The 113,943-nt window shown below is 63.8% G+C and carries 104 protein-coding genes, 1 tRNA gene, 1 pseudogene, 2 riboswitches and 1 other annotated feature (1 of these 109 only partly in view); of the genes and pseudogenes, 37 read left to right on the top strand and 69 right to left on the bottom strand.

What is annotated here, in order from left to right:
* The 15 genes and pseudogenes from KQI11_RS10800 to KQI11_RS10730 all read left to right on the top strand — a co-directional run.
* A protein-coding gene (locus tag KQI11_RS10800; RefSeq protein ID WP_216402115.1) for a nitroreductase family protein crosses the window boundary here: on the top strand, positions 1–180 show its end. The gene continues 420 nt to the left of window position 1, outside the view; only the last 180 of its 600 coding nucleotides appear in the window; its start codon lies beyond the left edge, outside the window; it ends in the stop codon at positions 178–180.
* A 23-nt stretch (positions 181–203) separates the two neighbouring features.
* On the top strand, positions 204–1,094 hold the full coding sequence (locus KQI11_RS10795; RefSeq protein WP_216402114.1) for a radical SAM mobile pair protein B: 891 nt from the start codon (positions 204–206) through the stop codon (positions 1,092–1,094).
* Positions 1,087–1,277 (top strand): annotated as a pseudogene (locus tag KQI11_RS10790) (DNA-formamidopyrimidine glycosylase family protein); the annotation flags it as partial. The gene KQI11_RS10795 and the pseudogene KQI11_RS10790, both read left to right, overlap by 8 nt.
* Before the next feature lie 36 nt (positions 1,278–1,313).
* Complete coding sequence (locus KQI11_RS10785) at positions 1,314–1,838, top strand: zinc finger domain-containing protein (RefSeq protein WP_286172733.1); 525 nt, start codon at positions 1,314–1,316, stop codon at positions 1,836–1,838.
* A gap of 872 nt (positions 1,839–2,710) precedes the next feature.
* A complete protein-coding gene (locus KQI11_RS10780) occupies positions 2,711–3,307 on the top strand; it encodes a TetR/AcrR family transcriptional regulator C-terminal domain-containing protein (RefSeq protein WP_216402111.1) in 597 nt (198 codons plus the stop codon).
* A gap of 139 nt (positions 3,308–3,446) precedes the next feature.
* Positions 3,447–4,592: a lactaldehyde reductase gene (fucO, locus tag KQI11_RS10775; RefSeq protein ID WP_216402110.1), complete on the top strand. Its 1,146-nt coding sequence runs from the start codon at positions 3,447–3,449 to the stop codon at positions 4,590–4,592.
* Between the two features lie 201 nt (positions 4,593–4,793).
* Positions 4,794–7,490: a bifunctional diguanylate cyclase/phosphodiesterase gene (locus KQI11_RS10770; RefSeq protein ID WP_216402109.1), complete on the top strand. Its 2,697-nt coding sequence runs from the start codon at positions 4,794–4,796 to the stop codon at positions 7,488–7,490.
* Between the two features lie 248 nt (positions 7,491–7,738).
* Entirely contained in the window at positions 7,739–8,518 is a 780-nt protein-coding gene (locus tag KQI11_RS10765; protein WP_044992937.1) for an SDR family NAD(P)-dependent oxidoreductase, read from the top strand.
* A gap of 727 nt (positions 8,519–9,245) precedes the next feature.
* Complete coding sequence (locus KQI11_RS10760; protein ID WP_216402108.1) at positions 9,246–9,533, top strand: hypothetical protein; 288 nt, start codon at positions 9,246–9,248, stop codon at positions 9,531–9,533.
* On the top strand, positions 9,530–11,227 hold the full coding sequence (locus tag KQI11_RS10755) for a sulfatase-like hydrolase/transferase (protein WP_185916619.1): 1,698 nt from the start codon (positions 9,530–9,532) through the stop codon (positions 11,225–11,227). The genes KQI11_RS10760 and KQI11_RS10755 overlap by 4 nt, the downstream gene beginning before the upstream one ends.
* An 86-nt stretch (positions 11,228–11,313) precedes the next feature.
* The gene (yidC, locus tag KQI11_RS10750; protein WP_286172727.1) at positions 11,314–13,383 is read left to right on the top strand and encodes a membrane protein insertase YidC; all 2,070 of its coding nucleotides are present in this window, start codon (positions 11,314–11,316) and stop codon (positions 13,381–13,383) included.
* A gap of 190 nt (positions 13,384–13,573) precedes the next feature.
* Positions 13,574–14,167: a DUF308 domain-containing protein gene (locus tag KQI11_RS10745; protein WP_216402106.1), complete on the top strand. Its 594-nt coding sequence runs from the start codon at positions 13,574–13,576 to the stop codon at positions 14,165–14,167.
* Between the two features lie 171 nt (positions 14,168–14,338).
* Positions 14,339–15,052, top strand: coding sequence for a DUF2461 domain-containing protein (locus KQI11_RS10740; protein ID WP_216402105.1), 714 nt, complete (start codon positions 14,339–14,341; stop codon positions 15,050–15,052).
* A 51-nt stretch (positions 15,053–15,103) separates the two neighbouring features.
* The gene (locus KQI11_RS10735) at positions 15,104–15,928 is read left to right on the top strand and encodes an MBL fold metallo-hydrolase (protein WP_216402104.1); all 825 of its coding nucleotides are present in this window, start codon (positions 15,104–15,106) and stop codon (positions 15,926–15,928) included.
* A 163-nt stretch (positions 15,929–16,091) separates the two neighbouring features.
* On the top strand, positions 16,092–17,726 hold the full coding sequence (locus KQI11_RS10730; RefSeq protein ID WP_185916614.1) for a putative polysaccharide biosynthesis protein: 1,635 nt from the start codon (positions 16,092–16,094) through the stop codon (positions 17,724–17,726).
* Positions 17,727–17,899: 173 nt separating this feature from the next.
* Here KQI11_RS10730 and KQI11_RS10725 read toward each other — a convergent pair whose 3' ends face one another.
* From KQI11_RS10725 to KQI11_RS10575, 31 genes are all read right to left on the bottom strand, one after another.
* Positions 17,900–18,847 carry a nucleoside hydrolase gene (locus tag KQI11_RS10725; RefSeq protein WP_216402103.1) on the bottom strand — a complete coding sequence of 316 codons (948 nt, stop codon included), beginning with the start codon at positions 18,845–18,847 and terminating at the stop codon, positions 17,900–17,902.
* A gap of 430 nt (positions 18,848–19,277) precedes the next feature.
* A tRNA-Gln gene (locus tag KQI11_RS10720) sits at positions 19,278–19,353 on the bottom strand.
* Positions 19,354–19,549: 196 nt separating this feature from the next.
* Complete coding sequence (locus KQI11_RS10715) at positions 19,550–19,741, bottom strand: alpha/beta-type small acid-soluble spore protein (RefSeq protein ID WP_059003892.1); 192 nt, start codon at positions 19,739–19,741, stop codon at positions 19,550–19,552.
* A gap of 105 nt (positions 19,742–19,846) precedes the next feature.
* The gene (locus tag KQI11_RS10710; RefSeq protein ID WP_216402102.1) at positions 19,847–20,380 is read right to left on the bottom strand and encodes a hypothetical protein; all 534 of its coding nucleotides are present in this window, start codon (positions 20,378–20,380) and stop codon (positions 19,847–19,849) included.
* 194 nt (positions 20,381–20,574) lie between these two features.
* Positions 20,575–21,450 (bottom strand): hypothetical protein, encoded by an 876-nt coding sequence (locus KQI11_RS10705; RefSeq protein WP_216402101.1) that lies wholly within the window; start codon positions 21,448–21,450, stop codon positions 20,575–20,577.
* A 138-nt stretch (positions 21,451–21,588) separates the two neighbouring features.
* A complete protein-coding gene (gene ftsZ, locus KQI11_RS10700) occupies positions 21,589–22,653 on the bottom strand; it encodes a cell division protein FtsZ (RefSeq protein WP_021658878.1) in 1,065 nt (354 codons plus the stop codon).
* A gap of 205 nt (positions 22,654–22,858) precedes the next feature.
* Entirely contained in the window at positions 22,859–23,929 is a 1,071-nt protein-coding gene (locus KQI11_RS10695; RefSeq protein WP_216402100.1) for a cell division protein FtsQ/DivIB, read from the bottom strand.
* 3 nt (positions 23,930–23,932) lie between these two features.
* Entirely contained in the window at positions 23,933–25,174 is a 1,242-nt protein-coding gene (locus KQI11_RS10690) for a UDP-N-acetylglucosamine 1-carboxyvinyltransferase (RefSeq protein WP_286172732.1), read from the bottom strand.
* A 146-nt stretch (positions 25,175–25,320) separates the two neighbouring features.
* Complete coding sequence (gene murG / locus KQI11_RS10685) at positions 25,321–26,442, bottom strand: undecaprenyldiphospho-muramoylpentapeptide beta-N-acetylglucosaminyltransferase (RefSeq protein WP_185916608.1); 1,122 nt, start codon at positions 26,440–26,442, stop codon at positions 25,321–25,323.
* 142 nt (positions 26,443–26,584) lie between these two features.
* Positions 26,585–27,757 (bottom strand): putative lipid II flippase FtsW, encoded by a 1,173-nt coding sequence (ftsW, locus tag KQI11_RS10680; protein WP_353653972.1) that lies wholly within the window; start codon positions 27,755–27,757, stop codon positions 26,585–26,587.
* Between the two features lie 63 nt (positions 27,758–27,820).
* Positions 27,821–28,831, bottom strand: a complete 1,011-nt coding sequence (gene mraY, locus KQI11_RS10675) for a phospho-N-acetylmuramoyl-pentapeptide-transferase (protein WP_185916607.1) — start codon at positions 28,829–28,831, stop codon at positions 27,821–27,823.
* Positions 28,832–28,912: 81 nt separating this feature from the next.
* Entirely contained in the window at positions 28,913–30,286 is a 1,374-nt protein-coding gene (locus KQI11_RS10670; RefSeq protein ID WP_216402098.1) for a UDP-N-acetylmuramoyl-tripeptide--D-alanyl-D-alanine ligase, read from the bottom strand.
* Positions 30,283–31,728 carry a UDP-N-acetylmuramoyl-L-alanyl-D-glutamate--2,6-diaminopimelate ligase gene (locus tag KQI11_RS10665; RefSeq protein WP_216402097.1) on the bottom strand — a complete coding sequence of 482 codons (1,446 nt, stop codon included), beginning with the start codon at positions 31,726–31,728 and terminating at the stop codon, positions 30,283–30,285. The genes KQI11_RS10670 and KQI11_RS10665 overlap by 4 nt, the downstream gene beginning before the upstream one ends.
* Before the next feature lie 170 nt (positions 31,729–31,898).
* Complete coding sequence (locus tag KQI11_RS10660) at positions 31,899–34,112, bottom strand: penicillin-binding transpeptidase domain-containing protein (RefSeq protein WP_185916604.1); 2,214 nt, start codon at positions 34,110–34,112, stop codon at positions 31,899–31,901.
* 76 nt (positions 34,113–34,188) lie between these two features.
* Positions 34,189–34,659, bottom strand: coding sequence for a hypothetical protein (locus tag KQI11_RS10655; RefSeq protein ID WP_185916603.1), 471 nt, complete (start codon positions 34,657–34,659; stop codon positions 34,189–34,191).
* Between the two features lies 1 nt (position 34,660).
* On the bottom strand, positions 34,661–35,623 hold the full coding sequence (gene rsmH / locus KQI11_RS10650) for a 16S rRNA (cytosine(1402)-N(4))-methyltransferase RsmH (RefSeq protein WP_216402096.1): 963 nt from the start codon (positions 35,621–35,623) through the stop codon (positions 34,661–34,663).
* 23 nt (positions 35,624–35,646) lie between these two features.
* Positions 35,647–36,069 carry a division/cell wall cluster transcriptional repressor MraZ gene (gene mraZ, locus KQI11_RS10645; protein ID WP_021661164.1) on the bottom strand — a complete coding sequence of 141 codons (423 nt, stop codon included), beginning with the start codon at positions 36,067–36,069 and terminating at the stop codon, positions 35,647–35,649.
* 855 nt (positions 36,070–36,924) lie between these two features.
* Positions 36,925–37,377, bottom strand: a complete 453-nt coding sequence (locus tag KQI11_RS10640) for an ATP synthase subunit B family protein (protein ID WP_216402095.1) — start codon at positions 37,375–37,377, stop codon at positions 36,925–36,927.
* Positions 37,374–37,865, bottom strand: coding sequence for a pantetheine-phosphate adenylyltransferase (gene coaD / locus KQI11_RS10635; protein ID WP_021661160.1), 492 nt, complete (start codon positions 37,863–37,865; stop codon positions 37,374–37,376). The genes KQI11_RS10640 and coaD overlap by 4 nt, the downstream gene beginning before the upstream one ends.
* Positions 37,866–38,408, bottom strand: a complete 543-nt coding sequence (gene rsmD / locus KQI11_RS10630) for a 16S rRNA (guanine(966)-N(2))-methyltransferase RsmD (protein ID WP_021661159.1) — start codon at positions 38,406–38,408, stop codon at positions 37,866–37,868.
* A 125-nt stretch (positions 38,409–38,533) separates the two neighbouring features.
* The gene (gene uvrC / locus KQI11_RS10625) at positions 38,534–40,354 is read right to left on the bottom strand and encodes an excinuclease ABC subunit UvrC (protein ID WP_216402094.1); all 1,821 of its coding nucleotides are present in this window, start codon (positions 40,352–40,354) and stop codon (positions 38,534–38,536) included.
* 84 nt (positions 40,355–40,438) lie between these two features.
* Entirely contained in the window at positions 40,439–40,702 is a 264-nt protein-coding gene (locus KQI11_RS10620) for an HPr family phosphocarrier protein (RefSeq protein ID WP_021661156.1), read from the bottom strand.
* Positions 40,703–40,918: 216 nt separating this feature from the next.
* Positions 40,919–41,635 (bottom strand): DUF554 domain-containing protein, encoded by a 717-nt coding sequence (locus KQI11_RS10615; protein ID WP_216402093.1) that lies wholly within the window; start codon positions 41,633–41,635, stop codon positions 40,919–40,921.
* Positions 41,632–42,387, bottom strand: a complete 756-nt coding sequence (gene trmD / locus KQI11_RS10610; protein ID WP_216402128.1) for a tRNA (guanosine(37)-N1)-methyltransferase TrmD — start codon at positions 42,385–42,387, stop codon at positions 41,632–41,634. The genes KQI11_RS10615 and trmD overlap by 4 nt, the downstream gene beginning before the upstream one ends.
* Complete coding sequence (gene rimM / locus KQI11_RS10605) at positions 42,387–42,887, bottom strand: ribosome maturation factor RimM (protein ID WP_216402092.1); 501 nt, start codon at positions 42,885–42,887, stop codon at positions 42,387–42,389. The genes trmD and rimM overlap by 1 nt, the downstream gene beginning before the upstream one ends.
* A 90-nt stretch (positions 42,888–42,977) precedes the next feature.
* Positions 42,978–43,211, bottom strand: coding sequence for a KH domain-containing protein (locus KQI11_RS10600; RefSeq protein ID WP_059003917.1), 234 nt, complete (start codon positions 43,209–43,211; stop codon positions 42,978–42,980).
* A 23-nt stretch (positions 43,212–43,234) separates the two neighbouring features.
* The gene (rpsP, locus tag KQI11_RS10595) at positions 43,235–43,477 is read right to left on the bottom strand and encodes a 30S ribosomal protein S16 (RefSeq protein WP_021661151.1); all 243 of its coding nucleotides are present in this window, start codon (positions 43,475–43,477) and stop codon (positions 43,235–43,237) included.
* Positions 43,478–43,634: 157 nt separating this feature from the next.
* The gene (gene ffh, locus KQI11_RS10590) at positions 43,635–44,957 is read right to left on the bottom strand and encodes a signal recognition particle protein (protein WP_185916595.1); all 1,323 of its coding nucleotides are present in this window, start codon (positions 44,955–44,957) and stop codon (positions 43,635–43,637) included.
* Positions 44,958–44,975: 18 nt separating this feature from the next.
* Positions 44,976–45,338, bottom strand: a complete 363-nt coding sequence (gene ylxM / locus KQI11_RS10585) for a YlxM family DNA-binding protein (protein ID WP_059003921.1) — start codon at positions 45,336–45,338, stop codon at positions 44,976–44,978.
* 465 nt (positions 45,339–45,803) lie between these two features.
* Complete coding sequence (locus KQI11_RS10580; RefSeq protein WP_216402091.1) at positions 45,804–46,136, bottom strand: hypothetical protein; 333 nt, start codon at positions 46,134–46,136, stop codon at positions 45,804–45,806.
* A gap of 153 nt (positions 46,137–46,289) precedes the next feature.
* Complete coding sequence (locus KQI11_RS10575) at positions 46,290–47,474, bottom strand: metal-dependent hydrolase family protein (RefSeq protein WP_216402090.1); 1,185 nt, start codon at positions 47,472–47,474, stop codon at positions 46,290–46,292.
* Between the two features lie 222 nt (positions 47,475–47,696).
* On the opposite strand from KQI11_RS10575, the gene KQI11_RS10570 reads away from it, so the two are divergent.
* The 5 genes from KQI11_RS10570 to KQI11_RS10550 all read left to right on the top strand — a co-directional run bounded on the left by KQI11_RS10570 (position 47,697) and on the right by KQI11_RS10550 (position 52,907).
* Positions 47,697–48,020, top strand: a complete 324-nt coding sequence (locus KQI11_RS10570) for a FeoA family protein (RefSeq protein ID WP_216402089.1) — start codon at positions 47,697–47,699, stop codon at positions 48,018–48,020.
* On the top strand, positions 48,017–50,032 hold the full coding sequence (feoB, locus tag KQI11_RS10565; RefSeq protein ID WP_216402088.1) for a ferrous iron transport protein B: 2,016 nt from the start codon (positions 48,017–48,019) through the stop codon (positions 50,030–50,032). Before KQI11_RS10570 ends, feoB begins: the two co-directional genes overlap by 4 nt.
* Positions 50,033–50,054: 22 nt before the next feature.
* Positions 50,055–50,258, top strand: coding sequence for a FeoB-associated Cys-rich membrane protein (locus KQI11_RS10560; RefSeq protein ID WP_216402087.1), 204 nt, complete (start codon positions 50,055–50,057; stop codon positions 50,256–50,258).
* Between the two features lie 813 nt (positions 50,259–51,071).
* Positions 51,072–51,275 carry a hypothetical protein gene (locus KQI11_RS10555; protein WP_216402086.1) on the top strand — a complete coding sequence of 68 codons (204 nt, stop codon included), beginning with the start codon at positions 51,072–51,074 and terminating at the stop codon, positions 51,273–51,275.
* A 753-nt stretch (positions 51,276–52,028) separates the two neighbouring features.
* Complete coding sequence (locus KQI11_RS10550) at positions 52,029–52,907, top strand: SPL family radical SAM protein (protein WP_216402085.1); 879 nt, start codon at positions 52,029–52,031, stop codon at positions 52,905–52,907.
* 76 nt (positions 52,908–52,983) lie between these two features.
* On the opposite strand, the gene KQI11_RS10545 is transcribed toward KQI11_RS10550, so the two are convergent.
* A complete protein-coding gene (locus KQI11_RS10545) occupies positions 52,984–53,598 on the bottom strand; it encodes a Crp/Fnr family transcriptional regulator (RefSeq protein ID WP_216402084.1) in 615 nt (204 codons plus the stop codon).
* A 110-nt stretch (positions 53,599–53,708) separates the two neighbouring features.
* On the opposite strand from KQI11_RS10545, the gene KQI11_RS10540 reads away from it, so the two are divergent.
* Both KQI11_RS10540 and KQI11_RS10535 read left to right on the top strand, forming a co-directional pair.
* Positions 53,709–54,662 carry a nucleoside hydrolase gene (locus tag KQI11_RS10540; protein ID WP_216402083.1) on the top strand — a complete coding sequence of 318 codons (954 nt, stop codon included), beginning with the start codon at positions 53,709–53,711 and terminating at the stop codon, positions 54,660–54,662.
* A gap of 15 nt (positions 54,663–54,677) precedes the next feature.
* On the top strand, positions 54,678–55,631 hold the full coding sequence (locus tag KQI11_RS10535) for a nucleoside hydrolase (protein ID WP_216402082.1): 954 nt from the start codon (positions 54,678–54,680) through the stop codon (positions 55,629–55,631).
* 93 nt (positions 55,632–55,724) lie between these two features.
* Here KQI11_RS10535 and KQI11_RS10530 read toward each other — a convergent pair whose 3' ends face one another.
* The 3 genes from KQI11_RS10530 to acpS form a co-directional block, all read right to left on the bottom strand.
* A complete protein-coding gene (locus tag KQI11_RS10530; RefSeq protein WP_353653970.1) occupies positions 55,725–56,093 on the bottom strand; it encodes a type II toxin-antitoxin system PemK/MazF family toxin in 369 nt (122 codons plus the stop codon).
* Positions 56,094–56,376: 283 nt separating this feature from the next.
* Positions 56,377–56,919: a hypothetical protein gene (locus KQI11_RS10525; RefSeq protein ID WP_185916585.1), complete on the bottom strand. Its 543-nt coding sequence runs from the start codon at positions 56,917–56,919 to the stop codon at positions 56,377–56,379.
* A gap of 77 nt (positions 56,920–56,996) precedes the next feature.
* Positions 56,997–57,350 carry a holo-ACP synthase gene (acpS, locus tag KQI11_RS10520; RefSeq protein ID WP_216402081.1) on the bottom strand — a complete coding sequence of 118 codons (354 nt, stop codon included), beginning with the start codon at positions 57,348–57,350 and terminating at the stop codon, positions 56,997–56,999.
* Between the two features lie 192 nt (positions 57,351–57,542).
* Positions 57,543–57,779: a binding site (T-box leader), on the top strand.
* 103 nt (positions 57,780–57,882) lie between these two features.
* On the opposite strand from acpS, the gene pheS reads away from it, so the two are divergent.
* The 6 genes from pheS to KQI11_RS10490 all read left to right on the top strand — a co-directional run bounded on the left by pheS (position 57,883) and on the right by KQI11_RS10490 (position 66,505).
* Positions 57,883–58,896 carry a phenylalanine--tRNA ligase subunit alpha gene (pheS, locus tag KQI11_RS10515; RefSeq protein ID WP_185916583.1) on the top strand — a complete coding sequence of 338 codons (1,014 nt, stop codon included), beginning with the start codon at positions 57,883–57,885 and terminating at the stop codon, positions 58,894–58,896.
* Between the two features lie 498 nt (positions 58,897–59,394).
* Positions 59,395–61,770, top strand: coding sequence for a phenylalanine--tRNA ligase subunit beta (pheT, locus tag KQI11_RS10510; protein WP_216402080.1), 2,376 nt, complete (start codon positions 59,395–59,397; stop codon positions 61,768–61,770).
* Positions 61,771–61,846: 76 nt separating this feature from the next.
* Positions 61,847–62,092, top strand: a complete 246-nt coding sequence (locus KQI11_RS10505; RefSeq protein ID WP_021660717.1) for an IreB family regulatory phosphoprotein — start codon at positions 61,847–61,849, stop codon at positions 62,090–62,092.
* Positions 62,093–62,385: 293 nt separating this feature from the next.
* Complete coding sequence (locus KQI11_RS10500; RefSeq protein WP_216402079.1) at positions 62,386–65,334, top strand: leucine-rich repeat protein; 2,949 nt, start codon at positions 62,386–62,388, stop codon at positions 65,332–65,334.
* A gap of 131 nt (positions 65,335–65,465) precedes the next feature.
* Positions 65,466–66,029, top strand: coding sequence for a bifunctional transcriptional activator/DNA repair enzyme AdaA (locus KQI11_RS10495; RefSeq protein ID WP_216402078.1), 564 nt, complete (start codon positions 65,466–65,468; stop codon positions 66,027–66,029).
* Complete coding sequence (locus tag KQI11_RS10490; protein ID WP_216402077.1) at positions 66,026–66,505, top strand: methylated-DNA--[protein]-cysteine S-methyltransferase; 480 nt, start codon at positions 66,026–66,028, stop codon at positions 66,503–66,505. The genes KQI11_RS10495 and KQI11_RS10490 overlap by 4 nt, the downstream gene beginning before the upstream one ends.
* 314 nt (positions 66,506–66,819) lie before the next feature.
* On the opposite strand, the gene KQI11_RS10485 is transcribed toward KQI11_RS10490, so the two are convergent.
* On the bottom strand, positions 66,820–67,341 hold the full coding sequence (locus KQI11_RS10485; RefSeq protein WP_216402076.1) for a hypothetical protein: 522 nt from the start codon (positions 67,339–67,341) through the stop codon (positions 66,820–66,822).
* A 35-nt stretch (positions 67,342–67,376) separates the two neighbouring features.
* Entirely contained in the window at positions 67,377–67,535 is a 159-nt protein-coding gene (locus KQI11_RS10480) for a hypothetical protein (RefSeq protein WP_185916577.1), read from the bottom strand.
* 289 nt (positions 67,536–67,824) lie between these two features.
* Between KQI11_RS10480 and KQI11_RS10475 the strand changes: the two genes are divergently transcribed.
* From KQI11_RS10475 to KQI11_RS10465, 3 genes are all read left to right on the top strand, one after another.
* Complete coding sequence (locus KQI11_RS10475) at positions 67,825–68,118, top strand: hypothetical protein (RefSeq protein WP_021660709.1); 294 nt, start codon at positions 67,825–67,827, stop codon at positions 68,116–68,118.
* An 86-nt stretch (positions 68,119–68,204) separates the two neighbouring features.
* Positions 68,205–69,008, top strand: a complete 804-nt coding sequence (locus KQI11_RS10470) for an alpha/beta hydrolase (protein WP_216402075.1) — start codon at positions 68,205–68,207, stop codon at positions 69,006–69,008.
* A 19-nt stretch (positions 69,009–69,027) separates the two neighbouring features.
* On the top strand, positions 69,028–71,013 hold the full coding sequence (locus KQI11_RS10465) for a fructose-1,6-bisphosphatase (protein WP_216402126.1): 1,986 nt from the start codon (positions 69,028–69,030) through the stop codon (positions 71,011–71,013).
* 214 nt (positions 71,014–71,227) lie between these two features.
* Here the strand turns inward: KQI11_RS10465 and KQI11_RS10460 are convergent, their stop codons facing one another.
* Genes KQI11_RS10460 through KQI11_RS10420 form a run of 9 tightly spaced genes read right to left on the bottom strand, consistent with a single transcriptional unit; the run spans position 71,228 to position 79,993 of the window.
* On the bottom strand, positions 71,228–71,662 hold the full coding sequence (locus KQI11_RS10460; protein WP_216402074.1) for a hypothetical protein: 435 nt from the start codon (positions 71,660–71,662) through the stop codon (positions 71,228–71,230).
* A gap of 20 nt (positions 71,663–71,682) precedes the next feature.
* Complete coding sequence (locus KQI11_RS10455; protein ID WP_353653969.1) at positions 71,683–72,912, bottom strand: peptidase U32 family protein; 1,230 nt, start codon at positions 72,910–72,912, stop codon at positions 71,683–71,685.
* Between the two features lie 3 nt (positions 72,913–72,915).
* Positions 72,916–73,992, bottom strand: a complete 1,077-nt coding sequence (mltG, locus tag KQI11_RS10450) for an endolytic transglycosylase MltG (RefSeq protein WP_216402073.1) — start codon at positions 73,990–73,992, stop codon at positions 72,916–72,918.
* Positions 73,993–74,013: 21 nt separating this feature from the next.
* Positions 74,014–74,583, bottom strand: a complete 570-nt coding sequence (locus tag KQI11_RS10445; protein ID WP_185916572.1) for a 5-formyltetrahydrofolate cyclo-ligase — start codon at positions 74,581–74,583, stop codon at positions 74,014–74,016.
* Positions 74,584–75,123 (bottom strand): DJ-1 family glyoxalase III, encoded by a 540-nt coding sequence (locus tag KQI11_RS10440; protein ID WP_185916571.1) that lies wholly within the window; start codon positions 75,121–75,123, stop codon positions 74,584–74,586.
* Positions 75,124–75,173: 50 nt separating this feature from the next.
* Entirely contained in the window at positions 75,174–76,028 is an 855-nt protein-coding gene (locus tag KQI11_RS10435) for a GNAT family N-acetyltransferase (protein WP_216402072.1), read from the bottom strand.
* On the bottom strand, positions 76,028–76,918 hold the full coding sequence (locus KQI11_RS10430) for a DUF2156 domain-containing protein (protein ID WP_185916569.1): 891 nt from the start codon (positions 76,916–76,918) through the stop codon (positions 76,028–76,030). Before KQI11_RS10430 ends, KQI11_RS10435 begins: the two co-directional genes overlap by 1 nt.
* 23 nt (positions 76,919–76,941) lie before the next feature.
* Positions 76,942–77,604: a dTMP kinase gene (locus tag KQI11_RS10425; protein ID WP_021661485.1), complete on the bottom strand. Its 663-nt coding sequence runs from the start codon at positions 77,602–77,604 to the stop codon at positions 76,942–76,944.
* 13 nt (positions 77,605–77,617) lie between these two features.
* On the bottom strand, positions 77,618–79,993 hold the full coding sequence (locus KQI11_RS10420; RefSeq protein ID WP_216402071.1) for an ATP-dependent helicase: 2,376 nt from the start codon (positions 79,991–79,993) through the stop codon (positions 77,618–77,620).
* 286 nt (positions 79,994–80,279) lie between these two features.
* Between KQI11_RS10420 and KQI11_RS10415 the strand changes: the two genes are divergently transcribed.
* Entirely contained in the window at positions 80,280–80,525 is a 246-nt protein-coding gene (locus KQI11_RS10415; RefSeq protein WP_185916566.1) for a hypothetical protein, read from the top strand.
* 100 nt (positions 80,526–80,625) lie between these two features.
* On the opposite strand, the gene KQI11_RS10410 is transcribed toward KQI11_RS10415, so the two are convergent.
* The gene (locus KQI11_RS10410; RefSeq protein WP_059003963.1) at positions 80,626–81,792 is read right to left on the bottom strand and encodes a sodium ion-translocating decarboxylase subunit beta; all 1,167 of its coding nucleotides are present in this window, start codon (positions 81,790–81,792) and stop codon (positions 80,626–80,628) included.
* Positions 81,793–81,825: 33 nt separating this feature from the next.
* Positions 81,826–82,179, bottom strand: a complete 354-nt coding sequence (locus tag KQI11_RS10405) for an OadG family protein (RefSeq protein WP_021661490.1) — start codon at positions 82,177–82,179, stop codon at positions 81,826–81,828.
* A 262-nt stretch (positions 82,180–82,441) separates the two neighbouring features.
* Here KQI11_RS10405 and KQI11_RS10400 point away from each other — a divergent pair, with 262 nt between their 5' ends.
* Positions 82,442–83,284, top strand: coding sequence for a mechanosensitive ion channel family protein (locus tag KQI11_RS10400; RefSeq protein WP_021661492.1), 843 nt, complete (start codon positions 82,442–82,444; stop codon positions 83,282–83,284).
* 770 nt (positions 83,285–84,054) lie between these two features.
* On the opposite strand, the gene KQI11_RS10395 is transcribed toward KQI11_RS10400, so the two are convergent.
* The 12 genes from KQI11_RS10395 to KQI11_RS10340 all read right to left on the bottom strand — a co-directional run bounded on the left by KQI11_RS10395 (position 84,055) and on the right by KQI11_RS10340 (position 95,429).
* Positions 84,055–84,366, bottom strand: a complete 312-nt coding sequence (locus KQI11_RS10395) for a spore coat protein (RefSeq protein ID WP_185916563.1) — start codon at positions 84,364–84,366, stop codon at positions 84,055–84,057.
* Between the two features lie 26 nt (positions 84,367–84,392).
* Positions 84,393–84,575, bottom strand: coding sequence for a ferritin family protein (locus KQI11_RS10390; RefSeq protein ID WP_021661495.1), 183 nt, complete (start codon positions 84,573–84,575; stop codon positions 84,393–84,395).
* A 204-nt stretch (positions 84,576–84,779) separates the two neighbouring features.
* Positions 84,780–85,790: a rod shape-determining protein gene (locus KQI11_RS10385; protein WP_216402070.1), complete on the bottom strand. Its 1,011-nt coding sequence runs from the start codon at positions 85,788–85,790 to the stop codon at positions 84,780–84,782.
* Positions 85,777–86,487 carry a ComF family protein gene (locus tag KQI11_RS13540; RefSeq protein ID WP_185916561.1) on the bottom strand — a complete coding sequence of 237 codons (711 nt, stop codon included), beginning with the start codon at positions 86,485–86,487 and terminating at the stop codon, positions 85,777–85,779. The genes KQI11_RS10385 and KQI11_RS13540 overlap by 14 nt, the downstream gene beginning before the upstream one ends.
* Positions 86,484–88,691 carry an SF1B family DNA helicase RecD2 gene (gene recD2, locus KQI11_RS10375; RefSeq protein ID WP_216402069.1) on the bottom strand — a complete coding sequence of 736 codons (2,208 nt, stop codon included), beginning with the start codon at positions 88,689–88,691 and terminating at the stop codon, positions 86,484–86,486. Before recD2 ends, KQI11_RS13540 begins: the two co-directional genes overlap by 4 nt.
* 87 nt (positions 88,692–88,778) lie before the next feature.
* Complete coding sequence (locus KQI11_RS10370) at positions 88,779–89,108, bottom strand: hypothetical protein (RefSeq protein ID WP_021658682.1); 330 nt, start codon at positions 89,106–89,108, stop codon at positions 88,779–88,781.
* Between the two features lie 267 nt (positions 89,109–89,375).
* Positions 89,376–90,554 (bottom strand): methionine adenosyltransferase, encoded by a 1,179-nt coding sequence (metK, locus tag KQI11_RS10365; RefSeq protein WP_216402124.1) that lies wholly within the window; start codon positions 90,552–90,554, stop codon positions 89,376–89,378.
* A gap of 110 nt (positions 90,555–90,664) precedes the next feature.
* Positions 90,665–90,770, bottom strand: a riboswitch (SAM riboswitch).
* A gap of 29 nt (positions 90,771–90,799) precedes the next feature.
* Complete coding sequence (locus KQI11_RS10360; RefSeq protein ID WP_207721350.1) at positions 90,800–91,381, bottom strand: ECF transporter S component; 582 nt, start codon at positions 91,379–91,381, stop codon at positions 90,800–90,802.
* 95 nt (positions 91,382–91,476) lie between these two features.
* A riboswitch (FMN riboswitch) is annotated at positions 91,477–91,624 on the bottom strand.
* Between the two features lie 72 nt (positions 91,625–91,696).
* Positions 91,697–92,155, bottom strand: a complete 459-nt coding sequence (locus tag KQI11_RS10355) for a GNAT family N-acetyltransferase (protein WP_075109675.1) — start codon at positions 92,153–92,155, stop codon at positions 91,697–91,699.
* Between the two features lie 168 nt (positions 92,156–92,323).
* A complete protein-coding gene (locus tag KQI11_RS10350) occupies positions 92,324–93,247 on the bottom strand; it encodes a SufB/SufD family protein (protein ID WP_216402068.1) in 924 nt (307 codons plus the stop codon).
* Between the two features lie 3 nt (positions 93,248–93,250).
* Positions 93,251–93,973 (bottom strand): ABC transporter ATP-binding protein, encoded by a 723-nt coding sequence (locus tag KQI11_RS10345; RefSeq protein ID WP_216402067.1) that lies wholly within the window; start codon positions 93,971–93,973, stop codon positions 93,251–93,253.
* 589 nt (positions 93,974–94,562) lie between these two features.
* Positions 94,563–95,429 (bottom strand): LysR family transcriptional regulator, encoded by an 867-nt coding sequence (locus KQI11_RS10340; protein WP_216402066.1) that lies wholly within the window; start codon positions 95,427–95,429, stop codon positions 94,563–94,565.
* 124 nt (positions 95,430–95,553) lie between these two features.
* On the opposite strand from KQI11_RS10340, the gene KQI11_RS13340 reads away from it, so the two are divergent.
* The 3 genes from KQI11_RS13340 to proB are packed head-to-tail and all read left to right on the top strand — an operon-like array spanning position 95,554 to position 96,888.
* A complete protein-coding gene (locus KQI11_RS13340) occupies positions 95,554–95,892 on the top strand; it encodes a YbaK/EbsC family protein (protein ID WP_286172724.1) in 339 nt (112 codons plus the stop codon).
* Positions 95,778–96,089 (top strand): YbaK/EbsC family protein, encoded by a 312-nt coding sequence (locus tag KQI11_RS13335; protein WP_353653973.1) that lies wholly within the window; start codon positions 95,778–95,780, stop codon positions 96,087–96,089. The genes KQI11_RS13340 and KQI11_RS13335 overlap by 115 nt, the downstream gene beginning before the upstream one ends.
* A gap of 1 nt (position 96,090) precedes the next feature.
* On the top strand, positions 96,091–96,888 hold the full coding sequence (gene proB, locus KQI11_RS10330; protein ID WP_216402065.1) for a glutamate 5-kinase: 798 nt from the start codon (positions 96,091–96,093) through the stop codon (positions 96,886–96,888).
* 650 nt (positions 96,889–97,538) lie between these two features.
* Here the strand turns inward: proB and tuf are convergent.
* From tuf to KQI11_RS10295, 7 genes are all read right to left on the bottom strand, one after another.
* On the bottom strand, positions 97,539–98,741 hold the full coding sequence (tuf, locus tag KQI11_RS10325) for an elongation factor Tu (RefSeq protein WP_185916554.1): 1,203 nt from the start codon (positions 98,739–98,741) through the stop codon (positions 97,539–97,541).
* A gap of 130 nt (positions 98,742–98,871) precedes the next feature.
* On the bottom strand, positions 98,872–100,956 hold the full coding sequence (fusA, locus tag KQI11_RS10320; protein WP_059003979.1) for an elongation factor G: 2,085 nt from the start codon (positions 100,954–100,956) through the stop codon (positions 98,872–98,874).
* Between the two features lie 63 nt (positions 100,957–101,019).
* Complete coding sequence (gene rpsG / locus KQI11_RS10315) at positions 101,020–101,490, bottom strand: 30S ribosomal protein S7 (protein WP_052537609.1); 471 nt, start codon at positions 101,488–101,490, stop codon at positions 101,020–101,022.
* Between the two features lie 115 nt (positions 101,491–101,605).
* The gene (gene rpsL, locus KQI11_RS10310; protein WP_021658698.1) at positions 101,606–102,031 is read right to left on the bottom strand and encodes a 30S ribosomal protein S12; all 426 of its coding nucleotides are present in this window, start codon (positions 102,029–102,031) and stop codon (positions 101,606–101,608) included.
* A 235-nt stretch (positions 102,032–102,266) separates the two neighbouring features.
* On the bottom strand, positions 102,267–105,842 hold the full coding sequence (gene rpoC / locus KQI11_RS10305) for a DNA-directed RNA polymerase subunit beta' (protein WP_216402064.1): 3,576 nt from the start codon (positions 105,840–105,842) through the stop codon (positions 102,267–102,269).
* A gap of 30 nt (positions 105,843–105,872) precedes the next feature.
* A complete protein-coding gene (gene rpoB, locus KQI11_RS10300; protein WP_185916552.1) occupies positions 105,873–109,592 on the bottom strand; it encodes a DNA-directed RNA polymerase subunit beta in 3,720 nt (1,239 codons plus the stop codon).
* Positions 109,593–111,024: 1,432 nt separating this feature from the next.
* A complete protein-coding gene (locus tag KQI11_RS10295; RefSeq protein ID WP_021658703.1) occupies positions 111,025–111,525 on the bottom strand; it encodes a MarR family winged helix-turn-helix transcriptional regulator in 501 nt (166 codons plus the stop codon).
* 230 nt (positions 111,526–111,755) lie between these two features.
* Between KQI11_RS10295 and KQI11_RS10290 the strand changes: the two genes are divergently transcribed.
* Positions 111,756–112,694, top strand: coding sequence for a hypothetical protein (locus tag KQI11_RS10290; protein WP_216402063.1), 939 nt, complete (start codon positions 111,756–111,758; stop codon positions 112,692–112,694).
* 82 nt (positions 112,695–112,776) lie between these two features.
* Here the strand turns inward: KQI11_RS10290 and KQI11_RS10285 are convergent, their stop codons facing one another.
* On the bottom strand, positions 112,777–113,172 hold the full coding sequence (locus tag KQI11_RS10285) for an RrF2 family transcriptional regulator (protein WP_185916550.1): 396 nt from the start codon (positions 113,170–113,172) through the stop codon (positions 112,777–112,779).
* Positions 113,173–113,439: 267 nt separating this feature from the next.
* Positions 113,440–113,943, bottom strand: a 504-nt coding sequence (locus KQI11_RS10280) for a nucleoside hydrolase (RefSeq protein WP_216402062.1), incomplete at its 5' end; no start/stop codon positions are given.

Below are 113,943 nucleotides of genomic sequence, written 5' to 3'. Positions count from 1 at the left end.
GGCTCTGTGATCCATATCCCGGTGAAGAAAGAGCCGGAGCAGATCAAGGCGTTTATGAATATCCCGGACGGGTATATCCTCCCGACGCTTATCATGCTGGGCTATTCCAGCAAGGATGCGTTGATCCCCACTCAGGTCAAGGCCACGGTGGAAAACAGGGTTCACTGGAACAAGTGGTAAAGGAGAAATGCGGAGGCGGCCCTATGACAGTCAAAGAAATCGAAGCGAAAAGTGTCCTTACCAAATCAAACCTGCCTGTCAGCGACTATTCCGTGAACCCCTATGGAGGGTGCGCCCACGCCTGCAAATACTGCTACGCCAGTTTTATGAAGCGGTTTACAGGCCACACCGAGCCGTGGGGCGAGTTTGTGGACGTAAAGCGCTGGCCCGCCATCCGGCACCCGGAACGGTATGCGGGAAAGGAGCTGTTTATCGGCTCCGTGACCGACCCCTATCAGCCGTTGGAGGAGACCTATGGTCGCACCAGGGCGCTTTTGGAACAAATGCAGGGCAGCGGGTGCAAAATCAGTATTGCCACCAAATCCGACCTCGTTTTGCGCGACCTTGACTTGATCAAGACCTTTCCAAACGCCCGCGTGTCCTGGTCGATCAACACCTTGGATGAGGACTTTCGCAAGGAGATGGACGAGGCGGCGAGCATCGAGCGCCGTCTTGCCGCCATGAAAGTCTTTCACGATGCCGGCGTGCGGACGACCTGTTTCATCTCCCCCATCTTCCCCGGCATCACCGACGTGCCCGCCATCATCCGCAGGGCCAAGGCCCAGTGCAATCTCGTATGGCTGGAAAACCTGAACCTGCGGGGGAGCTACAAGGCAGTCATCCTGGACTACATCAAGGAAAAGCACCCCAGCCTTCTGCCGCTGTATCAGGCGATCTACCAGCAAAATGACCGCGCCTATTGGGCCACTCTGGATGAAGAAGTGCGGGAGTTCACTGCGGCGGAGGGCCTCACCTATGTCCGGGACGACGACTCCATGAACCGCCCCTTCGAGGCTCCGCCCATTGTGGTCAACTTCTTTTTTCACGAGGAAATCAAGAAGTCGGCAAAGAGGGAGGTGACCAAAAATGCCTGACCTGCCGGAGGTGGAGACCGTCAGGCGCACCTTAAAATCTCAGCTCGTGGGCAGAGCGGTCAAAACTGTGGAAGTTTGTAGCGGGCGGAGTTGTTTTCGGCGCTCCCACAAGGGCAGATGATCCAAAATATCAGTCGCCGGGGAAAGTTTCTCACCCTCCATTTTGAGAGCGGAGACAGGCTCTCCCTGCACCTGCGGGTGACGGGGCAACTCCTGTTCATGCCCAGGGAGGAGGCGCTGGGGCCGGGGCCAACAGACCCAACTTTGACCGCAGAGTATCTCAAATTGAAACTCGGCAAACGGAAGAAAGCCATCAAAGAAACGCTTCACGACCAGACGGTGGTGGCCGGGGTCGGCAACATCCATTCCGATAAAATGCTGTCTGTTGCAGGCGTCTGTCCGGGGGCAGGGCGCGACGCCCTCAGTGATGCCGACTGGGGGCGGTTGGCGAATGCCATTCCGAAAGTCGTCTTATGGGGCGACGCCGACCAAATGACCCCGGAGGAGCACCTGCGTGGCAAAGGCAAAGCGCACCAAAACGCGGTGTATTTGCCGGTTTATGGCCGCGGTGGACAGCCCTGCCCGACCTGTGGAGACGCCCTCTGCCGCAAGGCAATCGGCGGCAGAAGCAGCACATATTGCCCAAATTGTCAAAAGGCTTGCCAAGTCGGGTCGGTTTTTTGCGGGCAAAAGTCAAAGCGACACTCGGGCCTTTTCAACGCCACGGTTTTTACAGTTCTTTAAATCATAGCCGCACCCATTGTAAAAGGCGAAAACAGAGAATGGCACTGCCTCTTAGCCAGGCGAAGTGTTTGTTGTTTTGGGGTCGTGCCCCTGCGCAGGGTCCCGCCCCGGGGATGCCGCCCGTGAACAGCGGAACGGAAATATCGATTTTACATGGCAGTCCGAGTGTCCGCACGGGCACTCGGATTTTTTATCGGCCGCGATTGTGAACCATCCCGCCAGCGGCAGGTCGCCCTTACCCATTCCCCTCCTCCCTTTGTGGGGGCGCTTTTTGCACCTCTGCACAGGGTTCTCCTGCTAGCTCTCCCCACCGGCGAATTCCAGCGACCTGCCCTCTTTTGCACCCTCGCCTTTTTGGGCGGGCCCGCCAATCGCCGGTCTGCCATCCCCCACCTGCCGCGCTGCCATGCCCCAACTTCACGGGCGAGGTACGGTTTTGTGAAGTGGGCACTGCTGTGGCGCCCAAAAGCACCCCAAGTGCAACCAGGACAAGGCGGTGGGGCCGCCACCTCTCAGCAGGAAGGGCTGAACCCCAAGGAAATTGTCCGCCCGGTGAGGGACCGCTTCACACCCTGGCCGCCGTCGACCCGGCAACCGGCCCCTACTCCTGGGAAAAGGTGCCCCTCGCCGTCTGTCGCGCGCTGGGGGAGCAGCTGGCCGGCACCGCGCAGGATGAAAAAGAGTGGACCCTCGGGTCCACCGGCAGGCGCCGCAATGTCTGGGGGGCCTCTTTAAAGGGCTGCGCCTCTACGCCTGGTCTGCCCCATTTTGCCCTCCTTTGCGCATCGTCCTCCCCTTTTCAAAGGGGTTTGAAAACCCGCTGCCACCTTGGTACAATAGAGAAAAGACAGCTGTGGGGAGGGATCACCCTGATGGAGCGACCGGCCAGCCGGCAGGAGGCGACCAAGTACCGCCTCGCCGAGGCGATCAAGGCCTGCATGAAAAACACCCCTGTCGACCGCATCACCGTCTCGCAGATCGCCGAGATCTGCGGCGTCACCCGGCAGACATTTTACCGCAATTTTCTCGACAAGTACGACCTGGTCAACTGGTACTTTGACAAGCTGCTGCTGGAATCCTTCGCCCACATGGGCAGCGGCCGCACCGTGCTGGAGGGGTTGGAGCGCAAGTTCGCCTACATCCGGGAAGAGCGGGTGTTCTTCACCGGCGCCTTCCGTTCAGACGACCAAAACTCCCTCAAGGAGCACGACTTCGCCCTCATCCTGCGCTTTTACACCGAGAAAATCGAGGAGAAGACCGGCCTGCCGCCGGACGAGCAGACCCAGTTCTTGCTGGAGATGTACTGCCGCGGCTCGATCTACATGACGGTGAAGTGGGTGCTCGGGGGGATGCGCGAACCGCCGGAGCAGATGGCCCGGCGGCTGGTGGAGGCGATGCCCGCCAAGCTGGCCCGGCTCTTTGTCAAGCTGGGGCTCCTGCCGCCCGAAGAGTCCCCTCTCCCCAGATGAGGGCCGCCGCCCAAAAAGTCCGCCCCGATGTGACAGCCGGGGCGGTTTGTCACTTTACTTCCTCCCTGTTCCCCCTTACGATGGAAGGGAAGGGGGCCGCCTGGCCCACCGCTGATTCGGAAAAAGGAGTAGAGGACTTATGGCAGACAGGATCATGCTCAACCAGACTTCCTACCACGGCACCGACGCGATTTTGGAGATCGCCAACGAGGCAAAGGCACAGGGCTTTCAAAAGGCCCTTGTCTGTTCCGACCCGGACCTGATCGAATTTGGGGTCACCTCCAAGGTCACCGATGTGCTGGACAAAAACGGTCTTTCCTACGAGGTGTACTCGGACATCAAGGCCAACCCCACCATCGAAAACGTTCAAAACGGCGTGCGGGCCTTCCGCGCTTCGGGGGCCGACTACATCGTCGCCATCGGCGGCGGCTCCTCGATGGACACCGCCAAGGCCATCGGCATCATCGCCGCCAACCCCGAGTTTGCAGACGTGCGCAGCCTGGAGGGGGTCGCCCCCACCAAGCACCCCAGCGTCCCCATCATCGCCGTCCCCACCACCGCCGGCACCGCCGCCGAGGTGACCATCAACTACGTCATCACCGACTTGGAGAAGAAGCGCAAATTCGTCTGTGTCGACCCCCACGACATGCCGATCGTCGCCATCGTCGACCCGCAGATGATGGCCTCGATGCCCAAGGGACTGACCGCTTCCACCGGGATGGACGCCCTGACCCACGCCATCGAGGGCTACACCACCAAGGCCGCCTGGGAGATGACCGACATGTTCCACATCAAGGCCATCGAGATCATCGCCCGCTCGCTGCGGGGGGCGGTGGCCAACACCCCTGAGGGCCGCAAGGACATGGCCCTGGGCCAGTACATCGCCGGCATGGGCTTTTCCAACGTGGGGCTGGGCATCGCCCACTCGATGGCCCACACCCTGGGCGCGGTCTACGACACCCCCCACGGGGTCGCCTGCGCCATGATGCTCCCCATCGTCATGGAGTACAACGCCGCCTGCACCGGCGAAAAGTACCGGGAGATCGCCCGGGCCATGGGGGTCAAAGGGGTGGACGGAATGTCCCAGGACGAGTACCGCCGGGCCGCCGTCGACGCGGTCAAGCAGCTCTCGGCCGACGTGGGCATCCCCTCCAAGCTGGAGGCCATCCGGGAGGAAGACCTCCCCTTCCTGGCCGAGTCTGCCTTTGCCGACGCCTGCTGCCCCGGCAACCCCAGAGACACCAGCGTGGAAGACCTGAAGGCCCTTTTCCGCAAATTGATGTAATTTTTTGAAATGGCTTTTTGACATCTCTCAAAACCAGCTGCCCTTGTAAAGCAGCCGGTTTTTTTGCATTTTGGGCCGGTTTTGACACCGTGAGCGCGGGATATATCTTTCTCCAAACATCCCCTTTTTGCGGTTGTTCTTTTCGACAGTTTTTGATATAATAAATAAAATAAATGCGGACCCTCGGTCATGGAGGACAAGATGCACAAACGATTGACGCCGGCTTTGCTGGCCGCTGCGCTGCTTCTCACCGGGCTGCTCTCTGTCCTGTCGATCCGTGGCTTACAGGGGAACGCCAGGGTGATCAACTACGCGGGCGTGGTGCGGGGCGCCACCCAGCGGCTGGTCAAAGAGGAGCTGGCCGGGCACCCCAACGACGCCCTCATCGGGCGAATCGACGGCATTCTCGACGAACTCGCCACCGGCGAGGGGGAAAACAGTCTCGCCCGGCTGGAAGACGCCTCCTTTCAGGACCTCGTCTCCCAGATGCGGGCCGGGTGGGCGGAAATCAAAGGCGCCATTGCCCAGGTGCGCCAGGGGGCTGACGGCGAGGCCCTCTACCGCCTGAGCGAGTCCTATTTTGAACTGGCCGACCACACCGTGTCGGCCGCCGAGATCTACTCCGAGCGGCAGGTGACCAAAGCCCAGCTGGCCCTGCTGATCCTCAGCGCCGTCTTTTTGGTGTTGGCCGCCCTGCTGGCCTGGTATGGGGCGGTACAGGCCCGCCGGCAGCGGGAACTGCAGGCGGCGGAGGAGGCCAACCGCGCCCGGCGGGAGAGCCTCTCGCGGATGTCGGAAGACCTGCGCGCCCCCCTCAACGACATCTCCGAACTGATGTACGTCGCCGATTTGGAGACCCACGAGCTGCTCTTCATCAACGAGACGGGCCGCAAGACCTTTCACCTGGAAGAGGCGGCGGGGCAGAAGTGCTATCGGGTGTTGCAGGGCTTTTCGCAGCCCTGCCCCTTCTGCACCAACCGGCAGCTGGTCCCCGGCGAGACCTACACCTGGGAGTACACCAACCCCATCACCCAGCGGCACTACCTGCTCAAAGACCGGCTGCTGGAGTGGGAGGGCCGGGCCGCCCGGCTGGAAATCGCCTTTGACATCACCGAGGCGGAGGCGGAAAAGCAGTCCCTCAAACGCACCCTCGACGCCGAACAGATGCTGATGGAGTGCGTGCGCGCCCTCTACCGCGAGCACGACTTAAGGCAGTCCGTTCCCCCGGTGCTCGAACAGCTGGGCCGCTACCTGTCGGCCGACCGCACCTACCTGATTTTCGAGCGGGGCGGTCTGCTCTACAACGACTACGAGTGGTGTGCCGAAGGGGTGGTCCCCCAAAGGGCGCTGCTGCAGGGGATGCCCCTGTCCACCATCGACCGCTGGCTGCCCTTTTTTGACCGCCAGGAGTGCGTGGTCGTGGAAGACATAGAGGAGCTGCGGGAGCGCTCCCCCCTGGAATACGACCTGCTGCGCAAACAGGACATTGTCCGCCTGGTGGTGGCCCCCCTGGAGCAGGACGGCCAGCTGCGGGGCTGTGTGGGGGTGGACAACCCCCTCGCCCAGAACATGCGCACCATCCCCTCGGTGCTCCAGACCCTGGGCTACTTTCTCATGCTCGCCTATCGCCGCGCCGAGAGCGAGCGGGAACTCTCCCGCTTGAGTTACTACGACACCCTGACCTCCTTTTTCAACCGCAATCGCTTTATGGAAGACACCGAGACCCTCTCCGCCCAAATGGGGCCGGTAGGGATCGTCTACCTGGACGTCAACGGCCTCAAGGACATCAACGACCGGCACGGCCACGCCTTTGGCGACAAGGTGCTGGTCGAGTGCGCCCAGCAGATGCAGGAGGTCTTCGAGGGGGCCAACTTCTACCGCATCGGCGGGGACGAATTTGTCATCATCTGCCCGGGGACGGCGCGGGGCGATTTCGAGGCGCAGGTGAGGGCGCTGCGGCAGCGCTTCCAGGCCAAGGCCAGCTGCCGGGCCGCTATCGGCGCCCGCTGGACCCCGCAGTTGGAGGACCTGCAACAGGTCATCGCCAACGCCGACGCTGAGATGTACGAGGACAAAAAGGAGTTTTACCGCCAAAACCCCGCCTCCAACCGCTACCGCCACCACAGCGACGAGGTACTGCACCTCTCCGACCCGCAGGTGCTGCAGAGGGAGATCTTGCAAAACCGCTTTGTGGTCTACCTGCAGCCCAAAATCTCCTCCAGCGACCGCACCGCCGTAGGGGCCGAGGCCCTGGTGCGCTACCAGCCCCGCTCCGGCTCCCTGGTGCTGCCGGGCAACTTTCTCCCCCTGCTGGAGGAGAGCCAGACGGTCAGCCAAATCGACTTTTACGTCTTTCAGTTCGCCTGCTCCCGCCTCAAGGAGTGGGCCGACCAGGGGAAACAGGCCATGCCGGTGTCGGTCAACTTCTCCCGCTGCTCCCTGGCGCAGCCGGATTTTGTGCAGCGGCTCGACGGCCTCTGCCGGCAGTACGGGGTGGAGAAAAAATACTTGGAAATCGAGATCACCGAGACGGCGCGGGAGTCCGACGGGGTGGACTTAAAGGTGCTGATCGGCGATTTGCGGCGGGCGGGCTTCATCGTCTCCATCGACGACTTCGGCACCGAGTACGCCAACCTGGCCCTCCTCTCCTCGGTGGAGTTCGACGTGCTCAAACTGGACAAGACCCTGGTGGACGACCTGGCCGGCAACCACCGCGCCCGCACCGTGGTGGAGTCGATCGTGGACATCTGCAAAAAGATGGACATTCAGGTGGTGGCCGAGGGGATCGAGACCGAGGAACAGCTCTCGGTGCTGCGCGACTGCGGGGTGGAACTGGCCCAGGGCTTTTTGTTCAGCCGCCCCATCCCCATCGAGGAGTACGAAGAAAAATACCTGTAAAATCTGCCCGACAAGGCCGACCGACCTTGTCGGGTCTCTTTTTCTCCTGAAATTTGTGCAATATCCGCTGTTTTAAGGAAAAAATAGCCCTGGGCGGCAACTTGCTTCCCAGGCCGGCGGTTCGTGAGAGCAGAGGAGGAAAAGGTGCCGAATTTCCGATTGACAATGTTTTAACAAAGGAGTACAATGCTCTTTGGAAACCCCAGCATAGAAGGACGTATTTTATTGATTTTAAGGAGATGGGCAGAATGGGGATCTTTGACGGAAAGGTCGCAATCATTACCGGCGGGGGCAAGGCCAAGTCGATCGGCTACGGCATTGCCGTGGCCTATGCCAAGGAGGGGGCCAACCTGGTCCTGACCGGCAGAAACGAGCAGAAACTGTTGGACGCCAAGGAGGAGCTGGAGCGCCTCTACGGCATCAAGGTGCTGCCGCTGGCGGTGGACGTCACCCCCAGCGACGAGTCGGAGGACCGGGTCAAGGAGGCCGTGCAGAAGGTCATCGCCGAGTTCGGCCGCATCGACGTGCTGATCAACAACGCCCAGGCGTCGGCCTCGGGCATCCCCCTGTCCATGCAGACCAAGGACCACTTTGACCTGGGCATCTACTCCGGGCTCTACGCCACCTTCTACTATATGAGGGAGTGCTACCCCTACCTGAAGGAGACCCAGGGCTCGGTCATCAACTTCGCCTCCGGCGCCGGCCTCTTCGGCAACGTGGGCCAGTGCTCCTACGCCGCCGCCAAAGAGGGCATCCGCGGCCTCTCCCGCGTCGCGGCCACCGAGTGGGGCAAGGACAACATCAACGTCAACGTGGTCTGCCCCCTGGCCATGACCGCCCAGCTGGAAAACTTCAAGCTCTCCTACCCCGAGGCCTACGAGAAAAACCTCAGAGGGGTGCCCATGGGCCGCTTCGGCGACCCCGAGCTGGACATCGGCCGGGTCTGCGTGCAGCTCGGCTCCCCCGACTTCAAGTACATGTCCGGCGAGACCCTCACCCTGGAAGGCGGCATGGGCCAGCGCCCCTAACCGCTCACACTTCTCCCTTTTCCCTACACACACAAATAGGCCGCCGGCGTCTGCCGGCGGCCTATTTGTATCTCACAGCCAGTCTGTCTTGCATCTGCAAAGGCGGTGGTTGCCTCATCACCCGAAGTGCTGGCCACATCGATTGTCCGACAGCGGCGCAGGTCCAACCGTCTCGCCGCGCCGCCTCCTCCCCGTTGGCATCTCTACTCCTTTTTAAAGGGCACACAAAACTTCTCCCCTTTTTAACTTGTCGCCCGCCTCGCCGGCACAGGACCCGAACCGCTGCCGCACGCCGATCAACTCCAAACCGCCATAAATGGGTCGAAAATCTCCTTTGCCATAGGCGCACCGGTCCTGCTACATACAAGAAAGAAGGGCCAATAAGCCCCGTGGCGGCAGAGCGATTCCCGTGTGCAGATATTTGCCTGTTCGCCGAATGGCAAATTGGCGCCTTTCCCTCTGCGATCTGCCTCTTGGGGAAAGAGAGGGAAGCAGGCCCTTTTACACGGCTTTTTTCGTCAACGGACTGGAAAATTATACCTTTTCTTTCATCTAAAAAACTGTCTAAATGCTACAAAAGAAGCAATCTCATTTTAAAAAGAATCGAGCTGTCTCGACACAGTTTTTCGTTCAAATTTACAAGAGCGATAATTTATGCTATAATACAAAAAGTTTTGCAAACTTTGCAGGTTTTTGTAAAAATCAGGAAAGCGGAGGAGTTATCATTATGCTTTTGTACATTGACCCGGCGGCCACCTCTTACATCATCCAGGTCATTGCGGGATTGGTCATCACCTTGAGTGTATCGGTGGGTATTTTCTGGAAAAAAATCCGCCTGTTCTTCTTAAATCGGAAGATGAAAAAGGTGGAGCAACAGCTGAAAGCCCAGACCGGCGCCGAGGAAACAGAGTCGGCCAGTCAGGCTGTCGCGGGGCAGTCCGCCTTTGCGCAGGACATGACCGAAGAGGACGGGGTCGTTGAGATCAAATTGGACGAGGAGGACGCCATCCGATGAAATCGGGAAGATGGTCTGCCCTGGTGCGCGATGATCGGCCCCTGAAAAAGCGCCTTCCCCCCGCTCTGCTGGTCAGCGGCGCCATCTCGTTTACCTTTGTTGTCTTTGGCATCTTGGACCTCTATGTGGGAAATAGCGATATCTTCCCCTTTCTCTTAAAGGATATTCTGCTGCCGGTTTTGCTGGCCGGACTCCTCTGTTTTGCGGCGCTCGCCGCCATCCTGCTGCTGTTGCGGGGAAAACTCTTTGACGTCGCCCTCTCTCTGGGCCTTGGAGTCTTGCTGGCCGGGTATTTGCAGGGGAACTTTTTAAATCTGAACCTGGGGCAGCTCACCGGCGACCGCATCGCCTGGGAGGACTACGCCGTCCACAGTCTGCTCAACGCCCTGTTGTGGGTGGCCATCGTCTGCGCCCCCCTGGTCCTGCGGTATTTCAGCCAGAAAATCTGGCGGAGCGCCACCGTCTTTGTGCCGGTGCTGCTCATCGGGATGCAGCTGGTGGGGCTTACGACCTCTGTCTTTACCAGCGGGGTATTGGAGCAGAAGAGTGCCAACCGCTACCTCTCCACCCGGGGACTCTATGAGGTCTCTTCCCAGAAGAATGTCATCGTCATCATCCTCGACCGGTTGGACGGAAAATACGTGGATGCTGTCCGCAAAGATGACCCGACATTTTTCGACGGGATGGACGGCTTCACCTACTACGGCAACAACACTTCGCAGTACGGCCGCACCTTCCCCTCCGTGACCACAATGCTCACCGGCAAACCCTCCTTCTATCAGGAGCCCGCCAGCGAGTACTTTGACGAGGCGTGGGGAAATGCCACCTTCCTGCCCACCCTCAAAGAAAACAATTTTACCACAAAACTATATATCGAAAAGGGGTATACCTACTCCAACATCGAGCAGCTGGACGGCCAGGTCGACAACATCGACGCTGGCGAGATGACTGCGCAGACCCTTCCCCTCATGCGGAGGATGGCGGTCCTCTCTGCCTATCGGTATGCGCCGCACGCCCTAAAGCCCAGCTTCTGGATGCCCACCAGCGTGTTCAACGACTACGTGGAGGCAAATGCGGAGATCGGCGCCTACAAAACCGACGACGTAGCCTTCTACAAGGGGCTAAAAGCAGAGGGGTTGACGGTGCAAAACACCCAGAACAACTTTGCCTTCTACCACCTGCACGGCTGCCACGACCCCATCTACAATGAAAAGGTCGAGTACGTCCCAGAGGACCAGACCTCCCTGCTCCAGCAGACCAAAGGCGCCTTTAAAATCGCCTTTGAGTACATGGATCAGCTCAAAAAGCTGGGGCTCTACGACGACGCCACCATCATCATCACCGGCGACCACGGGAAATCGGGCGATTGGATGCGGCTGGACATGTACAAGACCACCGGTCTGTTCTACAAGCCCAGCGGCAGCTCCGGCACTCCGCTGGCCAATTCGGACGCCCCCACTTCCCTCGCCAATTTCGAGGCCACTGTGTTGCAACAGGCTGGCATCGACTACGCCGACTACGGCAGCGCCATCTCCGACATCCCGGAGGGTGCAGATGTCACCCGGAAGTTCTACTATCGGATGAACAATGAGACCGAGGATGTGCTGGAGGAGTTTGAAATCAAAGGCGACGCCAGAAAGTTCTCTAACTGGCACAAGGTGGGCGAGACGGTCAACAAATACCCCCACGGGTGATCTCCCCCCTTTTTGTAAGCCCATATCTCTGTCCCCCGCCCTCCGGCGGGGGACTACTACGACACGAGGATGTGTAGCTTCTTATGATGGACATCATCAATACCGTCCTGGGGATCCCCCTAGGCTATATCATGTACTTTTGTTACTGGCTGGTGCGGGACTACGGCTGGGCGATCATACTCTTTACCGTGCTGGCCAAGGTGGTCATGTTCCCCATCTCCCTGAGCGCGCAGAAAAACTCCATCAAGATGGTCAAACTGCAGCCCCAGTTGGAGGAGATCAAGGTCAACTGCGCCGGCAACGCCGACATGGCGGCCGAGGAGCAGATGCGGCTGTTCAAAAAAGAAAAGTACAGTCCCTTTGTGAGCATGGTCCCCACCCTGCTGCAGATCCCCATCATCCTGGGGCTGATCAACGTGGTCTACAACCCCCTGCAGCACCTCTTCCACCTCAGCCAGGAGACCATCACCATGCTGGCTGGCTGCGTGGGCATCACCGACATCGGCTCGGGCGCCCAGCTGCAGGTGCTCAACGCCATGCAGCAGACCCCCGACGCCTTCTCCTCCCTGCAGGGGGCCATTCCGGGGTTTGACCAGCTCTTTGCCAACGTCTCAAAGATCAACCTGCACTTCATGGGGTTCGACCTGTCCCAGACCCCGTCCATCACCGACCTCTCCATCCTGATCTGGATCCCCATCCTCTCCGGGTTGAGCGCGCTGCTGATGTGCATTGTGCAGAACAAAATCAATGTCCTGCAGCGGGAACAGGGCTTTCTCGGCAAGTGGGGGATGACCATCTTTCTGGTGATCTTCTCCACCTACTTTGCCTTTGTCGTGCCCGCCGGGATCGGCCTGTACTGGATCGTGGGCAACCTGCTCGCCATTGCGGTCATGTACATCTGCAACCTGGTCTACAACCCCCGCAAGTACATCGACTACGAAAACCGCTCCGCCAAGCCCAAGCTCTCCAAAGAGGAGAAGGCCGCCATGCGCCGCGCCGCCAGGGAAAACCGCGAGCGCTCCAAGGCCGATGAAAAGCGCTTTTTCGCCGAGCCGGACAAGCAGCTCGTCTTCTACTCGGAGTCCAGCGGCTTCTACAAGTACTTCGAGCGGTTCATCGACTACATCACCGCCCACTCCGACATCGTCATCCACTACGTCACCAGCGACCCGAACGACCAGATCTTTCAGAGCTCCAACGACCACATCCGCCCCTACTTCATCGACAACCGGGACATGATGACCTTTATGATGAAGATGGACGCAGACATGGTGGTCATGACCATGCCCGACTTGGAAAACTACTACATCAAGCGCTCCCTGGTGCGCAAAGACATCGAATACCTCTACCTGGACCACGCCATGGCCAGCTTCCATCTGACCCTGCGGGAGGGGGCGCTGGACCACTACGACACCATCTTCTGCTATGGACCCAACCACGTGGCTGAGATCCGCGCCATTGAAAAGGAGTACGGCCTGCCCGCCAAACGGCTGGTCAAGACCGGCTACGGCCTGCTGGACTCGATGCTGGAAAACTACAGTGCCCAGGAGCACCGGGAGAATCCGGTCAAAGAGGTGTTGATCGCCCCCTCTTGGCAGAAGGACAACCTGCTCGACCTCTGTCTGGACCCCATTATGGAGCAGCTGTTGGGGAAGGGGTATCACCTGACCATCCGCCCCCACCCCGAGTATGTCAAGCGCTTCCCCGCCAAGATGAAGCGGATCACCGAAAAGTACCAGGACAAGCTGGGGCAGGAGCTGGAGATCCAGACCGACTTCTCCTCCAACAGCACCGTCTATGACGCCGACCTGATCATCACCGACTGGTCGGCCATCGCCCAGGAGTTCTCCTTTACCACCAAAAAGCCCTCGCTCTTCATCAACACCCCCATGAAGGTGATGAACGCCGAGTACAAGCGCATCCCCCTGGAGCCGCTGGACATCTCGCTGCGGGACCGCATCGGCGTGTCGGTGGACGTGGACAAGCTGGACACCCTCGGCGAAGTGGTGGGCGACCTGCTCTCCCACACCGAGGACTACCGCGAAAAGGTCACCGCCGTGGTGGAGGAGACCGTCTACAACATCGGCCACAGCGCCGAGGCGGGCGGAAAGTACATCCTCGCCTCCCTGGCACAGAAAAAACAGGCGCGACACTGACCCGTCAAACAGGCGGCTGCCCAGGGGGCGGCCGCCTGTTTTCTTGTCTGGACACCTTCCCCCGCCTGTCCAAACTTTGGACACTTTGCCCCCTCTGTCTATGTTCATCTCCCCCGCCAGGCGCTACAATAGAGGTGTCAAGGGGGCACCGCCCCCGGCAGTCAGACGAAACAGAAAGGGGAGGATCGCTTTGATCCGAATAGACGCTGACTTTGACTACACCAACGCCCTGGTAGAGGGGTGGAACCGCAAGCTGCGCTCGGTCCGCATCGCCAGTTTCATCATCAGCATCCTGCTGGTGGTCTGCGCCCTCCTCTGCGCATTTTTCCCGGTGCAGAGCGCCGGGGTGATGGGCGCCCTGGCCGCCATCCTCATCCTCGCCCTGGGGGTCTATCAGCTCATCGACTACTTCTGCGCGCCCCCCTTCCTGCGGGAGGCCGGCGGGCTGGTCAGCAGCGTCCTCAACCTCCTCATCGGGGTGCTGCTCCTCGCCTCCCCCACCGAAGCCACCCTCTCCACCTTCGCCTTCCTCCTGGGGGGCTTGATGCTGGTCTTCGGGATCAACAAGCTCTCCTTCTCCAGCAAGCTGGGCTACTTCGGGGTGTCCGGCTACGGCTGGGTGGTGGTCAGCGGGGTGCTGAACCTCCTGGCCGCCCTCTCCTTCCTCCTGCTGCCCCTCTTCTCCGCCCTGGTGCTCAACTACCTGGTGGCCGGCTACCTGCTGGTGGGCGGGGTGACCCTCTTCATCGAGGCCATCGCCATGAGGGACCTAAAGGTCCGCTGACAAAACCCGCTGCAAAGCCCTCGGCCCGCCCGGCCGGGGGCTTTTTGCCGTCCCCTGCCAAAGAGAGGGGGAACCAGGCCCCAACATTCGACTTTTTCCCCGATTCGTGGTATCCTGTTGCTGTGAAATCGTGCGGCCGCCGGGCGGTCCGCAGAGCAGGAGGTCTTTTTTATGCCCTTTTCCGCTGACACCCTGGACTTCTTATTTGAAAACCGAATGCACGACAGCCGGGAGTGGTTTGCCGAGCACCACGACCGCTACCGCAAGAGCGTTCTGGAGCCGCTGCGCCAACTGGTGGTGGCCCTGACCCCCAGCATGCTCTCCATCGACGGGGAGCTGGGGTGTGAGCCCAAGGTGGACCGCACCATCTGCCGCATCTGGCGGGACACCCGCTACACCCACGACCCCTCCCTCTACCGGGACAACATGTGGATCATCTTCAAGCGGGGCGGGCGGATGCACGGGACCGACTACCCCGGCTTCTACTTCGACCTGTCGGGGAGCGGCTTTGGCTACGGCTGCGGGTTCTACGCCGCCTCCACCGGGTATATGAATACCCTGCGCGGCCTGATTTTGGAGGGCGCCCCCGACTACCGCCGGGCGCAGAGATCCCTCGCCAAGTGCAAACAGTACGAGATGGACGGCGATTTCTACAAGCGCCCCCACTACCCCGACCGCCCGGCCGCGGAGCGCCAGTGGCTGGAGCGCCGCAACATCGGCTTCAACGCCTTCAGCAAGGACTTTGAGCTGCTCTTCTCCGACCGGTTGGCGGCCTTTTTGGAGGGGGAGCTGCTCCAACTGGCCCCCGTCTACCGCTTCCTGCTCAAGGCCGCCAAGTTGGAGCAGCAGCGGTTGGCCGCCCTGGACGGCGCACAGCGCCAGTAGTGGCGGCCCGGCCCACAACTCGCCCCAGAGGCGCAGAAAGGGAGGTTGGCAATGCTCCTCACCGTCCTGTCGGAAAACCGCTCAGACAGCCCGTTTTTGGGCGCTGAACACGGCTTGAGCATCTATTTGGAGGCCGGCGGCCGACGCCTCCTCTTCGACATGGGGGCCAGCGGCCTCTTCTGGAAAAACGCCCGGACGTTGGGGATCGACCTGTCGTCGGTGGAGATGGCCTTTCTCTCCCACGGGCACGACGACCACAGCGGCGGGCTGCCCACCTTTTTAAAGGGCAACGCCCGCGCCCCCGTCTACCTGCGGGAGGGGTGCTTTGCCCCCCTCTTCTCCCGCTCCGGCGACGGCTGCCGGCCCATCGGGCCCGACCCCGCCCTCACCGCCTCCCCCCGGCTGGTGTTCACCGGCGCGCAGGAGCGCCCCGCAGAGGGGCTGCTCCTCTTTTCCGACCTGTGTCGGCGGGAGCACTGGCCCTCCACCAACCGAAACCTGCTGCTGGAAGAGGGCGGCGTTTTAGGCCCCGACCCCTTTTTGCACGAGCAGTACCTGCTGGTGCAGGAGGGGGGGACCGCCCTTCTCCTCTCGGGCTGCGCCCACCGGGGGATCGAAAATATCGTGGCCCGCTGTGCCCAGCACCTGGGCCGGGCCCCGGACGCGGTGGTGAGCGGCTTTCACCTGACCAGCCCCCGCAGCGGCCAGGCGGCCGACGCGGCGGAAGTGCAGGCGGTGGGGCGGGCCCTGGCCGCCTATCCTCACACCCGCTACTACACCTGCCACTGCACCGGGGAAGGGCCCTTTGCCCAGCTGCGGGGGGAGTTGGGCGACCGCCTGTTCCCCCTGCATGTGGGGCAGCGCCTCGCCCTGTGATCCCTCGCCGGCAGCCCGGCAGAGGCGCGGTCTCGGAATTTCAGAAAACCCGAGAAATGGGCGGCGTTTTGTGGTAAACTAGATAGGAACTTTTGGCGGCCAAACCGCATTTTTCCAGGGGACAGTCTGCCTGGCCCCAGCCGCCGGTAAAAGGGGGAAGCCCATGGCATCCAAACGAAAGCAGAACTTTCTGGTACAGGGGACCATCCTGGCGGTGGCCGGGATCCTGGTCCGCCTCATCGGAATGGTCTACCGCATCCCCATGGCCAACATCCTGGGGGAAGACGGAAACGGCATCTATTCGGTGGCCTTCGGCATCTACAACATCGCCCTCACCCTCTCGTCCTACGCCCTGCCGCTGGCCCTCTCTCGGCTGGTGAGCCAGCGGATCGTCCAAAAGCAGTACCGCAATGCCCACAACGTCTTTCAAAAGACCCTCCTGTTGGGGCTGGCCACCAGCACCGCCGTCTCCCTGGTCCTCTACTTCGGCGCCGGCTGGCTGGAAAACCTCTACGCCAGGGACGGGCTGGCCGCCCCCCTGAGGGTGTTGGCGGTCACCACCTTCATCATGTCGATGGTGGGCACCCTGCGCGGCTTCTTCCAGGGGCGGGGCACCATGATGCCCACCGCCCTCTCGCAGATCTTTGAGCAGATCGTCAACGCGGTGGTGAGCGTGTGGGCGGCCTACGCCTTTGTCACCTCCAGCCCCAGCCTCTCGCAGACCGCTTCGCGCGGGGCGGCGGGGGGCACGGTGGGCACCCTGGCCGGCGCCGCCACCGCCCTGCTGCTGCTGGTCGTCGTCTACGCCCTCTACCGGCCCACCGTCATGCGCCAGATCCGCCGTGACCGCACCGAGGTGGAGGAGAGCGGCGGCCAGGTCTTTCGCATCCTGCTGCTGACCATCCTCCCGGTGATCCTCAGCCAGACGGTCTACCAGCTGGGGAACACCGCCGACGACCTGATTTTCGGCAACATCATGCAGGCCAAGGGGATGGCCGCCACCGCCGTCAGCTCGCTGCAGGGGGTCTTCAACTCCCAGTACGTGCTGCTCATCAACGTGCCGGTGGCCATCGCCTCGGCCATGGCGGCCTCGGTCATCCCCAGCATCGTCGCCTCCCAGACCCTGGGAGACCACCGCGAGGTCTGCCGCAAGGCCGACTCGGTGATCAAGTTCAACACGGTCATCGTCCTGCCCTGTGCGGTGGGGCTGGCGGTGTTGGCCCGGCCGATCATCACCCTGCTCTTCCCCAGCCTGGTCACCTACCGGGACCTGGCGGTGCGCCTGCTGGAGGTGGGGTCCTCGGCCGCGGTCTTCTACGTCCTCTCCACCATCACCAGCGCCATCCTGCAGGGGCTGGGCTTTATGCGCACCCCGGTCAAGCACTCCGCCATCGCCCTGGCCATCCACCTGGTGCTGATTCTGGGGCTGCTCTGGTTCACCGACCTGGGGGTGTACGCCCTGGTCATCGGCAACATCACCTTCCCCATGACCACCTGCCTGCTCAACTGGCGGTTTTTGCGGGCCCGCCTCCCCCACCGGCAGAACCTGAAAAGGATCTTCCTGGTCCCCCTCCTCTCCTCCGCCCTCATGGGGCTTGTGGCCTGGGGCGGGTACCACCTGCTGCACCTGCTGGTCAAGAGCAACCTGGTCTGCACCCTGGTGGCCATCCTGCTGGCCGCCGGCTGCTACTTTGTGTTGGTGCTGGCCCTGCGGTGCTTCTCCAAAAAAGAGCTCTACGAGCTCCCCCTGGGCCGCACCATCGCCACCCTGGCGGGCCGGTTGGGGCTGCTGAAGTAAACGGCTCTATAAAAAAGTGCTGTCCATTCGGACAGCACTTTTTTTGGTCGCACCCCCACACGGGCGGGTGGATGGAAATCATCTGAAGGCCGGTCTTTTTTGCCCCGACGACTGGCGCACCCCACACGGGCGGGCAAATCGAAATTTTGCAGACTTTCAGGGATCGGGCAAAACTACTCCATCTCCCGGTAGTACCGGCACATCTGCAGCAGGAGTGCCTTGTAGCGGGCGGTGTCGGTGGTCATGGCCACCTGGGCATTGGCGGGAGCCGTTCCCACCGGATCTGCCACCGTCTCGCCGTCCCGGTCGCCCGCGTCGTCCCGCACCCAGACACGGCGCTCTTCCCCGCCGCAGACGGCGTCGTCCATTGCCCAGGCCACGGCGATGGCGTCGTGGATGATGTTGGAGTCCTGCCCTTTGACAAAGGCGTTGTGGCGGGAATAGGCGAAGAGCTCCTTGAGCAGCGCGGCCCTGGGGCCGTCGCCGCAGGCGGCGATGAGCTCGTTTAGGTCCGCCTCGCTCAGGGCGCCGTCGCAGGTGGCGTTGAGCCCCACCATGTGGGTGGGCAGCTTTTCAAAGCAAATGCGGGCGGCGGTGGGGTCTTTAAAGATGTTTGCCTCGGCATAGGGGCTCTGGTTGCCCATCTCAATGCCGCCGCCCATGATGTAGAAGCGGGAGATGAGACCCGGCAGGTCGGGGTAGCGCATCAGGGCCTTGGCCACGTTGGTCAGGGGGCCGACGGCAAAGAGGAGCAGCTCGCCCCCTGCCCGCACCGCCTCGCGGTAGATGACGTCGCAGGCCTCGTCCTCGTCCAAGGGCTGACGGCCCTCCGGCAGGAGGATACTGGCGATGCCGGTGCTGCCGTGGACCGGGCTCACGTAGTCGTCGCCCCGGTCGTACTTTTTGAAAAAGGGCTCTTTGGCCCCTGCCGCCACCTGGGCGCCGATGGCCAGCACCTCGTTGAGGGCGCGGGCGTTGTAGAGGGTCTTTTTCAGGGGCATGTTGCCGTAGACCGCCGTGATGGCCCGGATGTCGAAATGGGGGCAGCTCTGGGCGAGGGCCAGGGCAAAGGCGTCGTCCACGCCGGGGTCGCAGTCGATGAGTACGGGAATGCGCGTCACAGGGATCGCCTCCAAACAATTTGATCTTGTCTCTATCATACCAGATGACAGCGGACCGGCAAAGGACAAAAGACCTGTCCGGTGGGAGAGAAGCCGACCCTCCCTCCCGCTGGGGTGCAGAGGGCCCTTGCCGGCCACTAAAATCAAAACCGCCAGCAAAACGGGTGGCATGCGCTGATCCCACTGAGCACCATACGGGGTCCGCCCCCCGAGGGACATCAAATTTCACACTCGCACCGACGCCAGTAAACCGGTGATATGGAATACCACTTTGCGCCATCTATGCCCAAACCGTTCTCTTTGCGCCTTTGGCGCCCTCCCCTTCAGGAAGGCCTATGCCAAGGCGATTTGTCCCCCCCAGCCAAACCGAGAGTTTTGGGCGCCAAAGCTACAACAAGAAAAGAGCCACATCGATCGATGTGGCTCTTTTTGGCTGGGGTAGAAGGATTCGAACCTTCGGAATGACGGAGTCAGAGTCCGTTGCCTTACCGCTTGGCGATACCCCAATATTTTCTTGGCGTCAGCAGTATTTATTATACCCCAAAAAGGGGAAAAGTCAACCTGTTTTCGCATTTCTTTTTTTATTTTTTCTGGAAATAAACGGGGGGACAAAATGGCTCCCTCTTCCTTTTTATTCGACAGGAAAAACGCCCCGCCGATTGGCGGAGCGCTCCCTGCAAGAGAAAAAAGTGAGAGTCGAAGTTACTTCGCGGAGTTCTCGTAAGCCTCGATCATCTTTTTGACCATCTGGCCGCCCACGGAACCGGCCTGCTTGGAGGTCAGGTCGCCGTTGTAGCCCTGTTTCAGGTTCACGCCAACCTCGTTGGCAGCTTCCATTTTGAACTTGTCCATCGCTTCGCGAGCTTCGGGAACAACAATTTTATTGCTAGACATGGTACATACACTCCTTAAAAATAGATGTTATTTGCGTTTGCAATAGTAGTATGGCCGTGCCCGTCAACACTATGACTGGAAATGTTTTCTCATTTTTTCTGCATTTTAAAAGGCGTTCGGCGACGGCGGAAGCCCGAGGAAGAGGGAGACGGCCGCCGCCGCCAACAGGGTGTACCCGCCGCTGATCCCCGGCGGCAGAGGCAGGTCCTGGGGGTCGGCCAGCCGCCCGAAGGGGCCGTGGATGGGCCGCAGCAGGCTCACCACCGGCTGGCCGTCCTGACAGCTGGAATAGGTCAGGGTGTCCCGCAGGGACATGCCGCAGCTGACGACCTGCCCCCGCACCTCCCCCTTCTGGTGGAGCCAGGGGGCGTCCTCCTGCCGCACTACAAACCCGCCGGCAAGGGCATTGGGCGGGAGGGAGACATCCCTCGCTCCCTCTTTGATGACCACCAGGCCCTGCCGCCAGCGCAGGGCGTCCCAGCCCTCGCTCTCAAACAGGCCGTAGAGCCGCCCTTCCCGGGAAAACACGGCGGTCTGCCCGCTGCGGCAGAGGAGGGCTTCCCCCCGAAAGAGGAGCTTTTCCACTGCCCGGGGGATCCGCCTGTCCCCGCTGGGCCCCAAAAACAAAATCGGGATCAATCGCTCATCACCACTTTGCCTTTTCTGCCGCCGGATGGCGGCCATTCCCCCTTATTCTGCCCAGGATTTGCCGCCGCCACACTTTTGCGCAAAAAAAGAGACCGCCTCCCAGAGGCGATCTCTCGTTTGAGCGATTTGATTGCTTTGGCGCGCGCAAATTTTCAAGGGGTCTGCAGCCATCCCCCGTCTGCCCGTCAGCGGCCGCCCAACAGCTTGGCGATGGTCTTGAGCAGCCCGCCCGCCTGGCCGCCGGCGCTCACCAAGACGGGACGCTCCCGGCAGAGGGGCGGTTCCGGCTGGACCGGCGCCGCCTTTTTGGGCGGGGGCTCCTCCCCTTTGGCAGGGGCGGGGATCGCCTCTTTGGGGGGCGGCGGGGCGACAGCGGGGGCGATGGCGGGGACCTTGCCGCCGCTGAGCTGGCCGCGCATCTCCTCCAGCCGCAGCTGGTAGAGTTCGACGGTGTCCCCCATCCGGCGAAGGTTGCCCTGCATCTGCGCCGCGGCTGCCCGCAGGGTCTCGCTCAGCCCGGCCACCTGGTCCCCCAGCTGGCCCATCTCCCGGGAGAGGGACTCCAGCTCTGCCAGGGCACGGTCCCGCTCCTCCCGGCCCTGGCGCTTGCCCTGGCGCACCAGGTCGGCGGCCATCCGCTTGGCCTCCACCAGAGCGCCCGAAATCTCGCCCTGGCGCTCCTCATAGCCCTTGAGCTTCTCCTGGTACTGGCGCACCATCTCCTGCAGCTCGTCCCGCTCGGAGTGGAGACCGTGGATCTCCAGGTCGCTGCGGCTGAGCTTGTCCCGCTGGGCGTTGATCTGGGAGTTGAGAAAGACCACCTTTTCCCCCAGTTCTTTGGCGCCCTCCCTCTCCTGCTCCAACAGCCCGTCCAGGCTGTCGATCCGTTCCCGCAGGGCGGCGTTTTCGTCGCGCAGGGTGTGGGTCTCCCCCTCCAGCTCGTCGATGCGGCTCAGCAGCTCGCTGCTGGCCTTTTGGTTTTCGGCGTTGAGCTGCTCGATATAGGCCAGCACGTCCGCCTTGCGGAAGCCGCCGATCGCGCTCTTAAACAATCCGTCCATGACACCCACCCTCTGCTCGGTTTCGATGTTGCCAGTATACCACGCCCGCCCTCAAAAAACAATCGAATTGCCCTCGCAGGCAGCAAAAAGGGAACCGTTCCCTCTCGGGGCCGGTTCCCGCTCTCGCAGGGGCAACGATCAGTTGCCCTTGTTTTTGAAGATGTTCATGATGGAGTCGATGTCCTCCTCCATCGAGTCGTCCCGGGACTTGAAGGTGTAGTCGGGAATGCCGAAATCGGCCTTGTTCTTCTCGTCAAAGCCGGTGGCGATGACGGTGATCTGCATCTCGTCCTGGTAGCTCTCGTCAAAGGCGGCGCCCCAGATGATGGTGGCGTTGGGGTCGGCGGCCTTGGTGATCTCGTTGGAGGCGATGGACACCTCGTCCAGGCTGATGTCGGGGGAGGCGGTGATGTTGATGATGACCCCCTTGGCCCCGGAGATCGAGGTCTCCAGCAGGGGGCTGGAGATGGCGGCAGCCGCCGCGTCGACAGCCTTGTCCTTCCCGCTGGCGCGGCCGACGCCCATGTGGGCGAGCCCCGCGTCCTTCATGACGGTGGTGACGTCGGCGAAGTCCAGGTTGACCAGGCCGGGGACATTGATCAGGTCGGTGATGGACTGCACGCCCTGTTTGAGGACGTTGTCCGCCGCCGCAAAGGCGTTGATGAGGGTGATGGGGGTCTCGGAGATGAGGCTGAGCCGCTCGTTGGGGATGACCACCAGCGAGTCGACGTGCTCACGCAGGGCGGCGATCCCCTCTTCGGCCTGCTCCATCCGCCGCTTGCCCTCAAAGGGGAAGGGCTTGGTGACGATGCCCACCGTGAGGATGCCCTGCTCTTTTGCCACTTCGGCCACCACCGGCGCCGCGCCGGTGCCGGTGCCGCCGCCCATCCCGGCGGCGATGAACACCATCTGGGTGCCCTTGAGGGCGGAGGCGATGGTCTCGCGGCTCTCCTCGGCCGCCTTCTGCCCCTTTTCGGGGAAGCCGCCGGCGCCGCGGCCCTGGGTCAGCTTGTCGCCGATCTGGATCTTCTGGGTGGCCACCGAGCGGTTGAGGGCCTGGCGGTCGGTGTTGACAGAGATAAATTCCACGCCCTTCATCCCGTCGTTGATCATCCGGTTGACGGCGTTGCCGCCGCCGCCGCCCACGCCAACTACGCGGATGGAAGCGACCTGGTCGAAATCGTCATCGAGAATAAAGCTCACTGTTTTCGTCCCCCTAAAATGTTTGTATCACAAGGCACAGCGCGGGGTGAAAGGGTTTTCATCTCCGCCGTGACGGCATTTTCAAAAAAATGTTTACCTACTCTTAAATTTAACAGATGTCACGAAAAATAGCAAGGGTTTTTTACACTTTCACACAGGAAACCGGGCTGCTCGCCGCCGGTTTTCGTCTCTTTTGCCACCCCTGTCACTGGGCGGCCCCCCCGTCCCCCTCGCCGGCGTCCTCCGGCTGTTGGGCGGGGGTCTCCCCCTCTTGCGGGGCCTCCTCCCCGCCCTCGGGGGCCGGCTCCTCGGCGGGCGGCTGCTGCTCTCCCCCGGCCGCGCCGTTGGCCGCCTCCAGCGCCTGCACGGCGGCGGTGCCGGTCTTGGCCGTCACCTTGCCGGGGATGGAGGCGTCGAGGATGGTGGGCTCGGGCGAGAGGTCCTTTTGCACAATGATCTCGCGCACCAGCTGCAGCTTGTACTCCAGCTGATAGTCCGACCCCAGCTTGACCAGGAAGTACTTTCCGACCCGCAGGGAGATGTTCTGGGTGTCGCTGAGGTCCACCGACTGCAGCCCTTCCAGCCCCACCGCGCTCACCGCCTGGTGGATGCCCTCCAGCAGGGGGAGCTTGTCCGGGTCGTCAAACTGCAGCGTCTCCCCCAGCTCGCCCTGCTTGGCCTTGACCCCGGAGATGACATAGACCCCCTCGGGCAGGGAGGCCTGGTTTTGGGCCATGATCCGCCCCGACTCGGAGAGGAGGGTGTAGCCGCCCCCCTCCTGCTTGACGGCGGTGCGGGCCACCGCGTCCTTGGCGGTGATGGTCACGGTGGTGGGGAGGGTGCGCCCCACCTGGATGTCGTCGAGGAGGGGGAACTTGCGGTAGAGGGCCTCCTGCACCTCCCCCGCCTTGAAGCGAAAGAGGTTTTCCCCAACGCTCACCGGGCAGCCGCCCTCGATCTGCTGGGCGCTGTAGGCGGTGATCTCCCCCTCAAAGCGGATGGTGTCGATTTTGAAGAAGATGGAGACGGCCACCGTCGCCCCCACCACCAGCAGGCAGCAAAACAGCAGGAAAAAGCGGAACGCCGCCTTTTTGCGGCGCCGCTTCTGCCGCTTTTGGGCGATCGTCCGCTTGATCCGCTCCCGCTCCTCCAACTCCTCCTGGGTCATGGCGACGGCCCGGTAAAAGCCCTCTTCGGTGTACCCGGTGTTGTGGGTGCGCGGGATGTCCCGGCGCTGTGCCTGTTTTTTGACCTGTTTTTTTGGCTTCTTTTTCATCTGCTAAACCTTTTCCATCCGTCCGCCCAGTGCCTGGACGGCTCTGTCCAACTGTTCATATCCCCGCAGGATGTGTTCGATGCCGCCGATCTCGCTCTGCCCTGCCCGCAGGGCGGCGATGCAGAGGGCCGCGCCCCCCCGCAGGTCCACCGCCTCGGCCCGCCCGCCGGTGTAGCGGCTGCCGCCGGGGATGCGGGCCAGCCTCGGGCTCTTGAGCTCCACCTCGGCGCCCAGCTTGCGCAGCTGGGGCAGGTAGGCAAAGCGGTTTTCAAAGACCGTCTCTCTCATTTCGGTCTCTCCCTGGGCGGCGGCCAGCACCGCCGTCAGCAGGGGCTGGATGTCGGTGGGCAGCCCCGGGTGGGGTGCGGTCACCAGCCCGCCCAGCCCCCGCAGCTCCCCCGTGGAGCGCAGGCCCACCCGGTCGTAGCGCAGGGCCAGCTCGCAGCCCATCTTCTGAAAGAGGGGGAGGATGTTGTAGAGGGTCATGGGGGTGGTGTTGGTGAGGGCGATCTCCCCCCCGCAGAGGGCGCCCATGCAGAGGTAGGTGGCGGCGGCGATGCGGTCCACCATCACCGTGTACTCGCAGCCGTGGAGGGGGCGCCCCCCCTGGATCTTCAGCTCCCCGGTCCCCATCCCCGCGATCTGGGCCCCACAGGCGGTGAGGAACTGGATCAGGTCCACCACCTCCGGCTCCCGCGCCGCGCCGCGCAAGACCGTCTCCCCCTGGGCGGCCACCGCCGCCAGCAGCAGGTTTTGGGTGGCCCCCACGCTGGGGAAGGGCAGCTCGATGACCGCCCCGGCCAGCCGCGGCCCCTCGATTTCAATGGAGCCGTTTGCCCGGCAGACCGCCCCCAGCCGCTCAAAACCGGAGAGGTGGTAGTCCAGCGGGCGGCGGCCCAGGTCGCACCCGCCGGGATAGGCGGCCTTCACCCGGCCAAAGCGGCCCAGCAGCGCCCCCATGAAGATGGAGGAGGAGCGCAGCGAATGGGTGAGCGCCGCGGGGAGGGGCCGGTAGTAGGCGCAGGAGGTGTCCACCTCCCACTCCCCTCCCGACCGCAGGACCCGGCAGCCCAGGTACTCGAGGATCGCCGCCATGCTGCGGGTGTCCGCCAGGTCGGGACAGCGGTGGAGGACCACCTTTCCCCCCACCAGAAGGGCCGCCGCCAAGATGGGCAGACAGCTGTTTTTAGACCCTTGCACGGCCAGTTCTCCCCGCAGGGGACGGCCCCCTTCCAATCGGTACATCGCCACAAAACCATCCCTTTCCGCCAGTGCTGTCCCCCTCTTGCAGGGGGTATGCACCAGGGTATGCCCGGGGTGGATTTTGTGTGATTTCGCCGTTTGGGCGGCCTATTTTCGCAAAAAGCGGGGCAAAAACGGCAGGCGGGATGCTACCGGGCCAGCAGCTCCGCCAGCTCCCGGTAGATGCGCTCGTTTGCGTCGACAATGGCCAGCTTGCTGCTGGCCCGGCCCCAGGCCTCGATGGTCTCGGGGTGCTCGATGAGGGAGCGCACCTTGGCGATGAGGGCCGGGCCGGTCAGGTCCTTCTCCTCAATGATGGCGGCGGCGCCCGCCCGCTCCAGCACCTGGGCGTTTTTGAACTGGTGGTTCTCGGCCACGTAGGGGGAGGGGATGAGGATGGCCGCCTTCCCCGCCGCCTCGATCTCCGAGAGGGTGATGGCCCCTGCCCGGGAGATGACGATGTCCGCCGCCGCCAGGCAGCGGTCCATGTCCTCTATGTACTCCCGGCAGTCCAGCCCCGGCCGGGGCAGTTCGACCCCGCCCGCCCGCAGCCGGGCGACAAAGGCGTCCCGCCCGCTCCCACCGTAGGCGTGGATGTGGCAGACGTTGGGGCAGTGCTTCTGGGTGTAGGCCATCAAGTCGGCCACCACCTCGTTGAGGGGGCGGGCCCCCAGGCTGCCGCCGAAGGAGAGGATGCAGATCTTCCCCTCCAGCTGGTAGTGGGCCCGGCTCTCCTTGGGCATGGCCAGCAGCACGCTCTCCCGGATGGGGTTGCCGGTGACCACGCAGTCCCCCTTGGGCTGCAAAAACCGCTGGGCCTCGGGCACCGCCAGCAGGACCTTGTCCACCTCTTTGGCCAACAGCTTGTTGGTGATGCCGGGGAAGGCGTTTTGCTCGTGGATGGCCGTCTTGATCCCCCGCTTGGCTGCCGCCTGCAGGATGGGTCCGGCCACATAGCCGCCGGTGCCCACCACCAGGTCGGGGGCAAAGTCCTTGAGGATCTTTTTGCAGCGGCCGGGCGAGGCCGCCAGGCAGCCCAGGGCCTGCAGGTTGTGGGCGATGTTGCCCGGCGAGAAAGAGCGCCGGAAGCCCAGCACCTTCATGGTGTAGAGGGGGTAGCCCTCCCTGCCCACCAGCCGCTCCTCCATCGAGCCCTTGTTGCCCACAAAGGCGATCTCGGCGTCGGGGTGGTGCTTTTTGATGGTGTTGGCGATGGCGATGGCCGGGTTGATGTGTCCGGCGGTGCCGCCGCCCGCTAAGAGTACGCGCATAGCTTCACTTTCTCCACTTTCTGCCGCCCCAGACGGCGGCTTTTCGCGGCCCGGTGAAAAGGGCCTTTGAAAATGCCAAAGCGCGAAAGGCGCTGGGCGGGCCCCGGACAGCGGGGCCCGCCGCCCCTTTCGCGGCAAACGGCTATTTTTTCTCGATGTTGGCGTGCCGGGAGACCGAGAGGACGATCCCCATCTCCCCCAGCAGCATCAGCAGCGAGGTGCCCCCGTAGCTGAAGAAGGGCAGGGAGATGCCGGTGTTGGGCACGGTGTTGGTGACCACGGCGATGTTGAGCAGCGCCTGCAGCCCCACCTGGAAGGTCAGCCCCAGCGCCAGCATGCTGCCGAATTTGTCCTTGGCCTTCATGGCGATGGCAAAGCCCCGCACCACCAGCAGGATGAAGAGGATGATGACGATCAGCCCCCCCACCAGCCCCAACTCCTCGCAGAGGATGGAGAAGATGAAGTCGTTGTGGGGCTCCGGCACGTAGAGGTGCTTCTGGCGGGAGTTGCCCAGCCCCAGCCCGAACACCCCGCCCGAGCCGATGGCCAGCAGCGACTGCACCGTCTGCCAGCCGTCGCCCTGCTTGTCGATGAAGGGGTTTTGCCACATCTCCAGCCGGGGGATGGCGTGTTCCAGCAGCGGGGTGAAGAGGAGGAGGAAGGCCAGCGCGCCGACGATGGCCACCCCGCCCATGACGAACCACTTGGTGCCGGTGCCGCCGACAAACATCATGGTGAAGCCGATGGTGACGATGAGGATGGTGCCCGACAGGTGGGGCTCCAGCACCATCAGCCCGCAGATGACCGCCAGAACCGCCATAAAGGGCAGCACCCCGTAGCGGAAGGTCTGCAGCCGCTTATAGTTGACGTTGATCAGGTGGGCAAAGAGGACGATGACGGCGAACTTGGCCACCTCCGAGGGCTGAAAGGTGGTGAAGCCCAGGTTGATCCAGCGGCGGGCGTTGTTGAGGGGCTCCATAAAGAGCACCACGATCAAGAGCACCACCGAGAGGCCGATGAGGATGTAACTGAACTTCTCGTAGATGTGGTAGTCGATCTTGGAGATGGCCAGCATCATGGTGACCCCGCCCACGGCGAAGATGCCCTGGCGGAGGATGAAGTGAAAGGAGTTGCCGTAGTTGTAGTAGGCAAAGGCGTAGCTGGCCGAGAACAGCATCACCAGCCCAAAGACCACCAGCACCAGCACCAACACCAAAAAGGTGGTGTCCATCTGGCCGGATTTCCGGACGGCCTGGCCGCCGCTCCCCCGCTCCTCGCGAATTTGCTTGCGCAGTTCCCGATTCCGCTTTTTCACCCGCGATCACCCCATTTCTCACACCGGCGGGCAACGCCGCCGCTCACACTGTCCGCTCTTCCCTCACATCCCCAGCACCCAGAAGACCGCCAGCACGCAGCCGGCCAGGGCCACCAGGGAAAAGACCGTCACGATCTTGACCTCGCTCCACCCGCTCATCTCGAAGTGGTGGTGGATGGGGGCCATCTTGAAGACCCGCTTGTGGGTCAGTTTGTAGCAGCCGATCTGGATGATGTCCGAGAGGGTCTCGCAGATGTAGACGATCCCGGTGAAGACCAGCACCACCGGCAGCCCGATGCCAAAGGCCATGGCCACCACGATGCCCCCCAAAAAGAGGGAGCCGGTGTCCCCCATAAAGACCTTGGCAGGGTGGAAGTTGTAGAGCAGGTAGCCGATGCAGCCGCCGGCCACCGCCGCCGCCAGCAGGGTGAACCCGGCATAGCCCAAGATCCCCGAGAGGACCAGGAAGCCCAGGGCCACCACAAAGGTCACCGAGCCCGAGAGCCCGTCGATGCCGTCGGTGAGGTTGACGGCGTTGACCGTGCCCACAATGATGAAGAGGGCCACCGGCCAGTAGAGCCAACCCAGTTCCACCGCGCCGAAGAAGGGGACGCGCAGGGCGGTGGAGCGGCTGCCGGAGAAGTAGAGGGCCATCAGGTAGACCGCGCCGATGAGCAGCTGCAGCAGGAACTTCTCCCGCGCCCGCAGCCCCATGTTGCGCTTTTTCACCACCGAGATGTAGTCGTCCAAAAAGCCGACGAACCCAAAGCCCAGGGCCATCAAAATGCCGTAGATCAGCCGGCTCCACTGCTGGGCGCCCACCGTCTGCAGGGCGGTCTTATCCCCCCAAAACAGGGTGCAGGCCCCCAGGGCGGTGGCCACCACGATGCCGATGATAAACATGATGCCCCCCATGGTGGGGGTGCCGCCCTTGTCCTTGTGCCAGGTGGGGCCGATCTCCTTGATGGTCTGGCCGTAGTGCAGCCGCTTTAAAAAGGGGATCAAAAAATACCCGGTGACGGCGGTGATGACAAAGGCGGACACCGCCGCCAATACCACTGGTAGTTGACTCATTGCTTCCCTCCCGGCAGCGCCCAGGGCGCCGCCTTCTCCTCTCTTTTTGCCCGTTTTTTCCGGCTTCTATTCCAAATCAGCTCACTCCATCGCCCCGTAGACGATCTCCAGCACCTCTTCCAGCTTCATCCCCCGGCTGCCCTTGACCAAAACGCAGTCCCCGGGGGCCAGCCAGCGGCAGAGCTCCTCGGCCAGCCGGTCCTTTTCGTCAAAGCAGAAAACCGCCTTGCAGCCGGCCTCCCTCGCCCCTTCGGCGATCAGCCGGGCCTGCTCCCCGTAACAAAACAGGGCGTCGATCCCCTCGGCCGCCGCGTCCCTGCCCACCTGCCGGTGCATCTGGGCGGAGCGCTCGCCCAGCTCCAGCATGTCGGCCAGGACGGCGGCCTTGCGGGCGCCGCTGAAATTCTGCCCCAGCAGGGCGAGGCTGGCCCGCATCGAGTCGGGGCTGGCGTTGTAGCAGTCCTCGATGACGGTGATGCCCGCCAGCTTCTTCACCCGCTGGCGCATGCCGGCGGTCTGGTAGTCCTCCAGCCCCGCCACCGCCGCCGCCCGCTCAAAGCCAAAGGCCTCGGCCGCCCCCAGGGCCAGCAGGGCGTCGTAGACGTTGTGCTGCCCCAGGCAGGGGATGCAGGCGGGGTAGGCCGCGCCATCGGCATAGTGTACCACAAAGTGGGTGCGGTCGGTGTCGGAAGAGAGGGCGTCGGCCCAGATGTCGGCGTCCCGGTCGCACAGGGAGATGCGGATGATCCGCCGGGCGCCGTCGGCCCGCTCCACGGTGGAGAGCAGGTCGTTGTCCTCGTTGAGGACCAGGGTGCGCACCCCCTGCAGCCCCCGGGTGATGCTCAATTTCTCGGCGAGGATGTTCTCCCGGGTGCCCAGCTTCTCCAGGTGGGAGACGCCGATGTTGGTGAGCACCGCCACCTCGGGGCGCACCGCCCGGGTCATGGGCTCGATCTCGCCAAAGCCGCTCATCCCCATCTCGATGACCGCCAGCCGGGTGTCGTCCGTCAGCCCAAAGAGGGTGCGGGGCATCCCGATCTCGTTGTTCTGATTGCCCTCGGTCTTGAGGGTCTTGCCAAAGGGGGAGAGGGCGGCGTAGAGCATCTCCTTGGTGGTGGTCTTGCCCACGCTGCCGGTGACCCCCACGCAGCGCACGTCAAAGAGCTGGCGGTAGAGCCCGCCGATCTGGATCATGGCGTCCAGGGTGTTGGGGCAGACCAGGCAGGGTCTGCCCTCCACGGCAAAGGCCGGGTCGGAGAGGACGGCGGCCGCCGCCCCCTTTTCAAAGGCCTGGGCCACAAAGGCGTGGCCGTCAAAGCGCTCCCCCCGGATGGCCACGAAGAGGCTCCCCTCCCCGATGGCGCGGGTGTCGCTGCTGATGTCAGAGACCGTCAGCTCCCCGGTGTACAAGGCGCCGATGGCCTCGGCGATGGCCTGCAGGCGCAGTGGTTTCATGGGCGCTCCCTCCTCTCTTCCAGGGCCCGCTTGACGATCTCGTGCTCGTCGAAGTAGACGGTGCAGGTGTCAATGGCCTGGTAGTTCTCGTGTCCCTTCCCGCAGAGGACCACCACGTCCCCCGGCCCGGCCTCGTCGATGGCCCAGCGGATGGCGTAGTAGCGGTCCACCTCCAGGTGGTAGGGGACGCCCCGGTCCCGTACCCCGGCGACGGTGTCCTCCAAAATCACATAGGGGTCCTCGTCCCGGGGATTGTCCGAGGAGATGACCATCAAGTCGGCGAAGTCGGCCACCGTGTTTGCCATCTTGGGGCGCTTGGTGCGGTCGCGCTTGCCCGCGCAGCCGAAGAGGACGATCAGCCGCCGCTTGACAAAGGGCTTGATGGTCTCCAGCAGGTTTTGCAGGGCGTCGGGGGTGTGGGCGAAGTCGCAGATGACGGTGAAGTCGCCGCTGTAGAGCACCTCCGCCCGGCCGTAGACCCCCTTGCAGTGGCACAGGCCCTTGGCCACCACCGCCAGGGGCAGCCCCAGGGAGAGGCAGACCCCGGCCACGCTCAGGACGTTGTAGACGGAGAAGAGGCCGGGCATCTTGATGTCCACCGGGCAGCGCTCCCCCCGGTAGCAGAGGGTGAAGGAGACCCCGTCGGCCCGCTGGCAGACGTCGCTGGCCGTCAGATCGGCCTCCCCCTGGGCCGAGCAGGTCAGCACCGGGATGTCGGTCAGCTGGGGGATGCGGCGGCCGTAGGGGCAGTCGAGGTTGGTGACCGCCCGCCGGCACTGGGCGAAGAGTTTGGCCTTGGCCTGAAAGTAGTTTTCCAGGGTGCCGTGGTAGTCCAGGTGGTCCTGGGAGAGGTTGGTGAAGGCCCCCACCTGAAAGGTGACCCCGGCCAGCCGGTTTTGGTCCAGCGCCTGGGAGCTGGCCTCCATCACCGCGTACTCGCACTCCGCCCGGCACATGTTGGCCAGCAGGCCGTGCAGGTCGTCGGGCTCGGGGGTGGTGAATTTGGCCGGCAGCTTCACCTCGCCGATCTCGTTTTGAATGGTGCCGATGAGCCCCACCTTGGCGCCGGTGTACTCCAGCACCTGCTTGATGAGGGTGGTAACGGTGGTCTTGCCGTTGGTGCCGGTGACGGCGATCATCTTCAGCCGGTCGGCGGGGAAGCCGTTGAAGGCCGCGCAGAGGGCGCCGTAGACCGCGCGGGTGTCCTCCACCAGCAGCTGGCAGGGCAGCCCCAGATCCCGCTGGGCCACCACGCAGACCGCCCCCTTCTCCACCGCCTGGGCGGCAAAGTCGTGGCCGTCGGCGCTGCCGCCGACGATGCAGCAAAAGACGCTGCCCTCCACCGCCTTGCGGGAGTTGGACACCACCGACGCCACCTGGGCGTCGCCGGCAGCGGCCGGGGCGGGCAGCCCCGCCGCCTGTAAGAGTTCTGCTAAAACCATTGCGCTACTGCCTCCAACCGTTTTGGATTTCCGGGTCTGGCCGCCCCCGCCCGGCCCCGCCAAGCGGGGGGCGGAGAGGCCGGCCTTTGGGGGGGCGAAAAGGCCCCTCTAAAAGTAAATAGTATACTCCATTTTGCCCGCCAATGCAAAGCGGGCCGTCTTTTTTGGGGCTAGTCGCCGGTGTCGTCGCTGACGGTCTTATCCCGCAATTCCACCGTGACCACCGTGCCGATGGGCACTTCCTCCCCCTCGGCCACCGACTGGGCCACCGAGACCGAGCCGGTGTTGTCCGAGCCGCCGCCGGAAAATTTGATGTTGATCTTGGCGTTGGTGGCCACCTGGTTGACGGTAGAGGCCGACATCCCCACCAGGTTGGGCACCCGGGTCATGGTCTGCTCGGCGTCCTCCTCGGTGTAGAGGGTGATGGTGGAACCCGCCGGGATGGCGGTGCCGGCCGCCGGGTACTGCTTGACGACCGAGTCGCCATTCCCGACCTTGTTGTACTTGAAGCCCTTGGCCCGCAGGTCGGTCTCGGCCGCCTCCACCGTCTTGTCGGTGACCTTGGGGGCCGACACCATGGCCGCGGCGTCCCCCTCCTCGTACTGGGGGTCGATGCCGATGTAGGGCAGGATGTCCGCCATCAGCTTGCCCACCGACGGCGCCACCAGCGAGGAGCCGTAGATGCTGTAGGAGTGGGCCTCATCCAGGAACATCAGCACCAGGATCTGGGGGTCGTCCACCGGGGCAAAGGCCAGGAAGGAGGCCACGTAGGACGACTCCTGCCCGGAGCTCAACTTCTGGGAGGTGCCGGACTTGCCGCCGATGCGAAAGCCCTTGACGTAGGCGTTTTTGCCCGAGGCGTTGGGGTCGGCGATGACGTGTTCCATGATCTCGGCGATCTGCTTGGAGGTGGACTCGCTGATGACCTGGCGCACCTCGGTGGGCTCGTAGTTTTCCACCACGTTGCCGTCTTTGTCCTGGATCTGCTTGACCACGTGGGGCTGGTAGAGGTGCCCGCCGTTGACCACGGCGCACATGGCGGTGGCCATCTGCAGCGGGGTCACCGAGTTGGTCTGGCCAAAGGAGCTGGAGGCCAGGTCTACGGCGCTGAAGGTCTCGTGGTAGATGCTCTGCGCCTCGCCGGGCAGGTCGATGCCGGTCTTTTCGGTGAAGCCGAAGGCCTTGAAGTAGGTGGCGAACTTCTCCGCCCCCAGCTTTTCGGCGGTCATCATGAAGCCGGGGTTGCAGGAGTTCTTCATGATCTCCATGAAGTTCTGCTGCCCGTGGCCGCCCTTGGCATAGCTGGCGCACTTGATCATCCGCCCGGCGACCATGTAGTAGCCCGGGCAGTAAAAGCTGCTGTTCTGGTCCACGACCCCCTCTTCCAGGGCGGCGGAGGCGGTGATGGGTTTAAAGACCGAGCCGGGCTCGTAGAGGTCGTTGAGGACCTTGTTGCGCCACTGGCGGGAGCGCTCGTTGGCGAGGGCGGTCTTGAGTTCGTCCCCCTCCAAATTGGCCACCCGCTCCTGGGCGGCCGGGTCGTAGAGCTCCATCGGCTCGTTGGGGTCAAAGTCGGGCTTGGTGGCCATGGCGAGGATCTCGCCGGTCTTGACGTTCATGACGATGCCGCCGCCCCGCTCGGAGGCGTGGTGTTCGTCCACCGCCTCCTGGAGGTATTTCTCCAGATAGTGCTGAATGACCTCGTCGATGGTGAGGACCACCGTGTTGCCCTGCACCGCGTCGTAGATCTTCTCGTACTCGAAATCCATCTCGGTGCCGCGGGCGTTCTTGGCCGAGACCACCCGCCCCGGGGTGCCGGTGAGGAATTTGTCGTAGTAGCTCTCGACCCCGGCCAGGCCCTGGTTGTCGCTGCCGACAAAGCCCAGCACGGTGGAGCAGAAGTTGCCGTAGGGGTAGTAGCGCTTGGTGTCCTCGGCGGTGTAGATGGCGCCAATCTTGTTGTCGCTGGCAAACTGGAGCACCTTGTCGACGGTCTCTTTGTCCACCTTTTTCTTGAGGTACTCGTGGAAGTTGCTCTTGTGGCTCTTCTCGAGGATCTCGTCCTTCTCGACCTCTAAAATGGCAGAGAGCCCGGAGGCGATCAGTTCCCTCTGGGCGTCGTCTTTGATGTCGTTGGGGGAGAGGATGACGTTCCACACCGTGTTGGAGGTGGCCAGGACGTTGCCGTTGCGGTCGGTGATGTCGCCCCGGGTGGGGTTGATGACCGTGTCGCGCAGCTGCTGTTCGCTGGCCAGGTCGCGGTACTCCTTCCCCTTGAAGATCTGTATATTCACCAGGCTGCCGAACACGGTGCCAAAGCCGATGATCACCACCAAAAAGAGGATGATATAGACCCGCATGTGCATCTTTTTCGTCGGTTTCATAGTGCAGCTCTCTGCCCCCTTTGCCAAAAAAAGGGTCAAGATTTTCTCTCAACCCTCTCAACTCATTCCTATTGGATTAAAGGCCCAGGTATTCCTTTATTTTGCTGCCGATGGTCCCCAGGATGCCCTTGGCCGGGGAGTCGTTTTTGGCCACATAGACCTTGTTCTCCTGGTTGAGACTGACGTACTCGACCTGCTGGTTGTCCACCTTGACCAGCCCCAGGGTGTTCTGGGCGTATTCCTCCACGTGGGCGAGGGACATCTTGCTCTCCACCTGCATGTTCAGCCGGGTGGTCTCGCTCCGGGTGCTCTCCAGTTCGGTCTTGGCCGCCCGCAGGTCGTCCCCCAGCTCCACCAACTGCACCCGGGAGTAGAGCATCATCCCCGCGAGGATGACGATCACCGCTGCCAGCAGGATCTTGGCCGCCGGGGTGCTCTTTTTCTGGGGCAGGGGCTTCTCGTTCTTGATGACCCGCATCCGGGGCTCCCGGTTTTCAAAGAGCGACAGGTCGTAGGCCTGCGCCTCGCTGGTGTTTCGCACGATCACTTCATCCTCTCTCTGTGGGAATGGGCCCGCCCGCCTCCGGCAGCTTTTCGATGACCCGCAACTTGGCGCTGTGGCTGCGCGGGTTCTCGGCCAGCTCTTCCGGGGTGGCGGTGATGGGTTTCTTGTAAATCAGCCTGCCCCGCGGCTTCTTGCCGCAGACGCAGACGGGAAAGTCGGGCGGGCAGGTACAGCCCACCGTCCAACTGGCAAACTGGCGCTTCACCATCCGGTCCTCCAGGGAGTGGAAGGTGATGACGCAGAAGCGCCCGCCCGGGGCCAGCCGGTCAAAGATGGCCTCCATCCCGGCGGCCAGGCTCTCAAACTCCCCGTTGACCTCGATGCGGATGGCCTGAAAGGTCTGCCGGGCAGGGTTTTTCTCTTTTCGCCGCACCGCGGGTGGGAGGGCCGACTTGACCGCTTCCACCAGCTGGGCGGTGGTTTCAATGGGGTGCTGTTCCCGGAGCCGCTCGATCTTGCGGGCGATCTGCCGGGCGTACTTCTCCTCGCCGTAGGCGAAGAGGATGCGGGTCAGTTCTTCGGGGGAATAGCCGTTGACCACGTCGTAAGCCGAGAGGCCGGACTGGCTCATCCGCATGTCCAGCGGGGCGTCCGCCCGGTAGGAAAACCCCCGCTCGGGGGTGTCCAGCTGGTGGGAGGAGACCCCCAGGTCCAGCAGGGCGCCGTCGATGGCCTTGATGCCCAGCTCGTCCAGGGCGGGGGCGGCGTTTTTAAAGTCCTCCTGCACCACCTGGGCGCAGGGGTAGGGGGCCAGCCGCGCGCTGGCGGTCTTGACCGCGTCGGGGTCCTTGTCCAGGGCGATGAGCCGGCCGGTCGTGAGCCGCTTGGCGATCTCCCGCGAGTGGCCGGCGCCGCCGGCCGTGCCGTCCAGGTAGATGCCGGCGGGGTCGATGGCCAGGTTCTCCAGGCACTCCCCCAGCAGCACCGGTTTGTGGGAAAATTCCACCGGCTCTCTCCCCCCTCTGCGGGCTAGAAGCCCAGCTCGTCCATGATCCCGGCGATGTCGTCGGAATCGAGTTTGGCGCACTCCGCATCCCAGCGGGACTTGTCCCAGATCTCGGCGTGGTTGGAGGCGCCGACCACCACCACGTCCTTTTCCAGCCCGGCGTATTCCCGCAGGGCCGCGGGCAGGAGGATCCGCCCCTGCTTGTCCGGCTCGCACTCCACCGCGCCCGCAAAGAGGATGCGCTGGAAGGGCCGGGCCTTGGACATGGGCAGACCCTTGATTTTTTCGGCGAGGAGGTTCCACTCTTCGTAGGAATAGGCGGCCAGACAGGCGTCGCCCAGGCTCTTGGTCACCACAAAGCGCACCCCTAAATCGTCCCGCAGCCGGGCCGGAAAGATCATCCGCCCCTTGGGATCGATGTTGTGGCTGTACTCCCCGATGAGCATCTCCTCACCCCCTTTGTGGTGTTTCGTGCCTTTTTCCACCACTTTTCACCACTTGAACCTATTATAGGGCCCGTCCCCTCAAAAATCAAGGGCCGGGCTCGTTTTTTTGGAATGTTTACATTTCCAATTGTTTCCTTAACCGCCGTTTTTTCAGGTTGTTTTTCACAAAAACGACAGAACAACTTCTCTTTTTTGTGCGCGCTTTTCCAGTCCTTTCCTCTCTCCCTCGGGCGGTGGGGGAAAGTGGAGGGAGGGGTCGCCGGTGGGAGGAGGAGGAGGAGGTCTCTCCTTTTTTAGAGAGGCAACAGGGGCATTGAGCGCCCCCTTTGCCAGGATTGAGCGTCCCCTTGGCCGGGAGAAAGGGGACTGCGCGGGCGTCCGAGAGCTGCCCCTCTTTTTCCCTGGCTGGGCGCGCCCGGAAAACACAGGGCATATTTCTCCCCCTGGACCGCCTTCTCCCCCAAAAGCGGTTTGCCGCAAAAGCGCACAAAGACGGCTGTTCAGAGGAGGATTCCCCCTTCTCCTCTCCACACCGCCACCGCCCGGCACCGGCGGGATGCCCTCCGCACGGCGGCGCTCCACCCCCTTCCCCGCGGGTGGGATTGGAAAAGCAAAGACGGCTCCCCCTCCAAATGGGTGTTTGCCCCCCGGCAGAAGTTGCCGCAGACGGAAAGGGCGATCGTCCCCCTCCTCCCTCTCCCGACCACAGCGGGAGGGGCGGTTGGCACCGGCAGGGCGCTCCTCCGCGCGACCGCGCCATCCCCGCCGGTCCGGCAGACCGCCCCCGGCCCGCAAAAAAAGCGCCGCGGGGGACCGATTGGGTCCCCCGCGGCGCGAACGCAGGCAGAACAGGCGCTATTTCTTGCGGCCCCGCAGCTTGGCGCGGGTCTCCTTGACCTCCTCCATCGAGGCCACCAGGAACTGCTCGGTGCTCTTCATCAGGTTGTCGGCAAACTCGGTGGCGGCCTGCCGCATCTCCCGGGCCTGCATCTGGGCCTGGCTGATGATCTCGGCCGCCTTCTGCTGGGCGGCCTTGGTCAGGTCGTCCTGGTTGACGATGGCGCGGGCCTTGTCCTCGGCCTTTTTGACGATGGAGGCCGCCTCCTTCTTGGCGGTGGAGATGATCTCGGCCCGGTCGTTGACAATGGCCTTGGCCTGGCGCACCTCGGCCGGCAGGTTGAGGCGGATGTCGTCGGTCAGCTCCCGCATCTTCTCAATGTCCACCACCCGGCGGCCGCCGGAGAGGGGCAGGGTCCAGGCATCCTCCAGGGCCTCGTCCAGCAAATCCAAAATCTCGTCGATGTTCATTTTGACACTCCTTTACTCAACCGCTGTTTGATGGGCTCGATGATCGCCTGGGGGACAAAGTCGTCGATGTCGCCGCCAAAGGCCGCGATCTGCTTGACCAGGCTGGAACTGAGGTACATGTACTTGGAATTGGTGTTGAGGAAGATGGTCTCCAGCTGGGGGTCGAGCTTTTTGTTGGCCAGGGCCATCTGAAATTCGTACTCAAAGTCGCTGACGGCCCGCAGGCCGCGGATGGAGGCGGTGGCCCCCACCTGCCGGGCGTAGTCCACCAGCAGCCCCTGGTAGGCGTCCACCTCGACATTTGCCAGGTCGCCGGTGACCGCCCGGATCAGCTCCACCCGCTCCTCCACCGAGAAGGCGGTGCGCTTGTCGGGGTTGACCGAGACCAGCACCACCACCCGGTCAAAGAGGCGGGAGGCCCGCAGGATGATGTCCAGGTGGCCCTTGGTGATGGGGTCGAAACTGCCGGGGCAGAGGGCGGTGCGCATCTACTCCTCCCCCTTCTGGTAGAGGGAGATGACCGTCTTGCCGTAGCGGTAGCTCTTCTGTTTGAGGAGGAGGCCGTAGCTCTCCTCCAAGGGCAGGTCCCGCTCGCCCTCCACCAGCACCTTGCCGCCGGGGGCCAGCACCGGCGCCAGGGCGGCGAGGATCTCGCCGTACTGGCCGCAGTGGTAGGGGGGGTCGACAAAGACGAAGTCAAAGCGCTCCCGGCAGCGGGCCAGGTAGGCCAGGGCGTCGGCCTGCAGGATGCGGGCCCGCTCGGCCACCTTGGCGGCCTGGACGTTGCGCTTGATCACCTCTTGGCTGCGGCGGTCCTGGTCCACAAAGACGCAGAGGCTGGCCCCCCGGCTGAGGGCCTCGATCCCCAGCTGGCCGGAGCCAGCAAAGAGGTCGAGGGCGGTGCGGCCGGGCAGCTCAAAGTGGATGGCGCTGAACAGCCCCTCCTTCACCCGGTCGGCGGTGGGGCGGACATCCTGCCCGGGGACCGTCTCCAGCTTGACGCCCCGGGCCGTTCCGGTAATGACTCTCATGGCAGATTCCTCGTGCGGACGGCCCGGGCGCGCCCGGTGGTCCGCTCTCTCCTGTTACTGTTCATATTATCCCGAATGGGAAAGGGGTTGTCAAGTTTTTTCGACAGCCTTTGCAGGGGCTGGCACTACTTCCCATTGAAGTAGTTGTAGACGGCCAGGGCGGCGCTCTTGGGCAGCTTGCCCCGGTCCATCAGCACCTGCACCGGCGCCAGGGAGATCTCCTCCAGCGACTGAAAGGCCCCCAGCAGCTGTTTGGCCCGCTTTTCCCCCACCCCGGGGATGTTGGTCAGCTCCGACTTGAGGGCCGAGTTCTTGTGCAGCTTGCGCTGGTAGGAGATGGCGTAGCGGTGCACCTCGTCCTGGATGGTGGTGACCAGCTTGAAGGCCGCCTTGAAGGAGGAGAGGGCCACCTCCGAACCGTCCAGGGCGATGGCCCGGGTGCGGTGCTTCTGGTCCTTGACCATCCCGAACACCGGGATCTGCAGCCCCATCTCGGCCACCAGGGGGCGGATGGCCGAGACGTGCCCCTTGCCGCCGTCGAGGAGGATCAGGTCGGGGGTGGTGGCAAAGCCCTCGTCGGCGTCGCCGTTTTTCAGCCGGGTCAGCCGGCGGGTGAGGGCCTCTTTCATGGAGGAGTAGTCGTCCTGCCCCACCACCGTCTGGATCTTGAAGCGCTTGTAGGCCCGGCGGTAGGGGCGGCCGTCCTTGAAGACCACCATCCCGCACACCTTGTAGCTTTCCCCCAGATTGGAGATGTCATAACTCTCGATATAGGCGGGGGGTTCTTCCAGCCCCAGCAGTTTGGCCAGCTCGTCCAGGGCGGCGATCTCCCGCGCCGGGCGGCGGCTGCGGTAGGAGATGCCGGTGACCGCGTTGTCGTAGGCCATCTTCACCAGCCGCAGCTTCTCCCCCCGCTGGGGGAGAAGCAGTTCGGCCTTGCTCCCCCGCCGCTCGCTCAGCAGCTGCTCGATGAGGGGGCGGTCGGGCAGTTCCAGCTCCAGCAGCACCTCCTTGGGCAGGTCGGCGCGGGTGGTGTAGTAGCGGGCCACAAATTCGTTGAGGATGTCGGTGGGGGCGCCGTCGTCCTTTAAAAGGTACTCGTCCTTGTCGGAGAGGCGGCCCTGGCGGAACTTGAGGACCACCACGCAGACCTTTCCCTCCCCCTTGGCCAGGGCGATGGCGTCCATGTCCACCTTGCTCTCAAAGACCACCTTCTGCCGCTCGTTTAGCCGCTGCAGCGACTGCAGCTGGTCCCGCACGGCGGCGGCCTTCTCGAATTCCAGGTTCTCGCTGTATCGCTGCATCTCCGATTGCAGGTCTTTGATGATCTTGTCGGCCCCGGTGGTGATGTAGGCGATGGCCCGGTCCACCATCTCCCGGTACTGGGCCTGGCTGATCTTGCCGGTGCAGACCCCGCAGCACTGCTTGATGTGGTAGTTGAGACAGGGCCGCTCCCGGCCGATGTCCTGGGGGAAGCGCTTTTTGCAGCTGGGCAGCAGAAAGGCCTTTTTGGCCAGCTCCACGCTCTGGGTGACGATGAAGGAGCTGGTGTAGGGGCCGATGTAGGTGCTGCCGTCGTCGATCTTCTGCTTGGCGGCCTGGATGTCGGGCCAGTCGCCGGGGGTGATTTTGATGTAGTGGTAGCCCTTGTCGTCCTTCAAGAGGATGTTGTACTTGGGGCTGTACTGCTTGATGAGGCTGCACTCCAGCACCAGGGCCTCGAACTCGCTCTGGGTGACGATGAAGTCGAAGTCGTTGACGTGCATCACCATCTGGTAGACCTTGGGCAGGTGGCTCTCCACCGCCATGAAGTAGCTGGAAACCCGGTTTTTCAGCTTTTTGGCCTTGCCCACATAGATGACCTTGCCGGTCTTGTCCTTCATGATGTAGACCCCCGGCTCCAGGGGCAGCTGATGGGATTTCTGCCGCAGCTGTTCCAGTGTCATGGCGCTCCTCCTCCCGCTCTGCAAAGACGCAAAAAAGGCGCAGCCGGAAAGGCCCGGCGGCGCCCGATCGCATATCCCAAATGCCTACTCTTTAAAGCCAGACTCCACCAGGGCCACCAGGGCCTCAACGGCCTGCTGCTCGTCGCTGCCGTCGGCCAGGATGCGGATGGCGGTGTCCCCCACGATCCCCAGGGAGAGGACGCCCAGCAGGCTTTTGGCGTTGACCCGGCGCTCGTCCTTCTCGACCCAGATGGAGGACTTGAACTCGTTGGCCTTCTGAATAAAGAAGGTGGCCGGGCGAGCGTGCAGACCGACCTGGTTTTCTACAACAACATCTTTCACAAACATAGCGATAGACTCCTTGTCCGTAAATTCTGCCCCCGCTTGTCTTGGGGCGGTGTGGCTGACTTCCCCCGGCCGTGTGCCGGGACATTTTGGATACACTGCGATTTTCAAACGACCTCATTATAGCAATCCCCATGGGATTTGTCAGCAGCTAGAGGGGATTTTCTGCTTTTGCGATAATACCGCCACTTTCCCGGCGACGGGCTTTGTACAACATTTCTACATTTTTATAAACATCATCAGCAGGTTGTACAGTGGCGGTACAAAGATGGCGGGCAGCAAATTGGCCGTTTTGATCCGCTCGCCAAAGAGGAAGTTGATGCCGATGACCAGGATGATGGCGTTGCCCACCATGGAGATCTGCCCCATGAGGGCGTCGGTCATCAGGGGGGCCAGGGCCCCGGCCCCCAGGGTCAGCGCCCCCTGGTAGAGGAGGACCGCCAGGGCGGCAAAGCCCACGCTGGGCCCCAGGGAGGCGGTGAGGACCGCCGCCGAGACCAGGTCGAGGGTGCTCTTGACCAGGAGGATGCTGTAGTCGCCGGTGAGCCCCTCCTCCAGCGCCCCGAGGATGGCCATGGCCCCCACGCAGAAGATGACCGCCGCCGGCACGAACCCCTGGGCAAAGCCCTTGATCTTGAGTTTGCGCTCCACAAAGCCGCCGAACCGGCCCAGCCGGTCGTCGATCTTCAGCAGTTCCCCTGCCAGGACCCCCAGCACCAGGCTGACTAGGAGGAGCAGCCCCCCGTCGAAGGAGACCGCGCCCCCCTCCACCCGGCCCATGGCGCCCAGGGTGCCGGTGAGGCCGATGAGGACGACCGCCAGCCCCATGGTCTTCATCACCGCGTCCTCGATGCGCTGGGGGATCCCCTTTTTGCAGAGGAAGCCGACGCCGGTGCCCAACAGCACCGTGCCCACGTTGATCAGGGTGCCGATCATACCGTCTCCTCCCACTCCCCGCCGGGCGCTTCCAGGGCCTCTAAAAAGGCCCGGTCCGCCCCGTCCAGGGGGGCTGTTTGTAGCATGTCGGGGCGCTTTTTCCAGGTGTTGCGCAGGGCTTCCTCCCGCCGGTAGCGCTGGATGTTGGCGTGGTGCCCCGAGAGGAGGACCGGCGGCACCTCCCTGCCCTGCCAGACCGGCGGGCGGGTGTACTGGGGGTACTCCAGCAGCCCGTTCCAGTGGCTCTCCTCGGTGAAGCAGTCCTCGCTGGAGAGGACCCCCGGGCACAGCCGCACCACCGAGTCCACAAAGGCCATGGCGGCGATCTCCCCCCCGGTGAGGACAAAGTCCCCCAGGGAGATCTCCTCGTCGACGATCTCGTCGAGGACCCGCTGGTCCACCCCCTCGTAGTGCCCGCAGAGGACAAAGAGGGACCCCTCCCCCGCGTACTCCCGGCTCACCTGCTGGGTGAGGACCCGCCCCTGGGGCGACATGTAGACCGCCTTGGGCCGGCCCCCCCGCTGGGCGCAGACCGCCTCAAAGCAGCGGAAGATGGGCTCGGGCTGCATCACCATCCCCATCCCCCCGCCGTAGGGGTAGTCGTCCACCCGGCCGTGCTTGTCCAGGGTGTAGTCGCGGATGTTGTGGCAGCGGATGTCCACCAGCCCGTCGGCCATGGCCCGGCCGATGATCGACTCCCCCAAAACGGCCATCACCATCTCGGGGAAGATGGTGGCGATGTCGATCGTCATCATTCAAACAGCCCCTCCAGCGGGCGGATGCGCATCTCCCCGGCGGCCAGGTCGATGGTCAGCACCACCTCTTTGATGGCGGGGATCAGGGTGACGCGCCCCTCTTTTTCAATGTGGTAGACGTCGTTGGCCCCGGTCTGGCTGACCTCGCAGAGGGTGCCGTAGCATTCGCCAGTGTCGGCGTCCTTCACCGTCAGGCCCACCAGGTCCTGCACGAAAAAGCTGCCCTCGGGCAGCTGCACGTCGCCCCGGTCCATGTAGAGGACCTTGCCGATGTAGCGGGTGGCCTGCTCCACCGTGTCGATCCCCTCGAACTTGCAGACCACCACGTTTTTGTGCACCCGGCTGCGCTCGATTTGCAGGGTCTCGGCCCGGCCCTCGGTGAAGAGCCGCTCAAAGCCCAGCAGAAAGTCCGGCGAATCGCACCAGGGCTGAATGCGCACCTCGCCGCGCACCCCGTGGGTGGTGACGATCTTCCCCACTTCCAAATCCTGTTTCATCTCGTCCTCCCTCGGCCGCACCAGAGGCGGCCCCATAAAGGCAGTAGGGAAAGCAAAGTCGCCCTCGCTTTCCCTACGGTGTGAAGTTCCCTAGTCGATGTCCACCTGGACCTTTTCGCCGACGCGAACAGCGGCCGCCCGCATCACAGTGCGAATGGCTTTGGCGATCCGCCCCTGCTTGCCGATGACCCGGCCCATGTCGTCGGCCGCCACGTGGATGTGGTAGACGGTGACGCCCTCTTCATTGGGCTCGTCCTTCTGCACCTGGACGGCGGCCTTGTCCTCGACCAGGCCGGTCACCAGGGTGATGAGCAGTTCTTCCATGCCACAGACCTCCTCGGGCAAAATTACTCAGCGCTCTGCTGTTTGAGCAGGCTCTTGACGGTGTCGGTGGGCTGGGCGCCGTTGGCGATCCACTTCTGGGCCTTCTCCATGTCGATCTTCACCACTTTGGGGTCTTTGGTCGGGTCGTAGTAGCCCAGCTCCTCAATGAAGCGGCCGCCGCGGGGGTAGCGGGAGTCGGCCACGACGATGCGGTAAAAGGGGGCTTTCTTGGCGCCCATCCGGCGCAGTCTGATTTTTACTGCCATGATACAATTCCTCCAATGATGTTGTTCTCTTTATTGCTGTGCAATAAATGGGGTCGGCGGCTGCAAGGCCGCGCTCTTTTATAGCACCGGCCGGTCTCCCGGGCCGGAATCTACCAATAAAAAAGTTACACAGGGGTTACATGAGGTTACAAAAGGGTTACATAAAGGGCATCATCCGCCGCCGCTTGCCGGGGCGGCTGAACTGCTTCATCAGCTTGCTCATGGTCTCGAACTGCTTGAGCAGGCGGTTGACGTCCTCCACCCGGGTGCCGCTGCCGGCGGCGATGCGCCGCTTGCGGCTGGGGTTGATGAGCTTGGGCTTGGCCCGCTCGGCCGGGGTCATGGAGCAGATGATGGCCCGCACCTGGTCCATCTGGCGGTCGTCCAGGTCGGCCCCGCTGAGCTTGTTTCCGATCCCCCCGGGGAGCATGCTCACGATCTGCTGCAGGCTGCCCATGTTCCGCATCTGGTCGAGCTGGACGAGCATGTCCTCCAAATCGAACTTGTTCTTGCGGAACTTCTCCTCCATGGCCTTTTGCTGCTTTTCGTCGAACTGGGTCTGGGCCTTTTCGATGAAGGTGAGCACGTCCCCCATCCCCAGGATGCGGGAGGCCATCCGGTCGGGGTAGAAGGGCTCCAGGTCGTCCAGCTTCTCGCCGGTGCCCGAAAACTTGATGGGCTTGCCGGTGACCGCCTTGACCGAGAGGGCCGCGCCGCCCCGGGTGTCGCCGTCGAGTTTGGTGAGCACCACGCCGGTGATCTCCAGCAATTGGTTGAAGCTCTCGGCCACCGAGACGGCGTCCTGGCCGGTCATGGAGTCGATGACCAGCAAGATCTCGTCGGGCCCGACCGCCGCCTTGATGGCGGCCAACTCGGCCATCAGGGCCTCGTCGATGTGCAGCCGGCCGGCGGTGTCGAGGATGACGATGTCGTTGCCGTAGTCCTTGGCGTGGGCCAGGGCCTTTTTGGCGATCTCCACCGGGTCGCCCTGCCCCATCTCAAAGACCGGGACCCCGGCCTGTTCGCCCACCACCTGCAGCTGTTTGATGGCCGCCGGGCGGTAGACGTCGCAGGCCACCAGCAGCGGGCGGTGCCCCTGGCTTTTGAGCAGCTTGCCCAGCTTGCCCGAGTGGGTGGTCTTGCCCGAGCCCTGCAGGCCGCACATCATAATGACGCAGGGCGGCTTGGAGGGGATGTGCAGCCGGCTGACCTCCCCCCCCATGAGGGAGATGAGCTCTTCGTGGACGATCTTGATGACCTGCTGGGCCGGGGTCAAACTCTCAAAGACGGCGGCGCCCACCGCCCGCTCGGTCACCGCGTCCACAAACTGCTTGGCGACCTTGTAGTTGACGTCCGCCTCCAGCAGGGCCAGGCGGACCTCCCGCATGGCGGTCTTGACGTCCTTCTCCCCCAGCTTGCCCTTCTGCTTCAGCTTTTTAAAGGCGGCGGACAGCTTTTCAGACAGTCCTTCAAAGGCCACGGTGTTTCCCCCTTTCCCCTATTCGCCGATCTCTTTGACGGTCTCCAGTATCGCCTTGACCGACCGCTCGATCTCGGCGGAGGAGTTGTAGTTGTCGTTGAGCAGCGAGATGTTCTTGGCCTCCTGGGTGATCCGCTCCAGCCCCTGGTACATCTGGCGGTAGCGGCGGCAGAGGCCCAGCTTCTCCTCCATCTCCAGCAGGGTGGCCTCCCCCCTCTTGATGGAGTCGCGCACCCCCTGGCGGGTGATGCCGGTGTTCTCGGCGATCTCGCCCAGGGAGAGGTCCTGGTCGTAGTAGAGGACGATGCAGTCGCGCTGCTTCTCGGTGAGCAGCTCCCCGTAAAAGTCGCACAGCAGGGCGATCTCCAAATTTTTGGACACGGGCCGCTCCCCCCTCTCAAAAAGACACGCCGGAGGCCCGGCACTGGGCCATCAGCGTGTAAAGTGTTTTTCTTTACATTGAGTATAGCAAAGCCCTGGTCCCCTGTCAAGGCCTTTCGCTTTACCAATTGCAACTTTCGTCAAAAAAGAAGGGGGTATTTTGTGCAGGCGACCCCATTTTTTCTGCCCGCAGACAAAGGCGGTCACCTTTTCGACCCCGGCGCAGGAGAATTCGGTCGCGGCCTCGGCCAGCTTTTGCAGCCCCTGCGCCCCGCAAAAGCGGTGGTTGCAGCCGGTGTCGGTGTGGGCGCAGAAGCGCTCGATCCCCCCGCCGGCAGAGTGCTCCCCCAAATGTCGGTAGAGCTGGTTGCCGATGTCCCGGCCGCGGCAGCTCTCGTCCACGGGGAAGAGGGAGAGCTCGGCGCCAAAGGGGCAGCCGACCGACCGGTGCAGGGCGGCCAGGGTCTAGCCGTGGCCCGACCACTCCCCGTTCCCCCTGCGGAAGGAGCGGTCGAAGAGGAGGGGGACGGCGTGGCGGAGGGCGCGAAGGGAAGTCCCCCCGTGCCACCGCTTCCTGCCCTTGCGGCAGTCGGCCCCCACAATGACCCCCGCCGGCCGGCTCTCCCGCAGGGCCACACAGGTGTAGCTCTGCCGCAGCGGGCAGGAGAGCAGGTAGCTCTGCCCGAAGCGGTCGGCCCCTTTTGAGCTCCCTGTGAACTGGCCAGTCTTCCGGGTATCGACGGCGACGCGGCCCAGCGCGGCGCAGCCGGGCGGCTGGATGCCCCGGCGGGCGATCACCTGTTTTTCCCTTTCTCCCATGGCGGGCGGGTCGACCGCAAAAAGTACACATAGGGTGTCCTCTCTCCCCCCGCCTGTCGACCCCCCGCCCTGTATAAAAAAGGGGGCGGAGCCCCTCGCTCCGCCCCCTGAGAGGGACGCTTTTCCCCGGCGCTAGGCCCGGTAGACGATCTCCCCGTCCTTGATGGTCATCCGGTTGTCGGTGACGGTGGCGATGGTTTGCAGCGGGTCGTCCCGGTAGACGGCAAAGCAGGCCCGCTTGCCCGGGGTGATGGAGCCCAGGCTGTCCTCCACCCCGCAGAGTTTGGCCGACTCGATGGTGCCGATGCGCAGCGCCTCGAGGGGGGTGAGGCCGCCCTTTTCCACCATCAGCACGTACTCGCTGCAGCTGTTTTCCGGCGGGTTGGACGGGGTGCCCGCGTCGGTCCCCATGCAGATCTTGACCCCGGCGGCGTAGGCGTCTTTGAAGGAGCGGATGTGGGAGTCGATGACCTCTTTGGTCTTGCGGATGACGTAGTCGGGCTGTTTGACCGGGCTGTCGCCGTAGAGGATGAAGTGGCTGGCCGCCAGGGTGGGGCAAAACCAGGTGCCCTGCTCCACCATCCGGCCGATGGTCTCCCCGTCCAGGTAACAGCCGTGCTCGATGGAGTCGATGCCCGCCCGCACCGAGTCGCGGATGCCCGAGGCCCCCTGGGCGTGGGAGCAGACCTTGGCCCCGCACTTGTGGGCCTCTCTGACCACGGCCTCCATCTCCTCGAGATCCATCTGCTGGGCGCCGGGCTCCACCCCCTTGGTCATGATGCCGCCGGTGGCGATGACCTTGATCCAGTCGGCCCCGGCCCGCAGCTGGTCCCGGGTGGCCTTGCGCATCTCCTCCGCCCCGTCGGCCTGCAGGCCGCAGAGGGTCCAGCTGTGCCCGCCGGTGATGCAGATGCAGCGGCCGCAGGCGAGCATGTCCGGCCCCTGCACCCGCCCGGCGCGGATCTCGTCGCGCAGCAGGATGTCGATGCCCGAGTAGCCGCCCACGTCCCGGATGAAGGTGACCCCCGCCTTGAGAAAGCCCTGCAAGCTCTTGATGGCCAGCAGGGTCAGCCGGGCGTCGCTGCCGCCGATGAGGCCCATGTCGGCGTCGCTGCTGATGGTGATGTGGGTGTGGCAGTTGAAGGCGCCGGGGGCCAGGTACTGGCCGCCCATCTCCACCACCTGGCAGCCCTCGGGCAGGGGGCCCACCTCCCCGACCGCGGCGATCCTGCCGTCCTCCACCAGCACGTCGCCGGCAAAGCAGCGGCCCTCCAAGACGTCCACGATGTTGGCGTTTTTGAAACAGACCTGTTTCACCGTTTTCACTCCTCCTTCGCCGGCCGCAGGGGCCGGCCTTTTTTGCAAGTATGACACCCGCCGCGCCGTTTGTCCAACCCGGAAACCCCTTGCAAGCCCGCTTTCAAAAAAAGTTGTGAAAATTGTACAGACAGCTTCCCTTTTTCTTGACAATGCCGACAGGCAATAGTATGCTGTAAGCAGAGACTAACTTAGTGACGTGTGAAGAGGGGAAGTGCAGGTATGACATTGGACAAAGTGGCACCGGGGCAGGGGGGCGTCATCACCCAGGTGGGGGGCGAGGGGGTCCTCCGCCGCCGGCTGCTGGACATGGGGCTGACCCCCGGCACCCGGGTCTCGGTGCGCAAGATCGCCCCCATGGGCGACCCCATCGAGCTGTTTTTGCGCAGCTACGTGCTGACCATCCGCAAGGAGGAGGCGGCCAACATCGCCGTGGAGGGGGTGGGGGAAACCGCCCTCCCCCGCGCCGCCGAGCGCCGCCCCGAACCGGCGGCGGCAGGCGGCGGCAGACCGGCGGAGCACCGCAGGGGGAGGTGGGGCAGATGAGCTACCTGCTGGCCCTGGCGGGCAACCAGAACTGCGGCAAGACCACCCTCTTCAACGCCCTCACCGGCGCCAACCAGCACGTGGGCAACTTCCCCGGGGTGACGGTGGAGAAGAAGGAGGGCACCATCAAGCGCCAGAAGGACGCGGTGCTGGTGGACCTGCCGGGCATCTACTCCCTCTCCCCCTACACCTCGGAGGAGGTGGTGACCCGGGACTTTATTTTAAAGGAAAACCCCCTGGCCATCATCAACATCGTCGACGCCACCAACATCGAGCGCAACCTCTACCTGACGCTGCAGCTGATGGAGCTGCGCATCCCCATGGTCATCGCCCTGAACATGATGGACGAGGTGCGGGCCTCGGGCAACTCCATCGACGTGCCAAAGCTCAGCGAGCACCTGGGGCTGCCGGTGGTGCCCATCTCCGCCTCGAAAAAAGAGGGGATATCCGACCTGCTCGACGAGGTGCGCAAGGTCATCAAAAACCCGGTGCCGCCGGAAAAGCTGGACTTCTGCACCGGCGAGGTGCACAAGGCCATCCACTCCATCGCCCACATCGTCGAGGACCAGGCCAAGGCCGCCGGCTACCCGCTGCGCTTCGCCGCCACCAAGCTGGTGGAGGGCGACAAGCCGATGCACGAGGCCCTGGGGGTGCGCGGGGAGGAGTACCACATCGTCCACCACATCATCCACCAGATGGAGCGCAACCTGGGCACCGACCGGGAGGCCGCCCTGGCAGACATGCGCTACAGCTACATCGAAAAAATCTGCACCGACTGCGTCATCAAGCACCAGGAGACCCACGAGCAGATCCGCTCTGAAAAGATCGACCGGCTGCTGACCCACAAGTACCTGGGCATCCCCATCTTCTTCGGCATCATGTTCTTCATCTTCTGGTTGACCTTCGGGGTCATCGGCGAGCCCCTCAAGGGGCTGCTGGAGGAGGGGATCGCCGCCGCCACCGCCGCCTTTGGCGACCTGCTGGTGCGGGTGGGGGTCAGCGACTGGCTGCGCTCCCTCCTCATCGACGGGGTCTGCGTGGGGGTGGGCAGCGTCCTCTCCTTCCTCCCCATCATCGTGCTGCTGTTCTTCTTCCTCTCCATCCTGGAGGACAGCGGCTACATGGCCCGGGTGGCCTTTGTGATGGACAAACTGCTGCGCAAGATCGGCCTCTCCGGCCGCAGCTTCGTGCCCATGCTCATCGGCTTCGGCTGCTCGGTACCCGCCATCATGGCCACCCGCACCCTGGCCAGCGAGCGGGACCGGAAGATGACCATCGTCCTCACCCCCTTCATGTCCTGCAGCGCCAAGCTGCCCATCTACGCCATGATCACCGCCGCCTTCTTCCCCAAAAACGGGGCGCTGGTGATGATCTCCCTCTACCTCACCGGCATCCTGGTGGCCGTTCTCTCGGGGCTGCTGCTCAAGCGCACCCTCTTTCAAGGCGAGCCGGTCCCCTTTGTGATGGAGCTGCCGGCCTACCGCATCCCCTCGGCCAAGAGCGTGGCCCTGCACATGTGGGAAAAGGCCAAGGACTTCATCCGCAAGGCCTTCACCATCATCTTCCTGGCGGCCATCATCATCTGGTTTTTGCAGAGTTTCGACTGGCGGCTCAACGCGGTGCAAAACAGCGCCGACAGCATCCTCGCCTCCATCGGCTCCTTCATCGCCCCCCTCTTCACCCCCCTGGGCTTTGGGGACTGGCGGGCCTCCACCGCCCTGATCACCGGCATCACCGCCAAGGAGACGGTGGTCAGCACCCTCACCGTTCTCACCGGGGCCCAGAGCGGCGCCCAGCTGGGCCAGATCTTGGGGACCATCTTCACCCCCCTGTCGGCCTTCTCCTTTTTGGCCTTCACCGTCCTCTACATGCCCTGTGTGGCCGCCTTCGCCGCCGAGCGGCGGGAGCTGGGCAGCACCCGCGGGGCGCTGCTGGCCTCCCTCTACCAGACCGGCGCGGCCTATGTGGTCGCCCTGCTGATCTACCAGGTGGGGAGTCTCTTCATCCGCTGATTTCTCTTGGGAGGTGTTTTTTATGAGCGTTGCCGACTGGGTGGTCCTGGGGCTGCTGGCCCTCTGCGTGGCCGCCGTCATCCTCTTCCTGCGCCGCCAGAAGCGGCGGGGCGGGGGCTGCGCCGGCTGTTCCGGCTGCGCGGGCAGACAGGGCGGCGGCTGCGGGGGCTGCCCCTCCGCCGGGCCCTGCCCGCCGCCAGAGGGAGCGGGACATCGACCCCAATAACCGTCTTCTCAGAGGGGCGGGCCCAAAACGGCCCGCCCCTCTTTTCAGCCCAAATGTTGACAGTCCCTTCTCTGTTTGTTCACACCTTCTAAATAAATCGACCATCTTGCACAAAAACCAGGCAATCACTTTAACGAAAATGCAAATGGACTTCCAGCGGCCAATCGAATATACTGAAGGTGCAATAGGGAAGCAGAATGACAGACAGAATGGAGGAGATTCCAGTGCAGCAGTTTGACCCACAGCATTGTGGTGATTGCCCGTGCCGCGTCTTTGCTCGTTTCTCTGTGAGTTCCCTCGGCGGTTTGTCCTGGTGACCCTCGACCGATCACCCAGCGTGTAACTTCACAGTTCCCCAAAGCGAACCAAAGCGCGAGAATGCGCCGATCGATTTGTATCCTGCGCACGACAAACATCCAGCCCCTTGAAGTGTTTGTTTTACCGGCCCTCTGCAGCGGTGCAGAGAAGTTTCTGTGTAAGACCTGACCCCCGGCGTCCAAACCGCCGAGCAAGGGAGCGATCCTGACCCAGCGTTTTCGTGCAGTGCTTTATAAAAGGCGAATACCGGCCGTATGTGGGTATTTGACACCGTCCTCTCCCAAAAGAGGTGGCCATCAAAAAACTCCCTGGCACGGGCGATCCCACAATTTTTACAAGACAAGTTCATAGAGAAGAGAACGGGGCTGCCGCACTGCGACAGCCCTTCTTTTTTGCCGCGCCCCCATACCGGACAGACTGCCGCCGGTATTCTGTGCGATACTGCAAGGGTAAGACAGGCCCTCGGCCCGGGCCCCGCGCGAGGGGGAACCGCCGTTGGAGACCGTGCCCGCCAAACACCTGTTGCAAAAGACCCGCTCCCCCGCCTGGTTTGGCGCGGCGTGTAACCTCGACCTCTACCGGGGCTGCTGCCACTGCGACAGCCGCAGCGACGACTGCGACCGGGTGCGCTGCCAAGGAGAACGCCATCCCCCCTGCTGCTGCGGGAGCTGGCGGCCAAGCGACAGACCGGGGTGGTGAGCCCGGGGGTCATGGGCGACAGCTACAACCCCTTTTCTGTGCTATCCTGTAAATATCAAAGAGCGGGCCCAACCCCCGGGTCCCGCGCGGGGGGGAACCAACCTTGGAGACCGTGCCCGCCAAACATTTGCTGCAAAAGACCCGCTCCCCCGCCCGGTTTGGGACCGAGTACAACCGCGACCTCTAACGGGGCTGCTGCCACGGCTGCATCTACTGCGACAGCCGCAACGAGTGCTATCGCATCGACGACTTCGACCGGGTGCGCCGCCAAGGAGAACGCCATCCCCCTGCTGCGGCGGGAGCTGGCGGCCAAGCGCCAGACCGGGGCGGTGAGCCTGGGGGCCATGGGCGACAGCTACAACCCCTTTTCTGTGCTATCCTGTAAATATCAAAGAGCGGGCCCCCCCCCCCGGGCCCTGCGCGAGGGGGAACCAACCTTGGAGACCGTGCCCGCCAAACACCTGCTGCAAAAGACCCGCTCCCCCGCCCGGTTTGGCGCGGCGTGTAACCGCGACCTCTACCGGGGCTGCTGCCACAGCTGCATCTACTGCGACAGCCGCAGCGACGACTGCGACCGGGTGCGCGCCAAGGAGAACGCCATCCCCCTGCTGCGGCAGGAGCTGGCGGCCAAGCGGCAGACCGGGGTGGTGAGCCTGGGGGCCATGGGCGACAGCTACAACCCCTTTTCTGTGCTATCCTGTAAATATCAAAGAGCGGGCCCAACCCCGGGTCCCGCGCAAGGAGGAACCGCCATTGGAGACCGTGCCCGCCAAACACCTGCTGCAAAAGACCCGCTCCCCCGCCTGGTTTGGGACCGAGTACAACCTCAACCTCTACCGGGGCTGCTGCCACGGCTGCATCTACTGCGACAGCCGCAGCGAGTGCTACCGCATCGACGACTTCGACCGGGTGCGCGCCAAGGAGAACGCCATCCCCCTGCTGCGGCAGGAGCTGGCGGCCAAGCGCCAGACCGGAGTGGTGAGCCTGGGGGCCATGAGCGACAGCTACAACCCCTTTGAGGAGGGGCAGCGGCTGACCCGGCAGGCCCTGGGCCTCTTTTTGCGGCACGGCTTTGGCGCGGCCATCGCCACCAAGAGCGACCTGATCACCCGCGACCGGGCCCTGCTGGCCGAGCTCTCCGCCCAGGCGCCGGTCATCGTCAAGTTCTCCCTCTCCACCGCCGACGAGGGACTGGCCGCCCGGGTGGAGCCCCGCGCCCCCTCCCCCGCCCGGCGGCTGCGGGCGCTGGAACAGCTGTCGGCCGCCGGGGTGTTTGCCGGGGTGCTGCTGATGCCGGTGCTCCCCCTGCTGGAGGACGACCCGGACCAGGTGGTGGAGCTGGTGCGCCGGGCGGCGGACGCGGGGGCCCGGTTCGTCTACCCGGCCTTTGGGGTCACCCTGCGGCAAAACCAGCGCGCCCACTACTACCGTCAGCTGGACCGGCACTTCCCCGGCCTGGCGGAGCGGTACCGCGACCTGTACGGCGACGCCTACTGGTGCGCCTCCCCCCGCCACAGGGAGCTCTACGGCGTCTTCTCCGCCGCCTGCCAGCGGCGGGGCCTGCTCTACACCATGGAGGAGATCGTGCGCGCCTACAAGCCCCCCCGCGCCGAGCAGCTCTCGCTGTTTTGACCCCCGCCGCCCGGGGGATGCCGCCACAAAAAAACAGAGGACCCGGACAAGCCGCCGGGCCCTCTGCTCTTTATCTCTATCCCTCGCCGCCCTCTCCCCCCAAAGGGAGGAGGGTGACCGTCCCCCGGCCGCACCGCACCAGCCCCTCTTTTGCCAGGGCGGCCAGGGCCCGGTTGACGCTGCGCATGGGCGCCTTTACCTGAGCGGCCAGGGCCTGTTTGTCAATCGCCCCGCGGCGGCCCATCTCCCGCCAGCTCTGCAGGCAGGCGCGCACCCGCTCCTTGACGCGCAGGAGCTGCAGCTGGGTGGCGTTCTCGGCGTACCGGCGCATCTGCTGCGCCAGGTGGCGGATGAGGGCGGTGGTGAGGGCAAAGTCCCGCTCCATCCACTCCAGCAGGTAGTCCCGGTCCAACTGCAAAACGGTGCAGTCGCTGGCGGCCACCACCTCGATGGTCTTGAGCCCCTCGCAGAAGATCTCCAGTTCCCCGAAGAGGTCCCCCTCGCCGTAGCGGTCCACCAGGGCGGTGGCCCCGCTCTCGTCCGCCACCCAGGCCATGGCCGTCCCCCGCTCCACCATGTAGATGCAGCGGTTCTCCTCCCCCGCCAGCAGCACCGGCTCCCCCTTGCAAAAGGTGCGCCGGTGCAGCCCGCCTCTCAGGTCTTCCGGCATCCGCTCAAAAAATTCCCGCATCTTTTTCTCCTTCGGGTCAATTGACCTGTTTTCATTCTACCGGCCGCCCTATACTGTTGTCAAGGGATCCCAACCGGCCGCCCTGGGCGGCAAGAGAGGAGAGTATGCAGATGAAAAGACCCATTGTGATCGACACCGACACCGGCTCCGACGACGCGGTGGCCCTGGTGCTGGCGCTGCGCGACCCCGCGGTGGAGGTGCTGGCCATCACCACCGTGGCGGGGAACGTGGGGGTCGAGCAGGCCACCCAAAACGCCCTGATGACCATCGACTACGCCGAGCGGGAGACCCCGCCGGTCTACCAGGGGTGCGCCAAGCCCCTCTACCACCCCCACATCTCGGCCGAGGGGGTGCACGGGGAGGACGGGATGGGCGACCTGGGCACCCTGGTCCCCAGCGCCCGACTGCCCGAAAAGGAGCACGCCGTGGACGCCCTGATCGCCCTGGGGCGCAGGGGCGGGGTGGAGCTGTTGGCCCTGGGGCCCCTGACCAACGTCGCCCTGGCCATGATGAAAGACCCCGAGGCCATGCGGGGCTACACCCACATCACCCTGATGGGCGGGGCCTACACCAAGGGGAACACCGGCCACCTGGCCGAATTCAACCTCTGGGAGGACGCCGAGGCGGCCGACTACGTCTTCACCTTCGGCGTTCCCATCACCATGGTCACCATTGAGGCCTGCCGGGACGAGGCCAAGCTCACCCGGGACGACTGCGACCGCATCAAGGCCGCCGGCTCCCGCTGCGGGGACTTCTGCGTGGACTGCAACCGCACCCTCTACGAGGCCAGCGCCCGCTACGGCGAGCCCTACTTCACCCTGCCCGACGCGGTGGCCGCCGCCGTGCTGCTGCGCCCCGACCTGGTGGCCGAGCAATTTGACAGCTACACCCGCATCGAGTGCCAGAGCGAACTGGCCTACGGGGCCACCGTCAACGACCGGCGGCCCCGGGACCGGGTGGAATTCGTCTCGAAGAAGTCCACCTTCCCCCCCTTCAACTGTCGGGTGGTACACCGGCTAAAAGCGGCGGAATTCAAAGAGTGGATGATCGCGCTGATCGCGTAGAGAGGAGAGAGCGCTGTGAAAAAAATCATTCTCGACACCGACACCGGGTCCGACGACGCGGTGGCCATCGTCATGGCCCTGCGGGACCCGGGGGTCCGGGTGCTGGCCTGCACCACCGTCTCGGGCAACATCGAGGTGGAACAGGCCACCTACAACTGCCTGCAGTCCATCGACTACGCCGGCACCTATCGCCCGCCGGTCTACAAGGGGGCGCGGCGCCCCCTGCAGGAGGAATATGAAAACGCCGACCAGGTGCACGGACAGGACGGGATGGGCGACCTGGGCACCCTGCGCCGACCCGCCGACAGCCCCGCGCCGGAATTCGCCGTGGACGCCCTGCTGCGCCTCCTGCGGGAGGGGGCGGGCGACATCGAGCTGGTGGCCATCGGCCCCCTCACCAACCTGGCCCTGGCCATCCTCCAGGAGCCGGAGACCATGAACAAGGTGCCCCACATCACCATCATGGGGGGCGCGCACCCCTACCACAACCCCCACACCGTCTGGGCGGAGTTCAACATCATGTGCGACCCCGAGGCCGCCCAGGTGGTCTTCTCCTCCGGCATCCCCTTCACCCTGGTCACCCTGGAGGCCTGCTGGGGCGACATGCGCTTTGACGAGAGCGACATCGCCCGCTTTCGCGCCCGCAGCGAAGCCGGCGCCTTCTGTGTCGACTGCAACCGCACCGCCATCGACCTGGCGCGCAAACTGCACGGCGAGGGCAGCTTCGACCTGCCCGATGCCGCCGCCATGGCGGCGCTGCTGCGGCCCGAACTCGTCAAGACCAGCTTCCCCAGCTACACCCAGGTGGACTGCAAGGGCCGCTTCACCCGGGGGGCCACCCTCTTCGAGCCGATCGAGCGCCGCTTTGTCACCGACGCCTTCGGCTTCGAAAAGCACTGCCCCAACTCCACGGTGGTCACCGAGATGGACGGGGCGGGCTTTAAGGAGTACCTCATGGAGCTCCTCTAACTTTCTTCACCTTCTCCAACAAAACGCCACAGGGCGGCCGGGAATACTCCCGGCCGCCCCTCTTTTTGCGGTGTCACACGCCCCCAGGTCGCTTTATGTATGGGGGTTCCCCAAACCAAAGCTGACGCTCAAGGCGTGGTCGATTTGATCCATAGCGCCCGTATCCAGCTGCCCCATCCGCTCCTTGAGGCGGGTCTTGTCGAGGGTCCTGACCTGCTCCAACAGGATGATGGAGTTCTTGGCCAGCCCACAGGTCCCCCCGGTCACCGAGATGTGGGTGGGCAGGTGGTTTTTGTCCTTCTGACTGGTGATGGCTGCGGCGATGACGGTGGGGCTGTGGCGGTTGCCCACGTCGTTTTGGACGATGAGCACCGGGCGCACGCCCCCCTGTTCCGAGCCCACCACCGGGCTCAAGTCGGCGTAGTAGATCTCCCCGCGCTTGACGGTATTCACGTCTGTCACACTCCCAAAAGAAAATTGCGAAAGTCGCCCGCCGCGGTCCGCGGCTGCTGCCTGCACCCATAGTTTGGCCCGCTGCGGCTCCCCTTAAACACGGGAGGTGTACCCCATTCTATTTTTTGGAAGTGGCTTTGGTGTGGCCGCCGGGCCGCCCTGCCGCCCGCCCCCGAAGGGAGGGCGCAAAAAAAGGCGGGGAGCAGCCGGCCGACCGGCTTTTCCCCGCCTTTTTGCGTCTAAAAAATGGCCGCGAACAGGACCGGCGGCCCGGACAGAGGGACCGCCCCCCTCACGAGACGGCCTTGAAGTTCTCCACCGCGATGCGGGTCTTGGCCCGCTCCCCCTCGCCGCCGTAGGTCATCTCCAGGGGGGCGAGGGTCTCCCCGTCAAAGGTGAGGGTGTAGGGGCCGTTTGCATCCTCTCCCCGCACGGTGATGCGGCCCTTCTTCTCGGTGACCTTGCAGTTTTGGGCCTTGAACAGGGTCTTGATGACGTTGGCCACCGCCGTCCCCCGCATCGGCGCCCCGCCGGGGTTGATGCGCAGCCCCCCATAGGTGAAGGAGAGGTCGGCGATGGTGATGGTGCAGCCCAACCCCTTGAGGGTCTCCGGGCTCTGCACCGTGAACTGGTAGGTGCCCTCCGCCGTCTTTTCCAGGTCGAGGGCGCAGGAAAAGCCCTCGCTCTCCACCGTCACATCGCAGGTAAAGGCCCCTTCAAAGGCGGTGGTGGGGTTTTTCACCCCCGCTCCCCCGTCCTTCTTGCAGCCGGCCAGCCCGCCCAGACAGCACAGCAGCGCCAGGGCGGCGGCCCACCCCCTCTTTGTCCGCGTCATCGCCTCTCCCGCCTTTCCCACAAACTGGTTCCCTCTACTTCTATGCAGAGAGGGGGCCGTTCATGTGCCGGAGCGGGCTAGAGCATCACCACAAAGGCCACGGCCTGGGTCCGGTCGTGGCTGATGCTCACGTCGATGGCCCCGCCCCCCGCCAGCGCCTGGGCGCGGGGGGAGAGGGAGAGCACCGGCTTGCCCCGGCGGTCTCTTAGCACCGAGATGTCCTGAAAGCCGACCCCGCGAAAGCCGGTGCCCAGGGCCTTGACAAAGGCCTCCTTGGCCGCCCAGATGCCGGCGGCCGTCTCGGCCGGGTGGCGGCGCGACGCCAACAGCGCCCGCTCCCCCTCGGTGAAACAGCGCGCCAAAAAGCGCGGATTTTCCAGGCAGCGGCGCACCCGCTCGATCTCGACGATGTCCACCCCACAGCGCAGCACAGCACAACTCCCCTTCTTTACAAACAGTGTATCGGCGGCCCGGGCAAAGGCGGGTTTCCAGTAAACGGGCCGACAAGGGCCCCTTCCGCGCGCCCGTTATCTTTTCCCACTATACCAAATTCTGTCTGACTTTTCAAAAATTCGGCGGGCGGGGTGTTGAAACCGCCCAAAAAATGTGGTAGAGTAGGGGCAGTAAACGCAGTGACGAAGGAAAGTAACCGTCCACAGACCGCCTCACAGAGAGGGCCCGGCCGCTGAAAAGGGCCCGAGGCGGGCGGGCGGCGAAGTTCCCTTCCGAGCGGCCCCGCTGAACGGCTTGTCTCAATAGGCGGGGACGGCAGGCCCCGTTACGGTTAAAAGAGTGTTTGCTCTATTGGCAAAAATCAGGGTGGTACCGCGGAAGCTGTTGACACGGCCTTCGTCCCTATAACAGGGGGCGAAGGCCGTTTTGTTTTCTCCCCCGTTCCCCGGCCGGGGCAGCGGCCAAAAAACGGGAGGGGCCCACGCCCCTCCGCAAAAAAGGAGTACAGAGATGAAAGAGGCACTGAAGAGGATCGAAGAGGAGGCGCTGGCCCAAATCGCCGCCGCCGAGGAGGGGCTTGACGAGCTGCGGGTCAAATACCTGGGCAAAAAGGGCGAGCTCACCGCCATCTTGAAGCAGATGGGCGGTCTCTCGGCCGAGGAGCGGCCGGTGGTCGGCCAGCTGGCCAACCGGGTGCGCGGCGGCATTGAGGAGGCCATCGCTCAGAAGACCGCCCAGCTGAAGGCCGAGAAGCTGGCCCGCCAGCTGGAGAGCGAGTCCCTGGACGTCACCATCCCCGGGCGGGCGCCCAAACTGGGCAAAAAACACCCCCTGACCCAGGTGCTCGACGACCTGACCGAAATCTTTTTGGGGATGGGCTTCTCGGTGGCCACCGGCCCCGAGGTGGAGTACGACTACTACAACTTTGAGGCCCTCAACCTCCCCCCCGACCACCCGGCCCGGGACACCCAGGACACCTTCTACATCACCGACAAGGTGCTGCTGCGCACCCAGACCTCCCCAGTGCAGGTGCGGGTGATGGAGCAGCAGAAGCCCCCCATCAAGATCATCGCCCCCGGGCGGGTCTACCGCTCCGACGCGGTGGACGCCACCCACGCCCCGGTCTTTCACCAGATCGAGGGGCTGGTGGTGGACAAAAACATCACCATGGCCGACCTGAAGGGCACCCTCAACACCTTCATCAAAAAGCTCTACGGGCCCGACACCGTCACCCGGTTTCGCCCCCACCACTTCCCCTTCACCGAGCCCTCGGCCGAGGTGGACACCCAGTGTTTCGCCTGCCACGGCAAGGGCTGCCGCCTCTGCAAGGGCGAGGGGTGGATCGAGCTGCTGGGCTGCGGGATGGTGCACCCCAAGGTGCTGGAAAACTGCGGCATCGACCCAGAGGAGTACTCCGGCTTCGCCTTCGGCATCGGCCTGGAGCGCATCGTCATGCGCCGCTACAACATCGACGACCTGCGGCTGTTCTCCGACAACGACCTGCGGTTTTTGAACCAGTTCTAAAGGGTGCGAAGGGGACTGCCGTCCCCCTCGCAAACTCCCCCGGCGCGGCCTTCGCTCCGCCGCGAAGACCGCGAGAGGAGTTTTTTCGGCGGCAGAGCTGCCGGAAAAACAGATTCGTGCAGAGCCGCGCAAAAGGGGCTGGCTGTCCGGGCGCATCGGATGCGCCGGTAGGGCCGTGAGAAAGCCGGATACAAATGCTGAAGGGCTGACCGGTGCCCCGATGCCCCAGGGACAGCAGCGACGCTGGGAAGACAGGTGGACGGCGGGAGCGCCCGAGAACGGCTGGCTCCCGAGCGCATCGGATGCACCGGCAGGGCTGCCGAGAAAGCCGGATACAAGTGCCGAGGGGTTGACCGGTACGCCCCGATACCTCAAGGACAGCAGCCGCGCCGCCGGGAAATTGGTGGGCGGTCAGAAGCCGCCAAGCGGTCTCTCCGCCCCGCGCAAAAGGGGCGGCAACATCCCATTTTCTTACACAAACAGATGGAGGAATCGAGTATGAACCTTTCTTATAAATGGCTGCAGGACTACACCCCCTGCGACCTCGCCCCCCGCGCCTACGCCGAGGCCATGAGCCTCTCGGGCTCCAAGGTCGAGGGCTGGTCCAGTCTGGCCGACGAAATCAAAAACGTGGTGGTGGGACAGGTAGTCTCCATCGCCTCCCACCCGCGCGCCGACAAACTGGTGGTCTGCCAGGTGGAGGTGGGCCGGGGCGAGCCCCTGCAGATCTGCACCGGGGCGGCCAACCTGAAGCCCGGCGACAAGGTGCCGGTGGCCCTGCACGACAGCAATCTGCCCGGCGGGGTGCACATCCAGCGGGGTGAGCTGCGGGGCGAGATCTCCGACGGGATGATGTGCTCCTTTGCCGAACTGGGCCTCACCATCCACGACTGCCCGGACCAGCGCGAGGACGGCATCATGGTGCTGGAGCCCGACGCCGTCGTCGGCCAGGACATTGTGAAGGCGCTGGAGCTGGACGACCTGTCGGTGGAGTTCGAGATCACCTCCAACCGGCCCGACTGCCTCTCGATGATCGGCCTGGCGCGGGAGACCGCCGCCACCCTGGACCGGCCCCTGCACCTGCCCGCGCCCACCGTGGAGCGCGAGAGCGGCGACATCGCCGACTACCTGAAGGTGGACGTGGAGAGCGACCTCTGCCTGCGCTACGCCGCCCGGGTGATCAAAAACGTCAAGATCGGCCCCTCCCCCAAGTGGATGCGCGACCGGCTGCGGGTCTGCGGGGTGCGCCCCATCTCCAACATCGTCGACATCACCAACTATGTGATGCTGGAGTACGGCAACCCCATGCACGCCTTTGACTACGACCGGGTCGCCGGGCACCACATCATCGTCCGCACCGCCAGAGAGGGAGAACACCTGGTCACCCTGGACGACGTGGACCGCACCCTCACCCCCGAAATGCTGGTCATCGCCGACGAGGCCGGCCCCTCGGTGGTCGCCGGCATCATGGGCGGCGAGCAGTCGGGCATCAGCGACGAGACCACCACCGTCATCTTCGAGGGCGCCTGCTTCTCGGGCCCCTCGGTCCGCCGCACCAGCAAGAAGCTGGGGCTGCGCAGCGAGAGCTCGGCCCGCTATGAGAAGGGGCTCGACCCCAACACCTGCATGAGCGCCCTGATGCGCGCCTGCCAGCTGGTGGAGGAGCTGGGCTGCGGCGAGGTGGTCGGCGGGGTGATCGACTGCTACAAAAACCCGCTGAAGCCCTGGAAGATCGCCCTGGACGAGGGCTACATGAACCGCTTTTTGGGCATCGACATCCCCCGCAGCGAGATGGAGGAGTACCTGACCCGCCTGGGCTTTGGCATCGACGGCGGCGACGTGGTGGTGCCCACCTTCCGCGCCGACGTGGAGCACAAGGCCGACGTGGCCGAGGAGATCGCCCGCATCTACGGCTACGACAAGATCCCCGCCACCCTGGCCAAGACCGCCGACGAGGCCGAGCTGACCGAGGAGCAGAAATTCAAGCGCGCCGTGGGCGGCGCCCTGGTGGGGATGGGGCTCAACGAGATCATCACCTACACCTTCATCAGCCCCAAGTACTACGACAAGATCGACCTGCCCGCCGAGAGCCCCCTGCGCGACAGCGTCACCATCCGCAACCCCCTGGGCGAGGACACCAGCGTCATGCGCACCACCGCCATCCCCTCCATGTTGGAGGTGCTGGCCCGCAACTACGCCAACCGCAACCTCTGCTGCCAGATGTACGAGATCGCCACCGAGTACCGCAAACAGGGCGGCCCCGACGACCTGCCCGACGAGAGCGAGGCCGTCCTCGTCGGGATGTACGGCGGGGAGAGCGACTTCTACCGCCTCAAGGGGGTCGTGGAGAACCTGCTGGAGGCCACAGGGGTGAAAGACGCCGTCTTCCTGCCCGAAAAGAGCGACCCCACCTTCCACCCCGGCCGCTGCGCCAAGCTGCTGCTGGGCGGGGAAGAGGCGGGCACCCTGGGCGAGATCCACCCCCACGTGGCCCAGAACTACGGCATCAAGCAGAAGGTCTATCTGGCCCGCATCCCCCTGGCGGGGCTGCTGAAAAACGCCCGCAGGGAAATCAGCTACCGGCCGCTGCCCAAGTTCCCCGCCACCACCCGCGACCTGGCCCTGGTCTGCGACGAGGCGGTGCTGGTGGGCGACATCTCCCGCGCCATCGCCGAGAGCGCCGGCAGCCTGCTGGAAGGGGTGGAGTTCTTCGACATCTACCGCGGCAAGCAGATCGGCGAGGGGAAAAAGAGCGTCGCCTACAAGCTGATCTTCCGCTCGGACAGCGAGACCCTCAAGGACGAGCACGCCGACGCGGCCGTGGAGCGGGTGCTGGCGGCGCTGAAGCCCCTGGGCATCACCCTGCGCAGCTAATATTTTCCAGATGTGGACGGCATTTTTCTTGATTCTTGGGGCAGGATAGTGTATCCTACAAAGAGAGGTGATCGCTATGCAGGACAAAACCATGACCTTTTCCATCTATGAGGACAAGGAGGACGAGACCCGCCGCATCCTCACCCAGGTCTACGACGCCCTGAAACACAAGGGCTACAACCCCATCAACCAGATCGTGGGGTACATCCTGTCCGAGGACCCCACCTACATCACCACCTACGACAACGCCCGCAGTCTGGTGCGCAAGCTGGACCGCGACGAACTGCTGCGCACCCTGGTCAAATCCTACCTGGGCGAATAGGCGCTCTGCCATCTGAGATCCGCCCGCCGCCCCCTGCCGGGACGGCGGTAAAGGGACGCGGACTCCCCCTTCGGGAGTTCGCGCCCCTTTTTTGTTTTCCTTGCCAAGGCCCTGACAGAGATGTATCATAAAGGGGAAATAATTTTACATCTTGCAAAGGGGAAATAAACGGGCGCCCCTGCAAACAGGCAGGGGCGCAAAGCCACAGGGTCTTCTGCACGGGGAATGGCGGCGGCCGGTCGCCGCATTCGCCCCTGCTGCGGGGCCAGTTGGCAAAAAGAGGGGGTTTTACCGTGAGATTTGCAAAGAGACAGCGGGGGATGGTCGCCCTCGCCCTGCTGGTGGCGCTGGCCGCCCTGTCGCTCTCCACCTGGGCGGAGGAGGCCCCTTATGCCGGGCCGGTCTTCACCTGGGCGGCGGCGGGGGACGGGGTCGCCGTCACCGGCTTTGACGACCGGTACCTCGCCTCCCTCACCGAGGCGCAGAGGGGGGACATCGCCATCGCCATCCCCGAAACCATCGGCGGCAAGCCGGTGACCGCCATCGGCGATCTGGCCTTTTACAACAACACCCACCCCTCGTACAAGGACTGCCGGTTCACCTCGCTGGACCTCTCCCAGGCGACCCATCTGGTCCAGATCGGGGAGATGGCCTTTGACAGCCACAGCGAGCTCACCGGCCCGCTGGCCCTCCCCGCCTCGCTGGAGACCATCGGCAAACAGGCCTTTATGGGCTGCCGGTTCACCGGCTCCCTCGACCTGCCCGACGCCCTCACCACCCTGGGGCAGGGGGCCTTCAAGTACAACACCGGCCTCACGGGGGTGCATTTTCCCGCCGGGCTGACCGCCATTGAAAACGCGGCCTTTTCAGGCTGCACCGGTCTGTCGGGGGAACTGGCCCTCCCGAAGTCCCTCGAGAAGATCGGCGCCCAGGCCTTTCAGTCCTGCACCGCCCTCACCGGCACCCTGGTCCTGCCCGAGGGGCTGACCTTCCTGGGCTCCCAGGCCTTTTACGGGACCAATTACTCCACCGCCGTCCTCCCCACAGACCCCGCGGTCGTTCTGGAAAACGGCGGCACCGCCTTTCGCAGCTGCACCCGGCTGACCGCCCTCCTCTGCACCGGGGAGAACTACGCCGCCTACAGCCAATCCCTCACCTATGCCGACGCCAAAAAGCTGCTGGGCTACCCGGTGCGCGTCTCCTATACCGACGGCTCGGCCCCCGCCCTCGAGCGGCTCTTTGGCCGCCCCCTCAACCTGGTCAAGGGCGCAGACGGCCACTGGGCGACGGACAATAGCTTTGCCCTGCCGGCGGACGACGGCGGCAGCGGCTACCTGACCCGGTGGAGCTTTGCCGAGGGGGGGAGCGCCGTCTCCCCCACCAGCGCGGTGAGCGGCGCCACCCTCTACCCCGTTCGCGGCTACGCCGACCCGGTGCTGACCCCCAGCGACAGCCGGGTCTCCAAGGTGTATGACGGCCGGCCCGCCGAGTTGAAAATCGACATCTCCCACCCCCTCAAGGGCGACGAGGTCTTTTTCTACTGCATGTGGACCAAGGTCCACAACTACCAAAAGGACAAAGACAGGTGGTCCGCCGACAACTGCTGGACTGCCGTCGACGTGGCCGACAGCGCCCCCGGCGGCGGCGACTGGTACCAGGTGACCGTCTACGGCTACGACTACGCCACCAAGACCAACTTCTACAAGAGCCAGACCCACTACTTCTACCTCGACATCCAGCCGGCCGACGCCACCGTGCTGCCCGTCTGCGCCGGGGACGCCCCGCTGGGGTCCGGCCTCCCCACCCTGGCCCTGGGCGAGGGCAGCACCCCCGGCGCCATCGCCTGGGAGGAGGGCCAGACCCCGGTGGCCGGCACCGCCAACTACCGCTGGACCTTTGAGCCCGACAGCGACAACTACCGGGGCGCGGGCGGCGAGGTGGCGCTGACCCTGCACCCGGCCCCGGACATCGCCGTCGAGGCGGGGGCGGGCGGCGCTGTCAGCCGGGAGGGGGAGATCCTCTGGGGGGAGGACGCGGTCTACCGCCTCTCCCCCGACCCCGGCTACCGGGTGGACGCCGTTCTGGCCGACGGCGTCCCGGTGGCGGCGACAGGGCGCTACACCTTCCCCCAAATCAGCGGGCCCCACACCCTGCAGGTCACCTTTGCCCCCCTGCGGGCGGAGGAGGCCGAGGAGATGATCGACGCCCTGCCCCCGCTGGACGGCGATCTCGCCCCCGAAGAGCAGGCCGCGGAGGAGGAGGCCGCCCTCGCCGCCAAGGTGCACACCGAGGCCCTGAAAAAGGGCGGCACTGCGCTCTCCGCCGGGGCGCAGGACGCCCTCAACGCCGCCCTGGCCCAGCTCTCCACCGTGACAGTGGAGGGACCGGACCACCCCGCCGTCGCCCTCAACCGGCCCGCCGCCCTCCTCTCCAACATGAGCCAGGAGGAGGCGGCCGCCCTGCAGGCGGGGGAAATCAGCCACTACCGCCTCTCCCTGCAGCGCGGCAGCGCCGCCCCCGACGGCCGGGAGCAGGCGGCCATTGAGACCGCCGCCCAGGGGTACGCCCTGGCCGACCAGCACAGCCTCACCCTGCAAAAGATCATCACCCGGGGGGAAGACACCGAGGTGGTGACGGTCGAGCGGCTCGCCGCGCCCATCTCCCTCACCTTCGCCGTTCCCCCCACCCTCCAAGCGCCCGACGGCATCGCCCGGACACACGCCGTTCTGCGCACCCACCAGGCCCCTGACGGCAGCTGGACGGCCGAAATTTTGGAGGATGTGGACAGCAGCGCCGCCACCGTCACCGTGCTGACCGACCGCTTTTCCACCTACACCCTGGTCTACCGGGACGAGGTGGTCGCCCCCGGGCGCTGCACCGTCCGCTTTGCCGGCACCGGGCTGGCGGACATCGAGGCCGCAGTCGGCAGCCTGCTGCCCCAACCCGCAGACCCGGTGAAAGAGGGGTACCGCTTTGGCGGCTGGTACCAGGACGGGGGCTGTACCCTCCCCTGGGACTTTGCCGCCGACCGGGTGGAGGGGGATCTCACCCTCTACCCCCAGTGGATCCCCCTGGAAGGGACGCCGGGCGAGGGAGCGACCCCCGCCCCTTCGCCCGCCCCTACCCCTGCCGAGGGGCCGCCGGCCGAGACCGGCGACACCGGTCTCCCCCTGGCCGCGGGGGCGCTGGCCCTCCTCGCCGCGGGGGCGGTCGCCGTCTCCCGCGCCCGAAAGCGGCGGTAACCTCGCGCCCGATGGCGGGGCCCTTTTGCGGCCCCGCCATTTTTTCTGCCCCGCCGAATTTCTTCCCGCCAAACAGGAAGATTTTTGGGCCGGAACATGGTACACTGGGAGGCAGAGAGGGGGTGCGGCAGATGGACGACGAGGAGAGGTGGCGGGCGGTGCGGGACTGCGACCCCGCCTGGGACGGGCGCTTTTTCTACGGGGTGAAAACCACCGGCATCTACTGCCGGCCCTCCTGCCGCTCCCGCCTGCCCGGCCGGCAGAACATCCGCTATTTCCCCAGCGCCCGGGCCGCCGAGGAGGCCGGTTACCGCCCCTGCAAGTGCTGCCGCCCCGACCTGGCCGCCTACCGGCCGGAGGAGGAGTTGGCGCGGGCCGCCGCCGGGTGGCTGGAGGAGCACCTATCCCGGCCCGACGCGCTGCGCGCGCTGCCGGGGGCCCTGGGGGTAAACGGCGACCACCTGCGGGCCCTCTTTCGCCGCCAGCGGGGCGAGACCCCCGCCGCCTTTCTGGCCCGCCGCCGGGTGGAGGCGGCCTGCCGGGCCCTGAAAGAGGGGGACGCGCCCATTTTACAGGTCTCCCAGGCGGTGGGGTTTGCCAGCCTGTCGGCCTTTTACGCCGCCTTCCGGCGGCAGGTCGGACTGTCGCCGGGGCAGTACCGCCAAAACACGTTGTCAAAGGAGAGGTGTCTATGAAGACCATCTGTTGGAGAGAGAGCCCCATCGGCCCCCTGGGGGTGGGGGAGGAGGACGGCGCCATCACCCTGATCCTCTTTGCGGGGCAGCAGCCCCCCGAGGGCTACCGCGAGGGGGAGACCCCCCTGCTGCGGGAGGCCTGGGCGCAGTTGGAGCGCTATTTCGCAGGCGAGCTGCGGCAGTTCTCCCTCCCCCTGGCCCCGGCCGGGACCCCCTTTCAGCAGGCGGTCTGGCGGGCGCTGGAGGAGATCCCCTACGGCGAGACCCGCAGCTACGGGGAGATCGCCGGCCGGGTGGGCAGGCCCAAGGCCAGCCGGGCGGTGGGGGCGGCCAACCACCGCAACCCCATCCCCATCGTCATCCCCTGTCACCGGGTCATCGGCGCGGGGGGGACCCTCACCGGCTACGGCGGCGGGCTGGACAGAAAGAAGCTGCTGCTGGACTTGGAGCGGCAAAACCGCCCCCCAAAGGGCTGAACCGCCTGCCCTTGCCCTCCCTTGCCCTCCATTGCCCCCCATTGCCCCCCATTGCCCCCCCTCGCCCTGCTCGGCAAGCCCTCCCCCGCTGTGTAAACGCGCTGCCACTGCGCGGGAGGGGCGGCTTTCCCCCAAACAGCCAAACAGAGCAAGGGACGGGCGCGACTTTTACAAGTCGCGCCCGTCCCTTTATTTGTCTGCCCTTATGTGCTGGAAATGCCCCATGGCAACGGGGGGACGGAGGCCGGCCCATCGGGCCGGCAGTGGGCCATTCGGCCCAACAGAAGCGCCCATTTTTACAGGCCCCTCCTGCGCTAGCTCTTCTCCAAGATCTTGCTGCCGAATTGCTCTATGAAATCCTTTGCGCTCTCCCAATCCTCTATTTCCACTTTGGTGATCCTCTCCAATGCCATGCAACAGATATACTCGTACAGGCCCTGATGCGGGCTCTTGTACAGGATCAAGTACAGCGGTTTTGCCGCTGCGTTCCCCATCTCTAAAACTTCTTGAAATTGCTCGCTCTCCAACGTGTAGGTGTACCAACCGGCGCCAAAAGCAAATTCCGGGTCTTCTCTCTCCCTTTTCTCTATTTCGCCGGTCAGCTCCTGCAACAGAGCAGCCACCCGTTCCAAGACTGCTGTGTCCACAGCCTCCATCAGCTTTTCTTCGTCTACGCCATCTGCCAAAATCTCATTCCAAGTGATTTCAGTTGACTCACTGCTGCTGTTTTCCCCTGGGCTGCTGCTGTTGCCCATATCCCCTATATTTCCGTTTTGACATCCTGTAAAATAGAACACCATTACGCCCGATAGTATAAATGCCAATGCTTTTTTCACATATTTTTCCTCACCAAATGCCGACTGGGGGTCGTCTATTTCTCGTCGCCGTGCTTTTTACGCTGTCCGACGATCGCCATGACGGCCGCAAAAAAGCACAGGGCCGCGGCGCCCCATGCCGCGGGATGCCCCATCAGCCCGGCCACACAAAAGCAGACCGCCACGATGAGCAGGACCCAATAAAATCCCTTCATACCTGTCTCCCCCTCCCACTGTTCCGGTGCGCCCTCTCTGCCTAAAAGGCACCCTTTTTTTCATGATACCTTGTAGACCTGTTTTTTTCAAGGCCATTTGGCGGGGCCGAGGGAACTTCGCTGTTGATGCACCCGCCCGCGACAGGAACCGACAGCCCCTTCCCTTTACAAACCCGCAGGGCGATGGTATACTGATAAAAAGTACCCAATAGGGAGTTGTGCGGCAACGCGGGGAGGGCTCTCCGCGTTGCCTATCTCTAGTGAAGAACAAATAAAGGAGGTCACCGGGATGGCACAGGTGCAAACGGCGCTGAAATACCAGGGGAAACCCCTCGCCCGCTGCGGCGACGAGCTGTATTTCGGCAGCATGGACGATAAATACATCGTGTATATGCAGATCTTGAGCAAGCAGACCTACCAGGGCGAGGAGATGGCCGACAAGGTGCGGCTCTCCCTCATGCTCACCGACACCAACCTCTCCCCCATCGAGCGCATCATCAAGAGCAGCGAGAAGAAGGGGCTGTGGGGGGCGCTGGAGATCGCCAATATCTGGCTGGAGCGCGCGAACGCAGAAGAAAAGTAGATCGAGTTTGCAAAAAGGCAGGGGACTGTGTGTCCTCTGCCTTTTGTGCAACTGTTCCCCCGACCAAACGGAAAGGAGTGTTCCATATGTCCCTGTTTCACTGCCATTTTTTCTCCAAGGTGCTGCAGACCCCCACCGAGCTGACCGTCTGCCTCCCCTCGCCCCCCGACTACGTCTGCAAGGAGACCCCCATCGACCAGCTCTACGCCCCGGTGCAGGACAGGCTGCCGGTGTTGACCCTGCTGCACGGCCTCTCGGGGGACTGCACCAGCTGGCTGCGCGAGTCCAGCGTTGAGCGCTACGCCGCCGAGGCGGGGGTGGCCCTCGTCATGCCCTCGGCCCAGAACAGCTTTTACAGCGACCTCTCCCCCGCCGGCCCCTACTTCACCTACATTGCCGAGGAGGTGCCCCGCTTCTGCCGCGCCTCCTTCGGCCTCTCCACCCGGCGGGAGCAGAATTTCATCGCCGGGCTCTCCATGGGCGGGTACGGGGCGGCCAAGCTGGCCCTCACCCTGCCCGAGCGCTACGCCGCCTTCGCCAGCCTCTCGGGGGCGCTGGACGCGGCGGCCCTGGCCGGCCAGTGGAAGGCCGACCCCGCCTTTGCCCAAGTTGCCGCCGCCTTTGGCGACCTCGACTCGGTGGCGGGGAGCGAGCACGACCTCTACGCCCTGGCCCGGGGGCTGGCCGAGAGCGACGCCCCCCTGCCCGCCGCCTACCTCTGCTGCGGCACCGAGGACTTTCTCTACCCCTACACCCCCGCCTTTGCCGACTTTCTGGGGGCCCTGGGCTTTGACGTGACCGAGGAGGAGGGGCCCGGCGTCCACGACTGGGCCTTCTGGGACGAGTTCATCCAAAAGGTGCTGGCCTGGCTGCCCCTCCCCCGGCTGTAGAGGGGGGCGCGAAGTGAACATGACCCGCCGCCAGGTGCTGGACGACCTGCGCTTTTTAAAGGTGCTGGCCCGCCAGTACCCCACCATCCAGTCAGCCTCTACCGAGATCATCAACCTGCAGGCCATCCTCAACCTGCCCAAGGGGACCGAGCACTTTATGAGCGACCTGCACGGGGAGTACGAGGCCTTTTTGCACATCATGGGCAACGCCTCCGGCGCCATCCGCGAAAAGGTGGATCTGCTCTACCAGAACACCCTCTCCCAGGCCCAGCGGGCGGCCCTGGCCACCCTCATCTACTACCCGGAACAAAAACTCAAAGAGGTCAAAGAGGAGACCCCCCAGGAGGAGTTGGGGGAGTGGTACCGCCTCACCCTGGGGCGGCTGGTGGAGGTCTGCCGGCTGGTGGCCTCCAAGTACACCCGCTCCAAGGTGCGCAAGGCCCTGCCGCCCGATTTTGAGTACATCATCGACGAGCTGCTGCACACCACCTACGACGAGCGCAACAAGGGCCGCTACTACGAGAACATCATCGCCACCATCATTGAGATCGAGCGGGGGGACGCCTTCATCGCCGCCCTCTGCGGCACCATCAAGCGGCTGATCGTCGACCGGCTGCACATCGTGGGGGACATCTACGACCGGGGCCCCCGGGCCGACATCGTCATGGACTCGCTGATGGCCCACCACTGCGTGGACATCCAGTGGGGCAACCACGACGTCCTCTGGATGGGGGCCGCCGCCGGCAGCCGCACCTGCATCGCCAACGTCCTCAACAACTCCATCACCTACAACAACCTGGAGGTGGTGGAGAACGGCTACGGCATCAGCCTGCGGCCCCTGGCCCTCTTCGCCGCCGAGACCTACGGCGGCCGGGACATGGCCGCCTTCCTCCCCAAGGGGGAGGCCACCCGCGGCTACAGCCCCAAGGACATCCACCGGGTGGCCTGCATGCACAAGGCCATCGCCGTCATCCAGTTCAAGCTGGAGGGGCAGATCATCCTGCGCAACCCCGGCTTTTTGATGGGGGAGCGGATGCTGCTGCACAAGATCGACCGGGCGCGGGGCACCGTCCGCCTGGACGGGCGGGACGTCCCCCTCAAGGACACCGACTTCCCCACCGTCGACCCCGCCGACCCCTACGCCCTGAGCGAGGAGGAGGCCCGGGTGATGGAACAGCTGAAATTCTCCTTTTTGCAGAGCGAGAAGTTGCAGCGCCACGTCCGGTTCCTCTACGCCAAGGGCGGGCTCTACAAGTGCTTCAACGACAACCTGCTCCTCCACGGCTGCGTCCCCCTGCGAGAGGACGGCAGCTTCCTCCCCTTCTCCTGCGAGGGGGAGGAGCTCTCGGGCCGGGCCTTTCTCGACTACGCCGAGGGGTTGGCCCGCCAGGGCTACTACGCCCAGCCCCACTCCCCCCAGCGCCAGCAGGGGAAGGACTACCTCTGGTACCTGTGGTGCGGCAAGAACTCCCCCCTCTTTGGGCGGGAGCGCATCGCCACCTTCGAGCGGCTGCTCTGCGACGACGCGCGCACCTGGGAGGAGCCCAAGAACCCCTACTACCTCCTCTACGAGCGGCCGGACATCTGCGAGAAGATCCTGCGGGAATTCGGCCTGGGAGGGCCGGGCAGCCACATCGTCAACGGCCACGTGCCGGTGCGGACCAAGGACGGGGAGAACCCGGTCAAGGCCGGGGGGAAGCTCATCGTCATCGACGGCGGCTTCTGCCAGGCCTACCAGCCCAAGACCGGCATCGCCGGCTACACCCTCATCTACAACTCCTACGGGCTGCGCATCGTCTCCCACAGCCCCTTTGAGGGGGTGAAGGAGGCCATCCGCCAGGACCGGGACATCCTCTCCACCACCGTCCTCACCCAGGCCACCGAGCACCGCATCCAGGTGGGGGAGACCGACGTGGGGCAGGAGATCCGCGAGAACATCGACGGCCTGCGCAAGCTGCTGGCCGCCTACCGGATGGGGCTCATCAAGCAGGACCACTCCCACTGAAATCCGCAGTGGGGACTGCCGGTGGAGCGGGGCGCGCGGGGCCTTCCCCTGCGGGGGGCGGCGGGATGCTCGTGCCGCCGGCAGGCCGGCCCCCCCTTTCCGCCTTCGGCCCCCTTTGGTGCCGGGAAAGCGATGCGGCTCCCCCGGCAACACGGGGGCGCGGACACCGCAAAAAAAGCGCTGTGAGAAACGGTTTCTCACAGCGCTTTCTCTTTTATGTATCCGACTTCCCGCCCCCGGGCCGCCGCGCCAGCAGGGCCGCGGCCAGCCCCCAGAGGGAGGCCAGCGCCGAGACCAGACAGAGGACGAAGGGGACGGGGCTCGTGTAGAGGGGCAGGGTAAGGGGGGGCGGCAGGGGCAGCCAGCGGCAGTTGCACCAGAGGAAGAAAGCCGGCGACCAGCCCAAAAGGGGGAACTGCACCCAGGCCCGCTCCCCCCGCAGCCGCCCGTAGCCCGTGGCCGCCAGCACCTGCAAAAAGGTGAGGGCCGCCGCCAGGGAGAGCCAGAGCAGCGTTCCCGCCACGGCGGCCCCATATCGCGCGCCCATGGTCTCGAGATAGGTCTGCTGCACCCGCTGTACCCCCCACATACTGCCCAGCAAGAGCAGGGGGCCGGCCAGCAAAAATAGCCGCCAAGCCGTCCGTTTCATCTCTTTTTCTCCTCTCTATCCTATCGGTGAAGGGCCCCTTCCAGCCGCCGGCGGAGGATCGCCCCCCTGGGGGCGGGCTCCTCGCAGCGCAGGGAGAAGGCCATGTGGGGGTGGATGGCCTCGCGGATGGGCTCCCCCGCGCCGTCGCGCAGGTCGGCCACCGGCAGGGCCAGCGGGGCCCGGCCGGGGAGGAGGAGTTCCAGCTCCTCCCCCTCCCGCAGCCGGTTTTTCATCCGGCACCATAGGCGGCCGTCCGCCCAGCGCTCGGCCACCGCCGCCACCTGGCAGCTCTGCAGGTACTGCCCGCTCTCGGTGAACTGGCGGGGCTGGCCGAAGTAGAAGCCGGTGGTGTAGGGCCGGTGGCTCACCGCCTCGGTCTCCCCCACCAGCCAGTCGGGGCAGGGCTCGTCCGGCGCGGCGGCCCAGCGGTCGATGGCGATGCGGTAGGCGTTGGTGACGGCCGCCGCGTAGTAGACCGACTTGGCCCGCCCCTCGATCTTGAAGCTGCCCACCCCGGCGGCCGCCAGCGCGCCGATGTGCTCGATCATCCGCAGGTCGCCGGCGTTGAGGAGGTAGCTCCCCTGGCCGGGGATCTCCCCGATCTCGTGGTAGACGCCGGGGGCGCTCTCCTCCTCCAGCCGGTAGCGCCAGCGGCAGGGCTGGGCGCAGTCCCCCCGGTTGGGGTCCCGGCCGGCCAGGTACTGGGAGAGGAGGCACCGCCCGGACACCGACATGCACATGGCCCCGTGGACAAAGGCCTCCAGTTCCAGCTGGGGCGGGGTCTCCCGGCGGATGGAGGCGATCTCCTCCAGCGAGAGCTCCCGGGCCAGCACCACCCGGCTGGCCCCCATTTTATAGAGGGCGGTGGCGGTGGCCGCATTGACCACCCCCAACTGGGTGGAGACGTGCAGCGCCACCTGGGGCGCCGCCTGCCGGGCGGCCTCCATCACCCCCAGGTCGGCGACGATGAAGGCGTCCACCCCGGCCTCCGCCGCCTCGGCCAGAAAGGCGGGCAGGGCGGCCAGCTCCCCCTGCCGGGGGAGGGTGTTGCAGGTCAGGTAGACCTTGACCCCCTTTTGGTGGGCCAGGGCTACCGCCCGCCGCAGCCCGTCGGGGGAGAAGTTCTCCGGCCCGGCCCGCATGCCAAAGCGCTGGCCGCCCAGGTAGACGGCGTCCGCCCCGTAGAGGAGGGCGGCCTCCAGCCGCTCCTCATCCCCGGCGGGGGCCAGCAGTTCCGGTTTTTTCAGCACCGCCTACTTCCCCCGGGTCGCGTCGGCCTGGGCCACGTTCTTCTCGTGCTCGGGGAAGGTCTTGGCGTAGAGGTAGTTGTTGTCGGCGTCGGTGACAAAGTAGTAGTAGTCGTGGCTGGCCGGCCAGAGGGCGGCTTCCAGGGCGGCCTTGCCCGGGCAGGCCACCGGGCCGATGGGCAGGCCGGTGACCGTGTAGGTGTTGTAGGCCTCCGACTGCTCCTCGGTATAGGGGATGCCGTAGGCGTCATAGGCCCGCAAAAAGACGATGGTCACGTCCGACTGGAGCATGGGCAGGCTGCTGCCGGCGGCCATCCGGTTGTGAAACACCCCGGAGACCTGCTTCATGTCCTCGTTGGTGAAGGACTCCTTCTGGATGATGGAGGCCAGGGTCACCGTCTCCTCCAAGCTCATCCCCAACTCGTCCATCCGCGCCCGCATCTCGGCGGTGATCTGGCTGTCGAAGTGGGCGAGCATGGTCTGGGCCACGGCGGCCGGGTCGCTCCCCTTTTCAAACTGGTAGGTGTCGGGGAAGCAGTAGCCCTCCATCTTCAAGATCTTCAGGGGGGAGTCGCTCACCTCCGCCTCGAAGGAGCCCTCGAACCGGCCGGTCTGCAGGGCCTGCAAAAAGGCGTCGCCGTCACAGACCCCCGCCTCTTCCAGGGCGGCGGCGATCTGGGGCAGGCTGTACCCCTCGGGGATGGTGACGGTGGCCACGTTCTCGTTGATCGCCGTCTGCTGGAGGGCGGCGATGACGTCTTTATAGGCCGCCTTTTTGGGCAGCTCGTGGTTGCCGAACTGGTAGGTGCCGTCGCCCCCGCTCAACTTGGAGTAGAGGCGAAAGAGGGTCTTGCTGCCGATGACCCCCTCCTCCTTGAGGGCCGAGGCGATGGCCGCCGTCGAGGCCCCCTTCTCCACCGTCACCGTCACCAGTTGGCTGTCGTCGCCCCCCCAGCCGCCGATCTCCGACGCGGCGTAGAGGCCCAGCCCCCCGGCGATGAGCAGCAGCGCTGCCAGGACGATTGCCACGATCAGCAGGGTCTTTTTCTTCTTTCCGGCGGTTTGCTTGTTCAGGTGTTCCATGTGCTTTCTCCTATCGGGCGGCTATCGCTTTGCCGCGTACTCTCCCCTCTCGGTGAGGAGGATGTCCACCGGCTGATCCCAGGGATCAACCTCGATCTCGTCCAGCAGGCAGGCCTCGTAGCACAGGCCGACCTTGAGCCCGGGGTAGTTCTTCAGGTATCGGTCGTAGTAGCCCCCGCCGTAGCCCACCCGGTGGCCCCGGCGGTCAAAGGCCAGCCCGGGCACCAGGATGGGCAGCGCCATCCGCTTGTCCAACACGGTGGAGCCGGTGGGTTCCAGGATGCCGTAGGGGCCTTTGGCCAGCTGCCGCGACCCCTCAAAGCGGACCATCCGCATCTTCCCCGCGGGGCTGGTCTGGGGCAGGTAGACCCGCTTTCCCTCGGCCAACAGCCGGCGCATGATCCGCCGGGTGTCCACCTCCTGCGGGAGGGAATAGTAGAGGGCGGCGCCCCGTTCGTCCCCGCCCGCCCCCTCGAAAAAGCCCCGGGCAATGGCGGTGTCCATCTTGTTTTTGGGCCCGGGCCGCAGCCCCTGGCGGTAACTGCGGGCTCTCTCCCTGGCCTCCTTTTTCGAGACCGCCTTCTCGGCCATTTAAATCGCCATAGAGGCCTTGACCGCCTCCATGGCCTCTCTGCCGCAGAGCTGCTCCACCAGCGCCAGGCCGAACTCCACCGCCACCCCGGCGCCCCGGCCGGTGGTGAAGCGGCCGTCTTGGCAGACGGCCTCGCCGGTGCAGACGGCCTTCCCCAGCTGGTCCTGAAAACCGGGGTTGGCGGTGGCCCGGCGGCCGTCCAGCAGCCCCCGGTGCCCCAAAATCGAGGGGGCGGCGCAGATGGCGGCGATGGGGATCTCCCGCTCCAGGCAGAAGTCGATCGCCCCCTGCACCACCGGGCTCTTCTCCAAATTGAGGGTGCCGGGCAGCCCGCCGGGGAGGACGATCATCTCCAGCTCCGCCCCCGGCGCAAATTCGCTGTCGGCCAGGTCGCAGCGCACCGTCACCCCGTGGGAGCTGGTGATCTCCCGGCCGCCGATGCCCACGGTCCGCACCTCTTTCTTGGCGCGCCGCAGGGCGTCCACCGGGGCCAGGGCCTCGGTCTGTTCAAATCCCTCTGCCAAAAATACTGCTATCATCGCGCGAAAACTCCATTCTCGCCCCCTCAAAGGGGGCGTTTCCCCGCCGGTCAGTCGTAGAGGAGACCGGCGTAACAGCTCTCTGTTTTTGCCCCCAACAGCCAGTCGGGGGCGCTGGGCGCCGGCCGCAGTTGGGCAAAGCGCCCGACCTCCCCCCGGCCGGCAAAGAGGGGGGAGTAAACCGGCAGCGCCAGCCGGGCCCGGGCGGCCCCCGTCCGGGCGAACAGGGCGGCGAGGGCGGCAAGGGCGCTCCCGTCGTCGGGGGCGGCCAGCTCCTTGACGGCCAGCTCCTCCCCGTCTCTCTGGTAGAGCAGGTGCCCGCCGGCAAAGCCCAGGGCGTCGCCCCCCCAGAAGCGGCAGTCGGCCACCGCGTGGCGAAGGCCCGCCGGGCCGTGGGCCAGGTAGCCGCCGGCCAGAAAGGCCGCCTCCCGCCGGTCTGCCAGCGCCTCCGGCGAGAGGGGGGTCAGGGGGCAGCCCGCCCCCGGGCACTCGCCCCGCGCCACCGTCAGCCGCCGCAGGCCGCCCCACTCCCGGTAGCCGCGGGCCCCGTAGAAGGAGAAGAGGGAGGGCTCCCCCGGCACCAGGGCGATGCCCGCCCGCCCGCCGGTCTCCCGGCGGTAGACCTCCTCCAGCATCCGGGACATGATCCCCTCCCCCTGCCGCTGGGGCAGGGTGGCCGCCGCGTAGAGGTACCAGAGGGGGACCCGCTCACCGCCCCGGCGGTACTCCACCGGCAGCAGGAAGAGGGCGGCGGCGGGGCCCGCCTCGTCCTGCCAGAGGTAGGGGCGGCAGCTCTCCCGCCAATTTTGCCAAAAGAGGCGGACGTACTCCTCCCCGTCGCCAAAGCCCGCCCGCCAGATCGCACAGAGGGACGCGAAGTCCCCCGGCCCCGCCAGGCGGAGCATCAGTCCGCCACCCGGGCGATGAACTTCTCCACCATGCACTCGGGGTGGTAGGAGAGCTTGGCCTTGCGCAGCCCCTCCTCGCCCAGGTCCTCCTCCCGGTTGATGTAGGTGTAGCCCCCGCAGAGGTTGCGGGCGAACTCTCGGTTGATGATGGGGTAGGCCCCCCGGTAGTCGGAGAAGGCCTTCTCCACGTGCACGTCCACCATGGTGTCGTTGAGGGCGTGGCCGAAGCTGTAGGCCACCACCCGGTCGTCCACCCGGATCAGCCCGCCGAAGAGGCCCAGCTCGTCCCAGTGGGCAAAGGCCTTTTTCACCGCGCAGTACTCGATCTGCAGGCTCTCGCTCTGGGTGCAGCCGTTCTCGCGGCACCACTCCTCGTTCATGGCCAGGCAGTCGGCCATGTTGTCCTCGTCGATGATCTCAAAACGCCAGTTGTAATTTTGCTCGAAGTAGGAGATGTGGTTGCGCTTGGAGTGGTACTTTTTCCCCGAGAGGGTGGCCAACTTCTCCTGTAAGTAGACGTAGTCGTAGAAGTCCCGGTTGTACTCCAACCGCACCCGGTCGCCGAAATGGCCGGTGAGCAGCGCCGCCTGTTTGGGGCCCGCGCCGCTGATGACCAGCTGTTTGCCGAGGGCGTCGGCGTCGGCCTTGCAGGCCGCGTACCACACCCCCACGTCCACCGCGCCGGCGGGGAACATGTAGTTGACCGTCTCCCCCTCCACACTGCGGGCGAGAAACATCCCCTCGTACTCGGTGAACTGGATGCCGTACCCCTCCCACCACATGAACATGTTGCTGAAGGTGTACTCATCGCTGGTGTACTGGCTCTGGTCCAGCAGGGGCTGGACCCATTTTCGGTCTTCGATCTCCGGCGTTTTAAATGACAACATACAATTTTTAACTCCTTTTTTGGTCACAGGGCGGCCTCGACCGCGCCGCGCAGCTCTTCGCCGATCTCCTCCACCGGGCGGGGAACGCCCCCCCGGGCGCAGTCGATGACCGTCCACCCCAGCTTCTGGCAGCAGTAGAGGGCGGCCTGGCGGCAGTGGTTGAGGTAGGCCAGGTCCTGTTCGTGGATGTCCTTCTCGCCGCTGGCGGCGTAGCGCTTGTCCATCAGCTTCTGCGAGGCCTCGGGCGGCATGTCCAGGTAGAAGACCGCCGCCGGGCGGGGGATGCCCAACTTGCCGAACTCAAAGTCGTAGAGCCAGTCGAGAAAGCCGTCCCACTCCCCCCGCGGGAGCTTGGCCGTCTGGTGGACGGCGTTGGAGGTGGTGTAGCGGTCGCAGAGGATCAAGCTCCCGGCCAGATAGGCCGCCCGCCAGTCCTGGCGAAAGCTGGCGTAGCGGTCCACGGCGAAAAAGGTGGAGGCGGCGTAGGCGTTGACGTCCTCCGGCTTTTGGCCGTAGCTGCCGTGCAGGTACTCGGTCAGGGCCCCGGCGGCCGGGTCCCCGTACCGGGGGAAGGAGAGCTTTCGCACCGCCCGCCCCTCCCCCTGCAGCCGCCGGGTCAAAAGCTCCGTCTGGGTGCCCTTGCCGCTGCCGTCGAGCCCTTCGATGACAAACAGTTTGCCGCTCACCGGCAAGACCTCCTCACAGTTTTTCCAATTTGGCGAAATTCGCCATGATCTTCTTCACCCCCGCGCCCTCAAAGGCGATCTCCAGCAGGGTGTCGCCCCCCATGGGGGTGGTGCGCAGCACCCGACCCCGGCCGAACACCTTGTGGGAGACCAGGTCGTCGGCCTGGTAGGTATTGCCGCCCCCGGCTGTGGCGGGGCGGCCGGTCTGCGCCCCCAGCCCCAGGTTGTTCTGGGCCCGGAAGTGGCCCACCTGCTTGGCGGCGCCCCCGCCGAAGAGGCCGCTGGGCAGTTCCTCCGCCCCCTCGTGCTCCACATACTCCTCGGGGATCTCCTGCAAAAAGCGGCTGGGCTGGTTGCGCTGGGTCTGGCCGAAGAGCATCCGCTGCCGGGTGTGCAGCAGGTAGAGGTTCTCCTTGGCGCGGGTGATGCCCACGTAGCACAGCCGGCGCTCCTCCTCCAGCTCCTCGGGGGAGTAGAGGGACTGCCGCCCGGGGAAGATGCCGTCCTCCATCCCGGCGATGAAGACGTTGGGGAACTCCAGCCCTTTGGCGGCGTGCATGGTCATCAGCACCACGCTGTCGGCCTCCCGGTCGAAGTTGTCGATGTCGGTGATGAGGGCGATCTCCTCCAAAAACTCCTGCAAGCTGGGCTCCTCGGCGGTCTGCTCGTAGCGGACCACGTTGGAGACGAACTCCTCGATGTTCTCCAGCCGGGTCTCCCCCTCAAAGCCCTGGGCCCGCAGGGAGGCGGCGTAGCCGGTCTCCTCCAAAAGGCGCAGGGTCAGCTCCGACATCTTCTCGCTCTCCCTGGCGGCGATCAGCTCGTCCATCACCTGGGTAAAGGCGGCGATGGCCTTTTTCTTGCCGGAGAGGGCGGGGTAGCTCTCCGCCTCCCGCAGCACCTCGTAGAGGCTGAGGCCCAGCCCGGCGGCGATCTGCTCGGCCTTGGCCACGGTGGCCTCGCCGATGCCCCGCTTGGGCTCGTTGATGATCCGCTTGAGGCGGATGGCGTCGGAGGGGTTGTTGAGGACGCTCAGATAGGCGACCAGGTCCCGGATCTCCTTGCGGTCGTAAAAGCGCAGGCCGCCGATTATTTTATAGGGTACCCCCGCCCTGGCGAAATATTTTTCAATGGCGTTGGACTGGGCGTTCATCCGGTAGAGGATGGCGTGGTCGCCGTAGCGGTATCGCCCCTCGGAGACGTTTTTCACCACCGTGTCGCCGATGAACTCGGCCTCGCCGAACTCGTCCCGGGCGGTGTAGTCGATAATTTTTGCCCCGTCGCCCTTGTCGGTCCAGAGGTTTTTGCCCTTGCGGGCGGTGTTGTTGGCGATGACGCTGTTGGCCGCGTCGAGGATGTTCTGGGTGGAGCGGTAGTTCTGCTCCAGCCGGATCACCTCGGCCCCGGGGAAGGTGCCCTCAAAGTTGAGGATGTTCTCGATGGTGGCGCCCCGGAACTTGTAGATGGACTGGTCGTCGTCCCCCACCACGCAGAGGTTTTGGTGCCCCCTGGCCAGCATGCTCACCAGCTCAAACTGCACCCGGTTGGTGTCCTGGTACTCGTCCACCAGTATGTAGCGGTAGCGCTGCTGGTAGTACTCCAGCACGTCGGGGTTTTGCTGGAACAGCCGCACCGTGTGGTAGATGATGTCGTCAAAGTCCACGGCGTTGGCCCGCTTGAGGGCGTCCTGGTAGCGCTTGTACACCTGGGCGGTGACGCGGAGCTTGTAGTCGGGGTGCTCCTGCGCGGCGTACTCCTCCCAGTCCACCATGCTGTCCTTGAGGCGGCCCAGGTTGTGCAGCATCGCCTTGGGGGGGAACATCTTGTCGTCGACCTGCATCTCCTTCAAGATGGTCTTGAGCAGCCGCAGGGCGTCGTCCTGGTCGTAGATGGTGAAGTTGGAGGTAAAGCCCAGCCGGTCGATGCCCCGGCGCAGGATCCGCACACAGGCCGAGTGAAAGGTGCTGGCCTGGATGTCGCTGGCCTCCTCCCCGATCATGGCGATCAGCCGGTCTTTGAGCTCGCCGGCGGCCTTGTTGGTAAAGGTGATGGCGAGGATGTTCCAGGGCCGGGGGGCGTTCACCGAGAGCTTGCGGAAGGTCTCGGCGGGGATCTCGTCCCCGTTTTGGATGGCGCTCTCCAGGTTGAGGATGTCCTCCTCGGTGGGGGTGCCATAGACCTTGTCGCTGTGGTAGGCCTGGCCGAAGGCCACCAGGTTGGCCACCCGGTTGACCAGCACGGTGGTCTTGCCGCTGCCGGCGCCGGCCAGGATCAGGATGGGGCCCTCGGTGGTGAGGGCGGCCCTCTTCTGCATCTCGTTGAGACCCCGGAAGCGGTAGTCGATATACTGCTTGCGCAGGGTCAAGAATTGGGACTGGTAGTCTGTCATAAAAATCTCCTTGCGGGTGTGATGGGAAGGCGCGCCGACGCCGACGGAAGGGGGCGGGGCGCGGGGCGGCCGCCGCCGATGGGGGGCCGCGTTTTCTCCCCTATTGTACCACATCTCCCCATCCAATAAAAGAAAAAGCGCCGATTTTCAGCCCGCAAATTGGATGTCACGTCTCTTCTTTCGACGGCGTGGACAGATGGCGAAATTGGTCGTATAATAGAAAAAAAGGGCGGTTTGTCGTCTCTCTCCCCGGGGCTGCCGCCGGCCGAAAAGGATGTGTTTCACCGTGAAAAGGGAAAGTCTCATACAGCTGATCTTGGCGGTGCTGGTGCTGGTTCTCTCCGCCCTCTGCCTGGCGCGGGTGCTGGCCATGGACCTGTGGATGCCGGTGATCTTGGGGCTGTTGAGCGTCATCAGCTTTGTGGCCGGGTGGCGCGCGGTGAAGGAGAAAAAGACCTTTTTGGTGGTGGTCTTTTACCTGTGCGGGCTGTTTGCCCTGGGGGTGGCGCTGGTCGCGGTGTCCATGCGGTAAAAGGCCCTTCCCTTTCAGGCGGCGGCACAGAGAGAAAGAGCGCCCGAAGCACAAGGCTTCGGGCGCTCTTTTAAGTGCAGGGGAGATCGCCGCGAAATGGCTATTTGCAGATGTTGATGAGGACACCGGCCGCGACCGCCGAACCGATGACGCCGGCCACGTTGGGGCCCATGGCGTGCATCAGCAGGAAGTTGGCGGGGTTCTCTTTCTGGCCGACCTTCTGGGAGACGCGGGCGGCCATGGGCACAGCCGAGACACCGGCCGAGCCGATGAGGGGGTTGATCTTGCCCTTGCTCAGGACGTACATCAGCTTGCCCAGCAGCACGCCGCAGGCGGTGCCGACACAGAAGGCGATGAGGCCCAGGGCGATGATCTTGAGGGTCTTGGGGTCGAGGAACCGCTCGGCCGTGGCGGTGGCGCCGACGGTGACCCCCAGGAAGATGGTGATGATGTTCATCAGCTCGTTCTGGGCGGTCTTGGAGAGGCGCTCGACCACGCCGCTCTCCCGCATCAGGTTGCCCAGCATCAGCATGCCGACCAGCGGGGCGGCATCCGGCACCAGGAAGGAGACGATGAGGGTGACCATGATGGGGAAGACGATCTTCTCGATCTTCGAGACCGGCCGCAGGGTCTCCATCACCACCGCGCGCTCTTTCTTGGTGGTGAGCAGCTTCATGATGGGCGGCTGGATGATGGGGACCAAGGCCATGTAGGAGTAGGCCGCGATGGCGATGGCGCCCAACAGGTCGGGGGCCAGCTTACTGGTGACGAAGATGGCGGTCGGGCCGTCCGCGCCGCCGATGATGCCGATGGAGCCGGCCTCCTGCGGGGTAAAGCCCAGCATGGTGGCGCCGATGAAGGTGAAGAAGATACCGCCCTGGGCGGCAGCGCCCAGCAGGAAGCTCTTGGGGTTGGCGATGAGGGGACCGAAGTCGGTCATACAGCCGATGCCCAGGAAGATGAGCGGCGGGTAGATGCCCAGTTTCACGCCCTGATAGAGGTAGTAGATCAGGCTGCCGGCCATCTCCTTGCCGGTCACTGGGTCTATGTAGGGGGCCGCGTAGGAGTTGAGGTTGGCGACCGGGATGTTGGCAAGCAGCATGCCGAAGGCGATGGGGAGCAGCAGCAGCGGCTCGAACCCGCGGCCGATGGCCAGATAAATCAGCACACAGGCAATGGCGATCATGACCAGGTTCTGCCAACTGCAGTTGGCAAAGCCGGACGACGTGAGGATGCCGCCAATGGCGTCCAAAGCTTGTTGAATCATGGCTTCATTTCCTTTCTGTTTCGGTTACGGGATTTAGAAGGGGCGGGTGTTTTCCACAATGCCGGCGGCGCCCCAGGCGGGACGGGTCTGCTTTTTGCGCTTGATGCTGCGCACGGCAAAGGGCTTGCCACCCATCATGCTGGCAACTGCGGCGGAAATGGCTGCCACGACCTCGCCCGGGATGCCGGCGGTGGCGTTTGCCACCGGAGCGGGCGCCTTGGGGGCGGGAGCGGCGGGCTTGGCCTCGGTTTTGGGGGCGGCGGGCTGCTTCGGCTTGGTGAAGCTGCTCAACAGTTTGCCCATCAGCCAGATGCAGAAGGTCAAAAAGATGAGGGCCGCAAAAACCACGACCATGCCGGTAATGGTGACCAGAATTGCAAAGTCCATATCGCGATCTCCTTTTCTATATTCATTTTGTGAAAATTCCAATCGAATACATTATACCCCAAGGGCCTGTCTATTTCAATTCGGAGTGAATATTTTTTTAACAAATGACTGCCGATTTTTTAACGGAGAAGTTGTCTTTGTTTTGTCAAACTCGTCCAACTCCCCTCCCCCCTCTCCGCCGGGCAGGGCGGCGATTGCCTTTTTGCGCAAAATGTGATAGGGTGAAATCGTCAAAACCGTCTGTGTTAGGAGGGACCCCGCTATGGACACATCTTCCGCCGTCAATCTGCCGGAAATCCCCCAGGGCCTCACCCTGGAGGGGGTCTGGAACTGGTTTTTAAGTATGCTGCCCTCGCTGGCCAAAGCCGCCCTCATCCTGCTGGTGGGCTATATCGCCATCAAGGTGATCCTGCGGCTGGTGGACCGGGTGGTCAAGCGCCGCAACCTCTCCCCCAGCGCCTACAAGTTTTTCTCCTCTGTCCTCAAAATCGTCCTCTGGTTCCTGGTGCTCTTCACCGCCGGCAGCTCCCTGGGCATCGAACTGTCGAGCTTTTTGGCCATTTTCAGCGTGGCCGGCATCGCCGTCTCCCTGGCGGTGAAGGACAGCCTGACCGATGTGGCCGGGGGGCTGCAGATCCTCATCACCAAGCCCTTTGGGGTGGGGGACTTTGTCGATCTCGACGGCACCTCGGGCACGGTGCTGGAGATCGGGGTGGTCTACACCAAGCTGCTGACCATCGACAACCGGGGCATCTACATCCCCAACGGCCAGGTGACCAGCTCCAAAATCATCAACGCCTCCAGCGAGGAGAGCCGCCGCCTGGACTTGGTGGTCCCCATCCCCTACGAGGCCGACTTTGAGCGGGCCATCGAGCTGCTCAAGGGGATCGTCTACGCCCACCCGGACAGCTACAAGGAGCCCGCCCCCCTGATCCGGCTGTCGGAGTTCGGGGACAGCGCCCTGGAGATCGCCGTGCGGGTCTGGACCGAACCGGCGAAGGTCTTCCCCCTGAAATACGACCTGCTGGAGGAAATCAAGCGCACCTTTGACAGGGAGGGCATCCCCATCGCCTACCCCCATTTGGACGTGACGCTGGTCAAATAAAAAGAGCCGCTTTTTATGGCCGCCTTGACGCGCTGGACAGCGCCGGGGCGGCTTTTTGTCGCCCCAGACAGAGGGCCATTTTCGCCACTGCGCTTCCACCGCCAACGCGAGCCCTTGCAAGCAATGGCCTTTTGGAGAAAACAGAGAGAAAGGATCTGCGTTCAATGCAGTGCGAATGGCAAGCCCGCAGGGATTTCCCGGCAGGTCTGCACTGACAAAATAGGCGAAAAAGGATGGGCGGCAAAAGAAATTGCGAGAAGATTGACAAGGGTCTGTACAAAAGATATAGTAAAGGGGAAAACAGGTATTCGCTTTTATACAAGTTTGCCGTTGCACCCTGTGCGGGGGCGTGGGTTGAAATGCTTGCACGAAGGACTAGACCCTTCGGTCTGGTCGTCGCACCCCGTACGGGGGCGTGGGTTGAAATCATGGCGATGGCGTGAATTTCTTTCATAATTTGGTCGCACCCCGTGCAGGGGCGTGGGTTGAAATTGGGCTTGTATTAGCATGATGTTGCGGACGCTGTAGTTGCGCCCTGTGCGGGGGCGTGGGTTGAAATGTATCTTGGTGCGCCGACCAGTGTGGCTATCTGGGTCGCACCTCATGTGGGTGCGTGGATTGAAATTGGGCAGACACAGCGGTCAGTCTCGTCGAAGCTAGTCGCCCCCCTCGTGGGTGGGCAACAGACCTCTCCGCCACCTTGCCTTCTGAGCCCAAAAAGAGCTGCCGCCGATTCTCTCGGCGGCAGCTCTTCTGCGGTGCGGGTGGCTTTAGCGGGCGGTGTCGATTTTGATTTCGTGCTCGCACTCGGCGTTGCACTGGGCGTTTTCCTTGGTGAACTTCTGCTTGGCCTGGTTGACCTTGTCGGCCTGGGCGGCGGGGGCCTGGTACCAGCCCCGCTTCTGCATCTCCTCGAAGACCTCCATCTGGATCTGGTGCTCCTCGGCGAGGATGTCCATCATCACGCCCTTCATCTGCTTGGTGGCGCACTCGTCGGCAAAGGTGTTGTAGATGCCGGTGATCTGTTTTTGCGAGCTCAGCATGTCGGTCAAAATCGACTTGTCATCCATCATGTTGTTCATCTTCCGTTCCCCTTTCCCTGCCTGCCCTACAGGCAGGAGAGCAGCTTGTCAAAGTGGTTCTGGTGCTTGGCGGCCATCTGCTCGCACTTGCTCTTCACCTGCGGGTCGGCGCAGATCGAGGCGTACATCTGGTACTTGGCAATGAGGTTTTGCTCCATAGTCAGGCTGTCCTCAATGCCGGACAGCTCTTTCTCTGTAATGTTCTCCACCGGTCATTCCCCCTTTTTTGCTTGGAAAAAACAGCCGTCGCAGTCCCTGCAGCCGCGGCGGCCGCTTCTTCCCTATCAGTTTGCGCAGTCCGGCGGGGAAGATGCAAAAAAGCGGATGGAAGCCCATCCGCTTTTTTCTTTTGAAAAAATCTGTTTTTTTGATAAAATCCGCCAAAATACAACTACAAATCGTATAAAGCGCAATCAATAGTCCCTGTCGTAGTTGATGCTGTACCCGTCTTCCATCAAATCCAGGGCCATGCCGGTGCCGATGGCCACGCAGTCGATGGGGGTCTCCGACACGTAGCAGCGCACCCCGGTCTCTTTGGAGATGAGTTCGGGCAGGCCCTTGATGAGGCTGCCGCCGCCGGTGAGCATGATGCCGTCCTCCCAGATGTCGCCCACCAGTTCGGGCGGGGTCTTTTCGAGGATGCCCTTGATGGTGGCGACCATGCTCATGGCAAACTCGTTGAGGGTGGCGGTGAGTTCGGAGGAGCTGACGGTGATCTTCACCGGCAGGCCGGTCTCCAGGCTGCGGCCCTTGACCTCCATCTCGGTCTCGGGGAGGACCCCCTCCATCACCGCGCCGATCTCCTTTTTGACCCGCTCGGCAGTCCGCTCGCCGATGAGCACCTTGCGGTTGAGGCGGATGTAGTTGATGATCTTTTCGTCAAACTGGGTGCCGGCGCACTTGACCGAGGTGGAGAGCACCACGTCGTTGAGGGAGATGACGGCGATGTCGGCGGTGCCACCGCCCACGTCCACCACCATCCGCCCCCGGGGCTTGGAGATGTCGATGCCCGAGCCCAGGGCCGCGGCGATGGGCTCCTCCACCAGGAAGATCTTGCGGGCCCCGGCCGAGAGGGCGGCGTTGACCGCGGCCCGCGACTCGACGTTGGTCACCGAGGAGGGGACGCAGATGGCCACCTTGGGCTTGACCACGTAGGAGGAGCTGACCTTGCGGATGAAGTACTTGACCACCTCTTCGGTCATGTCGATGTCGGAGATGACGCCGTTTTCAAGCGGGCGCTTGGCGACGATGTGGGCCGGGGTCTTGCCCGCCATCTCCTGCGCCTTTTCGCCGATGGCCAGCACCTCGCCGGTCTTTTGGTTGACGGCGATGACCGACGGCTCTTTGACCACGATCCCCTTGCCCACCACATAGATGATGATGGAGGTGGTCCCCAGGTCAAAGCCAATATCATAATTTGCCATTTGCTTCCCTATTCCTTTCCTTACCTGCGGCTGCCGCCGCGCAGAAATACACCCGTTCACAGCCCCTGACCCGCAGCATCTTGGCGCACTCGGCGGCGGTGCCGCCGGTGGTGACGATGTCGTCGCAGAGGAGGAGGGTCTTGCCCCGCACCGCCGCCCGGTCGGCCACCTCAAAGGCGCCCAGCAGGTTTTCCCTGCGGGCCGGGAGGCCCAGCCGGTGCTGGTAGGGGGTGTCGAACAGCTTGACCAACGCCCCCTTCAAATAGGGGATGTCCAACTCCCGTGCCAGGTGCTGGGCCAGCAGTTCGCTGTGGCCAAACCCCCGTTCCCGCCGCTGGCGGGGGCGGCCCGGCACACAGACGACCCCCTCGATCTCCTCCAGGGGGAGGACGGCGCGGCAGGTGTCGGCCATGTGGGCCGCCAGCACCTCGGCCGATCCCAGGCGGGCGGAGAACTTGTAGGCGGTGATGGCCCGGCGGACCGGCCCCTCGTACCAGAAGGGGGCGATATCCCCCTCGGCGTAGGGCAGGGTCTCCCCCTGCGCCTCCAACACGCCCTTACGGTTTATTGTATCCGATATGCGGTGGCTTTGCAACGTGCATTTTGGACAGACCCGCTGTCCCAGGGGGATGGCGTCGCCGCAGAAGGGGCAGACCCGGGGGTAGAGCAGGCGGAGGGCCGCCGCGAGGGCCCTCACCCGAAGATGTCCCGCAGGAAGGAGCCCAGCCCGCTGTAGCGCAGGGTCTTGCGGTTGTTCTCCACCATCATCTCCACGGCGCGGCGACTGCCCACGATCACCAGCAGCTTTTTGGCCCGGGTGACGGCGGTGTAGAGGAGGTTGCGGAAGTAGAGCTTGGGGTTGGGTTCCAACAGGGAGAGGATGACCGCGTCGAACTCGCTCCCCTGGCTCTTGTGGACGGTGACGGCGTAGGCGTGCTCGATCTCCCCCAGCATGTCGGGGGTATAGGCGGCGCGCTTGTCCTCGTAGCGGATGTGGATGAGGCCGTTCTTGCGGTCGATCTCCTCGATCTGCCCCATGTCGCCGTTGAAGACCCCGGTCCCCTTCTCGCCGGTCTCCTCCTGGGTGGTGACGATGTCGTAGTTGTTGCGCGTCTGCATCACCTTGTCCCCCTGGCGAAAGCTCATCCCCATATAGCCGATCTCGGGCTGGCCGCGGGCGGGGTTGACCGCCTCCCGGAGGATGCGGTTTTGCTGCTGCACCCCGGCGGCCCCCCGGCGGCCCGGGGAGAGCACCTGGATGTCGGCGGGAGAGAGGCCGTAGGCCTTTGGCAGCCGGGTGGTGACCAGGTCGCGGATGAGGGCCAGGCCGGAGGGCTTGTCCCTTGCGGGGAGGAAGAAAAAGTCCTTGTCCCGCTGGGCCAGGTCGGGCACCTGCCCCTCTAAGATCTCGTGGGCCGAGGTGACGATGGCGCTCTGGGCGGCCTGGCGAAAGATGTGGGAGAGCCGCACCACCGGGAAAAAGCCGGAGTCGATGATGTCTTTGAGCAGGTTGCCCGCCCCCACCGAGGGCAGCTGGTCGTAGTCCCCCACCAGCACCAGCTTGCAGTTGAGCTTGATCGCCCGCAGCAGCGCCTCGAAGAGGAGGACGTCCACCATCGACACCTCGTCGAGGATGAGGACGTCGCAGTCCAGCAGGTCCTCCTCGTTCTTGGTGAAGGCCAGGGTGCCGTCCTTCTGGTACCCCGCCTCCAACAGGCGGTGGATGGTCTTGGCCTCCCGCCCGGTGACGGCGCTCATCCGCTTGGCGGCGCGGCCGGTGGGGGCGCAGAGGGCCACCTTGCGGCCGTCCTTCTCGAAGAGCTCGATCATCCCGTTGATGGTGGTGGTCTTGCCGGTGCCGGGCCCGCCGGTGAGGACCACGAACCCCTGGCGCAGCGCCTGGGCGATGGCCTCCCTCTGGGTGTCGGCGTAGACGATGCCCAGCGCCTTCTCCTGGGCTGCGATCTGCCGGTCCCACTGGGTGCCGTTGTCGGGCATGAAGGAGATGAGCATCTGCAGACGGGTGGCGATGTAGCCCTCGGCCCGGTAGTAGTCGGGCAAAAAGATCATGGGCCGCTCGTCCCCGGTGTATTCCACCAGGTTCTCCCGCTCCAGCATCTCGCCGATTTCAAAGTCCACCCGCTCGGGGGGCAGGCCGATGTAGCTGGCGGTGACGGCGGCCAGCTTCTCCCGCGGCAGGCAGGTGTGGCCGTTTTGGGTGTTGTGGCGGAGCACATGGGCGGCGGCGGCCTGCACCCTCTCCCCCGATTCGGGGGAGAGGCCCAGTTGGATGGCCATGGCGTCCGCCCGGTCAAAGGAGATGCCGATGAAGGAGAGGCAGAGGCGGTAGGGGTTTTCGCAGAGCAGCTCCTGCGCCTGGGGGCCCCAGAACTTCCACACCTTGATGGCCTCGGCGGCGGAGAAGCCGTACTGGGCCATAAAGGCCAGCAGGGAGCGGATGCCGAAGACCCGCTGGTACTCCAGGTGGATGTCCTCCGCCTTTTTCAGGGAGATGCCCTGCACCTGCGCCAGGGCGTCGGGGTCCTTTTCGATGACCTCCAGGGTGCGGCTGCCGAAGCGGTCGACGATGCGGCGGGCCGTCACCGGGCCGATGCCCTTGATGGCCCCGGAGGCCAGGTACTTGAGGATGGCCCCGGCGGTGGCGGGGAGTTTGGTGGTGCAGAGGCTGGCCTTGAACTGGCGGCCGAAGGTGGGGTGGTTGACAAAGACGCCGGTGAGCTCCACCTCCTCCCCCTCGCTGAGTTCGGAGAACTCGCCCACGGCGGTGATCAGTTCGCCCTCGCAGGAGATGTCCACCACCGACCAGCCGTTTTCCCGGTTGCGAAAGACCACCCCCTCCACCGTGCCGGCGAGCTGGATGAGCTGCTCTGCGCGTTCCACCTTGTCCCCTTCCCCCTTCAAAAAGGGCCGCCTTCTGGCGGCCGATACGTCCTGTATTCCGTGTACCAGTATACCCCAACTGCCCTCTCAATGCAAACCCAGTTGGCGGGGGTCGAATGTCTCCCAGACCTCGGGGAAGTCCTCGCTGCCGTAGAAAAAGCCGAGGATCTCCCGCTGCTCCTCGGTGAGCTCGCCGGGGCTGGTGAGGACCAGCTTGCAGGCAAAGGTGCTGCGCTCCACCGTGCGGCGAAGGCTGCGCAGGGCGTTCTCACAGTCGCCCGGCCGGGCGGGGAGGGGCGCGATCAGGTAGAGGGGCAGCTTGCGGCGGCGGTCGATCAGGTCGCCCAGCAGGCCCACGCACTCGGCCAGCCCCACGGCCGCCAGCACCACCAGCAGGAGTTTTGCGACGAATTCCATACTCAATCACCTCTTGCGCCAGTGTATGGGAAGGAGGGGCAAAAGGTGCCCCTCCCGCCCCCTTTTTGTGGGAAAAGGGGCCAAAAAGGGATGGAGCGGCAGCGGCTCTCCCTTCCCCGAAGGGGGCGAAAAGCCGCCGTTTGGGCGCAGGCGGCTCCCTCCTCGTCTGCCCCGGACAAAAAAGGGGCCGGGCAGGCCACTCGGCCCGCCCGGCTCCCCTGCCGGCAGGTGAAATTGGTTCGGCCGCCCGTGCGGCCGCAAAAGGGGCTACTGCGCCGAAACGGCGGCCCGGAGGGCGTCGACCCGGTCGGTCTTCTCCCAGGGGGCATTCAGGTCCTCTCTCCCCAGGTGGCCGTAGGCGGCCAGCTGGCGGTAGATGGGGCGGCGCAGGTCCAGGTCGCGGATGATGGAGGCGGGGCGGAAGTCAAAGACCTTCACCAGCGCCTCGGCCAGCTTGTCGTCGCTGACCGCACCGGTGCCGAAGGTGTCCACCAGCACCGAGACCGGGTGGGCCACCCCGATGGCGTAGGCCAGCTCGACCTCGCACTTCTTGGCCAGGCCGGCGGCCACCACGTTCTTGGCGGCATAGCGGGCGGCGTAGGCGGCGGAGCGGTCGACCTTGGTGGGGTCCTTGCCGGAGAAGGCGCCGCCGCCGTGGCGGCCGTACCCGCCGTAGGTGTCGACAATGATCTTGCGGCCGGTGAGGCCGCTGTCCCCCTGGGGCCCGCCGATGACAAAGCGGCCGGTGGGGTTGACCAGGTACCTGGTCTTTTCGTCCAGCAGGGCGGCGGGGACGATGGGCTTGATGACCAGCTCGATCATGTCCTCCCGGATCTGCTCGAGGGTGACCTCGTCGCCGTGCTGGGTGGAGATGACCACCGTGTCCACCCGCACCGGGGTGTCGCCGTCGTACTCGACGGTGACCTGGGTCTTGCCGTCGGGGCGGAGGTAGTCCACCGCCCCCTCCTTGCGGATCTTGGTCAGCTGCTTGGCCAGCTTGTGGGCCAGGGAGATGGGCAGGGGCATCAGCTCTTCGGTCTCGTCGCAGGCGAAGCCGAACATCATCCCCTGGTCGCCGGCGCCGGTGCCGGCGTCCTCCTCCCCCGCCTTGGCCTCGAGGGCCTTGTCCACCCCGAGGGCGATGTCGGGGGACTGCTCGTCGATGGAGGTGAGGACCGAGCAGGTGTCGCAGTCAAAGCCGTATTTGGCCCGGGTGTAGCCGATGTCGCGGATGACCTGGCGGGCGATCTTGGGGATGTCCACATAGCAGCTGGTGGTGATCTCCCCCATCACCATCACCATGCCGGTGGTGACGCAGGTCTCGCAGGCCACCCGGCCGGCGGGGTCCTTTTCCATGATGGCGTCGAGGACGGCGTCGGAGATCTGGTCGCAGATCTTGTCGGGGTGCCCCTCGGTGACCGATTCGGAGGTGAAGAGTTTTCTCATGCTCACAGTTTTTTCCTTCCTTTCAATGCACGCGTTTTTCTGCCATTGAAGAGATCACTTTTGCCGGGGTCGAAAAAAAGCTCGGTGGCAAACACCGAGCTTTTATGCGAAGCTTATCTTTCGGCTTTACCCGCAGGATTTGGCACCTTGCACCCCCGCAGGGGGCAGGTTGTCGGGCTTCACAGGGCCTGTTCCCTCAGCCACTCTTGATAAGTGATATTCAATTGTGCGAAAATCAGTATACGCTATTTGGCGGAGGTTGTCAACACCGGTTGTTCCCTGCCGAAAACCAGCTTGCTGATGGGCTTGTAGACCAGGTAGGTGATGGCGCTGTTGCCCAGGGCCTTGACCAGGTTGAAGGGGATGATGATGGGGATGAGCATGGCCGCCACGTCCTTGGCGGTCCCCCCCATGAAGAGGGGGGTAAAAATCAGGTTGCACAGGCACATGACGGCGGTCATGGCCAGGGAACCCAGCAGCAGCCCCACCAGCGCCCCCTTGCGGGTGTGCCATTTCTGGTAGATGGAGCCGGCCAGCACCGAAAAGACCCCGGTGGCGAGAAAGTGCATGAGGATGCCGATGACCCCCGACCCGGCGCTGACGGTGAGGCCCTGGATCACCGAGACCACGGCGGTGAGGGCCAGCCCCGCCCAGGGGCCGAAGAGGAAGGTGCCCACCAGGATGGAGACGTCGGCGGGGTCGTACTCCAAAAAGGTGGCCCCGGGGATGATGGGGAAGTGGATGAGGGCCACCAGCACGATGGAGATGGCGGCCAGCATGGCCATGGTGGTGAGCTTGCGGGTGCGGTTGGCAGTTTGTCTGGACATAATAATCCCTCCAAAAAAAGTGTTTGGAAGGTCTGTCTGGGACGCAAAAAGCCCTCGGTCTGAAAAGGCCGAGGGCGTGCGGACGCAGAAAAGATGCGCCGTTTCTCTCATCCGGACTATACCGTCGGCTTCGGAATCACACCGAATCAGTCCGCCGGCCGGGGAGGCCGGAGGAGTCGCGGGCTTCAGGGCAGAGGCCCTGTCACCGCCGGTGGGGAATCACACCCCGCCCTGAAACAGACTTTCTACTCTCATTATAGACCCCCGGGAGCCGTTGTCAAGGTGGGGACGGGCCTTTTTTGCGCAGGGGATGCGCTAGAGCTCCCTCTCCAGGGCGTAGTTGGTGAGGGTCTGTTCCCCCCGCTTGACCTGCTGTTCCCTGACCACCCGGTACCCCCGGGCCAGAAAGAAGGGCAGGGCGGTGATGGAGGCGTCGGTGCGCAGCACCTTGACCCCGCCCTGCAGGGCGCGGGCCTCCAGCGCGTCCACCAGCAGGGCGGCCAGCCCCTGGCCCCGGCAGTCGGGGTGGACGTAGAGGCGGTCGAGATAGCTGCCGTCCAGGTCGCCAAAGGCGGCCAGTCCCCCCTCCCCCTCCACCACCAGGCTGTAGTGCTGGGTGAGGGTCTTCTGCCAGCGGGAGCGGTCGGGGTTTTGGGGCGCCCAGGCGTCCAGCTGGGCCTGGGTGTAGTCCCGGGTGCAGCAGCCGTGGACGGCCCGGTAAAAGAGGTCGAGCACCCCGTCCAGGTCTTTGGAGCGGTAGAGGCGCAAAAGCACAGGTATTCCCCCTTGCGTGATCTTTTGTTGGCGTATAGGACAGCTGTCGAGCAGATGCCCGCGCCCCCTCCTCGCGAGGGGCGGCCGGACGGGGCGGTCGCCTTTCCCAGCTCCCCCGCGGAGGGCGGGGAGAGGGGCGGGCGAGGCCGCGCGGCCGGGTTTGGCAGACTACTTCAAAAAGCCCTCGATGATCTTGGCCTCCGCCTCCTCGGCGGTGAGGCCCAGGGTCATCAGCTTGGTGAGCTGTTCGCCGGCGATCTTGCCGATGGCCGCCTCGTGGATGAGGGCCGCGTCCAGGTCGTTGGCGGTGAGTTCGGGGATGGCGGAGACGGTGCCCTCGTCCATGATGATGGCGTCGCAGGCCGAGTGCCCGGTGCAGCGGACGTTGCCGTTGATGCGGGAGCGAAAGAGCTGTTTGGAGCGGCCCTTCGCCACCGAGCGGGAGATGAGGTCGGCGCCGCTGTCCTCGCCGTTGAGGTCCACCTCGAAATTGGTCTCGGCGTACTGTTCGCCGTGGGTCATCAGCTTTTCGCGGACCACCAGCCGGGCCCGGGGGCCGACCACGCCGGTGGTGAGGCGCTGGGTGGAGTCCACCCCCTTGATCTGGGTGGTGTCCATCTCCAGGTAGCTGTCCTCCTGCAGTTCCACATAGGTCTGGGGGTTGATGATGCGCTGGCCGCTGCCCTCGCCGGTGCCGATGTGCTTTTCCCGGTAGAGGACGCGGGCCCCCGGCTCGAGGTAGAAGCGGTGGATGCCGTTGTGCTGGGAGCTCTCCTCCCCGTCGGTGTGGACGCCGCAGCCGGCCACCACCACCACGTCGGCCCCGGCGCCGATGTAGAAGTCGTTGTAGACCAGGTCGTCCACCTTGCTGTGGGTGACGCAGGCGGGGATGTAGACCGTTTCGCCCTTGGTGCCGGGTTTGACCCGGATGTCGATGCCGGGCTTGTCCGACTTGGAGCTGATCTCGATGTTCTGGCTGTTCTGGCGGCCGGCGCAGCCGGTGTCCTCGCGGATGTTGAAGGCCCCGGTGAAGCCGGTCTCGGGGTCAAAATCGCTGATGAGCGATAAAAGCTGTTTGGTGATGTCGTTCACGGGTTACTCCTCCCCTCTGCAAAAGGCGCAGCGGTCCCCCCGCAGGAGACCGGGCAGAATTTCGTCCTTCGGGCCGTGCATGGTGAGGGACCCGCCCGAGAGGATCACGATCTCGTCGGCGATGTTGAGGATCCGCTCCTGGTGGGAGATGATGAGGACCGAGCCCTCGGTCTCCCGCCGCAAGTCGGCAAAGACGTCGATGAGGTTGCCGAAGCTCCAGAGGTCGATGCCGGCCTCCGGCTCGTCGAAGATGGTGAGGGGGGTCTTGCGGGCCAGGACCATGGCGATCTCGATGCGCTTCATCTCGCCGCCGGAGAGGCTGGCGTTGGCCTCGCGGTCGATGTAGTCGCGGGGGCAGAGGCCCACCGCGCGCAGGTAGCGGCCGATGTCGCAGTCGGAGAGGGTCTCGTCCCCGGCGGCGAGGGTCACGAGGTCGCGCACCGTCAGCCCCTTGAAGCGCACCGGCTGCTGAAAGGCAAAGCCGATGCCCATCTTGGCCCGCTCGGTGATGGAGGCCTGGGTGATGTCCCGGCCGTCCAGGAGAATCCGCCCCTCGGTGGGAGCGAGGATCCCGGCAATGACCTTGGCGAGGGTGGATTTGCCGCCGCCGTTGGGGCCGGTGATGACCACAAAGCGGCCGTCGCCAACGGTGAGGTTGACGTCTTTGAGGATCTCCCTGTTGGCGCCGTCTTCGACCTGCAGGGAGATGTGTTGTAATTGCAGCATATTCTTTCTCCGCATCTTTCACAAACAAATTTGAACGGTATTAGTATACCACATTTTCCCGCCTTTGCAGCAGTAAAATACCAATTTAGTAAACATTTTGTTGGCCGGGGGTACAAAAGGAAAAAAAGAGGGACGGGACGGGGAAAGAGAGCCCTTCTCCCCGCCCCTCCGCTCTCCTCCTCGGCCCTTCCGCCGCAGGGGGGGACAGGGGGTGCCCTTCGAAGTGGATAAACAGGGCGCCGCCGCTCACCCCGCCAAATAGGGATAAAAAGCCGGGCATTTGCGAGGGCAGGATATTGAAAAGCCAGTACAACCAATGGTCTCACAAAACAGAAAGGCGCCTACTACGCCATTTTTGAAAGGCCTTGAATGGCATGGTTGCGCTAAAATACAGACGATTATTTGACGGCAGTTTCCAGCATCAAAGGATGCTGACGCCTGTTTTGTGTGGGGAGGGATCGCGCACCTTACATCAATGCTCATGTGCCATAGAGGAACACAATAGTTTGATGGATGGCGGCCGACTATTTTGTAAATATAACAGCCATGTATCATAGTTCTAAACGTTCCTGTATTTTTCAGAAAAGCATTAACGATATTGCAGATACTCCAAAAAACGCTTTACCGCAAGTGAAGCTGTCTTTTTACTTCGCAGGGCAATTCCAATTTTTCGATATGTAGGCACATCTAATTCTTTTGCAATAATTCGATATGGGACACGCCTCAAAATCAGTTCAGGAAGAATACTGATACCAAGCCCACTTTCTACCATTGACATAATTGCATAATCGTCCCATGTTGTAAAATGCACGTTTGGCGTTAGATTACAGCGCTCAAAAATTTCCGACACTTCTGCTTTTGCGCCTTTCTCCAAAAGCATGAACGGTTCGTCACAAAGGGAGGCGACAGGGATTTTTTCAAGGTGTGCCAAAGCATGATTTTCCGGCAGGATCGCAAGCAGTCTGTCCTGTTCTAAAAATACAGTTTCAAACTCCGGACGGGTAGGTAAGCGCAAAAAACCGCAATCTACGCGCCCATCTGATATCCATGATTCAATTTCCGTATAATCTCCTAGCAGCAATTCATAGTCAATGTTCGGATATGCCTTTTGAAATTCTCTGATGATGTTCGGAAGCCAATGCGTTGCCACACTAGAAAATGTGCCAATGCGGATAAGCCCAGATTGCAAACCGTTCAGCTCGTCCACTTCCATTTGCAACTTTTCATATTCTACACAAACGCTCTTTGCACAGGGAAGAAGCTTCATTCCGTCACTTGTCAATTTTACACCAGTTTTTCCCCTTTCCAGCAGGACAACTTTCCATTCCTTTTCTAAGTCGTTGATCATACGACTAATGCCCGACTGGGAGTAATTCAACATCTCTGCGGCTTTTGTAAAGCTGCCATACTCAACTGTTTTGACAAATGCCATATATTTTTGAATATTCATGTCCATGTGATTGCCCCGCCTTATCGATCTGTTTTTGTTATATGACTCATGATAAACATTCGCTTTTGTAATTATAAATAGCATGGTAAACTGAAAGCGAAAAAAAGTCAAACAGGAGTGTGACCGCAAAGTGTTCTATGTAAGTGAAATCCAAACCGAAGCCCCTTGTCGGTTTCAGACACCACTTCAAAGGCAAGTCTATGCGGCATTAGAAAAACTGCAAATCCCTTTTGAGCGCGTCGACAGCGATGAAGCTATTGCAATGGAAGATTGTGTTGCCATTGATGAAAAGCTGCAGATAAACATGGTGAAAACGCTGTTCCTCTGTAATCGACAGCAAACAGATTTTTATTTATCACCGTCGGCAGCAAGCCATTTCGCGCCAAGGATTTTAGTAATGCCCTTGAAGTTGCCCGCGTTTCTTTTGCGCCAGCAGAAAAAATGGACACCATGCTCGGCACAAAAATAGGCGCAGCAACTGTTTTCAGTAGCCTTTTAGACACCGAGAAACGGGTAAGAATTGTTTTTGATAAAGAGGTGCTTCTTGAAAAATGGTACGGCTGCAGCGACGGCACAACGACAGGGTATATAAAATTGAGGACAAAGGATATTTGCCAGAAATTTCTGCCGTTTACCAATCATGAGTTGTCTGTCATTGAGGTGTAATATGGGATTATATCAAAATAGGATCGTTGTAAAAGTGGGGACTTCCACACTTACAAATGAAATGGGACACAGTGACCTGCGTTCTTTTGATCGCCTTGCGTGCGCTCTGTCCGACATTCAAAATATGGGCTATGAGGTAATCTTGGTATCGTCTGGCGCGATTGCCGTTGGGACGAACAAACTGAATATGAAAGAACGCCCTTCCAGCATGCGAATGAAGCAGGCGGCAGCGGCCGTGGGGCAGTGCAGCATTGTGTTTTTGTATGACAAATTTTTCAAGGACTATGACAAAACGATCGCCCAAATATTGTTAAATGCAGAGGATATAAAACAGGAAGAAAAAAAGGAGAATTTGACAAACACGTTCAACGCACTGTTGGAAATGGGCATTATTCCAGTAGTCAATGAAAATGATTCTGTCAGCTATACCGAGATAGAGTCAGAGGACAGGTTGTTTGGAGACAACGATATGCTTTCGGCCGTTGTTGCAGTTCTATGCAGGGCAAAGCAGCTGATCATTTTGTCCGATATAGACGGTCTGTATGACGCAGACCCGCGGCTATATCCAGATGCAAATTTGATAAGCCAGATACAGAAAATCGACAAAACCGTATATGCTCTTGCAGGCGGTGCAGGTTCAAAGCGCGGAACAGGCGGTATGAAAACAAAACTTCGAGCCGCCGAATTAGCCACCTCTCAGGGAATAAACACCATCATTACAAACGGGAAAACACCGGAAGCATTATATGAAATCGTAAAAGGGAACAAGGTGGGCACTCTATTTGTAGGAAAAATGTAATGAAATAGCGTGGCACACAATCACAAAGTTGCTGTTTTATGTATACATGCAGACGATATCCACCGGACGGCGGTTTTGATAAATAGGTCAACGCTGCCGTTTTTCCTTCACCTACAGCAGAGCCAACCGAGCGAGTCAACAGCAATGGGCTACCCCCACCGCGCTCTCCACTCCCCCCTTCCCTCATCGCAGAAGGGCGCACAGGTGCTCTTCAAAAACGGAAAGACGGGGCACCACCGCTCTTTCCACCAAGGATGCAAAAAGTCGCCCATTTGCTGCGGCCGTCCCACGCCGAAACCGACGGGGGGATGGGGTGGCAGGCAGCTTGCGTTGGGACGCCGCTGACAAGACGCCTCCCCGCCTTGGAGGCCAAAGACAAGCTTCTAGACAAATGGGCGGAATAAGCATCCAGCAGCCGGTGTTCACGGGAGGAGGCGGCCGCCCCCTTTCCGGCGACAGCTGTCCCTGCCGCTTCCTCCATCCCCCATTCGCTCTGCCCACTTTCTCTGCAGCCCGGCGCAGCGGCCAGCCCCTTTCGCCTTGCAGGCGATCCTCTGGGTCGCCTCTCTCCCCCGCCCTGTCAACAGACAGACGGGCAGAAAAAAAGCGCTTCGGCAAAATTGCCGAAGCGCTTTTTAAAGGGCTAGAAACTAGTCGCGAACGCCAGTGACAACGCCCGAACCAACGGTGCGGCCGCCCTCGCGGATAGCGAAGCGGAGGCCTTCCTCGATGGCGATGGGGGTGATCAGCTCAACGTCCATGGTGACGTTATCGCCAGGCATGCACATCTCGGTGCCCTCGGGCAGGGAGATGACGCCGGTCACGTCGGTGGTCCGGAAGTAGAACTGGGGACGGTAGTTGTTGAAGAACGGGGTGTGACGGCCGCCCTCTTCCTTCTTCAGGATGTACACCTGGCCGGAGAACTTGGTGTAGGGGTGGATGGAACCGGGCTTGGACAGGACCTGGCCGCGCTCGATCTCATCTCTCTGGATGCCGCGGAGCAGGGCGCCGATGTTGTCGCCAGCCTCAGCGTAGTCCAGGATCTTGCGGAACATCTCGATGCCGGTGACAACGGTCTTCTTCTTCTCGTCGGCCAGACCAACGATCTCGACCTCGTCGCCGGTGTTCAGCTGACCGCGCTCCACACGACCGGTGGCGACGGTGCCGCGGCCGGTGATGGTGAAGATGTCCTCGATGGGCATCAGGAAGGGCAGGTCGGCTTTGCGCTCGGGGGTGGGGATATACTCGTCAACAGCGTCCATGAGCTCCAGGATGGGGGCGTACTCAGGGGCGTTGATGTCGGTGCTGGTGGACTCGATGGCCTGCAGGGCGGAGCCCTTGATGATCGGAATGTCGTCGCCGGGGAAGTCGTAGCTGCTCAGCAGCTCGCGGATCTCCATCTCGACGAGCTCCAGCAGCTCTTCGTCGTCGACCTGGTCAGCTTTGTTCATGAAGACAACGATGTAGGGAACGCCGACCTGACGGGACAGCAGGATGTGCTCGCGGGTCTGGGGCATCGGGCCGTCAGCCGCGGAGACAACCAGGATCGCGCCGTCCATCTGGGCCGCACCGGTGATCATGTTCTTGACGTAGTCAGCATGCCCGGGGCAGTCGACGTGCGCGTAGTGGCGCTTGTCGGTCTCGTACTCAACGTGAGCGGTGTTGATGGTGATGCCGCGCTCTCTCTCCTCGGGGGCCTTGTCGATCATGTCGTAGGCCTCGTACTGGGCCTGGCCCTTCATTGCCAGGACCTTGGTGATGGCGGCGGTAAGGGTGGTTTTACCATGGTCGACGTGGCCGATGGTACCAATGTTCACATGGGGTTTGTTTCTTTCGAAATGCTGCTTAGCCATTGGTGTTCCTCCTTTTTCTTCGCTTGTAATAGCGCAATTATCGTCTGTCAGACAGACCTCTCAATGTACCCCTATTGTAGCAACTTGCCGGGGGAAATGCAAGGCCCAAAGCCGGGCGCAGGGCGGGGAACTAGTCCTCTTTTTTGCCCCGTTTGCTCATGATCCCCTCGGCGATGGACTTGGGAACCTCAGAGTAGTGGCTGGGCTCCATGGTGTACTGGCCACGGCCCTGGGTCTTGGAGCGCAGGTCGGTGGCGTAGCCGAACATCTCGGCCAGGGGGACGAAGGCGTTGATCTGCTGGGCGCCGGGGCGGGACTCCATGCCCTGGATCTGGCCGCGGCGGGAGTTGATGTCGCCGATGACATCGCCCATGTACTCCTCGGGGACGATGACCGCAACCTTCATGATGGGCTCCAGGATGACCGGGTCGCCCTTGCGCATGGCCTCTTTAAAGGCCATGGAACCGGCGATCTTAAAGGCCATCTCGGAGGAGTCGACCTCGTGGTAAGAGCCGTCGTACAGCTCGACCACCACGTCGACCACCGGGTAACCGGCGAGCACGCCGGTCTGCATGGCGCCCTGGATACCGGAATCAACGGCGGGGATATACTCTTTGGGGATGGCGCCGCCGACGACCTTGTTGAGGAACTCATAGCCCTTGCCGGTCTCGTTGGGGCGAACGCGGATCTTGACGTGGCCGTACTGGCCGCGGCCGCCGGACTGGCGGGCGTACTTGTGGTCCACGTCGCTCTCGCGGCGGATGGTCTCGCGGTAGGCGACCTGGGGCTTGCCCACGTTTGCCTCGACCTTGAACTCCCGCAGCAGGCGGTCGACGATGATCTCCAGGTGGAGCTCGCCCATGCCGGCGATGATGGTCTGGCCGGTCTCCTCGTCGGTGTAGGTCCTAAAGGTCGGGTCCTCTTCAGCCAGCTTGGAGAGGGCGATGCCCATCTTCTCCTGCCCGGCCTTGGTCTTGGGCTCGATGGCGACCCGGATGACCGGCTCGGGGAACTCCATAGACTCGAGGATGATGGGGGCTTTGGGGTCGCAGAGGGTGTCGCCGGTGGTGGTGTTTTTCAGACCGACCGCCGCGGCGATCTCGCCCGCGTAGACCTTCTCAATGTCTTTTCTGTGGTTGGCGTGCATCTGCAGGATGCGGCCGACCCGCTCGCTGTTGCCCTTGACCGAGTTGTAGACGCTGGTGCCCGCATCCAGGGTACCGGAGTAGACCCGGAAGAAGCAGAGCTTGCCCACAAAGGGGTCGGTGGCAATTTTGAACGCCAGGGCCGAGAAGGGGGCGTTGTCGTCGGAAGGACGGGTCTCCTCTTCGTCGGTCTCGGGGTTGACACCCTTGATGTCGGGGATGTCGGTGGGCGAAGGCATGTACTCGACGATGGCGTCGAGCAGCAGCTGCACGCCCTTGTTTCTGTAGGCGGTGCCGCACAGAACCGGAACCATTTCATTGGAGATGGTGGCCCGGCGGATGACTTTCTTCATCTCGGGGATCTCCAGCTCCTCGCCGTCGAGGTACTTCATCATCAGGTCCTCGTCCAGCTCGGCGACTGCTTCCACCAGCTCAGCATGATACTTGTCCGCCAGCTCCCGCATATCCTCGGGGATCTCCTCGTCGCGAACGTCGTTGCCCAGGTCGTCGTAGTAGACTTCCGCGCGCATGGTCATCAGGTCGACGATCCCCTTGAAGGTCTCCTCGGCGCCGATGGGCAGCTGCAGGGGCACGGCGTTGCACTTCAGGCGGTCTTTCATCATGGCGACAACATTGTAGAAGTCGGCGCCCATGATGTCCATTTTGTTGACGAAGGCCATGCGGGGGACCTTGTAGTTGTCGGCCTGCCGCCAAACCGTCTCGGACTGGGGCTCCACGCCGCCTTTGGCGCAGAACACCGTCACCGAGCCGTCGAGCACGCGCAGAGAGCGCTCCACCTCAACGGTGAAGTCCACGTGGCCCGGGGTGTCAATAATATTGATGCGATGGCCCTTCCAGTGGGTAGTCGTAGCAGCGGAGGTAATGGTGATACCGCGCTCCTGCTCCTGCTCCATCCAGTCCATTGTTGCCGCACCGTCGTGAGTCTCACCGATCTTGTGGTTGATACCCGTATAGTACAGAATACGCTCGGTGGTGGTGGTTTTACCAGCATCAATGTGAGCCATAATGCCAATATTTCTAGTCAGTTCCAGAGAAACGTCTCTTGGCATAATGCCCTCCTTATCAGGGTTTGCACGATTCTGTGCAGATGTTTGCTGAGAATATTGAAAACACTACCAGCGATAGTGGGCGAAAGCCTTGTTGGCCTCGGCCATCTTGTGGGTGTCCTCGCGCTTTTTCACGGACCCGCCGGTGGAGTTGACGGCGTCCATCAGCTCAGCGGCCAGCCGCTCTTTCATGGTCCTCTCCGAACGCTTGCGGGCGTACAGGGTGATCCACCGCAGGCCCAGGGTCTGCCGGCGGGCCGGACGGACCTCCATGGGGACCTGGTAGGTGGCGCCGCCGACACGGCGGGCCTTGACTTCCAGTACGGGCATGACGTTCTCCATGGCCTCGTCAAACACGTCCAGGGGGTCTTTCCCAGTCTTCTCTTTTACGATGTCAAATGCCCCGTACACAATCTTCTGGGCCACGCCCTTCTTGCCATCATACATGATGCTGTTGATCAGGCGGGTCACCATCTTGGAATTGTACAGCGGATCGGGTAACACGTCGCGCTTGGCAATCTTACCTCTTCTTGGCACTTTTCTTCCCTCCTTCATATCAATGAATTCACAGGTACTCGAAAGCGACAAAACTCCCGTGCTGCCAAGGACAGGCATTTATAAAAACGCCGACACATGGCAAAAAAAGTCTTGATTACTTCGAAGCACCAGCCTTGGGCCGCTTGGCGCCGTACTTGGAACGGCTGCGCATCCGGCCGGAAACGCCCTGGGTATCCAGAGTACCGCGGATGATGTGGTAGCGGACACCAGGCAAGTCTTTGACACGACCGCCGCGGATCAGGACGACGCTGTGCTCCTGCAGGTTGTGGCCGATACCGGGGATGTAGGCCGATACCTCCATACCGTTGGTCAGCTTCACACGGGCGATCTTACGAAGCGCCGAGTTCGGCTTTTTCGGGGTCATGGTACGAACGGCAGTGCAGACCCCTCTCTTCTGGGGAGAAGACATATCGCTCTGCGCCTTTTTGATGGAGTTGAACCCCTTCTGCAGGGCGGGAGCAGTCGACTTCTTCACCGAGACCTGTCTGCCTTTGCGTACGAGCTGGTTGAATGTTGGCATGTTGCACCTCCTCTTTATAAAATGTTTTTTCTATATGAAAAGGGCGCGTTTTCAGCAAACGCGCCCTCTCATAAGCCCTATTTGCTCAACATTCAAAGTTTAACACTTCACCAATATTATTGTCAAGCATTTAGGCAATATTGCCAGTCAAATCTGAGAAAATTTCCCGCAAAAGCGGGGCGTTTCCCCCGATTTTCCCGGATTTCTCCCCCCTTGGGGGAAAACGGGGTCGGATCTAGTCGCCCAGCCCGTCGAGCTGGTACTCGCAGGGGGCCACCTTGCTCACCAGGTCGCCCGCGGACTGGTGGGCCAGCTCCACGTCGTTGTAGACGTCCAGCCCGGTGCCGGCGGGGACCAGCTTGCCGATGATGACGTTCTCCTTGAGGCCGGTGAGGGGATCGACCTTGCCCTTGATGGCGGCGTCGGTGAGGACCCGGGTGGTCTCCTGGAAGGAGGCGGCCGAGAGGAAGCTGTCGGTGGCCAGGGAGGCCTTGGTGATGCCCAGCAGCACCGGGATGTAGTCGGCCTTCTGCAGGCTGACCTCGCCCTCGGCGATGCGGCGGTCGATCTCCAAATTGGCCTTGATGAGGTCGGATTTCTCCACCACCGAGCCGGAGATGAGGTTGGTGTCGCCGGCGTTGTCCACCCGCACCTTCTTCATCATCTGGCGGACGATGACCTCGATGTGCTTGTCGTTGATGTCAACGCCCTGCAGGCGGTAGACCCGCTGCACTTCCTGGATCAGGTAGTTCTGCACAGCGGTCTCGCCCTGGATAGCCAGCACGTCGTGGGGGTAGACCGAGCCCTCGGTAAAGGCGTCGCCGGCCTTGACCCGGTCGCCCTCGGCCACCTTCAGGCGGCTGCCGTAGGGGATGAGGTAGCTGCGCTCGTCCTTGGTCTCGTCGTTGGTGACCACCACGTGGCGGGCCTTCTTGATCTCGCGGATGGAGACCACGCCGTCGATCTCGCTGATGATGGCCATGGTCTTGGGCCGCCGGGCCTCGAACAGCTCCTCGACGCGGGGCAGACCCTGGGTGATGTCCTCCGCCGAGGCGATGCCGCCGGTGTGGAAGGTGCGCATGGTCAGCTGGGTGCCGGGCTCGCCGATGGACTGGGCGGCGATGATGCCCACCGCCTCGCCGATGGAGACCTCTTTCTTGTTGGCCAGGTTGGCGCCGTAGCACTTGGCGCAGATGCCCCGGGCGCTGTGGCAGGTGAGGATGGAGCGGATCTTGGCGCTGGTGACGCCGGCGGCCACGATCTTCTCGGCCAGGATGTCGGTGATGAGGGTGTCGCGGTCGGCCAGCACCTCGCCGGTCTCGGGGTGGCAGATGGGCTCGGCGGCGTAGCGGCCGGTGAGGCGCTCCTGCAGGGGCTCGATCATCTCTTTGCCGTCGCGGATGTCCTCGATGACGATGCCGTCATGGGTGCCGCAGTCCTCCTCGCGGACGATCACGTCCTGGGAGACGTCCACCAGGCGGCGGGTCAGGTAGCCCGAGTCGGCGGTCCGCAGGGCGGTGTCGGCCAGGCCCTTGCGGGCGCCGCGGGAGGAGATGAAGTACTCCAGGATGTTCAGGCCCTCGCGGTAGTTGGCCTTGATGGGCAGCTCGATGGTCTTGCCCGAGGTGTTGGCGATCAGGCCGCGCATGCCGGCCAGCTGGCGGATCTGGTTGATGGAGCCGCGGGCGCCGGAGTCGGCCATCATGAAGATGGGGTTGTACTGGTCTAAGTTGGCCGTCAGGGCGTCGGAGACCTTGGTGGTGCACTCGTCCCAGATCTCGACCACCTGGTTGTAGCGCTCGTCGTCGGAGATGAAGCCCCGGTTGTACAGGGCCACCACCTGGTCGATCTTCTGGTCGGCCTCGTCCAGGTACTGCTGTTTCTGCGGGGGGATCACCGCGTCGCAGACGGCGACGGTGATGGCGCCCTTGGTGGAGTACTTGAAGCCCTGGGCCTTGATCTCGTCGAGCACCTCGGCGGTGGTGGCGGTGCCGTGCACCTGGATGCAGCGGTCGATGATCTGCCCCAGCTGTTTCTTGGTGACCAGGAAGTCGATCTCCAGGTCCAGCAGCTTCTCGGGGTCGCTGCGGTCCACATAGCCCAGGTCCTGGGGGATGGGGTCGTTGAAGATCAGCCGGCCCACGGTGGTGTCGATGAGCCGCTGGTGCTTGACCCCCTCGACCTCCCTCTCGCGGCGGACCTTGATGGGGGCGTGCAGCCCCAGGATGCCCTCCTGGTAGGCCATGAGGGCCTCGTTCTGGTCGCGGAAGACCATCCCCTCCCCCGGCTCGCCGGGTTTTTGCATGGTCAGGTAGTAGGAGCCCAGCACCATGTCCTGGGTGGGGACGGTGACGGGGCGGCCGTCGGAGGGCTTGAGCAGGTTGCCGGCGGCCAGCATCAGGAAGCGGGCCTCGGACTGCGCCTCGGCGGACAGGGGGACGTGCACGGCCATCTGGTCGCCGTCGAAGTCGGCGTTGTAGGCGGTGCAGGCCAGGGGGTGCAGCTTGAGGGCGCGGCCCTCGACCAGCACCGGCTCAAAGGCCTGGATGCCCAGGCGGTGCAGGGTGGGGGCGCGGTTGAGGAGGACCGGGTGGTCCTTGATGACGATCTCCAGGGCGTCCCAGACCTCGTTCTTGGCGCGCTCCACCATCTTGCGGGCGCTCTTGATGTTGCCGGCGGCGCCGGTCTCCACCAGGCGCTTCATGACAAAGGGCTTGAACAGCTCCAGCGCCATCTCCTTGGGGAGGCCGCACTGGTGCATCTTCAGCTCCGGCCCGACCACGATGACCGAACGGCCGGAGTAGTCGACCCGCTTGCCCAGCAGGTTTTGCCGGAAGCGGCCCTGCTTGCCCTTGAGCATGTCGGAGAGGGATTTCAGGGGGCGGTTGTTGGGGCCGGTGACCGGGCGGCCGCGGCGGCCGTTGTCGATCAGGGCGTCCACCGCCTCCTGCAGCATCCGCTTCTCGTTGCGCACGATGATGTCGGGGGCGCCCAGCTCCAACAGCCGCTTCAGGCGGTTGTTGCGGTTGATGACCCGGCGGTAGAGGTCGTTCAGGTCAGAGGTGGCGAACCGGCCGCCGTCCAGCTGCACCATGGGGCGGATGTCGGGGGGGATGACCGGGACCACGTCCAGGATCATCCACTCGGGCTTGTTGCCCGAGACGCGGAAGGCGTCCACCACCTCCAGCCGCTTGAGCAGCCGGATGCGCTTCTGGCCGGTGGCGGTCTCCAGCTCGGATTTCAGTTCCTTGCTGAGCTGCTCCAGGTCGATGTCCTGCAGCAGGGCCTTGATGGCCTCGGCCCCCATCCCCGCCTTGAACTCGTCCTCGTACTTCTCCCGCATGTCCCAGTACTCTTTTTCCGAGAGGAGCTGCTTTTTCTCCAGGGGGGTGAACCCGGGGTCCACCACGATGTAGGAGGCGAAGTAGAGCACCTTCTCCAGCAGCCGGGGGGAGATGTCCAGCATCAGGGCGATGCGGGAGGGGATGCCCTTGAAGTACCAGATGTGGGAGACCGGCGCGGCCAGCTCGATGTGGCCCATCCGCTCCCGGCGGACCTTGGAGCGGGTGACCTCGACGCCGCAGCGCTCGCAGATCTTGCCCTTGTACCGCAAGCGCTTATACTTGCCGCAGTAGCACTCCCAGTCCTTGGTGGGCCCAAAGATCCGCTCGCAGAACAGACCGTCCCGCTCGGGTTTCAGGGTTCTATAGTTGATGGTCTCGGGTTTCTTGACCTCGCCGTAGGACCACTCGCGGATCTGCTCGGGCGAAGCAAGGCCGATTTTGATCGAATCAAACACATTAAATTCCATTGGCGACCCCTTCTTCTATAACCAGTCGGATTATTCTTCGTCTAACAGCTCTTCGGCCCCGTCGGCCAGCTCGGAGAAGAGCTCTTCCCCGCTGTCCTCCAGACCGATCTCGCTGCCCGCGTCCTCGGGCACATCCTCCATGGTCAGGTTCTCGTCGACCTCGCTGTCCACGGCCACGTGGGAGAAGGCCTCGTCGTCCACCACTCTGGGAATGCCCATGTCCTCGTCGTCAAAGTTCTGCTTGAGGTCGATCTCCTCGCCCTCTTTGTCCAGCACCCGCACGTCCAGCGCCAGGGACTGGAGCTCTTTGATCAGCACCTTGAAGGACTCCGGCACCCCGGACTGGGGCACGTTCTGGCCCTTGACGATGGCCTCGTAGGTCTTGACGCGGCCCACCACATCGTCGGACTTGACGGTGAGGATCTCCTGCAGGGTGTAGGCGGCGCCGTAGGCCTCCAGGGCCCAGACCTCCATCTCGCCGAAGCGCTGGCCGCCGAACTGGGCCTTGCCGCCCAGAGGCTGCTGGGTGACCAGGGAGTAGGGGCCGGTGGAGCGGGCGTGGATCTTGTCGTCGACCAGGTGGTGGAGTTTCAGGAAGTACATGTAGCCGACGGTGACCGGGTTGTCAAAGGGCTCGCCGGTGCGGCCGTCGTAGAGCACGGTCTTGCCGTCTTCCCGCATCCCCGCCTGCTTGAATGCCTCGGTGATGTCCTGCTCGTGGGCGCCGTCAAAGACCGGGGTCATGACCTTCCAGCCCAGGGCCTTGGCGGCCATCCCCAGGTGCACTTCCAGCACCTGGCCGATGTTCATTCGGGAGGGGACGCCCAGGGGGTTGAGGACGATGTCCAGGGGGGTGCCGTCGGGCAGGAAGGGCATGTCTTCCTGGGGCAGGATGCGGGAGACGACGCCCTTGTTGCCGTGGCGGCCGGCCATCTTGTCGCCCACCGAGATCTTTCTCTTCTGGGCGATGTAGCAGCGCACCACCATGTTGACCCCGGGGCTGAGCTCGTCGGAGTTCTCGCGGGTGAAGACCTTCACGTCCACCACGATGCCGTACTCGCCGTGGGGCACCTTCAGGGAGGTGTCGCGCACCTCGCGGGCCTTCTCGCCGAAGATGGCGCGCAGCAGCCGCTCCTCGGCGGTGAGTTCGGTCTCGCCCTTGGGGGTGACCTTGCCCACCAGGATGTCGCCGGCCTGCACCTCGGCGCCGATGCGGATGATGCCCCGCTCGTCCAGGTCCTTGAGGGCCTCTTCGCCCACGTTGGGGATGTCGCGGGTGATCTCCTCGGGACCCAGCTTGGTGTCGCGGGCCTCCAGCTCGTACTCCTCGATGTGGATGGAGGTGTAGACGTCGTCGCGGACGATCTTCTCGTTGATCAAGACGGCGTCCTCGTAGTTGTAGCCCTCCCAGGTCATGAAGCCGATGAGGGCGTTTTTGCCCAGGGCGACCTCGCCCCCGGCGGTGGCGGGGCCGTCGGCCAGCACCTGGCCGGCCTCGACCTTCTCGCCCTTGGAGACCATCACCCGCTGGTTGAAGCAGGTGCCCTGGTTGGAGCGGAGGAATTTGATGAGTTTGTAGCGGTCGAGCTCGCCCTTCTCGGTCTTGATGAGGACCTCGTCGGCGCTGACCGCCTCGACCACGCCGGCGCGCTTGGCCAGCACGCAGACGCCCGAGTCGACGGCGGCCTTGTACTCCATCCCGGTGCCCACGATGGGGGACTCGGTCTTGAGCAGGGGCACCGCCTGGCGCTGCATGTTGGCGCCCATCAGGGCGCGGTTGGCGTCGTCGTTTTCGAGGAAGGGGATCATGGCGGTGGCCACCGAGAGGACCATCTTCGGCGAGACGTCCATGTAGTCCACCTTCTCGCGGGAGATCTCGAGGATCTCGTCCCGGTGGCGGGCGTTGACCTTCTTGTGGAGGAAGTGGCCCTCGTCGTCCAGCGGCTCGTTGGCCTGGGCGACCACGTAGTTGTCCTCCACGTCGGCGGTCATGTAGACCACCTCTTCGGTGACCACGCCGGTGGCCTTGTCCACCTTTCTGAAGGGGGCCTCGATGAAGCCGTACTCGTTGATCTTGGCGAAGCTGGCCAGGTAGGAGATCAGGCCGATGTTGGGGCCCTCAGGGGTCTCGATGGGGCACATCCGGCCGTAGTGGCTGTAGTGGACGTCGCGCACCTCGAACCCGGCCCGGTCGCGGGACAGGCCGCCGGGGCCCAGGGCCGACAGGCGGCGCTTGTGGGTCAGCTCGGCCAGGGGGTTTGTCTGGTCCATGAACTGGGAGAGGGGCGAGGAGCCGAAGAACTCCTTGATAGAGGCCACCACCGGGCGGATGTTGATGAGCGCCTGGGGGGTCACCACTTCCAGGTCCTGGGCCTGCAGGGTCATCCGCTCGCGGATGACCCGCTCCATCCGGGAAAAGCCGATGCGGAACTGGTTTTGCAGCAGTTCGCCCACCGAGCGGATGCGGCGGTTGCCCAGGTGATCGATGTCGTCGGTGGTGCCGATGCCCTGCGCCAGGCAGAGCAGGTAGTTGATGGAGGAGAAGATGTCGTCGATGATGATGTGCTTGGGCACCAGGTCGTCCTTGCGCTCGCGGATGAGCTCGCGCTTCTCGTCGTCGGACTGGGCGGCCTCGAGGATCTCCCGCAGGACGGCAAAGCGCACCTTCTCGCGGATGCCCAGCTCGGTGCAGTCAAAGTCCACGAAATCGGCGATGTTCACCATCCCGTTGGAGATGCACTTGACCGGGCGGCCCTCCACGTCCAGCACCACGGTGTCCAGGCCGCTGCGCTCGATGCGCTCGGCCACCTCGCGCTTGATGGCGACGCCGGGCTCGCAGAGCAGCTCGCCGGTCAGGGGGTCGATGGCGGGCTCGGCCAGCTTCTGCCCGGTGATGCGGGAGGCCAGGGCCAGCTTTTTGTTGTACTTGTAGCGCCCCACCTTGGACAGGTCGTAGCGGCGGGCGTCAAAGAAGAGGTTGTCGATGTGGGTCTGGGCGCTGTCCACCGTCGGGGGCTCGCCGGGGCGGAGCTTGCGGTAGGTCTCCAACAGGCCCTCCTCCACGCTGTCGGTGGTGTCCTTGTCGAGGGTGGCCATGATCTTGGGGTCCTCGCCGAAGAAGTCGATGATCTCGGAGTTGCGGCCCAGCCCCAGGGCGCGGATAAAGACCGTCACCGGGATCTTGCGGTTTTTGTCGATGCGCACATAGAAGATGTCGTTGGAGTCGGTCTCGTACTCCAGCCAGGCGCCGCGGTTGGGGATGACGGTGGTGGAGAACAGCTCTTTGCCGGTCTTGTCGTGATCCATGCCGTAGTAGACGCCGGGGCTCCTCACCAGCTGGGAGACGATGACCCGCTCGGCGCCGTTGATGACAAAGGTGCCGCTGTCGGTCATCAGGGGGAAGTCGCCCATGAAGATCTCCTGCTGCTTGACTTCGCCGGTGACCTTGTTGAGCAGCCGGGCGGTGACCCGCAGGGGGGCGGCGTAGGTGGCGTCGCGCTCCTTGCACTCCTCCACCGAGTACTTGGCCTCCTCGTCCAGCCGGTAGTCCACAAAGTCCAGCACCAGGTTGCCGGTGTAGTCGGTGATGGCCGAGACGTCAGAAAAGACCTCCTTGAGGCCCTGATCCAAAAACCATTGATACGAGTTTTTCTGCACCTCGATCAAGTTGGGCATTTCCAGCACTTCGTTGATCTTGGAGAAACTCATTCTCACGTTTTTCCCCAGTTGGACAGGCTTGACATTCACCATAGGCTCGATCACTCCATTCCTCTATTGCACAACCTGTTTTTTACAAAATCGACCCGTTCATTTTGTCAAAAATAAAGGTTGCTTTCGCCAGCGGTTAATGATATAATGCCTTTTAGCAAAGACATAAATATCCATTTTGATACAGTATATCAGTATAGTACAAGTTGTCTCTTCTGTCAACTGATTTTCGTCGTTTTATAGGACTTCTTTTTCCCAAAGGGAAAAAGGGGTCTTTTTCTTTGCCCCCCTCTCCCCTGCCCCTGCCGCCGGCGCGCGGGAGGGCGAAGGGCAGCGCCCTGTTTGGCTTTTTGGGCTACCAGAGCGGGCGTCTGCCGCCAGTGCGCGAGAGGAGGCGGCGAGGGGCGGGCCGGGCTGGAAAGGGAGCGCGACGGGCTGAAAGCCCTGCCGTCGGCGCGCGGGAAGGGGCGGCGAGGGGCAGCGCCCTGTTTGGCTTTTTGGGCTACCAGAGCGGGCGCCTGCCGCCAGTGCGCGAGAGGGGGCGGCGAGAGGCCGGCCGGGCTGGGAAGGGAGCGCGACGGGCTGAAAGCCCTGCCGTCGGCGCGCGGGAAGGGGCGGCGAAGGGCAGCGACCTGTTTGGCTTTTTGGGCTACCAGAGCGGCCGCCTGCCGCCAGTGCGAGAGAGGGGGCGGCGAGGGGCGGGCCAGGCTGGAAAGGGAGCGCGATGGGCTGAAAGCTCTGCCGCCGGCGCGCGGGCAGGCGAAGGGCAGCGCCCTGTTTGGCTTTTTGGGCTACCAGAGCGGCCGCCTGCCGCCAGCGCGAGAGAGGAGGCGGCGAGGGGCGGGCCGGGCTGGAAAGGGAGCGCGACGGGCTGAAAGCCCTGCCGCCGGCACGCGGGAGGGAGAGGGGCAGGGGCAAGGAGCAGGGACAGCGCGGGCGGGAGAGGGCCCCGCCAATCCCCTCTCCCTTCCCCACAAGCCGTTTCCCCGCCCCCTGTCCGCTGCGGGCGACACGGGCAGGCGGGGAAAGGGGGGCACGGGGGCGGCGGCAGAGATTGCCGGGAAGGAGCCCACAAAGGCGGCAGCGCGGGGCGTGAAAAGGGGCTGGGCTGCACCTGGGGCGAGGGGCAGAAAACCCGGTGGGGCCGGGTGGGACATCCGGGCGCACAAAAGCGGGAGGGCGAGACCGCCCAGCGGCTACACCGCCGCCGGAAGGGGGGACAAGGGAACGAGCGCGCGCAGCAACGGCAGCGGGGGGCGAGACGGCGCTGGGCCGCAGGCAGAGAAAGCCGCACAGAAGCTGCGCGCCGCCGCGCGATGGCAAAAAGGCGGGCCGCACAGGAGGCCCCGGGCAGGGGGACAGCGCGGGCCGCCAGGGAGAAGAAGGGCCGACGCGGGCGACAGGGCCAAAAAGAGGGGGCTTCGCACCCCGTCTGCAAGCGCAAAAGCCCCCTCCCTCTTTCTCTATATTCCCTCTAGCGGGATCCGGACGGGCCCTCCCCCGCCATGGCCTGGCGCATGGCCCGCAGCAGCAGCTGGTGGCCTTCGGTGATGGCCTGGCGCTGCTCCTCGCTCAGGAGGCAGTAGGCCTGCTCCTCCGCGGCGGAGAGGGAGTCGAGCACCGGATAGAGGGCCGCCTCCCCCGCGGGGGTGATCTGCACCGACTTGTTGCGGTGGTCCCGCTCGTTCTGGTGGCGGCGGATGTAGCCCTGCCGCTCCAGCCCGGAGAGGATGAAGGAGACCGTCTGCTTGGGGAGGGCGGTCTTTTCGCAGATGTGCTTTTGGGTGCAGCCCTCGGGGTTGTCGCGGATGACGTAGAGGGCCACCACGGTGTTGAACTGCAGCCCGTGCCGCTGGCACCAGGCGCTGTACAGGCTGTCCATCTGGTACCAGTGCTCGTAGTAGGCGCGCACGTGTTCGCGTATTCTCTCCTGTTCGGTCATGGCCTCTTCCCCCCGGCTGTCAAACGGTCTCATGTGATACGGTTTCTCCTGTCTCAGTATGGCGCTTTCCCCCCCAAATTGCAAGGGCCACTTTCCCCAAAAAGAGGGCGTTTTTTTCGCCTTTGCTTAAGCGGTGCATTTTTGGTATAATCTTGTCAGAGAAACCGCCCGGCGGGAGGGGCTGCTGCCCCCCTGCCGGGCGCCGGGGAGACGCCGAGGGGGCGTCGGCCCGACCATTTTTAGGCAATGAGGAGGCGTGCGGTGTGAAGAGAGCGGCGACGGCCATCTTTTTGGCGCTGGCCCTTTTGCTCTTCGGCACGGGGCTGGGGAAAGAGCGGTCGGTGGACAGTGTCACCTGCAAGCGGATGGTGCTCTACGGCGGCTCCATCTACGTGGAGAACCGGGGCGACACCCCGGTGCGGCTGCCCGACGAGAGCTGGGGCGAGGTGGGCGAGGTGCGAAACGCCGTCTTCGCCAACGAGCGGCCCTCCCTCCCCTACTACTCCAACGCGGTGGAGCTCATCGGCAGCAGCCTCTACGGCAGCGCGGGCGCGCCCGAGACCCTCTATCTGCAGCTGGCCTCCGGCGGCATCACCAGCTACCTGCGCTTTGACCAGGCCAAGAGCGACGCCTCCATCTACCGGCCGGTGATCCGGCTGGACGGGCGCTACTACGCCGAGGCCGGCTACGTGGACAGCCTCCCCCCCGAGGAGGAGGGCTGGAAGGTGTCCGGGGTCATCACCAACTCCGGCGACCCGGGCAAGGCCCCCAAAAAGGACTACGCCGCCAACTGGCAGGACCTGGTGGGGGCCAAGGTCGTCCGCCGGGAGGACAGCCCCGACACCCTCTACCTGCAATTCCCCCTGGGGGGACAGGACTACGTGATGCGCTGCACCTACGTGCCGGTGGACGAGGAGGGGGCCGCCCCCCAACTGGTGGTGGGCGGCAAGCTCTACACCGAGGTGGGCGAGGTGGAGGCCCTGCCGGAAGAGGGGTTCGTGCAGGCGGGCAACGCCGTCAAGGACGGCAGCGCCAACCGCGCCCCCAAAAAGGAGCTGGGCACCAACTACGCCGCCTTTGTGGGCAGCCCGGTCTACCGCGACCCGGAGGACGACAGCGCCGTCTACATTCAGTACTACCGCGGGGTCTCCAACCGCATTTTGGAATTCCGCCTCGCCGACGCGGGGGGCGAGAAGAAATAGGCGACTGCCCGGCAGGCGGCCAAAAGGGGCCGGTGGGAAGGATATCCCACCGGCCCCTTTTTCCCTGCCCGAAGGGCGGGATCTAGAGGAACTGGTCCACCGTATAGCTCTCCATCTTCTGGTTGACGGTGTCGGCGATCTCGGCAAAGACGCCCCGCACCTTGCAGCCCTGCTTGTCGCCGCAGCTGCACTCCCCCTCTTCGTGGAGGCACTTGCTCAAGTAGACCGGGCCCTCGATGATCTCGACGATCTCCCGCAGGGTGATCGCAGAGGCGGGCTTTTGCAGCTCGTAGCCGCCCTGGGTGCCCTTGTAGGAGCGCACCACCCCGCCGGACACCAGCTTGCTGAGGATCTTGAGGGCAAAGCGGAGGGTGACGCCGGTGGCCTCGGAAATCTTTTTGGCCTCGGTCCGGCAGCCCACCGCCGCCAGGTGCCGCACGATCCGCACAGCGTAATCGGTCTCTCGGGTAAAATACATGGGACTTCTCCTCAAACTACACAAAATCACTATACATTTGTTTCAGTATACCCAATCGGGGGCAATTTGTCAAATGATCCGTCCCCTTTGGCGGGGATGGCAGAGGAGGAGAGGGACAGGCGGGGCGGGAAAACACCGGGGGAGAGACGGCCCCGCCCTCCCGCAAAGAGCGCCCCCTCCCGGCTGTGGCCGGGAGGGGGCGCTCGATCACACCGCGGAAAGGGGGGGCGGGCGCCGGCAAAGGCGCCCCGCCGCAGAGGGGGCGCCTTACTCGGCGACCCGGTCGAGGAGGTACTGGTGGAAGCCCGCCACGTCAAGGCCGGTGACCACCAGGGAGTTTTCCGGCGCGGGCTCGTCCCCAAACGCGGGGGAATAGAGGTTGCCGGGCTTGCAGAAGACGGTGGCCCCCCGGGTGAACTCCCCCTGGGTCTCCACCCGGGTGTGGGCGGGGAAGCTCTCCTGGATCAGCTCCGGCCGGGCCAGGACTGCCAGGGCCGCCGGGTCGGGCAGCCCCAGGGAGGGGACACCCCCCTGCGCCCGGGCCAGTTCTATCAGGGTGCGGTTGCAGTCGACGCAGAACCGGCCGATCTCGCCGGTCCCCCGCATCCGCTCCATGGCGGCGTCATCCAGCTCGGCCGCGCCGCCACAGGCCTCCAGGGTCACCAGGGTGATGGGCACCCCGAAGGAGAAGACGATCTGCGCCGCCTCCGGGTCCACCATGATGTTGAACTCGGCACAGACGGTGTGGGGGTTGTGGTAGGGGTGCGCCCC

Origin of the sequence: Acetanaerobacterium sp. MSJ-12 (assembly GCF_018917875.1) — a bacterium.
Classification (GTDB): Bacteria; Bacillota; Clostridia; order Oscillospirales; family Ruminococcaceae; genus Bittarella; species Bittarella massiliensis.
This window is presented reverse-complemented; position numbering and strand designations above follow the sequence as displayed.

Bases quoted from the DNA above. Each gene is read 5' to 3' on its own strand.
- trmD (WP_216402128.1), bottom strand. From the start codon at position 42,387: ATGACGATCGACATCGCCACCATCTTCCCCGAGATGGTGATGGCCGTT.
- KQI11_RS10360 (WP_207721350.1), bottom strand. From the start codon at position 91,381: ATGTCCAGACAAACTGCCAACCGCACCCGCAAGCTCACCACCATGGCC.
- KQI11_RS10475 (WP_021660709.1), top strand. From the start codon at position 67,825: ATGGCACAGGTGCAAACGGCGCTGAAATACCAGGGGAAACCCCTCGCC.
- mltG (WP_216402073.1), bottom strand. From the start codon at position 73,992: ATGGAACACCTGAACAAGCAAACCGCCGGAAAGAAGAAAAAGACCCTG.
- KQI11_RS10660 (WP_185916604.1), bottom strand. From the start codon at position 34,112: ATGAAACCGACGAAAAAGATGCACATGCGGGTCTATATCATCCTCTTT.
- KQI11_RS10780 (WP_216402111.1), top strand. From the start codon at position 2,711: ATGGAGCGACCGGCCAGCCGGCAGGAGGCGACCAAGTACCGCCTCGCC.
- KQI11_RS10560 (WP_216402087.1), top strand. From the start codon at position 50,055: ATGAGCGTTGCCGACTGGGTGGTCCTGGGGCTGCTGGCCCTCTGCGTG.
- metK (WP_216402124.1), bottom strand. From the start codon at position 90,554: ATGAGAAAACTCTTCACCTCCGAATCGGTCACCGAGGGGCACCCCGAC.
- KQI11_RS10420 (WP_216402071.1), bottom strand. From the start codon at position 79,993: ATGACAGACTACCAGTCCCAATTCTTGACCCTGCGCAAGCAGTATATC.
- KQI11_RS10715 (WP_059003892.1), bottom strand. From the start codon at position 19,741: ATGTCTAGCAATAAAATTGTTGTTCCCGAAGCTCGCGAAGCGATGGAC.
- pheT (WP_216402080.1), top strand. From the start codon at position 59,395: ATGAACCTTTCTTATAAATGGCTGCAGGACTACACCCCCTGCGACCTC.
- KQI11_RS10665 (WP_216402097.1), bottom strand. From the start codon at position 31,728: ATGGTTTTAGCAGAACTCTTACAGGCGGCGGGGCTGCCCGCCCCGGCC.
- KQI11_RS10735 (WP_216402104.1), top strand. From the start codon at position 15,104: ATGCTCCTCACCGTCCTGTCGGAAAACCGCTCAGACAGCCCGTTTTTG.
- KQI11_RS10615 (WP_216402093.1), bottom strand. From the start codon at position 41,635: ATGATCGGCACCCTGATCAACGTGGGCACGGTGCTGTTGGGCACCGGC.
- feoB (WP_216402088.1), top strand. From the start codon at position 48,017: ATGAGCTACCTGCTGGCCCTGGCGGGCAACCAGAACTGCGGCAAGACC.
- KQI11_RS10640 (WP_216402095.1), bottom strand. From the start codon at position 37,377: ATGAACATCGACGAGATTTTGGATTTGCTGGACGAGGCCCTGGAGGAT.
- KQI11_RS10695 (WP_216402100.1), bottom strand. From the start codon at position 23,929: ATGAAAAAGAAGCCAAAAAAACAGGTCAAAAAACAGGCACAGCGCCGG.
- KQI11_RS10395 (WP_185916563.1), bottom strand. From the start codon at position 84,366: ATGAACAACATGATGGATGACAAGTCGATTTTGACCGACATGCTGAGC.
- KQI11_RS10755 (WP_185916619.1), top strand. From the start codon at position 9,530: ATGAAATCGGGAAGATGGTCTGCCCTGGTGCGCGATGATCGGCCCCTG.
- KQI11_RS10690 (WP_286172732.1), bottom strand. From the start codon at position 25,174: ATGTACCGATTGGAAGGGGGCCGTCCCCTGCGGGGAGAACTGGCCGTG.
- KQI11_RS10570 (WP_216402089.1), top strand. From the start codon at position 47,697: ATGACATTGGACAAAGTGGCACCGGGGCAGGGGGGCGTCATCACCCAG.
- KQI11_RS10460 (WP_216402074.1), bottom strand. From the start codon at position 71,662: ATGAAACGGACGGCTTGGCGGCTATTTTTGCTGGCCGGCCCCCTGCTC.
- fusA (WP_059003979.1), bottom strand. From the start codon at position 100,956: ATGCCAAGAGACGTTTCTCTGGAACTGACTAGAAATATTGGCATTATG.
- KQI11_RS10760 (WP_216402108.1), top strand. From the start codon at position 9,246: ATGCTTTTGTACATTGACCCGGCGGCCACCTCTTACATCATCCAGGTC.
- mraY (WP_185916607.1), bottom strand. From the start codon at position 28,831: ATGAGTCAACTACCAGTGGTATTGGCGGCGGTGTCCGCCTTTGTCATC.
- KQI11_RS10435 (WP_216402072.1), bottom strand. From the start codon at position 76,028: ATGCTCCGCCTGGCGGGGCCGGGGGACTTCGCGTCCCTCTGTGCGATC.
- KQI11_RS10765 (WP_044992937.1), top strand. From the start codon at position 7,739: ATGGGGATCTTTGACGGAAAGGTCGCAATCATTACCGGCGGGGGCAAG.
- KQI11_RS10600 (WP_059003917.1), bottom strand. From the start codon at position 43,211: ATGGAAGAACTGCTCATCACCCTGGTGACCGGCCTGGTCGAGGACAAG.
- KQI11_RS10705 (WP_216402101.1), bottom strand. From the start codon at position 21,450: ATGGACGGATTGTTTAAGAGCGCGATCGGCGGCTTCCGCAAGGCGGAC.
- KQI11_RS10795 (WP_216402114.1), top strand. From the start codon at position 204: ATGACAGTCAAAGAAATCGAAGCGAAAAGTGTCCTTACCAAATCAAAC.
- KQI11_RS10545 (WP_216402084.1), bottom strand. From the start codon at position 53,598: ATGCGGGAATTTTTTGAGCGGATGCCGGAAGACCTGAGAGGCGGGCTG.
- KQI11_RS10730 (WP_185916614.1), top strand. From the start codon at position 16,092: ATGGCATCCAAACGAAAGCAGAACTTTCTGGTACAGGGGACCATCCTG.
- KQI11_RS10490 (WP_216402077.1), top strand. From the start codon at position 66,026: ATGAAGACCATCTGTTGGAGAGAGAGCCCCATCGGCCCCCTGGGGGTG.
- KQI11_RS10400 (WP_021661492.1), top strand. From the start codon at position 82,442: ATGGACACATCTTCCGCCGTCAATCTGCCGGAAATCCCCCAGGGCCTC.
- KQI11_RS10445 (WP_185916572.1), bottom strand. From the start codon at position 74,583: ATGGCCGAGAAGGCGGTCTCGAAAAAGGAGGCCAGGGAGAGAGCCCGC.
- KQI11_RS10430 (WP_185916569.1), bottom strand. From the start codon at position 76,918: ATGTTGTCATTTAAAACGCCGGAGATCGAAGACCGAAAATGGGTCCAG.
- KQI11_RS10285 (WP_185916550.1), bottom strand. From the start codon at position 113,172: ATGTATTTTACCCGAGAGACCGATTACGCTGTGCGGATCGTGCGGCAC.
- KQI11_RS10540 (WP_216402083.1), top strand. From the start codon at position 53,709: ATGAAAAGACCCATTGTGATCGACACCGACACCGGCTCCGACGACGCG.
- KQI11_RS10740 (WP_216402105.1), top strand. From the start codon at position 14,339: ATGCCCTTTTCCGCTGACACCCTGGACTTCTTATTTGAAAACCGAATG.
- rpsL (WP_021658698.1), bottom strand. From the start codon at position 102,031: ATGCCAACATTCAACCAGCTCGTACGCAAAGGCAGACAGGTCTCGGTG.
- rpoB (WP_185916552.1), bottom strand. From the start codon at position 109,592: ATGGTGAATGTCAAGCCTGTCCAACTGGGGAAAAACGTGAGAATGAGT.
- KQI11_RS10505 (WP_021660717.1), top strand. From the start codon at position 61,847: ATGCAGGACAAAACCATGACCTTTTCCATCTATGAGGACAAGGAGGAC.
- KQI11_RS10620 (WP_021661156.1), bottom strand. From the start codon at position 40,702: ATGTTTGTGAAAGATGTTGTTGTAGAAAACCAGGTCGGTCTGCACGCT.
- rpsP (WP_021661151.1), bottom strand. From the start codon at position 43,477: ATGGCAGTAAAAATCAGACTGCGCCGGATGGGCGCCAAGAAAGCCCCC.
- uvrC (WP_216402094.1), bottom strand. From the start codon at position 40,354: ATGACACTGGAACAGCTGCGGCAGAAATCCCATCAGCTGCCCCTGGAG.
- KQI11_RS10370 (WP_021658682.1), bottom strand. From the start codon at position 89,108: ATGGAATTCGTCGCAAAACTCCTGCTGGTGGTGCTGGCGGCCGTGGGG.
- fucO (WP_216402110.1), top strand. From the start codon at position 3,447: ATGGCAGACAGGATCATGCTCAACCAGACTTCCTACCACGGCACCGAC.
- KQI11_RS10340 (WP_216402066.1), bottom strand. From the start codon at position 95,429: ATGGACATGAATATTCAAAAATATATGGCATTTGTCAAAACAGTTGAG.
- yidC (WP_286172727.1), top strand. From the start codon at position 11,314: ATGGACATCATCAATACCGTCCTGGGGATCCCCCTAGGCTATATCATG.
- rimM (WP_216402092.1), bottom strand. From the start codon at position 42,887: ATGAAACAGGATTTGGAAGTGGGGAAGATCGTCACCACCCACGGGGTG.
- KQI11_RS10440 (WP_185916571.1), bottom strand. From the start codon at position 75,123: ATGATAGCAGTATTTTTGGCAGAGGGATTTGAACAGACCGAGGCCCTG.
- KQI11_RS10410 (WP_059003963.1), bottom strand. From the start codon at position 81,792: ATGATTCAACAAGCTTTGGACGCCATTGGCGGCATCCTCACGTCGTCC.
- murG (WP_185916608.1), bottom strand. From the start codon at position 26,442: ATGCGCGTACTCTTAGCGGGCGGCGGCACCGCCGGACACATCAACCCG.
- KQI11_RS10495 (WP_216402078.1), top strand. From the start codon at position 65,466: ATGGACGACGAGGAGAGGTGGCGGGCGGTGCGGGACTGCGACCCCGCC.
- KQI11_RS10345 (WP_216402067.1), bottom strand. From the start codon at position 93,973: ATGCTGCAATTACAACACATCTCCCTGCAGGTCGAAGACGGCGCCAAC.
- KQI11_RS10525 (WP_185916585.1), bottom strand. From the start codon at position 56,919: ATGACGCGGACAAAGAGGGGGTGGGCCGCCGCCCTGGCGCTGCTGTGC.
- KQI11_RS10670 (WP_216402098.1), bottom strand. From the start codon at position 30,286: ATGAAACCACTGCGCCTGCAGGCCATCGCCGAGGCCATCGGCGCCTTG.
- KQI11_RS10385 (WP_216402070.1), bottom strand. From the start codon at position 85,790: ATGGCAAATTATGATATTGGCTTTGACCTGGGGACCACCTCCATCATC.
- KQI11_RS10785 (WP_286172733.1), top strand. From the start codon at position 1,314: ATGCCCAGGGAGGAGGCGCTGGGGCCGGGGCCAACAGACCCAACTTTG.
- KQI11_RS10470 (WP_216402075.1), top strand. From the start codon at position 68,205: ATGTCCCTGTTTCACTGCCATTTTTTCTCCAAGGTGCTGCAGACCCCC.
- mraZ (WP_021661164.1), bottom strand. From the start codon at position 36,069: ATGCTCATCGGGGAGTACAGCCACAACATCGATCCCAAGGGGCGGATG.
- pheS (WP_185916583.1), top strand. From the start codon at position 57,883: ATGAAAGAGGCACTGAAGAGGATCGAAGAGGAGGCGCTGGCCCAAATC.
- KQI11_RS10295 (WP_021658703.1), bottom strand. From the start codon at position 111,525: ATGAGACCGTTTGACAGCCGGGGGGAAGAGGCCATGACCGAACAGGAG.
- KQI11_RS10770 (WP_216402109.1), top strand. From the start codon at position 4,794: ATGCACAAACGATTGACGCCGGCTTTGCTGGCCGCTGCGCTGCTTCTC.
- rsmD (WP_021661159.1), bottom strand. From the start codon at position 38,408: ATGAGAGTCATTACCGGAACGGCCCGGGGCGTCAAGCTGGAGACGGTC.
- coaD (WP_021661160.1), bottom strand. From the start codon at position 37,865: ATGCGCACCGCCCTCTGCCCCGGCAGTTTCGACCCCATCACCAAGGGC.
- proB (WP_216402065.1), top strand. From the start codon at position 96,091: ATGGGATTATATCAAAATAGGATCGTTGTAAAAGTGGGGACTTCCACA.
- KQI11_RS10465 (WP_216402126.1), top strand. From the start codon at position 69,028: ATGACCCGCCGCCAGGTGCTGGACGACCTGCGCTTTTTAAAGGTGCTG.
- tuf (WP_185916554.1), bottom strand. From the start codon at position 98,741: ATGGCTAAGCAGCATTTCGAAAGAAACAAACCCCATGTGAACATTGGT.
- KQI11_RS10405 (WP_021661490.1), bottom strand. From the start codon at position 82,179: ATGGACTTTGCAATTCTGGTCACCATTACCGGCATGGTCGTGGTTTTT.
- KQI11_RS10480 (WP_185916577.1), bottom strand. From the start codon at position 67,535: ATGAAGGGATTTTATTGGGTCCTGCTCATCGTGGCGGTCTGCTTTTGT.
- rpoC (WP_216402064.1), bottom strand. From the start codon at position 105,842: ATGGAATTTAATGTGTTTGATTCGATCAAAATCGGCCTTGCTTCGCCC.